Source organism: Streptomyces sp. NPDC056479, assembly GCF_042795335.1.
Classification (GTDB): domain Bacteria; phylum Actinomycetota; class Actinomycetes; order Streptomycetales; family Streptomycetaceae; genus Streptomyces.
In genome coordinates this window covers 151,111-263,052 of record NZ_JBHTRZ010000001.1, presented here as the reverse complement: position 1 = coordinate 263,052, position 111,942 = coordinate 151,111, and the positions used below count along the sequence as shown (strand labels likewise).

The following is a 111,942-nucleotide window of genomic DNA, read 5'->3' as shown; positions in this document are numbered from 1 at the left end:
TGGGGATCTGTGCGTCGGTGTTCTGCTCAGCCACGGCCGTACCTCTCCTCCGCCTTCCAGAAGTACACGAAGCCGCCGACCGCGAACAGCACGGCCCAGCCGGCCGCGGCCGCCCAGACGTGGTCGGGCAGGTTCGAGGAGCCGTAGCCGTCGATCAGGGCGAAGCGCATCAGGTCCATGTAGACCGCGGCCGGGTTCCACTGCAGGACGGTGGCGATCCACTGCGGCTTGTTGGCCAGCATGACCGGGATGGAGAACATCACACCGGACGCGTACATCCACGTACGCATCACGAACGGCATGAGCTGCGCCAGGTCCGGGGTCTTGGAGCCGGCGCGGGCCATGATCAGGGCGAGGCCGGTGTTGAACAGGAACTGCAGGGCGAGCACCGGGAGGATCAGCAGCCAGCTCGGCTTCGGATAGCTGCCGAAGCCGACCGCCACGACGAACAGCACGATCATCGAGTACAGCAGTTGCTGGAGCTGCTGCAGCGCGAAGGAGATGGGCAGCGAGGCGCGCGGGAAGTGCAGGGCGCGCACCAGGCCCAGGTTGCCGGAGATCGCGCGTACGCCCGCCATCACCGAGCTCTGGGTGAAGGTGAACACGAAGACGCCCGTGACCAGGAACGGGATGTACACCTCGCGCGGCATGCCCCGGTCGGCCTCAAGGATCACGCCGAAGATGAAGAAGTACACGGCCGCGTTCAGCAGCGGGGTGGCCACCTGCCAGATCTGGCCGAGCTTCGCCTGGCTGTACTGGGCGGTCAGCTTCGCCCGCGAGAACGCGAGGATGAAGTGCCGCCGGTCCCAGAGCTGGCGGACGTACTCGAACAGCGAGGGCCGGGCGCCGCTCACGGACAGCCCGTACTTGGCGGCCAGCTGGGCCGCCGTGAGTCCCTCGTCGGGCGACGGCGGCGCGCTCACCGCGACGGAGCCGTCGTGCGTTGTCTCACTCACCGGTTGAAACTTTCGTCTTCGAGATGCGCAGCCTGTGCGGGCATGGCATGAGCCTGAGGCCGGGTACGGCCTGGTCGCTCGCAGGGTCGAGCCTGTCAGATGACAGGAGGTCGGCCCAGTCGAGTCAGCCGCCACACCGTACGCCACTTCATGGGCCTGCGGGGACCGCACGGAGTGGTCCAGCCTTCCCTGAATCCGCCGAACCATGCCCTCAGGGCGGGGCGGGAGGGGCGCCGGGCGAGGGTGAGCAGCATCCACACGCCCAGATAGACCGGGACGAGGGGGGCGGGAAGGTTGCGGCGGGCGAGCCAGACACGGTTGCGGGCGACCATGCGGTGGTAGACCGCGTGCCGCGAGGGCGCGGTCGTCGGGTGGAACAGCACCATGTCGGACCGGTAGTCGATCATCCAGCCCGCGTCGAGGGCCCGCCATGCCAGATCGGTTTCCTCATGTGCGTAGAAGAATTCGTCCGGCAGCCCGCCGACTTCGGCGAAGACCTTGGTGCGTACGGCGTTGGCGCCGCCGAGGAAGGTGGTGACCCGGGACGAGCGCATCGGGTCGGAGGCCCGCAGCCGGGGCACATGGCGGCGCTGGGTGACGCCGGTGTCCGGGTCGGCGATACGGAAGCTGACGATGCCGAGCCTGGGGTCGGTCGCGAAGGCGCTGCGGCACAGTTCGGCGGTGTCGTGGAGGGCGAGAAGGCCGTCGTCGTCGAGGAAGAGCAGTATGTCGACGTCCCGGCCGCTGGGGCCGAAGGCCTCGATGCCGACGTTGCGGCCGCCGGGGATGCCGAGGTTCTCGGGCAGCTCGACGGTGCGCACGCCTTCGGGGACCTCGGGGACCGGGGAGCCGTTGCCGACGACGACGACCTGGACCGCGTCGCCGTTCTGCTTGGCGACCGAGTCGAGGAGGGAGCGGAGCTCGTCGGGGCGGTTGCCCATGGTGATGACGACCGCGCCGACCTTCATGCCGTTCACTTCAGCCTGCTCGAGGCGAGGATGGACACGAGGTGCAGCAGGGTCTGCAGCAGCGCGATGCCGGCGAGCACCGCGACCCCGAGCCGGGTGAAGAACAGGTCGCCGCGGGCCTGGTCGGCGATCGCCAGGACCAGGATCAGCAGGGACGCCTCGATGCCGAGGACGAGCCGGTGGAACTTCAGGGCGGCGGCGGCCTTGCGGGCCAGCTTCATGCCGGAGGAGCGCATCTCGGCGGCGGCCTCCTGGACCGGCGGCTTGCCGGCCTGGTGACGGGCGACGCCGACGAGGTCGGTCTCGGCCTTGATCAGGATCGCGCCGAGCGCGGCCAGGGTGCCGAGGAAGGCCCACAGCCAGTCGATACGGCCGCTGCCCCACAGGTCCGCGGCGCGCAGGCCGAAGCCGACGAGCACGGCGGCGTCGGTGAGGTAGGCGCCGACGCGGTCGAGGTAGACGCCGTTCAGCGAGTACTGCTTCTTCCAGCGCGCGATCTCGCCGTCGACGCAGTCCAGCAGCAGATACAGCTGGACCATGACCACGCCGAGCACCGCCCCCCAGATCCCCGGCACCAGAAGTGCCGGGGCCGCGAGGACACCACAGACGGTCATCAGGTACGTGAGCTGGTTGGGCGTGACCCTGGTGTTCACCAGGTAGCGGTCGACCCGCAGGGACACCTCTCGCATGTAGAGGCGTCCCATCCAGTGCTCACCGCTGCGCCGGTCCTTCACCCCCGCAGGGTGAACGACGGGGCGGAGTTCAGCTACCGATGGCCTTGACATAGTCGGCGTAGATGTCCTTGATCTGGTCGGTTGTCAGGTCGAGGTGTTCGAGGATCGTGTAGCGGCCGGGCCTGGTCTGCGGAGCGAACTCGACGGCACGGACGAACTCGTCGTCCGAGAAGCCGATCTCCTCCGGCAGTACCGGCAGCCCGTGCCGACGCAGCACCTCGGCCATGTAGGCCGACTCCTCGTGGGCTCCGCGCAGGTACATCGCGAATGCCGCACCCAGTCCGCACTGCTCGCCATGGGCGGCGGCACGCCTCGGGTACAGCAGGTCGAAAGCGTGGTTGATCTCGTGGCACGCGCCGGAGCAGGGGCGGGAGTCGCCCGACACCGACATGGCGATACCGCTGAGCACCAGCGCCTCGGCCAGCACCTGCAGGAAGCCGGTGTCCCCTATACCGCCCGGGTGCCGCAGGACCGCCTCGCCCGCCTGCCGGGCGATCGCGGCGGCGAGGCCGTCGATCTTCTCGCCCTTGACGCGGTTCGCCAGCTCCCAGTCCGCGATCGCGGAGATGTTGGAGATGGCGTCGCCGATGCCGGCACGGACGAAACGGGCCGGGGCCTGGTGGATGACGTCGAGGTCGATGACGACCGCGATCGGGTTCGGCACACCGTAGGAGCCGCGCCCCGCGTCGTTGTCGAGGGTGGCGACCGGCGAGCACAGGCCGTCGTGCGCGAGGTTCGTCGGTACGGCGACCAGGGGCAGGCCGACGCGGGCCGCGGCGAACTTGGCACAGTCGATGATCTTGCCGCCGCCGAGCCCGACGACGGCGTCGTAGTGGCCGGCCCTTATGTCACCGGCCAGCCGGACCGCGTCGTCGAGGGTGCCGCCGCCGACCTCGTACCAGGTGGCGCCGGGCAACGCGGGAGCGAGCCGCTCCTTGAGCTTGGCGCCGGAACCGTTGCTGACGGCGACGGCGAGCTTGCCGGAGTGCGAGATGCGTTCGTCGGCGAGGACACCGGCCAGGTCGTCGAGGGCACCGGGGCGGATGTCGACGACGACCGGCGAGGGAATCAGCCGGGTCAGTACTGGCATGCGATCTCCCGTCCTCGGGCGAGATCGTCGTGGTTGTCGATCTCCACCCACTTGACGTCGCCGATCGGCGCCACGTCGATACGGAAGCCGCGGTTCACGAGCTCCTGGTAGCCGTGCTCGTAGAACTGCTGCGGGTCGGTCTCCCACACCGTCTTGAGGGCGTCGGCCAGCTCGGGCGCCGCGTCGCCCTCGATGAGGGTGACGCCGATGTACTCGCCGGTGGCCTCGGCGGGGTCCATCAGCTTGGTGATCTTCGTCATGCCCTTCGCGGGGTCGACGACGACCTTCATCTCCTCGTCGGCCAGGTCCTTGACCGTGTCCAGGGCGAGGATGATGCGACGGCCCTCACCGCGGGCGGCGAGCAGCGTCTTCTCGACGGAGACCGGGTGCACGGTGTCGCCGTTGGCGAGGATCACACCGTCCTTGAGGGCGTCACGGCCGCACCACAGGGAGTAGGCGTTGTTCCACTCCTCGGCCTTGTCGTTGTCGATGAGCGTGAGCTTGAGGCCGTACTTCCGCTCAAGGGCCTCCTTGCGCGCGTACACGGCCTCCTTGCGGTAGCCGACGATGATCGCGACCTCGGTCAGACCGATCTCGGCGAAGTTGCCGAGGGTCAGGTCCAGAACCGTGGGCTCGCCCTCTATACCCGCGGGCCCCACCGGCACCAGAGCCTTGGGAAGGCTGTCGGTGTAGGGGCGCAGACGGCGTCCGGCGCCGGCCGCCAGCACGAGGCCGATCATGCGGGTTCTCCTTCATCGTGTACGGCGGGCGCCCCGGAGGACACCCAGAAGCGGATGCTCTCGACGAGCACCACGAGGGCGACGGCCACGGCGAGGACCGTGAGCGCGACCGTGAACTGCGAGACGGCGACCGCGGCGGCCAGGACGGTGACGAGCAGCGTCCGCCCCTCATGCCCCCCGATGACACGCACCAGCCAGGCCGGCGGCGCCCCGGCGTTGCCGCGGATGCGGTACACCGTGTCGTAGTGATGGTAGGCGACAGCCGCCACCAGGCCGAAAGCCGCAGGAAGGGCTCCGTTTACCTCGGCTTTAACTGCGAGCGCGAGGACGGTGCCGTATTCGGCCGCCCGGAAGAGCGGCGGGATCAGCCAGTCGAGGGCGCCCTTGAGGGGCCGGGCGACGGCGAGAGACGAGGTCACGGCGTATCCGAGCGCGGCGACGGCCGGCCACGGTCCGCCGAAGTCGGTGAGCGCGGCCGTGGCGACGACCGCGACGCCGCCGAGCAGGGCCACGGCGGGGACGGCGAAGCCGGGCAGCCGCCGGGCGACGTTCTTGAACGCCTCCGCGAAGCCCTGCGCGAGCGGCCCGGAGTCCGCCAGGTCGGCCAGCGCCTCGGCGGCGCGGTCGGTGCGGCGGGCCTTGCGGGTCAGCGAGCGCAGCACACGGCCGGCGGTGGTGTAGGTGGCGGCGAAGGCGCAGCCGATGAGCAGCGCGTAGAAGGTGATGCGAGGAGTGGTGGCCGCCGTCAGGATCGCGATCATCGCCCAGCGTTCGCCGATCGGCAGGACGATCATCCGGCGCACCCACACCGTCCAGCCGACGCTGTCGAGCTTGTCGGAGAGGGCGGCCGTGGGGCTGGTGTTGGCGGTGGCGTCGTGGTTCGCCTCGTTGAAGGAGAAGTCGACCACATGCCGGCAGGTCTGCAGGACCATCGCGCCGAGGGCGAGGGCCCACACGTCGTCGCCGCCGCGGGCCGCGCCGAGGGCGAGGCCGGCGTAGTAGGCGTACTCCTTGGCCCGGTCGAAGGTGGCGTCGAGCCAGGCGCCGAGCGTGGAGTACTGGAGCGAGTAGCGGGCGAGCTGACCGTCGGTGCAGTCCAGGACGAACGAGAAGATCAGCAGCAGGCCGGCCGCGATGAACCCGGGCCGGGTGCCGGTGGCCGCGCAGCCCGCCGCGATGAGCGCGGTGATCAGGGAGGCGGTGGTGACCTGGTTGGGGGTCAGGCCCCGGCGGGCGCACCAGCGGGCGATGTAGCGGGAGTACGGGCTGATGAAGAAGGTCGTGAAGAAGCCGTCGCGGGACTTCACGGCCGACTTCAGGCGTATCGCCTCGTCGTCGACGGCCGCGACCGCCTGCCGCGCCTCGTTGCGCGCCTGCGGGTCGGCCGGTACGGCGGCGACCAGGCTGCCGAGCTCGGGGCGCTGGACGTCGGTGCCGTCGTCGTCGAGGGCGGTGACGATGCGGTCGGCGAGGCTGTCCACGGCCACCGCGGAACCGCCGCCGGCGGAGGTCTCGCGGGCCATCGCGCGGGTCAGGGCCTGGCGGCCGGCCGGCTGGGCGGTCACGGCGCCCGGGATCGCGGCGATTGGGAAGCGGGGGTCGGTCAGGCCGAGGCGCAGCGCGTGCGGGTGGCCGACGAAGCGGGCGTCGACCACGGCGACCCGCTGATCACCGGGCACCTGGGCGAGGAGGGTCTCGGCGTCGGCCGGGTCGGCGGCGACCCGCACGTCGTAGCCGAGGGACCGCAGATCGCCCTCGATCGACGATCCGGGGACCGGCTGACCGGTGAGGATGGCGGTCGACAACCGAAGTCACTCCCTGGGTGCCGGCGTTCCGTGCCGGTCGTGTACGTGGTGGCAGCGCCCGTTGGCGGTGGTGGCCGGGCGGCGTGTCGGCAGAGGCTATCCGATGATTGGAAGCCAACGTTCACCGGCCGTTTGGCGAAGCGATCAACGTGGTTTGCCCGGAGCCTCACTGCGATCATCATCGGGGATTCCGGGGTCCGCCCACAAACTCGGCCCCCCAGACCGGGGCATCGGCGACATTGCGTACCGGGTCGAAGGCGGGACATAGGGTGGGCGACCATGACATGGCTGATCACAGGCGGAGCCGGCTACATCGGGGCACATGTGGCGCGGGCGATGGCCGACGCCGGGGAGCGGGTCCTCGTCCTGGACGACCTCTCGGCAGGCTTTCCCACCAGGCTGCCTTCGGACGTCACCCTGGTCGAGGGCTCTTCGCTGGACGGCGACCTGCTGAAGCGGGTGTTCGCCGAGCACGCGGTGAAAGGTGTGGTGCATCTCGCCGCGCGCAAGCAGGTCGGCGAGTCCATGGCGCAGCCCACCCGCTACTACCGGGAGAACGTGGGCGGTCTCGCCACGCTCCTGGAGGCGGTCGCGGAGGCGGGCATCGAGCGGCTGGTGTTCTCGTCGTCCGCCGCCGTCTACGGCAATCCCGATGTGGATCTCATCACGGAGGACACTCCGTGCGCTCCGGTGAACCCGTACGGCGAGACCAAGCTCGCCGGCGAGTGGCTGGTGCGGGCGGCGGGCCGTGCACACGGGATCTCCACCGTTTGTCTGCGCTACTTCAACGTCGCGGGCGCCGCCTCGCCCGAGCTGGCCGACACGGGCGTCTTCAACATCGTCCCCATGGTCTTCGACCGGCTCACCCGCGGTGAGGCCCCGCGCATCTTCGGCGACGACCATCCGACGCCGGACGGCACCTGTGTCCGTGACTACATCCATGTCGCCGATCTCGCCGAGGCGCATGTGGCGGCGGCCCGGCGGCTCACCGACCCGGACATGAGCGGCGATCTGACCGTCAACATAGGCAGCGGCGAGGGCGTCTCCGTCCGCGAGCTGATCACCGTCATAGCGGAGGTGACCGGCGACCGCCGCCCCGCCCTCGTCGAGCCCGGGCGTCCCGGGGACGCGCCGCGCGCGGTCGCCTCGGCCGCGCTGGCCGCCGAGGAACTCGGCTGGACGGCTCGGCGCGGGGTACGCGAGATGGTCGAGTCGGCGTGGCGGGGCTGGCAGCTGCACCACAGCCGCTGATCATGCGCAGCATCCTGACCTGCGGATCGTTTCCGCAGGTCAGGGCACATGACAACGGTGTTCAGTGCCGCGTTGCCCGATACCCCCCACCCGTAGTTCACTGTGATCCCGGGACGGGAATTCCGATCGTCCGACGGACTCAGAAGGGCGGCTTTTCATGGGGGCTGGGCACGATCACGGGCATGCGCACGCGCCCACGACCGGTACGGCGGCCGCCGCGTATCGCGGGAGGCTGCGCGTCGCTCTGGCGATCACGCTCGGCGTCATGGTGGTCGAGATCATCGGCGGCGTGGCGGCGGACTCGCTCGCACTGATCGCGGACGCGGCGCACATGGCGACGGACGCGGTGGGCCTGTGCATGGCCCTGCTCGCGATCCACTTCGCGAATCGGCCGCCGAGCACGACGCGCACCTTCGGCTACGCCCGCGCGGAGATCCTCGCCGCCCTCGCCAACTGTCTGCTTCTGCTGGGCGTCGGCGGCTACGTCCTGTACGAGGCGATCGAACGGTTCTTCACGCCCGCGGAGACCGAGGGCGGCCTGATGATCGTGTTCGGCGCGATCGGCCTGGTCGCGAACATGATCTCGCTCACGCTGCTGATGCGGGGCCAGAAGGAGAGCCTGAACGTACGCGGCGCGTTCCTGGAGGTGGCCGCGGACGCGCTGGGTTCGCTCGCGGTGCTGATCTCGGCGGCGGTGATCCTGGCCACCGGATGGCAGGCCGCCGACCCGATCGCCTCGCTGCTCATCGGCCTGATGATCGTGCCGCGCACCCTCAAGCTGCTGCGGGAGACCCTCGACGTCCTGCTGGAGTCGGCCCCCAAGGACGTCGACATGCATCAGGTGCGGGCCCACATACTCGCCCTGGACGGCGTCGAGGACGTCCACGATCTGCACGCCTGGACGATCACGTCCGGCATGCCGGTGCTGTCCGCCCATGTGGTGGTGCGCTCGGACGTCCTGAACGCGATCGGCCACGAGAAGATGCTGCACGAGCTCCAGGGCTGCCTCGGCGACCACTTCGACGTGGAGCACTGCACCTTCCAGCTGGAGCCGGTCGGGCACGCCGAGCACGAGGCACGGCTCTGCCACTGAAACGCGGTCCGCACCGGCGGCAATGAAACAACCGTACGGTCCGATAAGACGTCAGTACGGGCGGAATGCAGCGATCCGGTGGTCCGTGGCGTCCTCATGCTCACAGCCCTCCCGCCGACGGTTCCGTACCCGCCGCGCCGGGGATCAACTGCCGGGAGTGCCGGATTCGTACGGCACACTTGGGGCGCAAGACCGATGTGAAGGATGGGTATGCCGATCACACCTGCCACCACGACGCACAGTCCGTCGAACGGCGCCGCTGACGCGATTTTGCTGGAACTCGTCGACGAGAACGGTGTGACGATCGGCACCGCGGAGAAGCTCGCCGCCCATCAGCCACCGGGACAGCTGCACCGCGCCTTCTCGGTGTTCCTCTTCGACGAGCAGGGCCGGCTGCTGCTCCAGCAGCGCGCGCTCGGCAAGTACCACTCCCCCGGCGTCTGGTCCAACACCTGCTGCGGCCACCCCTATCCCGGTGAGGCGCCCTTCGCGGCCGCGGCCCGGCGGACGTTCGAGGAGCTCGGCGTCTCCCCGTCGCTGCTCGCCGAGGCGGGCACGGTCCGCTACAACCACCCGGACCCGGCCTCGGGCCTGGTGGAACAGGAGTACAACCACCTCTTCGTCGGCATGGTGCAGTCCCCGCTGCGCCCGGACCCGGAAGAGGTCGGTGAGACGGCCTTCGTGACGCCGGCCGAGCTGGCCGAGCGCCATGCGAAGGACACCTTCTCGGCCTGGTTCATGACCGTGCTGGACACGGCCCGCCCCGCGATGCGCGAGCTGACGGGCCCGTCGGCCGGCTGGTGACGGGCCGGGGCCCGCTCCGCCGGCCGGGCCCTAAGAGCCTGTTTCTGAACCCCCGTCGTCCGCGCGGAGCGCGGGCGCAGCGCCGAGGGTGCGTGCCGGGCGTCGGAGCGCAGGCGGGGGTTCAGAAACAGGCTCTAAGGCACGTGCACGGGTTTGAGCGGCACGGCGGCCCAGATCACCTTGCCGCCGCTCGCCGTGTGCTCGACGTCGCACACACCGCCCGCCTCCCTGGCGACCTCGCGCACCAGGAGCAGCCCCCGGCCGCCGGTCTGGCCGTGGTCGGCCTCCAGGGCGGTGGGGCGGTAGGGATGGTTGTCCTCCACGGACACCCGCAGCCACTCGGCGCCGACGGCGACCTCCACGGCGAGCATCGGCGACAGCAGCGCCGCGTGCCGTACGGCGTTCGTCACCAGCTCCGACACGATCAGCAGGACGCCCTGCACCAGGTCGTCCGAGACCGGCACGCCCTGGCGGTACAGCAGGTCCCGGACGGCGTGCCGGGCCTGCGGGACCGACGCGTCGACGGCAGGGGCGGTGAACCGCCAGACGCCCTCGTAAGGCAGTGGATTCGGCGGCCGTAGATCGACGGGCTCGTCCGCGCCGCCTGCTGGGCGTGGGCCGGACCCGCGCCCGTGGTTCTCCATCGTCCGGTCGCCACCCTCGCGCTCGATTGTCACCACATCTCGAGTGTTGGTAACGCGCAGGTCCGCGCCGTGGAACTGAACAGAAGTCAGCAGGTATCGAGCGATTCTGACCGTTGGCGTATGACACGGTCAGTTGTGGGACCGGTCCTGTGCCCGCTCGTGCCGACTTGGCGAACTATTCGGGTTGTACGGGTTTGGCGGAACCCTTGCCCGATCCGTGCCCTGTGCCCCCTTCGCCGGCGACGCGCTCGGAGACCATGCCGACGATCCGCCTGCCGCCGAAGCCGGTGGCGATCAGGCCGAGCCCGTCGAAGAGCAGGGCCAGTGAGAAGAGTGTGCCCATGACGTAACGGCTGCTGGGCCAGGAGCTCAGCACCAGGATGCCGAGAAACAGGTCGAAGGCGCCCTGCAGCAGGGTCCAGCCCATCTGCGGGCCCCGCACCACCAGACTGCCGACCAGCCGGAACAGCCCGCCCGTGAGGAACAGCAGGGCACCGAACATCGCCAGCGCCTCGGCCGTCGCCTCCGGCCTGCGGATCACCACCACACCGGCCGCGATGTTCAGTGCCGCCACCACCACGCCGAGCCAGAAGAAGTTGGTGCCGCGCGCCTGGACCGCATGCCCGAGGCCGATGACGCCGCCGATCAGCAGAAGCCAGCCGAACAGCAGCATCGTGGTCAGCGTGGCGAACGCGGTGTAGAGCAGCCCGATCACTCCGCCGATGACCAGCAGCACACCGAGGGCGCCGAGCCAGCTGAAGCCACGCTGGAGTCTGGCCGCCTCGCCCGTGGGTTTGCCGGACCTCGCCATCAGCGCCTCCTCGATCGATCTCAGGGCTCCCCCTCGTACCCTCTGCCGTGATCGCCCGTGGGACCCTTCCTGATCGGCCGTTCGGCGCAAGCGGATAGCATCCGCCGCATGGAGCCCCAGCTGCTGCACGGTGTCACCGACTCGGTCGCCACCGTCGTCATCCACCATCCGGCCAAGCGCAACGCCATGACGGCCGCGATGTGGCGCGCGCTGCCGCCGCTGCTCCAGACGCTGGCCGCCGATCCGGCCGTACGGGTGCTGGTGCTGACCGGCGAGGGCGGGACGTTCTGCGCGGGTGCCGACATCTCCACGCTCCAGGGGTCGCCTCAGGAGGCGCAGGAGCTGGCCGTGGCCGCCGAGGAGGCGCTGGCCGCCTTCCCGAAGCCGACGCTGGCGGCGATCCGGGGGCACTGTGTGGGGGGCGGTTCGCAGCTGGCGGCGGCCTGCGATCTGCGGTTCGCCGAGGAGGGGTCGCTCTTCGGGGTGACGCCGGCGAAGCTGGGGATCGTGTATCCGGCCTCCTCCACCCGGCGGCTGGTGTCGCTGGTGGGGCCCGCCGCCGCCAAGTACCTGCTGTTCTCGGGCGAGTTGATCGACGCGGAGCGCGCGCTGCGTACGGGCCTGGTGGACGAGGTGCTGCCGGAGGGCGAACTCACCAAGCGGGTCATGGAGTTCACCCGGATCCTGGCGTCGCGCTCGCAGCTGACGCAGGCCGCGGCGAAGGAGTTCGCGAACGGGCACACCGACCGCGACGCCCACTGGGCGGAGCAGGCGCGCGGAAGCGGCGACACCGCGGAGGGCGTCGCCGCGTTCCTGGAGCGCAGGCAGCCGCGCTTCACCTGGAACGTGCCTACGCCAGACTGAAGCGGCTGTTCGTGCGGAACTCCTCGACCAGGTGCGCGGGCGCCTTCTGCGGGGATCCGGCGTCGTAGGGCGGCTGCGGGTCGTACTCGGTCAGCAGCTGCACGGCCTGTGCGTGTTCGTCGCCGGCGATCTTCCCGACCAGGGTCAGGCCCATGTCGATGCCGGAGGAGACACCGGCGGCGGTGATGTACTTGCCGTCCTGCACGACCCGCTCGCCCGTGGGCTCGGCGCCGTACTGCGGCAGGAAGTCGAGGGTGAGCCAGTGGGTCGTGGCGCGGCGGCCGTCCAGGAGGCCCGCGGCGGCCAGAAGCAGCGAGCCGCTGCAGACGGAGGTCGTCCAGGTGCTCGTGATGTCGGCGGTCCTGAGCCAGTCCAGGAGGACCTCGTTCTCGGTCTGGGCGAAGGTTCCGGGCCCGCCGGGCACCACGACGATGTCGGGATGCGGTACGTCGGCCAGGGCCTTGTCGGCCATGAGGGTCAGGAATCCCGTGTCGGCGCGCACGGGCCCCGCGGTCTCGGCGACGAAGTCGACCCGCGCGTCCGGGATGCGGCTCAGTGATTCGTAGGGCCCGACGATGTCGAGGGCGGTGAAGCGGTCGTAGAGGACCATCGCGATCTGCATGGGCTTCCTTTCAGGTCGGTCGTCCGTGTCTCGGTCGTCCGTGTCTCGGTCGGTCGTGCGGTCAGCGGACCGGTGCGGGGTGGAAGCGGCGGCGGTACTCGGCCGGGGCCGCCCCGAGTGCCTTGACGAAGGCGCGCCGCATGGCCTCCGGGGTGCCGTAGCCACTGGCCCGGGAGACCTCCTCGACGCCGTCGGTGGTGTCCTCCAGGAGGCGCCGGGCGTGTTCGAGGCGGGTCCGGTCGACGTAACGGCCGGGGGTCATGCCGGTCTCGGTCTGGAAGGCGCGGGCGAAGTGGCGCGGGGAGAGGCTCGCGCGAGTGGCGAGCGCCTCGACGGTCAGATCGGCGTCCGGGTGCTCGGTGATCCAGCGCTGGACTTCCCGCAAGGGTTCGCGCTGGGCGGTCTGGGCGGCGAGCTGGGCGCTGAACTGGGCCTGGTTCCCGGGTCGGCGCAGGAAGACGACCAGGTGGCGGGCGATACCGAGGGCCACCTCCCGGCCCAGGTCCTCCTCGACCAGGGCGAGGGCGAGGTCGATGCCCGAGGTCACGCCGGCGGAGGTGGCGACATGTTCGTCGCGCACATAGATCGGGTCCGGGTCGACCTCGACGGCCGGGTGGTCGCGCGCGAGTTTGTCGCAGTACGCCCAGTGGGTCGTGGCGCGACGGCCGTCCAGCAGACCGGCCGCGGCGAGCAGGATCGCGCCGGTGCAGACGGAGACCAGTCGCTCGGCACGGGGGCCGTGCTCGCGCAGCCACTCGACCAGGTCGGGGTCAGGGGTGCGGGTGCCCTGGCCGCCCGGGACGACGAGGGTGTGCGCGGCGAGCCGGTCGTCCAGCGTCTGGTCCGGTACGAGGGTCAGCCCGCTGGAGGTGCGCACTGGAGCGCCGTCCAGGGAGGCCGTGCGGAGGCGATACGTGCCCGGAGAGTGTGTCTCCGCCCCCGCGAAGACCTCCAGCGGCCCGGTGACGTCGAGGCTCTGCACTGCGTCGAAGAGTACGAAGAGGACGGTTCGCTGCGGCATGCTCCGATTCTTCGGGGCCGCCGGCATGACCGCAATGACGAGCTCCCCACCTTTCCTGCCATGGGCTGTGCAGACCCTGGTGGCATACCAAGCGGTTGGTAACCTGCCGGACATGACTACCGCCGCCCTTGAGCCCCACGCCGGCCGCCGCTGCCACAACATGCTCAACTCCCTGCACTCGACGTCCTACTTCGCTCCGGAGCTGGGCAGGGAACTGTCCACTCTGGGCATCACGCACCCCAGGGCGGTCAACTTCGCGGTACGGGCCGCCGCGCTGGGGCCGGTGGGCGCGGGCGCGGTGACGGCGACTTTCTACAACTACAAGCACGAGCTGGTCGCCCGGCACGTCCCCGCGGTCTGGGCGATCGCCTCGCCCGAGGACGTGCTGGCGGCACGCGCGCGTGCGGTCGACGCGGCGCTGCGGCGGCTGCTCGGCGAGGAGGCGGTGACGTCCGCGGAGATGGCGGAGGCCGCACGGTTCGCGCTCCGGGCGACCGAGGCCTGTTCGCGCAGCGCCCGGCCGCTGTACTCGGCGCACGCGGACCTGCCGGTCCCCGCGGAGCCGCACCTGGCGTACTTCCACGCCACGACGCTGCTGCGCGAGCACCGCGGAGACGGGCATCTCGCCGTGCTGATGGCCGCCGGGCTCGACGGTCTCGAGGCGGTGGTGACCCACACCGCGACCGGCAAGGGCATGACCCCGAAGTGGGTGTTCTCCACCCGCGGCTGGGCCCAGGAGGACTGGGACGCTGCCTGCGAACGGCTGCGGGGGCGCGGTCTCCTGGACGCATCGGGCGATCTCACGGCGGAGGGTGTCGCCCTGCGCGACGAGATCGAGGCGGGGACGGACCGCCTGGACCGGGCGCCGTACGAGCACCTCGGGGCGGAGGGAGTCGCCCGGCTGACGGAGCTCGGGAAGGGTTTCGCGCAGGCGGCGGTCGCGGCCGGCGCGTTTCCGGCGGACCTGCTCGGCAACGCCTGAGATCACTGGAGGGGCCCGCGATGAATGGCCGGCCCCAGCTGCGGTACCCGGACCCCAGCAGGCCGTCGTGGCCTGGAGAGGAAAGGGTGAAACACGTGTTCCGTGCAATCGCAGATGTCCTGCGACAGATAGGTGGCGCGATCGCCACTGTGGTGACGTTGCCTTTCCGGGCGCTCGCCCGGCTCTTCGGCGGCGCGTCGAGCAGCACACGCAGTCGCCGGGTCTGATTCCGTCCCGCCGCGACGGGCCGGGTTGCCGCCCTGATCCCCGGTTGTCGGTGTCACCTGCCACAATTGCCGCGCAACCTCAGTGAGAAGGCGGGACGGGATCGTGACGACACCCCTCGTAGGGTCCATCGAAGACAGGATCGCCGCGGAGCTCGGCGTACGGGAGCGGCAGGTGAAGGCTGCCGTGGAGCTGCTCGACGGCGGTTCGACGGTGCCCTTCATCGCCCGGTACCGCAAGGAAGCGACCGAGATGCTCGACGACGCGCAGCTGCGCACGCTCGAGGAGCGGCTGCGGTATCTGCGCGAGCTGGAGGAGCGGCGGACGGCGATCCTCGACTCGGTGCGCGAGCAGGGCAAGCTGACCGAGGAGCTGGAGGCCCAGATCCGCGGCGCCGAGACCAAGGCGCGGCTCGAGGACATCTATCTGCCGTACAAGCCCAAGCGCCGGACCAAGGCGCAGATCGCCCGCGAGGCGGGTCTCGAGCCGCTCGCCGAGGGGCTGCTCGGTGACCCCGGCGTCGATCCGGTCGCCGCTGCCGCCGCGTTCGTGGACGCCGACAAGGGCGTCGCCGATCCGCAGGCCGCCCTGGAGGGCGCCCGCGCGATCCTCACGGAGCGGTTCTCGGAGGACGCCGACCTGATCGGCGAGCTGCGTGAGCGCATGTGGGTGCGCGGTCGGCTGGCCGCCAAGGTGCGCGACGGCAAGGAGGAGGCGGGCGCCAAGTTCGCCGACTACTTCGACTTCGCCGAGCCGTTCACCGAGCTCCCCTCGCACCGGATCCTGGCGATGCTGCGCGGTGAGAAGGAGGAGGTCCTCGACCTCGTCCTGGAGCCGGAGGAACAGACGGACGGCCCGTCCTCGTACGAGGGGATCGTCGCCCACAAGTTTGAGATCGCCGACCGCGGCCGCCCCGGCGACAAGTGGCTGACGGACACGGTCCGCTGGGCCTGGCGCACGCGCATCCTCGTCCACCTCGGCATCGACCTGCGGCTGCGCCTGCGCACGGCGGCCGAGGACGAGGCCGTGGGCGTCTTCGCCGCCAACCTCCGTGACCTGCTGCTCGCCGCGCCGGCCGGCACGCGCGCGACGCTCGGCCTGGACCCCGGCTTCCGTACGGGTGTCAAGGTCGCCGTGGTCGACGCCACCGGCAAGGTCGTCGCCACCGACGTCATCTACCCGCACGTCCCGGCGAACAAGTGGGACGAGGCGATCGCCAAGCTGGCACGCCTGGCGAAGGAGCACTCGGTCGACCTGGTCGCGATCGGCAACGGCACCGCGTCCCGCGAGACCGACAAGCTCGCCGGTGAACTCATCACCAAGCACCCGGAGTTGAAGCTCACCAAGGTGATGGTGTCCGAGGCCGGCGCCTCCGTGTACTCGGCCTCCGCCTTCGCCTCGCAGGAACTGCCCGACATGGACGTGTCGCTGCGCGGCGCGGTGTCGATCGCCCGCCGCCTGCAGGACCCGCTGGCCGAGCTGGTGAAGATCGACCCGAAGTCGATCGGTGTCGGCCAGTACCAGCACGACCTGTCCGAGGTGAAGCTGTCGCGCTCGCTTGACGCGGTGGTCGAGGACTGTGTGAACGGCGTCGGCGTGGACGTCAACACCGCCTCCGCGCCGCTGCTCTCGCGCGTCTCCGGCATCACCTCCGGCCTCGCCGAGAACATCGTGTCCCACCGGGACGCCAACGGCCCGTTCACGTCCCGCTCACAGCTGAAGAACGTCGCGCGGCTCGGCCCGAAGGCCTACGAGCAGTGCGCGGGCTTCCTGCGCATCCGCGGCGGCGAGGACCCGCTGGACGCGTCCAGCGTGCACCCGGAGGCCTATCCGGTCGTCCGGCGGATGGTGAAGACGTCGGGCCAGGAGGTGGCCGCGCTCGTCGGCAACACAGGCGTGCTGCGCTCGCTGAAGCCGGGCGACTTCGTGGACGAGACGTTCGGTCTGCCGACCGTCTCGGACATCCTGAAGGAGCTGGAGAAGCCGGGCCGCGACCCTCGTCCCGCCTTCAAGACGGCCACCTTCATGGAGGGCGTCGAGAAGATCGCCGACCTGGCGTCGGGCATGGTCCTGGAGGGCGTCGTGACGAACGTGGCGGCGTTCGGCGCGTTCGTGGACGTGGGCGTCCACCAGGATGGCCTGGTGCATGTCTCCGCGATGTCGAAGACCTTCGTCAAGGACCCGCGCGACGTGGTGAAGCCCGGTGACATCGTCAAGGTGAAGGTCCTCGACGTGGACATCCCGCGCAAGCGGATCTCCCTGACGCTCCGGCTCGACGACGAGGCCGCCGCGCAGGGCCAGCAGGGCGGGGGCGGCGGTGAACGCCGTCAGCGCGGCGGGCGCCCGCCGCAGCAGCGACAGGGCCGCGGCGGCGGCGGTGGTGGTAACGGCGGTGGCGGCGGTTCGCGCCAGGCATCGCCGCCGGCCAACAGCGCGATGGCCGACGCGCTGCGTCGCGCGGGCCTGCTGAACCCCAAGCAGGGCAAGCGCTGACCCGACCCCGACGGGGCCGTCGCCGACGCGACACGCGGGCCCGGATCCTCCGGTACGACTCGGAGGGTCCGGGCCGGCCTCGCCCCTAGGGTGGCGGCATGCCGACGTCGCGTGTCATCACCTGGGAAGTGCCGGGAAGCAAGGGCATCGAGACCGCCTGGACCGAGCTCGGCGGTGACGCCCTGCGAGGGCGCGGCCGAGCGGTCGGTACGGATCCTGAGCCGTACTGGATCTCGTACGAACTCGACACGGTGGACGGCTTCGTGACGCGTCGGCTGCATGTCACCGCGGAGTGCGCGGACGGTGTGCGCACCCTGGATCTGCGGCACGACGGGGCGGGGCGGTGGACGGTGAACGGTGAGCACCTGCCCGAGGCCGACGGCGCCCTCGACTGCGACCTCGGCCTGTGCCCGCTCACCAACACGATGCCGGTGCTGCGGCACGGGCTCCATCGGGCGCCCGGGGAACGGGAGTTCCTGATGGCGTGGGTGTCGGTGCCGGAGCTGACCGTTGTCGCCTCCCGGCAGACGTACACGCATCTCGGTGCGGGCCGGGTTCGCTTTGTCTCCGGCGACTTCCGCAGCGACATCGAGTTCGACGACGACGGCTTCGTAGTCGACTACCCGGGGCTGGCCGGCCGGATCGCCTCAGCCTGAGGGCTGACGGGGACGCCCTAGCGTTCGGTCACCTTGCCGTCCGCGACATCCAGACGGCGGGTGACGTGGACCGCGTCGAGCATGCGCCGGTCGTGGGTGACGAGGAGCAGCGTGCCCTCGTAGGCGTCCAGGGCCGACTCCAGTTGCTCGATGGCCGGCAGGTCGAGGTGGTTGGTGGGCTCGTCCAGGACCAGGAGGTTGACGCCCCTGCCCTGGAGGAGGGCGAGGGCGGCGCGGGTGCGTTCGCCCGGAGAGAGGGTGGCGGCGGAGCGCAGGACGTGGTCCCTCTTCAGGCCGAACTTGGCCAGCAGGGTGCGGACCTCGACCGGTTCGGTGTCCGGGACGGCCGCGCAGAAGGCGTCCAGCAGGGACTCCTCGCCGTGGAACAGCTTGCGGGCCTGGTCCACCTCGCCGATCAGGACGCCGGAGCCCAGCGCGGCCTGGCCCGCGGTCAGCGGGACGCGGCCCAGCAGGGCGCCCAGCAGCGTGGACTTGCCCGCGCCGTTGGCGCCGGTGACGGCCACGCGGTCGGCCCAGTCGATCTGGAGGGAGACCGGGCCGAGGGTGAAGTCGCCGCGCCGTACCTCCGCGTCCCGCAGGGTCGACACCACCGCGCCCGAGCGGGGCGCCGAGGCGATCTCCATGCGCAGGTCCCACTCCTTGCGCGGCTCCTCGACGACGTCCAGGCGCTCGATCATGCGCTGGGTCTGACGGGCCTTCGCGGCCTGCTTCTCGCTGGCCTCGCTGCGGAACTTGCGGCCGATCTTGTCGTTGTCGTTGTTCGCCTTGCGCCGGGCGTTCTTGACGCCTTTGTCCATCCAGGAGCGCTGCATCTGGGCGCGGTCCTGGAGGGCGGACTTCTTGTCGGCGTACTCCTCGTAGTCGTCGCGGGCGTGCCGGCGGGCCACCTCGCGCTCCTCCAGATAGGCCTCGTAGCCGCCGCCGTAGAGGTTGATCTGCCGCTGGGCGAGGTCGAGTTCGAGGACCTTGGTGACCGTGCGGGTGAGGAACTCGCGGTCGTGGCTGACGACGACCGTGCCGGCGCGCAGGCCGCCGACGAAGCGTTCCAGGCGCTCCAGGCCGTCGAGGTCGAGGTCGTTCGTCGGCTCGTCCAGCAGGAACACGTCATAGCGCGACAGGAGCAGCGAGGCCAGTCCGGCGCGGGCCGCCTGGCCGCCGGACAGGGAGGTCATCGGCTGGTCCAGGTCCACGGCCAGGCCGAGCGAGTCGGCGATCTCCTCCGCCCGCTCGTCGAGATCGGCGCCGCCCAGGTCCAGCCAGCGCTCCAGGCTTGTCGCGTAGGCGTCGTCCGCACCCGGTGCCCCGTCGACGAGGGCCTGCGTCGCGTCGTCCATCACCTGCTGGGCCTCGGCGACTCCGGTGCGGCGGGCCAGGAACTGCCGTACGGTCTCGCCGGGGCGCCGCTCCGGCTCCTGCGGGAGATGACCGACGGTCGCCGTCGGCGGGGACAGCCGCAGCTCGCCCTCCTCCGGCGCGGTCAGCCCGGCGAGCAGGCGCAGCAGTGTGGACTTGCCCGCGCCGTTGGCCCCGACCAGGCCGATCACGTCTCCGGGGGCCACGACGAGGTCGAGGCCGCTGAAGAGGGAACGGTCACCGTGGCCGGCGGCGAGGTTCTTGACGACGAGGGTGGCAGTCACAGAGGGCGATCCTAGTGGCCGTGCCGGGTCGCGAGCACCTCCGTTCCGCCCGCCGTCGCCGCCACGGGCACGGGCGTCTGCGTCATCACCGGGCCATCGCCTCCACCAGCACGCTCCCCGAGGTCCGCGCCACCACGAACGACTCCCCCTTCACCGCCTTCGCGTCCAGCGCGATGCGATGGCGGCCCGCCTCCAGGATGCCGTCGAAGACCTCGTGGGTGTGGGTGCGGTACAGGCGGTCGAGGCGGTACGCGGTCAGGCGCACCCGGCAGGGCGAGGTGACCTCGATGCCGGCCTCGCCGTCGGCGGCGACCAGCCGCGTCAGCCGGCGCTGTTCGGCCGGGCTGCGGTCCAGGGCGTGCTCGATCTGCGCCACCAGCAGCGGCACGATCGGCGCGAGGCCGTCGACGTACGTCACCTCGACTCCGGCTTCGTCGAAGGCGCCGCGTACGGCGGCGCGCTGGTCCTTGCCGACCGCGCGGCCGAAGGCGACGGCGCCGTAGGTGCGCAGTTCGTCGGCGAGGACGCCGCCCACGCCATCGGTGATCTCGGCGCCGATGCCGATGGTGCGCAGTGCGGCGGCGAGTTTGGCCAGGAGGGCGACGCGGGCACCGATGAGGAGCACGCGGCGGCGCGGCGGATCGGCGGCGTGGTCGAGCAGGGAGCCCAGCGCCGCGCGGTACCCGGTGCCCTGGAAGCGGAAGGGCCCGATGCCGTGGTACCCGTTGAGCTCCAGGTCGGCGTGTTCGTCGGTCTGCCAGGCGAAGTCCCGCCAGATGTAGTCGTCACCCTCCTTGTCGATGACCGCGGTGACGGCACCGCAGGCGAGGTCCGCGCACTCGGGGCAGCCGTAGATGACATACCTGCCTCCTGGAAGCGGGGCTTCCGCCTCCAGGAGCAGGCTGCGGACGTGTGCGGTGAAGATGGCGGGCGGGACGTCGGAGGCGAGCGGGGAGACGGCGTCGAGGTCGGACAGCTGGAACAGCAGCGGGCGTCCGTCGACGATGAAGTCCACGAAGTCCCGGTGCACCTGGAAGTCACCGTTGGCGAGGACGCCACCGGCACGCATCGCCGGTGCCAGGCCGAAGGTCGCGTACTCGGCAGACATGCTGTGAGTATCCCCAGAGCGGGACCGATATGAGCGCGGCATGACATATTCCGCTACGTCCCGCCCTGGCAGGCGAACAGGTGGCCGAAACGCGGCCGTCCGTACGCCGCTCAGCCGTGGTCGTGGCCGAGCGGGTCGCCCTCCGCCTCCGTGCCGGCGCCCGGTCCGACCCTGATCTCGAACTCACCGTCGTATTTCTTGTGGCCCGCGATCACGGCGAGTCCGACGGCCTCGGAGCCCATCTCGCCGCGCACGATGACCGGGTCCCGGCGCAGATCGCGCATGAGGGCGACGCACGCCCCGATCATCACCAGGACGAAGGGCGCGGCGGCCAGGATCGTGAGGTTCTGCAGGCCGGTGAGCGCGTCGCCCTGACCGCTGCCGATCAGCAGCATGATGGCCGCGACTCCTCCGGTCACCACACCCCAGAACACGACGACGAAGCGGCCGGGTTCCAGAGAGCCCTTCTGGGAGAGCGTGCCCATCACGATGGAGGCGGCGTCGGCTCCCGAGACGAAGAAGATGCCGACCAGGATCATCACGAGCAGGCTGGTGGCGGTGGCGATGGGGAACTCCTGGAGAAGGCCGAAGAGTTGGCCCTCGGGGGTTTCCTCGCCGCTGAGCCCGCCGCCTTCCTTCACCTTCATCGCGGTACCGCCGAAGATCGCGAACCAGACGAGGCTGACGGTGCTGGGCACGAGGATCACGCCGCCGACGAACTGCCGGATGGTGCGGCCCCGGCTGATGCGGGCGATGAACATGCCGACGAAGGGCGTCCAGGAGATCCACCAGGCCCAGTAGAAGACGGTCCAGCTGCCGAGCCAGTCCGCGACGCCCTCGCCGCCGCTGGCCTCGGTGCGGCCGGCGAGCTGGGGCAGATCGCCGAGGTAGGCGAAGATCGAGGTGGGCAGCAGGTCGAGGACGATGATCGTGGGGCCCGCGATGAACACGAAGACCGCGAGGATCAGCGCCAGCACCATGTTGATGTTGGACAGCCACTGGATGCCCCGCTCGATGCCGGAGATGGCCGAGGCGACGAAGGCCAGGGTCAGTACGGCGATGATCGCGACGAGCAGACCGGTGCTCACGTCGTCCATCCAGTCCAGTTCCTGGAAGCCGGAGCCGATCTGGAGCGCGCCGAGGCCCAGGGAGGCCGCGGAGCCGAAGACGGTGGCGATGATCGCCAGGATGTCGATGACCCGGCCCGCGGTGCCGTTAGCGTGCTTCTCTCCGATCAGCGGGGTGAAGACGGCGCTGATGGTCTGGCGGCGGCGTTTGCGGAAGGTGCTGTAGGCGATGCCGAGTCCGACCACCGCGTAGATCGCCCAGGGGTGCAGCGTCCAGTGGAAGAGGGTGGTGGCCATCGCCGTCTCCATGCGTTCGCCGGAGTTGGCGGGGTCCGTGCCCGGTGGCGGGGTCGTGTAGTGCGCGAGCGGCTCGCTCACGCCGTAGAACATCAGTCCGATGCCCATGCCGGCGCTGAACATCATCGCGACCCAGGACACCGTCTTGAACTCGGGCTCCTCGCCCTCGGCGCCGAGGTGGATACGGCCGTAGCGGCTGATAGCGAGCCACAGTGCGAAGACCACGAAGCCCGAGGCGGCCAGCATGAACGCCCAGCCGCCGTTGTGGATCAGCCCGTTGAGCATCTTCGTGGAGACGCTCTCCAGCGAGTCCGTGGCCGCCCAGCCCCAGATCACGAAGGCCACCGTGATGGCCGCGGTGACCCCGAACACGACTCGGTCGGTTTGGCGGCCGGAAGCGTCCGCTGGACCCTCCGGGCCGCCACCCCTGTTCTTCAGATCGTCAGTCATCTGCGGCACCTTCCCCTGGAAACGGTGGGTACGCCGGTTTCCACGTCGTTTCCCAGGACCTACCACAGATCCCGCCGATCGCAGCCGCTTCAGCAGTCGGTGTCGGGCTCACCGGCCGTGAGGTGGTAAGGAGCGCGCTCGTCGAGCAGCAGCGGGACGAGGGCGCGCAAGGACTGGCGGAGCGGGACGTAGGTGCCGTGTGTCCGCACCCCGTGCAGGGCGAGTTCATCCTTCACCTGCGCGTACTGCTCCGCGGTGAGCCGGTAGCCGCAGGGCGGGTCCTGGATCACCTCGGCCGGTTCGGGCGGGTCGTTGTCGGCGCCGCCGAGATAGACCGGGCCGGCGTCGGCGTAGCCCGTGAGACGGGCCAGGCCGGTCGCCGCCTCGACCTGACCGCGCCGGGCGTCGGTGAAGTCGAACAGGCCGCCCAGCGCGGAGAGTTGGGAGTGCACCCGGCGCCGGTTGTTGAGGGCCTGGTCCGCCTTCTCCGCTTCAGTGAGCGGGTCGACGCGGCTCTCGATGAGCAGGCCCACCGAGTGCTTGACGCCGGACATGTTCCGCAGGATGCGCTCCTGGCCGTCACCGGCGACCTGCCGGATCGGATCGCCCGTCTCGGGGTCGGTCCAGATGCCGTACGTGCCGGTCGAGTAGCCGGCGTCGGTCGCGGCGGGGCGCACATACGACTCGGACAGGGACTGTGCGGCGTCGTGGACGTGCGTGTCGGTGTTGAGGTTGCGCGGCCACAGGTCGAACAGGTCCTTGTCGTAGTACGGCGGTGTGGCGCCGTACTCGTGCAGGTCGTAGATGACGTCGGGCCGCTGGTCGCGGATGACCGCGGCCATGGCACGCCCCTCCGCGGTCGCCAGCGTGATGTGGTCGCGGTTGATGTCCACCCCGTCGCTGTTGCCGCGGGTGTCGGCGGCCCGGCCGTCGGGGTTGGCGGTGGGCACGAGAAGCAGGGTGGTGCGCTCCAGGAAGCGCAGGGTCTGCCGGTCCTTGGCGTAGGCCAGGTCGCGGACGGTGGTCAGACAGGCCTCGCGGCCCGAGGGTTCGTCGCCGTGCTGGCTGCACACCAGCAGCACCTTGTTCGGGGTGGGCCGGGTGCCGATGCGGACGAGCTGGAGCGGGCGGCCCTGTTTCGTCGTCCCGATACCGGCGACGGACACCCGGTCGCTGGCCTTGTCGACCGCGGCGAGGAACTGCTGCTCCTCGGCCTGACCGGTCCAGCGGGCGCCGTTCGACTCCTCGAAGCCGGTGCGGGGCGGGGCGTCGGCGGCATGGGCCGGTATGGCCACGAGGGACGCGGCGAGGGCCGCCGCGGTCACGGTGAGGGTACGGATGCGGGTCACCGGCCTCCCTCCGGGATGCGGTGAGCGGGGCGCGGTGCGGGCTTCACGCCGTCGAGGAGCTTGGCCGCGGGGGCGGCTGACGGCGCGTCGGCCATGGCGCGTGCGAAGGCCTGGGCGCCGCCGACCAGCGGGACGCGTGCCTTCGTACGGGAGAGGTCGAGGGTGAGCGTCGGCTTGGTCGAGGGCGGATCGATCAGGTCCTTGTCCGTGCCCGCGACGATCAGGGCGAGGCGGTGGCCGGCCGGGACCACGTGGTCGGTGGCCGCCAGGTCGAGGGTGATCGTGTACGGCTTGCCCGGGGTGAGCGGTTTGCCGGTCAGATCCGAGGCATGGTTGCCGAGGTCCGCCCAGCCGCGGCTGACGACGGTGTAGTCGACGTCGGCGGTCTTGGCCTTGGTCTCCTTGAAGCAGGCGCTGTCACCCGTGGTGCCGACGCCCCAGCAGGTGCGGTCGGTGAGCGTGCTGATGCCCTCGCCGCTCGCCGCGTAGTCGCGGATGGTGTCGGGGCCGAGGTCGACCAGGACGGCGGAGAGATGGGCCGTCGAAGTGGTCGGGGTGGCGGTGACGGTGACCTCGGAGGAGCCGGACAGGCGCAGGTCGCGGCCGAGCGGCTTGGTCGCGAAGCCCGCCTTGTCGGGGGTGGACCGGTCGATGTGCGCGGCCCAGTCGGTCTCGCTGTGCCCCGGGTCGTCGGTGAAGGTCTCGGTGCCCTTGCCCTTGCTCAGGCCGAGGGTGCCGACGCCCGCCTGGGAGCCCTTGGCGGGGCGCAGGGTGGTGGTGTCGGTGCCGCGCGGCGGCCAGACCTTCGAGGTCGCCCACTGGTCGGGGTGGCGTTCGATGTCGGCCATCGGCTCATGGTCGATGCCGTTGTCGTAGCCGAGGAGTTCGTGGTCGAACCAGCGGTGCAGGGTCTCGACCCACTGGGCGCGCCGGAAGTCGAAGGGGTCGACGTGCCCGGTCTGGGAGAGCCAGATCTTGCGCTCGACGCCGCTCTTCGCGAGGGCGTCCCACCACTGTCCGAGGTGCTTCATCCGGACGTTGAGGTCCTGCATGCCGTGGATGGCGAAGACGCTGGCGCGCACCTTGCGCGCGTCCTTCACGTAGTCCCGCTCGGTCCACAGCGGCGTCCAGTCGCCGGTGCGCGGTGCCCCGTCGACGAGCATCTGCTGGACCGAGCCGCACTTGGCGCGGGCGTCGGGGCTGTCGACGTATTCGGAGAGCCCGTCGGGGCCGGAGTCGTACAGCGGGGCGCCCTGCTGGAAGTAGTAGTCGTACCAGGAGGAGATGGCGCTGATCGGCACGATGGTCTTCAGGCCCTCGACCCCGGTGGCGGCGACGCCGTTGGCGATGGTGCCGTCCCAGCTCTTGCCGATCATGCCGGTGCGGCCGTTGGTCCACTTGGCCGTGGCCCTGGCGCTGCCGGTGCGTGTCGTATACGCCTTGGCGCGGCCGTTCAGCCAGTCGACGACGGCCTTCGCGGATTGGATGTCGGAGCGGCCGCCGACGTCCACGCAGCCGTCGGAGCGGTTGGTGCCGGCGAGGTCGACGCCGACGAAGGCGTAGCCGCGGGGCACGAAGTAGTTGTCGTAGAACAGCGGCATCTGGACGACGTGACCGTCGGCGTCGTAGGTCTTCTTCTGGCTCTCGTTGCCGCGCCCGCAGCAGGAGTAGTACGGGCTGGCGTCCATGATGACGGGCACCTTGCGGCCCTGCGCGGCCGCTTCGCGCGGCCGGACGATGTCGACGGCGACGCGGTCGCGCTTGCCGTCGCGGTCGAGGTCGAGTCCGGTGTCCACCCAGACGACCTCGCGGACGGCGTTCTCGTAGGAGTGGACGGGCTTGCTCTCCCGTGGGCCGGCGTGGGCCGTCGCGGGAGCGAGGAACGTGGCCACCAGGGCGGCCACGGCCGCTGTCGCGAGCGGTCTCCAGATCATGAAGCGCGTGCGTTTCGGCATGCGCGGACGGTACATCGGTCAACTCCCGTGCAGAAGAGGGCAGCTGACGGCACATGAAGTGTCGTGTGGCCGATAAACACTCTTGTGGCGGATCCACTCATGTCGGCCGAATGGCGATCGTGTGACGGCGGTGGTCATGGACACGCAGGGGGCACAGGTACTCAATAGGCTCCGGACAGACTTCGGCCCCTACGACTTGGAGCTTTCGTGCACCGCAGATTGATGGCGCCGGGCGCACTCGCAGCCGCCTCCTTGATGCTGGCGATCCCGGCTTCGGCCGCGAGTCACTCCCCCGGCGCTCCGGGCATCGGTGACCCCTACTACCCGGCCTACGGCAACGGCGGCTACGACGTCTCCCACTACGACCTCCGGCTGAAGTACCAGCCGGCCACGGACCAGCTGGAGGGTACGGCGACCCTGCTGGCGAAGACCACACAGGACCTGTCCCGCTTCAATCTGGACTTCCTGCTGGATGTCAGCGAGGTCCGGATCAACGGCGCGAAGGCGTCGTTCGCGACCTCCGGCGAGCACGAGCTGGAGATCACGCCGCAGAAGCCGCTGGCCAAGGGCACGTCCGTCACCGTCGTCGTGCGCTACCGGGGCGTGCCGTCGACGAAGGAGGCGTACGGCTTCAACGCGTGGCTGCGCACCTCGGACGGCGGGATCGTCGCGGGTGAGCCGGAGGGGTCCTGGTGGTGGTACCCGAGCAACGACCACCCGCGCGACAAGGCGACCTACGACGTGTCGGTGCAGGTGCCGGACGGCACGCAGTTCATCTCCAACGGAACGCTCCAGTCGACGAGTTCACGGGCGGGCTGGACGCGCTACAACTGGCGGTCCAACAAGCCGCAGGCCACCTATCTGGCCACGTTCGCGGCGGGACGCTTCGACGTCACCACGGGGACGTCCGAGAGTGGAATTCCGGTCATCAACGCCTACAGCAAGAATCTCGGTGACCGCGCGGGGGCGGCGCGGGCGAGCATCGAGCGGACCGGGGAGATCGCCGACTGGCTGAGCGAGTACTTCGGGCCGTATCCGTACAACGCGCTCGGCGGGTTCGTGCCGAACACGAACACCGGGTACGCGCTGGAGACGCAGACCCGGCCGTACTACAGCCCCGCCAACTTCGCGAACGGGTCCAACACCTCCGTCGTCGTGCATGAACTTGCCCATCAGTGGTGGGGCGACCTGGTGTCCGTGGATCAGTGGAAGGACATCTGGATCAACGAGGGCTTCGCGCGGTACGCGCAGTGGCTGTGGTCCGAGCACGAGGGCGAGGGGACGACACAGGAGATCGCCGACTACGTGTACGCCTCGCGGTCGGCCGACGACCCGTTCTGGACGGTCGAGCCGGGTGACCCCGGTCCGGACAACCAGTTCCACATCGCCGTCTACGACCGGGGTGCGCTGGCCCTTCAGGCGCTGCGCAACAAGATCGGGGACGACGCGTTCTTCGCCATTCTGCAGGGGTGGCCGCAGAAGTACGCCTACGGCAACGCGTCGGTGGCCGACTTCGAGCGGTACGCGGAGGAGGTGTCCGGCAAGCCGCTGGCGGCGCTGTTCGACACGTGGCTGTTCCAGCCGTCGAAGCCGGCCACGTCTGCGGCGCGCGGTGCGTCCATCGCCAAGTCTGCGGTGGCGCCCGCGCAGCCGAAGTCGTGGAAGAAGATCGCCGCGACCAATGAGGTGCACGGGCACCAGGTGCGCCGCTGAAGGTGCCACGTCACGTCATCGGGCGGCTGCGGGCGCGTTGTGGCTGATCGCGCAGTTCCCCGCACCCCTCAGGGGGTTGCAGTGCGCGTGAGTAGGTCGTCCAGGCCTATCGCATCCGTCTCCGTCGACGGCACCGTGCACGCGTGGGCGCCGGCGATCGTGCCGAACAGGGCGCTGCGCCGGGGTGTCTCGCGGTTCAGCCAGGCGTAGAGGAACGCGGCGGCGAAGGCGTCGCCCGCGCCGTTGGAGTCCACCACCGGCGCGGGCGGCGGCACGGCGGGTACGTGGGTGAGCTCGTCGTCGGCCAGTACGTACGCGCCCTTCGCGCCCGCCGTGGCCACGACCACCTCGGCCCGGCCCCGATCGGCGATGCGGCGCATCGTGCGCTCGGGGTCGGCGAGGGCGGCGGCGGACACGAAGACGACGTCCGCCGCGTGCGCGAACGGCTCGTGGTACGGGTTCTCGCCGTCCCAGTCGTGCAGGTCGGTGGAGAGCGTCGCGCCCGACTCGCGCAGGAGCGGCAGGGAATGGGCGCAGGGCTGGGTGATGGTGACGTGGACGTGGCGGCTCGCACCGGCCAGGGCACGCACCGTGGCCTCCGGGAAGCGGTCGTGGGCGTGGGCGCGGCTGGTGTCGTACAGCGACAGTCGTCTGCCGTCGGGACCGACCAGGTTGACGGCGCGCTTCGTCCCCGCGGGCTGCGGGATCGCGGTGAGCGCGATGCCCTTCTCGCGGTGCAGCGCGCGGACGAGGTCGCCCTCGGGGTCGTCGCCGAGCATGTCGAGGTGGTGGGTGCGCAGGCCCAGGGCGCTCAGACCGACGGCCACGAAGTCGCCGGTCTGGCCCGCGCGGGTGCGGATCCCCGAGTCGATCATGTAGCTGTCGGCGTACGGCAGCGGTAGCTCCGGCACGTACACGATGGTGTCCACGCCCGCGCCGCCCAGCACGAGCACGTCGATGTCGCGGCTCAACTCCCGCCCTCCCCATGGTCGTAGACCGTGACGGCGATCCCACGTCGCACCAGCCGCTCGATGATCAGCGGCTCGACCCGGGACCACCTGCCACCGGCCAAGCCGCAGCCTATCCGGGGCATGTGGACCGACGCGCCGAGGTCGGCGGCCTTCTCGGCCAGCCTCTCCAGCGCGGCGTCGATCGCCTCGTAGCGCACGGGGACGCCCTTGCTGCCCGTGCGGATGCCGCGCTGGCCGACCATGTTGGCCACCCAGACGCAGGGCTCGACCTGGACTAGCCGGACCGCGCCCAGCCCGAAGTCGTTCGAGGCGCGGTCGCGGTGCCATGACCGGTAGGACTTCTCCGGCTCCGGCCAGCGGCGCGACAGGGCCAGGACGAAGCCCTTGCCCCATCCCCCGATGTCGTTGCAGACATGGGCGATCACCTTGACGCCCTTCACCGACGGAACGGTGGCGTCACCCCGGACGTAAGTGATCTCCGACATGACGCCACCGTAGAGGCCGCCACTGACAACGGCCCCGGAATTACTTCGTGAGCTCGGCCAGCTCCTGATCCTCCGTCTTCGCGACCCGGCGTCGGACCGCGTACCAGCCGGCGACCAGCATCACGGCGATGGCCGGGATGAGCAGCAGCGTCTTGCGGCCGACCTCGGGGTCGTTCCACATCATGCCGAGGCAGGCCAGCAGGAAGACGACCGTGGCGATCTCCGTGACCGGGCTGCCGGGCAGGCGGAAGGAGGGACGGTCCACCAGACCCGCCTTGGCGCGGCGGACGAAGATCAGGTGACAGACCATGATGATCACCCAGGTCGAGATGATGCCGAGGGAGGCCACGTTCAGCACGATCTCGAAGGCCTGGCTGGGCATCAGGTAGTTCAGGCCGACACCGAGCACGCACACCGCGCAGGTGAGCAGGATGCCGCCGTAGGGGACCTGGCTGCGGTTCATGCGGGCCGTGAACTTCGGGGCCGAGCCCGCCATCGCCATCGAGCGCAGGATGCGGCCCGTGGAGTACAGGCCGGAGTTGAGGGACGACATCGCCGCCGTGAGGACCACCAGGTTCATCACGTCACCCGCCGCCGGGACGCCGATCTTCGACAGGACCGTGACGAAGGGGCTCTGGTCGGCCGAGTACACCGAACCGGGCAGGAGGAGGGCCAGCAGGACGACGGAGCCCACGTAGAAGACGCCCACGCGCCACATGATCGAGTTCACCGCGCGCGGGACGACCTTCTCCGGCTCCGCGGTCTCGCCCGCGGCGACACCGACCAGCTCCAGCGCGGCGTACGCGAAGATCACGCCCTGCATCACCAGGACCACCGGCATCATGCCGTGCGGGAAGACACCGCCGTTGTCGGTGATGACGCTCGGGCCGGGGGTCTGGCCGCCGACCTCGTGCTGGGTGGCGAGCAGGAAGATGCCGACGAACATGAAGGCGACGAGGGTGGCGACCTTGATGATCGCGAACCAGAACTCCATCTCGCCGAAGATCTTCACCGAGATCAGGTTCACCGCCAGCACCACGGCCAGCGCGATCAGGGCGAGCGTCCACTGGGGGATGCTCGTGAACATGCTCCAGTAGTGCGTGTAGAGCGCGATCGCGGTGATGTCGGCGATACCGGTCGTCGACCAGTTCAGGAAGTACATCCAGCCCGCGACGTACGCGCCCTTCTCACCGAGGAACTCGCGCGCGTACGACACGAAGGAGCCCGACGAGGGGCGGTAGAGGACCAGTTCGCCGAGGGCTCTCACCACGAAGAAGGCGAAGATGCCGCAGACCAGATAGGCGATCGCCAGCGCGGGGCCCGCGCTGTGGAGGCGACCGCCGGCGCCGAGGAAGAGGCCGGTGCCGATGGCACCGCCGATGGCGATCATGTTGACGTGGCGGGCCTTGAGGTCCTTGCTGTAACCGGCGTCGCCCGCGTCCGCGGGCACCTGGGCCGCGTCGGTACGGGATGCGGCCACTGCCGTGTTCACGGCGTCCTTGCTCACGGGTGGTACCACTCTCTGGTGCGCCCGAGCGGGTCGCGCTCGGGTGTCCGGACGAACGTATGGCCTGCGCCCTTCGTAAAAGGCACAGACCAAGGGGCCACCTTCCCCCACGGAACGCGGCTCACGCGGTGGCGTACGTCACACAGCGTTACTTCTCACACGGCTGTCACATCGGTCGCGGGAGGTGTCACAGCAGTGGTGAGACAGCGATACTGCTGCACATGACGACCGGCATCGAGGAACCCACCCTCACGATCGACGAGCTGGCCGCGCGGGCGGGGATGACGGTCCGCACGGTGCGGTTCTACGGCACCAAGGGGCTGCTCCCGCCTCCGGTGATCGGTCCGCGCCGGGTGGGGCACTACGGGCGGGAGCACCTGGCCCGGCTCGCGCTGATCGAGGAGCTTCAGCAGCAGGGCATGACGCTGGCCGCCATCGAGCGGTATCTGCAGCAGCTGCCGCCCGAGCTGGACGCCCATGACCTCGCCGTTCACCGGGCCGTCGTGGCCTCCTGGGCGCCGTACGCCGTCGAGACGGTGACGCGCGGGGAACTGGAGCGGCGGGCGAGGCGGGCGCTCGGCGACGACGACGTGGAGCGGCTGGTCGCCATGGGTGTCGTGGAGGCCTGTGAAGGGGGGTACCGCGTCGACCTCGGGCTGCTGCGGCTCGGCGTCGGACTGCTGGACGTACCGCTGTCGCACGAGGCGATCCTCGCGGCGCGCAGCGTCCTCATCGACCACTCGCGCGCCGCCGCGCACGAACTGTCGCGGCTTTTCCGCGGCGAGGTGTCCGAGCGGGCGGCGCAGGATGTGAAATCACTCTCCGCGTACATGCAACCCCTGGTGGTGCAGGCTCTGCTGACGACCTTTCAGCGCTCCCTGCGCGAGGACCTGCGGGAGTGGCTGGGCGGCATGCCGGAGTCAGCGGCGTCAGATGAAGGCGGATCCGCCTGACACGTTCAGGGTCTGCCCGGTCAGGAAGCCGCTGCCCTCGTCGACGACGTACAGCAGGGTCGACACCAGGTCGCACGGCACCTGTGTTCGACCTACGGCCGGCTGCGCGCGGACGTCCTCGAAGAGCCGCCGTCGGCGCCGACCGTGCGCTGAGCGGTGGCGGTGCGGACCATGCTGGGCGCGATCGCGTTGACCGTGATGCCGTACGGCGCGAGCGTGACGGCGAACTCCTGTCCGAGGCCCAGTGCCGCTGCGGTCACCAGGGCGGTACGCGTCTCCATGGGGAGTGTGATGACGCGTCAGTCGCTCGGCAAGGGCGCATTCCACATGCCTGAACGGCGCTGCAGGGACGGGTGGCCATGGGGGCTCCTCGTGGGGCGGGACCGCGCTGCCGGCTGCCCGGTCAGCATCGGCTGCCCCGCCTCACGAGGGCAAGAGCCGCCTGTCGCTCAGCGATTCGTCAGCGGCCGTCCGTGAAGGTCTCCCCCTTCTCGGCCTTCTCGACCAGCAGCGCGGGCGGCGCGAACCGCTCCCCGTACGTCTCCGCCAGCTCACGGGCGCGTGCCACGAAGCCGGCGACACCGCCCTCATAGCCGTTGATGTACTGCAGGACGCCGCCCGTCCAGCCGGGGAAGCCGATGCCGAAGACAGAGCCGATGTTGGCGTCGGCGACCGACGTCAGGACGCCCTCCTCCACCAGCCGGACCGTGTCCAGGGCCTCGGAGAACAGCATGCGTTCCTGCATGTCACGGAAGGGGATCTCCGCGCCCTCACGCGTGAAGTGCTCGCGCAGCCCCGGCCACAGAGCCGTCCGCCTGCCGCCCTCGTCGTAGTCGTAGAAGCCCGCGCCGCCACTGCGTCCGGGGCGGTCGAACTCGTCGACCATGCGGTCGATGACGGCCTCGGCGGGGTGCCCGGCCCAGGTGCCGCCCGCCTCCTCCACGGCCCGCTTGGACTCGTTGCGGATCTTGCGGGGCAGCGTGAGCGTCAGCTCGTCCATCAGGGACAGGACCTTCGCCGGGTAGCCCGCCTGCGCCGCCGCCTGCTCCACCGACGCGGGCTCGATGCCCTCGCCGACCATCGCGACGCCCTCGTTGATGAAGTGGCCGATGACCCGGGAGGTGAAGAAGCCGCGCGAGTCGTTCACGACGATCGGCGTCTTGTTGATCTGCCGGACCAGGTCGAAAGCGCGGGCCAGCGCCTCCTCCCCCGTCCGTCCGCCCTTGATGATCTCCACGAGCGGCATCTTGTCGACCGGCGAGAAGAAGTGCAGTCCGATGAAGTCGGCCTGGCGCTCCACGCCTTCGGCGAGGACGGTGATCGGCAGCGTCGAGGTGTTGGAGCACAGCAGCGCGTCCGGCTCGACGATGGACTCGATCTCCTGGAAGACCTTGTGCTTGAGCTCCGGGTTCTCGAAGACGGCCTCGATGACCGCGTCGCAGCCGGCCACGTCCTGCGGGTCCGCCGCCGGCGTGATGCGGGCGAGCAGCGCGTCGGCCTTCTCCTGCGTCGTACGGCCCCGGGAGACCGCCTTCGCGCACAGCTTCTCCGAGTAGGCCTTGCCCTTGGCGGCGGCTTCGAGCGACACGTCCTTCAGAACGACGTCGATACCGGCGCGGGCGCATGAGTAGGCGATGCCCGCGCCCATCATCCCGGCGCCCAGCACGGCGACCTTGCGGACCTTGCGCGGCTCGATGCCCTTGGGGCGGTTCGCGCCGGAGTTGACGGCCTGGAGGTCGAAGAAGAACGCCTGGATCATGTTCTTGGACGTCTGGCCCGCCGCCAGCTCCACGAAGTAGCGCGCCTCGATGACCTGCGCGGTCTCGAAGTCGACCTGGGAGCCCTCGACGGCGGCCGCGAGGATGTTGCGCGGGGCCGGGTAGGGCGCGCCGCCTGTCTGCTTGCGCAGGTTGGCCGGGAAGGCGGGCAGGTTCGCCGCGAACTTGGGGTTGGCGGGCGTGCCGCCGGGGATGCGGTAGCCCGGCCTGTCCCAGGGCTGCTGCGACTCCGGGTGGGCCTCGATGAACGCGCGCGCCTTGGCGAGCAGTTCGTCCTGGGTGGTGGCCACGTCGTCGATCAGGCCGTTCTGGAGGGCGCGCTGCGGGTTGTACTGGGTGCCCTGGAGCAGCACCTTCAGCAGGGCGTCGGCGATCCCGAGCAGACGTACGGTGCGGACGACACCGCCGCCGCCCGGCAGCAGGCCGAGGGTGACCTCGGGGCAGCCGATCTTGGAGCCGGGCGCGTCGAGGGCGATGCGGTGGTGGCAGGCGAGCGCGATCTCGTAACCGCCGCCCAGGGCCGCGCCGTTCAGCGCGGCGACGACCGGCTTGCCCAGGGTCTCGATGCGGCGCAGCTGACGCTTGATCGCCATGCCGCCCTCGAAGAGGTCCTGCGCGGTCTCCGGGGTGACGCGGATGAGGTCGCGCAGGTCGCCGCCCGCGAAGAAGGTCTTCTTGGCGGAGGTGATGATGACACCGCGGATGGTGTCCTTCTCGGCCTCCAGGCGGTCGGTGATCACGGCGAGGGAGTCGCGGAACGCCTGGTTCATGGTGTTCGCGGACTGGTCGGGGTCGTCCAGGACGAGGGTGACGACGCCTTCGCGGTCCTGTTCCCAGCGGATGGTGGTGGACTCAGTGCTCATGTGGAGGTGCTCCGTGTGATCCGTCGGGAGGGGGGTCAGATGCGCTCGACGATGGTGGCGATGCCCATGCCGCCGCCCACGCAGAGCGTGGCGAGGCCGTACCGCTTGTCCTGGCGCTCCAGTTCGTCGACGAGCGAGCCGAGGATCATGGCGCCGGTCGCGCCGAGGGGGTGGCCCAGGGCGATGGCGCCGCCGTTGACGTTGACCTTGTCCAGGGACAGGCCCATGTCCCGCACGAAGCGCAGCACGACCGCCGCGAACGCCTCGTTGATCTCGACGAGGTCGATGTCGTCGATGGTCAGGCCGGCCTTGGCGAGCGCCTTGCGGGTGGCGGGCGCGGGGCCGGTGAGCATGATGGTGGGCTCGGAGCCGGAGACGGCGGCCGAGATGATGCGGGCGCGCGGGGTGAGTCCGTAGCGCTCGCCGATCTCCTTGTTGCCGATGGCGACCAGGGAGGCGCCGTCGACGATGCCGGAGGAGTTGCCCGCGTGGTGCACGTGGTCGATCTTCTCGACCCAGTGGTACTTCTGCAGCGCCACGGCGTCGAAGCCGCCCAGGTCGCCGATGTCCGCGAAGGACGCCTTCAGCTTGGCGAGGGAGTCGGCGGTGGTGCCGGGGCGCATGTGCTCGTCGTGGTCGAGGACGACGAGGCCGCTGCGGTCCTTGACCGGGACGACGGAGCGGTCGAAGCGCCCCTCCTTCCAGGCCGTCGCCGCCCGCTCCTGGGACAGCGCCGCGTACTCGTCGACGTCGCGGCGGGAGAAGCCCTCGATGGTGGCGATCAGGTCGGCGCCGATGCCCTGCGGCACGAAGTTGACGGAGAGGTTGGTCATCGGGTCGTTGAACCAGGCGCCGCCGTCGGAGGCCATCGGCACCCGGGACATGGACTCCACGCCGCCCGCGAGGACGAGGTCCTCGAACCCGGAGCGGACCTTGGCGGCGGCCATGTTGACGGCCTCCAGGCCGGACGCACAGAAGCGGTTCTCCTGGACGCCCGCCACGGTGTCCGGCAGCCCGGCTGCGATCGCCGCGATCCGCGCGATGTCGGAGCCCTGGTCGCCGACCGGGCCGACGACGCCGAGCACGATGTCGTCGATGGCGGCCGGGTCGAGGCCGGGGAAGCGGTCGCGGATCTCGTGGATGAGGCCGACGACCAGATCGATGGGCTTGGTGCCGTGCAGGGCGCCGTTCGCCTTGCCGCGGCCGCGCGGGGTGCGGATCGCGTCGTACACGTACGCTTCGGTGCTCACAGGGAGGCCTTTCGGGGGTGAGGGTCGGCCGGGCGAGGGATTCCCGGCCGGGCGGGAGGGCGTTAGCCGAGCAGGGAACGGCCGATGATCTCCTTCATGATCTCGGTGGTCCCGCCGTAGATGGTCTGGATACGGCCGTCGGTGAAGGCACGGGCGACCGGGTATTCGCTCATGTAGCCGTACCCGCCGTGCAGTTGCAGACAGCGGTCCGCCACCCGCTTCTGCAGCTCGGTCGCCCACCACTTGGCCATCGACGCGTGGACGGCGTCGAGCTCTCCGTTCGAGTGATCCTCGATGCAGCGGTCCAGGAACGTGCGGGTGACGGCGCACTCGGTGGCCATCTCGGCCACCTCGAAGCGGACGTGCTGCTTGGTCGCCAGCGGCCGGCCGAAGGCCTCGCGGTCCTTGACGTACTCGGTGGTGATCTCCAGCAGGTGCTCGGCCGCCGCGATGGCGGAGACCGCGATGCTCAGGCGCTCCTGCGCGAGGTTCGTCATCAGGTGCAGGAAGGCGCCGTTGAGGTCGCCGAGGAGGTTCTCCCTGGGCACCCGGACGTCGTGGAAGAACAGCTCGGCCGTGTCCTGCGCCTTCTGGCCGATCTTGTCGAGGTTTCGACCGCGTTCGAAACCGTCCATGCCGCGCTCGACCACGAGCAGCGACAGCCCGTGCGCACCGCCCTCGGGGGTCGTCTTCGCCACCACGATCACCAGGTCGGCGAGGATGCCGTTGGAGATGAACGTCTTGGAGCCGTTAAGCACCCAGTGGTCGCCGCGGTCCTCGGCGTGCGTGCGGATGCCCTGAAGGTCGGAGCCGGCGCCGGGCTCGGTCATCGCGATGGCGGTGATCAGCGAGCCGTCGCAGAAGCCGGGCAGCCAGCGGCGCTTCTGCTCGTCGGTGGCGAGGCCGGTCAGATACGGGCCGATGATGTCGTTGTGCAGGCCGAGCGCGAGGCCCGGGGCACCCGCGCGCGTGAACTCCTCGGCGAGTACGGCGCTGTAGCGGAAGTCGGGGGTGCCACCGCCGCCGTACTCCTCGGACACCGCCATGCCGAGCAGGCCCTGCTTGCCCGCGGCGCGCCAGGCGTCGCGGGAGACGATGCCGTCCTTCTCCCACTGCTCGTAGTGCGGCAGTACCTCCCGGTCCAGGAAGCTGCGCACGGTCGCGCGGAACGCGTCGTGCTCGGGGGCGAAGATCTGCCTCTTCATGCCAGGCCCTTCGTCGCGGGGCCGTCCGTGCCGGCGCCCTTCAGCAGGTCGGGTACGTCCCAGTCGCGGGCCACGGCCGCGATGTCGGCGCCGGGCCGCGCCGGGCCGCTGCCCACGGTCGTCGGGGTCGCCGAGAAGCGCGGCGCCGGGGCGGGCTGGGTGATGCCGCCGTGGTCGGTGAAGGTGCCGCGGGCGGCGAGGTGCGGGTGGTGCGGGGCCTCGCGCAGGGACAGCACGGGAGCGACGCAGGCGTCGGAGCCCTCGAAGACGGACGTCCACTCGTCCCTGGTGCGGGACTTGAAGCGGGCCGCGACCACCTCGCGCAGCTCGCCCCAGCGCGAGACGTCCTTACGGGCGGACGCGAAGTCGTCGATGCCGAGGAGCGCCAGGAACTCGTCGTAGAACTGCGGTTCCAGAGCACCGACCGCCATGTACCGGCCGTCGGCCGTCTCATAGGTGCCGTAGTAGGGGCAGCCGCCGTCCAGGAGGTTGACGCCGCGCCGGTCCTGCCAGCCGCCGGCGGCGAGCATGCCGTGGATCATCGCGGAGAGATGGGCGGTGCCGTCGACGATGGCGGCGTCGACGACCTGGCCGGTGCCGGTGGCCCGGGCGTGGTGGAGGGCGGCGAGGGCGCCGACGACGAGGTAGAGGGAGCCGCCCGCGTAGTCGCCGACCAGGTTGGCGGGGACGGCGGGCGGTTCATCGGGGTTGCCGATCATGCCGAGGGTGCCGGTGAGCGCGATGTACGCGATGTCGTGGCCGGCACGGTGGGCGAGCGGTCCGTCCTGGCCCCAGCCGGTCATGCGGCCGTAGACGAGCCGGGGGTTGCGGGCGTGGCAGGCCTCGGGGCCGACGCCGAGGCGCTCGGCGACCCCGGGGCGGTAGCCCTCGATGAGGATGTCGGCGCGGGCGGCGAGGTCCAGCACGCGCGCGGGACCGTCGGGGGACTTCAGGTCGACGATCACCGAGCGCTTGTTGCGGTTGGTGATGTCGTACGCGGTGTCGATGGCGAGTCCCGTGCCGCCGGGCCGGTCCACGCGGACTACGTCGGCGCCGAGGTCGGCGAGGAGCATGGCGGCGAACGGGCCCGGCCCGATTCCGGCCAGCTCGACCACACGCACGCCCGTGAGCGGGCCGTGCCCGGGCGTCGTTGCCGTTGTCATCCAGCCCCCATTGGCGTGACACAACTGATGTAACACCAGCGATGCTAAGAATGTGTTCCAGCGGAAACAAGAGCAAGCGCTTAGAAAGTTACCGGTCGGAAGGTCGGCTGCGAACCGGCGCGGAGGGAATCAGCGCGCGTCCAGCTCCGCTATCAGCCGCTTCGGCGCGATCGTGCGATAGCTCTCCTCCACCCAGTCGCACAGCAGCTCCGCCGCCGGGGCACCCTGCTGCTCCAGCGGGATGGAGACCCAGCCCGACTTGCCCAGGCCGTATCCGGCGGGCTCGGCGCCCGGACAGGTCAGGGCGTGCGCGTGGGCCGACTCGTCCTTGAGCTTCACCGTGATGCCCATCGGGTAGCTGCCGTCGTCGACGCCGAGGAAGACGAACACCTTCTTGTTGACCTTCGCGACCGTCTCGCCCCAAGGGAACTCCTCGACGGCATCGGGCATCCCGAGGGCGAACTCGCGTACTTTTTCCCACTTCTTCAGGGCAGTCCTGGGTACGGCCACCGCATACCTCCGGGCTCGTCGTCGGGCTCCGCACACCTCACGCTAGCCTCGGCCACCGACAACGGCGCGTGGTGCGGGACCAAGGGGTGTCATGAGCAGGCTGAGCAGGACGGACCGTCCGTACGACATCGTGCTCTTCGGAGCGACGGGCTTCGTGGGAGTACTCACCGCGGAGTATCTCGCCGAGCACGCGCCCGAGGGGCTGCGCTGGGCGATCGCCGGCCGCAGCAAGCGCAAGCTGGAGCGCCTGCGCGAGTCGCTGCCCGGTGGTGAGGGGATCGGGGTGCTGGAGGCGGACGTCGCCGACCCGGCGTCGATGCGCCGGCTCGCGGAGCACGCGCGCGTGGTGGCCACGACGGTGGGCCCCTACGTGATGTACGGCGAGGATCTCGTCGCGGCCTGCGCGGACACCGGCGCCGACTATCTGGACCTCTCCGGCGAGCCGGAGTTCGTGGACCTGACGTACGTCCGGCACGACGCACGCGCGCGTGAGACGGGCGCACGGCTGGTGCACGCGTGCGGCTTCGACTCGGTCCCGCACGACCTGGGCGCGTACTTCACCGTCCAGCAGCTGCCGGAGGGCGTGCCGCTGACGGTCGACGGATTCGTGACGGCCGACGCCACCTTCTCGGGCGGTACCTTCGCATCGGCGCTCAACCAGTTCGCGCGCGGGCGCCAGATGCTGGCCGCCGGGCGGGATCGCGCGCGCCACGAGCCGCGGCTGATGGGACGCCGGGCGGCGGCGCCGACGAGCGTGCCCCGGTTCGCCAAGGAGGTCGGCGCCTGGGCACTGCCGCTGCCGACGATCGACCCGCAGATCGTCAAGCGCTCCGCGCGTGCCCTCGAGCGCTACGGCCCGGACTTCCGCTACCGCCACTACGCCGCCGTACGGCACCTTCCCGTCGCGGTCGGCGGGGTCGCGGCGATGGGCGCGCTCTTCTCGGCAGCCCAACTGCCGCCGGCCCGCCGCTGGTTGTCCGACCGGCTCAAGCCCGGCGAGGGTCCTGGCCCCGAGAAGCGCGCGCGGAGCTGGTTCTCCGTCCGTTTCGTCGGCGAGGGCGGCGGCCGGCGGGTGTTCACCGAGGTGGCCGGGGGCGACCCCGGGTACGGCGAGACGGCGAAGATGTTCGCCGAGTCGGCCCTCTCCCTGGCCTTCGACGACCTGCCGGACACGGCAGGCCAGGTCACCACGGCGGTCGCGATGGGCGACGCCCTGATCGACCGTCTGCAAGCGGCGGGCATCACCTTCCGGGTGGCCGCCACCCGCTGAACCGGCCGCGACGCCTTAGAGCGGCCACCCCGCGATGGTGTAGATCATCCCGACGATCCATCCGAGCCCGGCGAGCGTGGCCACGATCAGCGCGGCCGTCACGGCACGCTCGACGGGGCGGTCGGGGTCGGCCAGGGGCTTGGGGGAGCGGTGCGTCGTCATGCGGCCCAGCCTGCCGATCACGGGCAGGCGGCCGCATCCGTACGGGTACTCAGTCGACGTACTCAGTCCACCCGTTCAGCGCGCAGCGTCGGATCCGGCGGGCGGCCACTCCCCCAGCGCGTCCGCGATCCGGTGCCGTGCGGCGGGATCGTGCGCGACGGAGGCGAGGCGGACGGCAAGCGGCCCGATCTGCCAGCCCGTGTGGTGGTCGAAGAACGGCGCCGGACCGGCCTCGTTGTGGGCCAGCTTGGCGACGAGTTCGGCGAGCCGGAGCAGCGCGGTTCGCTCCTCGGTGATGTCGTCCCCGTCCGCGGAACCGCCCCCGCGGACCAGGCCGAACACCTCGCGCCCCCGGCACCACCGGTCGCGGTCGGCGGCCAGTTCCAGGGCGGCGTCGATCTCCGGCGTGCGCTCCATGCCCTCCGCTGCCGCCGCGAGCACCCGGCCGGCCCAGGTCACCGGGTCGCGCTGACGCTCGAACAGGGACCGCCCCCAGCTACGCGTGGGGTCCGCAGCCGCTCGGGCGGCGAGCTCCGGCCGCGGACCGGTCGCGTCCCTCAGCGCCTGCCGGCACAGGGAATCCGCCCGCCGTGTGGTCTCCGGGAGCCGGTATTCAGGGGTCAACGCCAGCGTCTGCGCGCAGGCGTTGTCCAGGCTCACCCGGTGGCCGACCGAGACGAACACCGGCTTCACCGCGTCCCGTGTGCGCAGGGCCCGGCCGACCTCCTCGTCCAACGCCATGAGCGGGGCGGACGAGCCGCGGGTCGGGGCGGGGGCGTCGTAGGTGAAGGTGAACGGGTTCTTGGCGACGCCGATCGTGGGCAGGCCGGTGAGGACGCCGAGGTGGCTGGCGAGGCCGAAACGGCGGGGATGGGCGCGGCCGTAGCCGTCGCAGACGACCAGGCCGGGTGGACAGGGCAGGGCGTCGAGGGCGGCCAGGACGGTGGGGATCTCGCGGAAGGCGAGCAGGCCCGGGACGTACGGGAAGGAGATCCGGCCGAGCGCGGTGGCCTCGGCGACGACCGCGAGCGTCGCCGCGTCCAGCACGACCGCCGCGGCCGCGACCACGTCCCGCTCGTCGTCGTAGGCCACGTCCACGCCGGTCACGTGCCCCAAGCCGGGCGGGGGCCCGGGTTCGTCCAGCACCACGCGCTGGCGCAGTTCGTCCTGGACGGCGCGGGCCTCTTGCTCGGTCGCGGGCCAGCCCGCGGGGATGCGTACGGTCGTCATGGTGGGGACGAGCGTAGGGGGATACGGCCGGTCGTCGTCTGCCCAGGGGTAGGCTCGCGATCATGTTCGTGCTGGAGCTGACCTACACCGCACCGATCGAGGACGTCGACGCCGTGCTGGAGGCGCATGTGGCCTGGCTCGACGAGCAGTACGCGAAGGGGATCTTTCTCGCGTCCGGACGTAAGAACCCCCGCGACGGCGGGGTGATCCTCGCCGTCGCGGGGGACCGGAGGCACATCGAGGAGACTGCCGCGGGGGATCCGTTCGTGCGGGCCGGGGTCTGCGCGTACCGCATCACCGAGTTCGTCGCGACGAAGACGGCACCGGGGCTGGAGCGGTACCGCGAGACCCTCGGCTGAGCAGAGCGTCGGTCACTTGCCCAGCGCCTGCTTGAGCTGGCTCTTGTTCATGTCCGAACGCCCCTGGATGTTGCGCTTCTTGGCCTCCTCGTACAACTGATCCCTGGTGGGGCCCTGGGAGCCCTGGCCCGACCGCTGCCCGCCCCGCCTGCCCGAGGAGATGTCCTGGGTGGACGTACGGCTGGCGGACTTCGACTCGCCGGACCGCGCGCGTTCCTTGTTCACCGTCCGCGACGCGATCTCCTTGGCGCGCGAGGCGCTCTCGCCCCGGTCCTGGGCGCTCTGCTTGATGTGCTCGTACTGGCGTTCCCGCTTCGGGCTGGAACCGGCCGGCATGTGGGTCACTCCTCTCGCCGTCGGCTTCCGAGTACCCACATTCCGGATCACCTCTCCAACCGCGCGACCCTGCCCTTCTCCCCCGCCGCCCAGCAACCCAGATCGCCCGCGCAGTCGACCGTGTCGTACGAACCGCTGTCGACCGTCCGCCAGGTACGCCCGCCGTCGGTCGTCAGGTCGGTACCGGTGGGGCCGACCGCCAGGGCCGCCGTGCGGCTGTGCGGGAGCCAGGCCGCGCCGGAGCGGTAGGCGGGCGGCGGCGTGGTGGCCGGTGTCCAGCCGCGCCCGGCATCGGCCGTGCGTGCCGCGGCCCGCGGGGAGGCCTGGTCGGGGCGGTAGTCGCCGCCGACCGCGAGACCGTGCGTACGGTCGCGGAAGGCGAGCGCGAAGACACCGCGGGCCGGGTCGCCCGCCGGGATCGGCGCCTCGGTGGCCGTCCAGGTCAGCCCCCGGTCGGCGGAGTGCAGGACACGCGCGCGTGCGGCCCCGCCGGTGGCCAGCCAGACGTCCTTCGGCCCGGAGGCGACCAGGCACTGCCCGCTCGCCGCGAAACCGGCCTCGCCCTCCTGCGCGGCGGGCATCCCGTCGTTCGGCAGCACCTTCCAGGAACGCCCGCCGTCGCTGGTCGACAGGATGCGGAACCTGCCGTCGACCGGGTCGCTCATCGCCAGGCCGTGGCGGCGGTCGAAGAAGGTGAGGCAGTCGTAGAAGGCACGGGCGTCGGTGTTGCGGAAGGACTCGGTCCAGGTCACGCCGCCGTCCTCCGTGCGGTACACGCGCGACGCCTCGCCCTCACCGATGGCCAGCACCACGGCCCGCCGCGCGTCGAAGGCCTCGACGTCCCGGAACTCCAGCCCGGCGGCACCGGGCGGCGAGACGTTCCGCCAGCTCGCGCCGCCGTCGGTGGTGCGCAGCACGGTGCCCTTGCTTCCGGCCAGCCACGCCGTGTGCCGACTGACCGCCGCCAGTCCCCGGAACCGCACGTCGGGCGTGCCGCTGTCCTTCGCCTCCCAGTGCGGCACCCGCCGCTCCCGCCCGTCCGCCTGCGCGGGTACGGCCGGCAGCGCGGCCAGCGCCGCACCGCACGCCACCCCCGCGGCCACCGTCCGAAACGTACGCCCCGCCCGTCGCATGCTCCCCGAACGCCTCATGGCGGGCGAAGCTAGTCCACCGCCACCGTGCCGTCCAGATGCCCTCCGACCACGAGTGACCATCCGGTCAAGGGAGGACGAACGCCCCCACTCCGGTGCATGAAGGCGGTGACAGAGGTCACTCGCCCTTGGTGTGCACGGATTGGCCGATTCCATCGTCTCTACCAGTGCCCCGTCTCGTCCACCCGGATGTTCGTCCAGCCGTCACAAGGGAGCAAGGCGTTGTCCACCGTCATCGAGCAGCCCGTTGAGGCCCGTCTCGTCGCCGCCGCACCGCGGATGCCGAGCATTCCCGCGACCCTCCACTACGACCGGAGCGACCCGTTCGCCGTCCGGATGACCTTCCCGGCCCCCGCCACACTGGAGGGCGTCGAGGTCTGCTGGACCTTCAGCCGCGAGCTGCTCCTCGCCGGCCTGGAGGGCCCCGAGGGCCACGGCGACGTCCGGGTGCGGCCGTACGGCTTCGACCGTACGGTCCTCGAGTTCCACGCCCCCGAGGGCACCGCCGTCGTGCACATCCGCTCGGGCGAGATCCGCCGCTTCCTGCAGTCCACGAGCGAGCTGGTGCCCCTCGGCCTGGAGCACCTCCAGCTCGACCTGGACCGCGACCTCGTCGAGCTGATGCGGGACGCCTGCTGAGCCGTCCCACCGGGCAGGCGCCGGCCGGCGCGCCCGCCCGTGCGGGCTCTCCGTAAATGGCGTTGACACTCCCTCCGGCCGCTCGTACGGTGTTCAAGTCCTGTTGCCGCCGATTGGAGAAGGACGTTGCTCGTCTGAGGTCCTGAGACACCGCGTCACACCTGAAGTGTGTGTGCGCTGCGTGCGACCTCGGCGTTCGAGCCGTCCTCCGGTGCAGGGCTTTTCTCATGCCCCCGCGCCCCTCGATGCCTCTCCGTCGGTCGCCGGTGTCTCGATACGCGTTTGCCCCTGATCGTTTCGAGCAACCGCGGAGGCGCCCTGATGCCTACTTCCCTCACCTGTACCTCCCTTTCCTTCACCTGGCCCGACGGCAGCGCCGTCTTCGAGGGCCTGGACGTCGCGTTCGGCCCCGGCAGGACCGGACTCGTCGGCGTCAACGGGTCGGGAAAATCAACCCTGTTGAAGCTCATCGCCGGTGAGCTCGCCCCGACCGACGGCGACGTGCGCGTCACGGGCGAGGTCGGCTATCTCCCGCAGAACGTCACTCTCGACACCGCCCTGAAGGTCGACGAGGCCCTGGGCATCGCCGCCCGGCGCGCGGCGCTGCACGCCATCGAGGCGGGCGACGTCGCCGAGGAGCACTTCGAGACCTTGGGCGACGACTGGGACGTGGAGGAGCGAGCCCTCGCCACCCTCGGCGAACTCGGGCTCGGCCACATCGAGTTGGACCGCACGATCGGCGAGGTGTCGGGCGGCGAGTCCGTGCTGCTGCGGCTCGCCGCGCTGCTGCTGCGCCGACCGGACGTCCTGCTGCTGGACGAGCCCACCAACAACCTCGACCTGTACGCACGCAGGCGGCTGTACACGGCCGTGGAGTCCTGGCCGGGAGTGATGGTCGTGGTCAGCCACGACCGCGAACTCCTCGACCTCGTCGACCAGATCGCCGATCTGCGCTCCGGGGAGATCACCTGGTACGGCGGAAACTACTCGGCGTACGAAGAGGTGCTCGCCGCCGAACAGGAGGCGGCCGAGCGCATGGTGCGGGTCGCCGAGGCCGACCTGAAGAAGCAGAAGCGCGACCTCGTCGACGCCCAGGCCAAGTTGGCCCGCCGCAAGCGGTACGGGCAGAAGATGTGGGACCAGAAGCGTGAGCCGAAGATCGTCATGGGTGCGCGCAAGCGGGCGGCGCAGGAGTCCGCGGGCAAGCACCGGATCATGCACGAGGAGAAGCTCGCCGAGGCCAAGGACCGCCTCGACGAGGCGGCGGAGGCCGTACGGGACGACGACGAGATCCGCGTCGAACTGCCGTACACGGCCGTACCGCCGGGCCGCGGTGTGCTCACGCTGCGTGAGCTGGAGCTGGCCTACGGCGCACGCTCGACCGGTGGCTTCGATCTCCACGGTCCGGAGCGGATCGCGCTGATCGGGCGCAACGGCGCGGGCAAGACGACGCTGCTGCGGACGCTCGCCGGGGAACTGGAGCCGGTGGCGGGCGAGGCGACGGTGCATGTCCCGCTGCGCTTCCTGCCGCAACGGCTGGACGTGCTCGACGGCGAGCTGTCGGTCGCCGAGAACGTGGCCCGGTTCGCGCCGGGTGCCACCAACAACCGGATCCGGGCGCGGCTGGCCCGCTTCCTGTTCCGGGGCGCCCGCGCCGACCAGAAGGCGGCGACGCTCTCGGGCGGCGAACGCTTCCGGGCGGCGCTGGCCGCGCTGATGCTGGCGGAGCCCGCGCCGCAGCTGCTGATGCTGGACGAGCCGACGAACAACCTGGACATGGCGAGCGTGCGGCAGCTCACCACGGCCCTGGAGTCGTACGAGGGGGCGCTGATCGTGGCCAGCCACGACCTGCCGTTCCTGGAGTCGATCGGCATCACGCGCTGGCTGATGGTGGAGGAGGGAGAACTGAAGGAAATCACGCCAGAAGCTGTCGGGTATCCCGCCTAGCTTCGGCTCCATGCCCGATTTAACACCGCAGTTCATCACCATCACCGGAGCCAGGGAGAACAACCTCAAGGACGTCACCCTCCGCATCCCGAAAGGCCGGCTGACCGTGTTCACCGGCGTTTCGGGATCGGGGAAGTCGTCGATCGTCTTCGACACGATCGCGGTGGAGTCGCAGCGCCGGCTGAACGAGACCTTCACCTGGTTCGTGCGCAACCGGCTGCCCAAGTACGAGCGCCCGCACGCGGAGGAGCTGCTGGATCTCTCCCCCGCGATCGTCGTCGACCAGCGGCCGATCGGGGGCCACTCGCGGTCCACGGTCGGCACGATGACCGACGTCTACTCCGTGATGCGGGTGCTGTTCTCCCGGCACGGCACGCCGAGCGCCGGCCCGGCGACCGCGTACTCGTTCAACGACCCCTCCGGCATGTGCCCGGAGTGCGACGGCCTGGGCCGGACGGTACGGCCGGACTGGGGCCGCATCCTCGACCCCGACCGCTCCCTGGCCGACGGGGCGGTCCGCTTCCCTCCGTTCGCCGCGGGCACCTGGCAGGGCCAGGCGTACACCAACAGCGCCGACCTCGACCCGCACAGGCCCGTCGGGTGATCTTCGAGGGAACCCCACGAGAGCTCCTCGAAGTCCGCGAATCCTTCACCGCGGCGCATCTCAGGAGGGCCACAGCCTGACCGCGAGGGTTTTCTACGGGCGGGTAGGCCCTGCATCATGGCGGGTCGGTGGCCCATGCATCAGGGGCGCCGAACCAGCCACCGATCCGGAGATCCCGTCGTGCCCAGCAAGAAGGCCCTCATCCGCCGTCCGAGCCCGCGCCTGGCCGAAGGGCTTCTCACGCACATCGAGCGGGAGAAGGTCGACGTCGATCTCGCGGTCGAGCAGTGGGAGGCGTACGCGGAGGCCCTGCGCACGCACGGCTGGGAGACGATCGAGGTGGACCCGGCCGACGACTGCCCGGACTCGGTGTTCGTCGAGGACACGGTCGTCATGTACCGCAACGTCGCGCTGATCGCCCGGCCCGGCGCCGAGTCGCGGCGCGACGAGACCGAGGGCGTCGAGGAGGCCGTGGCCTCGCTCGGCTGCTCGGTGAACTGGATCTGGGAGCCGGGAACGCTCGACGGCGGCGACGTCCTCAAGGCCGGCGACACGATCTACGTCGGCCGGGGCGGCCGTACCAACGGGGCCGGCGTCCAGCAGCTGCGGGCCGTCTTCGAGCCGCTGGGGGCGCGGGTCGTCGCCGTACCGGTGAGCAAGGTGCTGCACCTGAAGTCGGCGATCACGGCACTGCCCGACGGAACGATTCTGGGCCGTATCCCGCAGCTGGACGCCCCGTCGCTGTTCCCGCGCTTCCTGCCGGTGCCGGAGGAGTCGGGAGCGCATGTGGTGCTGCTGGGCGGCGACAAGCTGCTCATGGCCGCCAGCGCGCCGAAGACCGCGGAGATGCTCGCCGACCTCGGTCATGAGCCCGTGCTGGTCGACATCAGTGAGTTCGAGAAGCTGGAAGGATGTGTGACATGTCTCTCGGTCCGCATGCGGGAGCTGTACGCCTGACGGCTGAACGGATCGCGCGTTCGGCCCTGGGACCTGCGTCTCCTGGAGCTTTCCGCTTGCCCGTGAACTCCCGGCGGAACAGCTGCTGATCAGCAGTCTTTACAACGTCCTTAACCTACGGCTTCGTAACCTACGGATTCGTAGCCTACGATCCCGTAGGTTCCGGCACCCGCTCGCCGGTTATGTTTCCTGTGTTGCGCGTCCCCCTGGAGTTCCCGTGACGATCACTTCCCCTCACCTCGGCAGCCCCGCCGTCTGGACCGACGCCCGGTTGTTGTACGCGCTGGAGGAAGTGGTCGAGAAGGAACTCAACCGGCATCTGCAGGTCGCGAAGGACTGGATGCCGCACGAGTACGTCCCGTGGACGGACGGCCGCAACTTCCCCGGCCTCTTCGAGGACGGCGAGGCCTGGGACAAGGAGCAGTCCAAGGTCACCGAGATCGGCCGGATCGCGCTGATCGTGAACCTCCTCACCGAGGACAACCTGCCCAGCTACCACCACGAGATCGCCTCGCTCTTCGGCCGTGACGGCGCCTGGGGCACCTGGGTGCACCGCTGGACCGCCGAGGAGGGCCGGCACGGCATCGTGATGCGCGACTATCTGCTCACCTCGCGCGCGGTGGACCCGGACAAGCTGGAGCAGTTCCGCATGTCCCACATGAGTGAGGGCTTCGAGTCGGACAACCGCCACTCGATGCTGCACTCGGTCGCCTACGTCGCCTTCCAGGAGCTCGCGACCCGCATCTCGCACCGCAACACCGGCCACCAGTCCGGTGACCCGGTCTGCGACCGCATGCTGTCGCGCATCGCGACCGACGAGAACCTCCACATGGTCTTCTACCGGAACCTGCTGAAGGCCGCTTTCGAGCTCGCCCCCGACCTGACCATGCAGGCCGTGCGGGACGTGGTGGTCAACTTCCGCATGCCCGGTCACGGCATCCCCGGCTTCGAGCGCGCCGCCGCGCAGATGGCCATCGGCGAGGTCTACAACATGCGCATCCACCACGACGACGTCCTGCAGCCGGTCCTGCGCTTCCTGAAGATCATGGAGATCGACGGTCTCGGCCCGGAGGGGCAGAAGGCTCAGGAGGAACTGGGTCTGTTCATGGGCGGCCTCGACGCGGAAGCCCTGAAGTTCGACGAGAAGCTGGCGGCCCGCAAGGCCCGGATGGCGGCTCGCGCCGGGGGCTGACCGGGACCCGGCGGTTCAGTGTGACGTGCGCCTGAGTTCCAGGCGTTCCTTCTCCGACAGGCCGCCCCAGACACCGAAGCGTTCGTCGTTGTCGAGTGCGTACTCCAGGCAGACGGAGCGGATCGGGCACATGCCGCAGATCCGCTTCGCCTCCCGGACGGAGCTTCCTGGTTCGGGGAAGAAGAAGTCCGCCCCCGTCTGTGCGCACAACGCCTCCTCCTGCCAGGCCAGGTCGGACGAGGTGATCGTTGTGATCGTGTCGATGTGCATGCCCAGGATGGTGCCGGTCGGCGAAAAACGTTCGATCAACGCGGGATCAACGCCGCGCCGCAGGGCCCCCCGGCCGACTCGATCGTCTCCCTCGGGGTGCCGCGGCGCACGGCGGCGCGCGGAACCGGAGGAAAACAAGGAGACGCTCCTCGGTCACCGAGGGTAAGCAGAGTGTTCGCCCGGCGGACGGCGGTGTTCCGGCAGCGATTGTCAGTGGGCGGTGCAAGACTCGGCAGTGCAGACAGCGGGACCCTTCCGAGGAGGGCGATGATGCTCACCACCCGTTTCGTCACCGGCGCGCCGAACTGGATCGACGTCGGCACACCCGACATCGAGGGCGCCGCTTCCTTCTACGGCGGTCTGTTCGGCTGGCGGTTCCAGCCGGGCGGGCCCGAGACCGGCGGCTACGGCCTCTTCCAGCTCGACGGGAAGACGGTGGCCGGCGGTATGCAGACCACCGAGGCGCAGGGCCCGCCCTCCTGGACGGTGTACTTCCAGACGCCGGACGCGGAAGCCACCGCGAAGGCGGCCGAGCAGGCGCACGGCTCGGTGACGATGCAGCCCATGGATGTGATGGACCTGGGCCGCATGGCGATCCTCGCCGACAAGGCGGGCGTGCCCTTCGGCCTCTGGCAGCCCGGCACCAACAAGGGGCTCGACGTGGTCCAGGAACCCGGCTCGCTGTGCTGGCTCGAGCTGTACACCACGGACGTACCGGCCGCGGCGGGCTTCTACAACGCCGCGCTCGGCATGGAGACCTTCGCCCTCGACTACTACGGCGGCACCTACACGACGTTCAGCCCCGCCGCGCAGGGGGAGGACGCCACGTTCGGCGGGGTGGTCGACAAGGCCGACGACCCGGCGGAGGCGGAGGGCCCGGCGTACTGGCTGCCGTATTTCGAGGTGACCGACACGGACGCGACGGCCGCCAGGGCGCAGGAGCTGGGCGGCGCGGTCCGGATGCCCCCCACGGATCTGCCGGACGTCGGCCGCATCGCCAAGCTCACCGACCCGTACGGCGCCCGCTTCGCGGTGATCAAGAGCGCGCCGGCGCAGAGCTGAGGGACGGCGCCGGGCGTTCGGCCTACGCGGACGCGCGCCGCACCAGTGTGGTCGGCAGCACCACGCTGGACGGCGCGCCGCCGATTCCCTGCTCGGCGGCGTCGCGCTCCAGGGCCCGCAGCAGCAGCCGGGCCATCAACCGGCCCATCTCCTCGATGTCCTGACGGATCGTCGTGAGCGACGGTTCGGTCTGTTCCGCCACCGGCAGCATGTCGTCGAACCCGACCACCGCGACATCGTCCGGCACCCGCCGCCCGGTCTCCCGCAGCACTCGCAGCGCACCTGCGGCGGTGAGATCGTTGGCGGCGAACACGGCGTCCAGGTCCGGGCAGCGTTCGAGCAGCTGACGCATCGCCCGCTCCCCTCCCGCCGGGGTGAAGTCGCCCTCGACGATCAGCCGTGGATCGGCGTCGACCATGACGTCCCGGTATCCGTCGAGCCGGTCCACGGCGGACGTCTGGTCGAGTGCGCCGGCGATGTGCGCGATGCGGGTGCGGCCGAGGCCGGCGAGATGCCGTACGGCGTCCCGGGCGCCGCCGCGGTTGTCGACGTCGACGTACACGACGCCCCGCTGGTCGCCGCTCCAGCCGGGCCGTCCGCCGAACACCGTGGGCACCCCGGCACGGTGGATCAGTCCGGGCAGCGGGTCCTCGAGGTGCAGCGAGAAGACGAGCGCCCCGTCGACATGCCCGCCGGCGAGGTAGCGGCCGACGCGGGCATGGTCGTCCCGGCCCTCGGTGAGCAGCAGCACCAGCTGGTTGTCGTGAGCCGTCAACTCCTTGCTGATGCCGCGGAGTTGCAGGGCGAAGAACGGGTCGGCGAAGACACGGGTCTCCGGCTCGGCGACGACGACGGCGATGGCGTCGTGGCGCCGGGTCACCAGACTGCGGGCGGCCTGGTTGGGCACGTACCCGAGCTCCTCCACCGCCTTGCGCACCCGCTCGACGAGCGGCTCCCGCACCCCGTCCCCGCCGTTGACCACCCGCGACACGGTGGCCCGCGAGACCCCGGCCCGTGCGGCCACGGCTTCCAGGGTGGGACGCGGGGCGGTATCAGTCACTGCGCGGCTCCTCGTCGACGGTTGCGGATCAGGATAGCCCTCGGAGGAACCGGAGGTGAGAGCGCTCTCGCAACCGTGCGCCACCGGCGCGCAGGGAACGGCACAACGTGTCTCGGCGCTGCTCCGCCCGGCCGGCCGTCGTACGACGGCCGTGTCACGCGAGCAGATCCACCCGCCGCCCCACGCCTGCCCGCTCCGCCGCCCGATACGCCGCCCAGCTCAGCGCCAGGTCCTGCCAGGGCAGTCCGACCGGCGCGTACACGGTGCGGCCCTCGGCGCTCGCACGTCCCGGCCCCTCGCCCCGCAGCACATCCCCCAGCGTCGCGTCGGCGGCGGTCGCCGGGAGACCGGCCGCCGCCAAGGCACCCATGCCGGCGGCGAGTTCACGGTCGTCCACGACCAGCAGCGCGGCTCCCAGCAGATCGGCGGACAGCTCCTGCTTGCCGGGTTCGTCCGCCCCCAGGCTCGTGAAGTGCTGGCCCGCCCGGGTGTCCGACAGTCTCAGCAGCGGCTCACGGGCCCAGGTGGCCAGCAGTACGGTGTCGGCGGTCGCCGCGACCTCCGTCGCCGAGGCCGCCGGACGTCCGTCGTGCCGGTCGGCGAACGCGGCGGCCCGCTCGGCGTCGGTGTCATGGACGACGAGCTCGCGATACGTCCGCAGTTCCGTCAACCCCCGCACCATCAGCTCGGCCTGGGCCCCCGCGCCGATCACCCCGAGGACGTCCCCCGGGCCGGCCAGCACATGCGTGCCCAACGCCGCCGCCAGCCCCGTACGCCACGCCGTCACCGTGGCCGAGTCCAGCAGAGCCAGCAGTTCCCCGTCCCGCCCGCTGTGCAGACAGATCACCCCGCGCAACGCGGGCCGCGCGCCCGGGAACTTGGCGTTGACCTTCACCGTGTACGCCTCGACGCCCGGCAGCACGCCGGGGATCAGCGCGGTGGCCGTTCCCGGGAAGGGCAGGTCGGTCCGCACCCGTTGTCCCGTCACCGCGGCATCCCGTGCGCGCACGAAGCCGTCCCGCAGCAGCTCCAGGCAGGCCTTCGGTGTCAGTACCGCTTCCAGATCACTTCGCGTCAGTACAAGGGTCACGCGTCCATGATCCGTCAGTGTTCGTGCGCAGTGCCCGAGGACGGCTCATGACCGTGTTCGTGCGGGTCGTACCCGGGAATCGTGCCGTCCGCCTTCTTCACCAGGAACAGGCCCACCATGCCCATGTCGGAGTGGCTCTGCACATGGCAGTGGTACATCCACGCGCCCGCCCCGACCCCCTCCCCCGCGATCACCTGGAAGCCGAAGGAGTCCGCCGGGCCCACGATCTTGTTGTCGATGACCTGGCTCGGGTCGTCGGGGCCGGTCAGCATGCCCGTGCGGTTGTCCGCCCAGCGATGACCGTGCATATGGAAGGTGTGGTAGTACTCGCCGTGCGTGATCATCACGATCTCGACGCGATCGCCCACCGTGGCCTCGAAGTTGGGGCCGCTGTGCGCGGACTTGTTGTTGATCAGCATGTCGTTGAAGACGATCGTGTGGGTCGCGTCCGGCAGGATGTCGCCCTTGCGCCGCACGATCACCGGTCCGTACAGGCCCTTGCGGATGCCGCCCGTGCCGTGCTCGGTGCCGACGACGTGGTCGTGGTAGTGCCAGTAGCCGGCGCTGCCCGCCCGCCAGGTGCCGTCCTTGCGGCGGCCGGGGGCGTGGGTGCGCCAGGTGTAGGTGCGGGTACCGCCGGGCTCGACGTCGCTCTTGTTCAGCTTGGTGCCGTCGCTGGTGATCTCGTAGTCGAGGCCGTGGACGTGCAGGCTGACCGCCACGTCCATGGTGTTCTCGAACTCGACGTGCAGGGTGTCGCCCTCGTTGAGCTCGATCAGCGGGCCGGGGACCGACGCCTTGCCCTTCTCCAGGCCGTAGCCCATCTGCCCGTCGGCGAGCTTCTCGGCGTACAGCTTGATGCGTCTGACCTCGCCGCCGGCCGGAGCCGTCCCCGGTGGTGTGTCGGCACCCACGGCCTCGGGTACCGATCCCAGCGACAACGATGTCGCGACGGTCGCGCCACCCAGCAGCACGCGCCTGTTGAAGCCACGTCTGTCGAAGCTGCGTCTCTCCATGCCGAACTCCCCACGGCGGTACGGACATTACGGGGATGAACCGGTGAGACGGTACCGGCCGCTCTCTCGTTTATCCACACTCAGGACAAAGTTCGTCTCGGTCCGGTCATAGGTATTGGCGAGTCGTTCAAAGGGGTCTAACTTCCTTTTCGCTGTTGCTGTGACCGTGGAGGTGCCCATGCGCTTACGAGGGTTGAGCACGAGAAGACAGACCTGGGTGGCCACTGTGACCGCCGGGATCGTCGCCGCCGGACTGATGTCGGCTCCGGCGGCGGACGCACGCCCGGCCCCGGAACCACCCCTGACAACGATGTCCATCAAGTCGCCACCAGGCGGCGCCAATGTGCGGGTGCTCATCTTCTACGGGTCCGCGGCCGCCGGCGACGAGTCGCCCGTGGTGAACGCCGGCATCGAGGCCATCGAGAAGATCGGCCTGTCGGGCCCGGCTGACCAGCGCTTCAAGACCGAGGCCACGAACGACGCCTCGGTGTTCACCGATGAGACCAGGCTGGGCCGTTACAACTCCGTCGTGTTCCTGACCGGCGGCGGGGACATCCTGGACCCCGAGCAGGAGGCGGGCCTGGAGGCCTACATGGAGGCGGGCGGCGGTTTCGTCGGCGTCCATGACGCGGCCCGCGCCGAGCCGTACTCGGACTGGTTCACCGGCCTGGTCGGCGCCCGCCCCGCGGCCGGCGGACCGACGACCGCGCAACGAGCCGTGGTGGAGGCCGGCGACCGGCGGCACCCGGCCACCAAGGAGCTGCCGCTTCAGTGGAAGCGGCCGGACAAGTGGCTGAACTGGACGAAGAACCCCTCGGGTTCCGTGCACACCGTCGCCCGGGTGCGGGAGTCCAGCTACCAGCCGGGCACCGGCGCCAACGGCTGGGACCATCCGGTGAGTTGGTGCCGTGACTACGACGGTGGCCGCTCCTTCTACACCGGCATGGGCGGCACGGTGTCGTCGTACGACGAGACCGACTTCCGTGCGCATCTGCGCGGCGCCCTCATGTGGACCACCCGGCTGGTGCAGGCCGACTGCAAGGCCACCATCACCGGCAACTACAAGGCCGAGCGCCTCACCCAGCCCAACCAGCCGGGCCAGAACGACCAGATCGGCGAACCGCACGGCCTGGTCACCGCTCCGGACGGGCGGGTGCTCTACATCGGCCGGGGCGGTGCCGACTCCTCCCAGCCGGTGATCACCGACTGGAACAACCCGGAGATCGGCAAGGGCAAGGGCGAGATCCATGTCTACGACCCGAAGACCAAGAAGGTCACCCTGGCCGGGGCGTTGACGGTGTTCGGCAACAAGGGCGGCGGGGACGAGCTGATCAAGGTCGAGGAGGGCCTGCTCGGCATCGAGCTCGATCCGCGCTTCGAGGAGAACGGCTGGGTGTATCTGCACTACACCCCGCACTCCCAGCTCAACCGCGAAACGAGGATGGCCGAGCGGCGCGTCTCCCGCTTCACGCTCGACCTCGCCACCGACAAGCTGGACCTGGGCAGCGAGAAGGTGCTGCTCAAGTGGCCGGTGCAGGTACACAGTTGCTGCCACTCGGGCGGCGGCATGTCCTGGGACTCCAAGGGCAACCTGTACATCGCGACCGGCGACAACAACTCCAGCCGCTTCAGCGACGGTTACTCGGGCAACAACCCCGAGCCCAACTACAAGGGCGTGTCCTTCGCGGACGCGCGCCGCACCGCCGGCAACACCAACAACCTCAACGGCAAGATCCTGCGCATCCACCCGGAGCCGGACGGCACGTACACCCTTCCGGACGGGAACCTCTTCACCGGCAGGGAGACCGACGAGGGCGGCGGCAAGACGCGCGGCGAGATCTATGTGATGGGCGTCCGGAACCCGGCGCGCATCTTCGTCGACAAGCAGACGGACATCCTGTACGCGGGCTGGGTCGGCCCGGACGCGGGCGCTCCTTCGACGACCTGGGGTCCGGCCAAGTACGACACCTTCGCCGTCATCACCAAGGCGAGCAACCGGGGCTGGCCGTACTGCATGGGCAACAAGCAGCCCTACCGGGACCGCAATCTGCCCGACCCGACCAAGCCGCTGGGCTGGTACGACTGCGACCACCCGAAGAACGAGTCGCCGAACAACGACGGTCTGGTCAACCTCCCGCCGGTCACCGGGAACAACATCTGGTACTCGCCCCAGGGCGGCGCGCCGGACTTCCCGCGCGACGCGAACGGCGTGCCGTCGTACAAGCAGGAGGAGTCCACCTACTCGCTGCCGTGGCTCAAGGGCGGCGGGCAGGCGGCGATGAACGGGCCGGTCTACCGATTCGACACGGCGAGCACCAGCGGGACCAAGTGGCCGGCCTACTGGGACGGCAAGTGGTTCGTCGGTGACTTCTACGACGCCGACCAGCCGCGCAACGCGGTGCTCACCGACCCGAAGACGCACGGGGAGGGCGGTCTGCCGGTCCACTCGGAGTCGCTGAAGAAGATCGTGCCGATCGGCAACGACGGCATCAAGAACCTCATGGACTGGAAGTTCGGTCCGGACGGCGCGCTGTATGTGCTCGACTACGGCCGGGGCTTCTTCACCTCGGACGCCAGGTCGGCATTGTGGCGGGTCACTTACACGGGCGGCGGACCCACTCCGGCCGCCGATCAGCTGGCGAGGGGGGCGCAGTGACACGGCAACGAAGAATGTGGGCGGCCCTGTTGGCCGCACTACTGGTGGTGCTCGGGCTGCAGGCGTTGCCCGCGACCGGACAGCCACAGCCACAGCCAGAGGCAGCCGCCGCACAGGTCCTCACCTGGACGGCCGGCGACGACATCACGAAGTACGCCTCGGTCCCCTCGACGGCCGTGGCGGGCGCGACGACGATCGTCTTCGAGAACAGCAAGGCGACCGGCAACACCACCGGAATGCCGCACACGCTGACGTTCGACACGTCCGATCCCGAGTTCAACAACGACGTCCAGCTGAACATCCTCGCCAACCCGAACGACGACCAGGGCGGCAAGCACACCGCCGAGGTCACGCTCACCCCCGGCCGCTACCGCTACTACTGCACGATCCCCGGTCACGGGCAGATGCAGGGCATCCTGGTGGTGACCGAGGGCAGCGGCGAGGACACCACGGCACCCGAGGCGTCGGCGCACCTCAGCGGGACGCAGAACGGGCAGGGGCAGTACGTCGGTTCGGCGAGCGTGGCGCTCCACGCCACCGACAACGAGGGCGGCTCCGGGGTCGACCGCGTCGAGTACGCGGTCGGTGACGCGGGCGCCTGGACGCCGTACACCACCCCGGTCGTCGTCGACCAGGTCGGCGATCACAAGATCCGCTACCGGGCCTTCGACAAGGCGGGGAACGTCTCGGCGGAGAAGAACGTCACCTTCACGGTCGTCGCGCCGCCAACCGATGACACGACGGCGCCGGAGACCTCGGCGACCGTCAGTGGCGAGCGGAATCCCGACGGCACGTACATCGACATGGCGACCGTAACCGTGTCCGCTTCCGACACCGGTTCCGGCGTCAACACCATCGAGTACGCGATCGGTTCCGGCGCCTGGCAGGCGTACACCGGTCCGGTGATGGTGCACGAGGTCGGGGCCCATACCGTGCGCTTCCGGGCCACCGACAAGGCGGGGAACGTCGCGGCCGAGAAGAACGTGCAGTTCACGGTCGTGGCGGCGCCCCAGCCGGACACGACCGCGCCGGTGACCGGTGTGACCGTCGAGGGCACGAAGAACTCGTCCGGGGCGTACATAGGAAATGCCAGGGTGACCGTCACCGCGACCGACGAGCATCATGGCTCGGGCGTCGACCGGATCGAGTACTCGATCGACGGCGGGCCGTACCTGGCGTACGGCGCCCCGGTGGTCGTCGACCGCGCGGGCACGCACACGCTCGCCTACCGGGCGACGGACAAGGCGGGCAACACCTCCGGCGCCCGCACGGTGACCTTCACTGTGGTCTCCAGCCAGGTGCCCGCCCCCAACTGCCCCGAGTTCGACGAGCGGTTGACGGTGATCGTCGGCACGATCGACTCGGGGGTTCCGAACCGGCTCACCAACAGCCGGTGCCGGATCAACGAGTTGATCGAGGACGAGAAGGAGTGGACGTCCCACGCGCTGTTCCTCAAGCATGTGACGACGGTCCTGGACAAGCTGCTGAAGGAAGGGGTCGTCGACCAGCGCGAGTACAACGCCGTCCGCAAGGCCGCCCGCCAGTCCGGGATCGGCAAGCCCGGCCAGACCGAGGGCTATCGCACGATCCTCGACGGCAGCGCCGAGTCCTTCGCCAAGTGGCAGCAGGTGGGCGGTGGTTCGTTCGCGCCGAACGGCGACGGTTCGATCACGTCCGGGACGACGAAGGCCGGCCTGGGCATGCTGTGGTTCCCCGAGCGGAAGTACGGCGACTTCTCGCTCAAGCTCCAGTGGCGTGACGACGCTCCGGGCACCGGCAACGCCAACTCCGGTGTGTTCGTGCGCTTCCCGTGGGTCCACGATCACCCCGAGGAGTCACGGCCGGAGTGGGTCGCCATCAAGTACGGGCACGAGGTGCAGGTGCTCGACCGGCCCGACGGCGACATGTACAAGACGGGCTCGGTCTACGGCTTCGACCGGGTGGGGCTCGCCGGTGCCGGCGTCACCCAGAAGGGCACGTGGAACGACTACGAGATCCGGGTGGTCGACCAGCACTACTCGGTCTACCGCAATGGTGTGCTGATCAACGAGTTCGACAACACCGGTGGCCAGGACTTCGTCCCGCCCCGCTCGGACGACCCGGGCACGGACGGGCGCAGGTTCGCCTCCGGTTACATCGGGCTCCAGGTGCACGGCACGACGGATGTGGTCTCGTACCGGGACATCCGGATCAAGGAGCTGTAGGTTCCGAGGGAGGCGTCTCCGACGGGGGCGCCTCCTTCTTCGGCGTCGCCTTCTTCGACGTCGCCTTCTTCGCCCGGCTCGGCTGCACCCGCTTCGGCTCGCCCGGCATCTTCGGGTACTCGGGCGGGTACGGCAGATCGCCGAGCCCGTGATCGCGCTCGTCCTTGTTGGCGAGCTCCAGGAGCGCTTCGAGCGAGAAGCGGTGGTCGTCCATGTCCGCGTGCACATCGCCGAGTTCGGCGAAGCGCGCGGGCATGGTCGCGATGTCGAAGTCCTGGGGATGGGCCACGCCGACCTCGTCCCAGCGCAGGGGCGCGGAGACCGGGGCGTGCGGGCGGGGCCGTACGGAATAGGCCGAGGCGATGGTCCGGTCCCGGGCGGTCTGGTTGTAGTCGACGAAGATGCGCTCGCCCCGCTCCTCCTTCCACCACTTGATCGTCACGTGGTCCGGCATCCGCCGCTCAAGCTCCCGTCCGACCGCGATGGCGGCGCGCCGGACCTGGGTGAAGGTCCAGCGCGGCTCGATCGGCACGAAGACGTGCAGGCCCCGGCCGCCGGAGGTCTTCGGCCAGCCGCGCAGGCCGCCGAACTCCTCGAGGACGGCCCGCAGTTCGTGCGCGGCGCGCGCGGCGTCGTCGAAGTCGGTGCCGGGCTGCGGGTCCAGGTCGATGCGCAGTTCGTCGGGCCGGTCGACGTCGTCGCGGCGGACCGGCCAGGGGTGGAAGGTGAGCGTGCCGTACTGGGCGGCCCACACCACGGCGGCCTCCTCGGTGGGGCACATCTCGTCGGCGCTGCGGCCGCTGGGGAAGGTGATGTGGGCGGTCGGGATCCAGTCGGGCATGCTCTTGGGCGCCCGCTTCTGGTAGAACCACTCACCGGTCACGCCGTCCGGATAGCGCTCCAGGGTGGTGGGCCGATCGCGCAGGGCACGCAGGATGCCGGGCCCGACGGCGACGTAGTACCGGGCGAGGTCCAGCTTGGTGAACCCGCGCTCCGGAAAGAAGATCTTCCCCGGATTGGACAGCCGCACGGTCCGCCCGCCCGCCTCCAACTCCACCGCTTCACCCATGCGAGCCACGGTAAGTGCACGATGCCTGACGCGCATACCGGGCGACGGCAGCCTTGTGCGAGCAGAATCGGGGCATGGACCTTCCGGTGATGCCGCCCGTCAAGCCGATGCTCGCCAAGTCGGTGGCGAAGATTCCGCCGGGCATGCAGTACGAGGCGAAGTGGGACGGGTTTCGGGCGATCGTGTTCCGTGACGGGGACGAGATCGAGTTGGGGAGTCGTACCGGTAAGCCGTTGACCAGGTATTTTCCCGAGCTGGTGGCGGGGCTCAAGGAGCGGTTGCCCGAGCGGTGTGTGCTGGACGGAGAGATCGTCATCGCGCGGGAGGGGCGGCTGGACTTCGACGCGCTGACCGAGCGCATCCACCCGGCGGACTCGCGGGTGCGGATGCTGGCCGAGAAGACCCCGGCGTCGCTCGTGGCCTTCGATCTGCTGGCGCTGGCCGACGAGTCGCTGCTGCAGACCCCGCTGGCGGACCGGCGGGCGATGCTCACCATGGCGTTGTCCGGGGTGAGCGCTCCGGTGCATGTGGCGCCGGCGACGACCGACATCGAGACGGCGCAGGAGTGGTTCGAGCAGTACGAGGGGGCCGGGCTGGACGGCGTGATCGCCAAGCCGCTGACCCTGCGCTACCTCCAGAACGAGCGCGCCATGTTCAAGATCAAGCACGAGCGGACGGCGGACGTCGTCGTCGCCGGCTACCGGCTCCACAAGAGCGGACCGGTCGTGGGGTCCTTGCTGCTCGGCCTGTACAACGAGCAGGGCGCCCTCCAGCACGTGGGCGTGTCGGCCGCGTTCCCGATGAAGCGGCGCGCCGAGCTGATCGAGGAGCTGGAGCCGCTGCGGATGGCGGATGCCGAGGGACATCCCTGGGCGGCCTGGGCCGACGAGGCGGCGCACGAGTCGGCCCGGCTGCCGGGGGCGCCGAGCCGCTGGTCGGGCAAGAAGGATCTGTCCTGGGTGCCGCTCAGGCCAAAGTGGGTGGCCGAGGTGGCGTACGACCACATGGAGAACGGCGCGCGCTTCCGGCACACGGCCCGCTTCCGCCGCTGGCGCCCGGACCGCACACCTGAGAGCTGTACCTACGCTCAGCTGGAGGAGCCGGTGCGCTACGACCTCGCGGAGATCTTCGCGCCGCAGGCCTGACGAGCGATCAGGCGGGGGTCAGGGCCTCATCAGCACCTTCACCGTGCCGTCCTGCTTGCGCTGGAACATCTCGTACGCGTGCGGGGCGTCGCTCAGCGGCACCCGGTGCGTGGCGAAGTCGTCGACGCCGAGCGGATCGTCGTCCGTCAGGTACGGGAGGATGTCGTCGACCCAGCGGCGCACATTGGCCTGGCCCATCCGCATCTGGATCTGCTTGTCGAACAGCGTGAGCAGCGGGATCGGGTCCGCCATGCCGCCGTACACACCGGACAGCGAGATCGTGCCGCCGCGCCGCACCAGGTCGATCGCGGTGTACAGGGCGGCCAGCCGGTCCACGCTGAAGCGCTCGGCGAGCGGGGCGCCGAGCTTGCGGGGCAGCAGCGCCGAGGCCTGCTGGGCCAGCCGCGCCGCGGCACTGCCGTGGGCCTCGGTGCCGACGGCGTCGATGACGGCGTCGGGGCCGCGGCCGTCGGTCCGGTCGCGGATGGCGGCGACGAGTTCCTTCTCGTCGTCGAAGCTTCTGAGGTCGAACGTCTCGACGCCCCGCTCCCGCGCCCGCCGCAGCCGCTCGGGCACCAGGTCCACGCCGAACACCCGCCCCGCGCCGGTCACCTGGGCGACGCGGCAAGCCATGTCGCCGATGGGACCGAGCCCGAGCACCGCGACGCTGCCGCCCTCGGGGACCTCGGCGTAGCGGACCGCCTGCCAGGCGGTGGGCAGCACGTCGGACAGGTAGACGAACCGGTCGTCGGACGGCCCTTCCGGGACCTTGATCGGGCCGTACTGCGCCTGCGGTACGCGCAGATACTCGGCCTGGGCGCCCGGCACCGCGCCGTACAGGCGGGTGTAGCCGAACAGGGCGGCGCCCATGCCCTCACCCGTGACCTGCGTGGTCTCGCACTGGGTCGGCAGACCGGTCAGGCACATCCAGCAGTTGCCGCAGGCGATCTGGAACGGCACCACGACCCGGTCCCCCGCCTGCAGGTCCGGCACCGCGGCGCCGACCTCCTCGACGATGCCCATCGGCTCATGGCCGAGGATGTCCCCCGGCGTCATGAACGGGGTGAGCACCTCGTAAAGGTGCAGGTCGGAGCCGCACAGTCCGGAGGACGTGATACGGATGACCGCGTCCGTCGGCTCCTGGATCTGCGGATCGGGCACGTTCTCCACCCGCACGTCCCGCCTGCCCTGCCAGGTCACTGCCCTCATCGTCCGCGCTCCCTCCGCTCGCATGCGCATGCGCTCGTACGTGGGCCGCCCGGGTACCCCGGGGTCCCTCCGGCGAACCGCGGGCCGGGCAGCCCCGGGGCCGGCGGTCGGCGGATGGGCCGACCGGCTGTGCGCGCCAGGGCCGATCGGCGGATTCACGAGGGCCGCCGCGACCTTTCGGGTAATCCATCAAAGAACGGATAAGCGCACAATTGATGGCATGAACCGGACGGGTGGCTACGCGTGAAGACGGTGGGCAGACAACGAGCGGCGCGCTCAAGACGCGCCACGACCACGACGGGCCTGCTGGCCGCCGCACTGGCGGCCTCCCTGGCCGCCGGCTGCACGACCTCCGACAGCCCGCGCGACGACGGCCGGGGCAAAGGGCACACGTCGGCGCCGAGTGACAGCGACAGCCGGGCGAAAGACCTCGCGGCGCTCGCCGTGAAGATCGACAACGCCCATTCCGCCCGGCCCCACACGGGCCTGAACGAGGCGGACGTCGTGTACGTCGAGCAGGTCGAGGGCGGCCTGAGCCGTCTGATGGCGGTGTACGCGCAGAAGCTGCCGAAGGTCATCGGGCCGGTGCGCAGCGCCCGCGAGACCGACCTGGAGCTGCTGGGCCAGTTCGACCGGCCGGTGCTCGCCTTCTCCGGGGCGCAGGGCAGGCTGCTGCCGCGGATCGACACGGCCCCGTTGCAGGCGAAGCCGCCCGGCAAGGCGACCGAGGCGTACTTCCGCGGGCCGGGCCGGACCTCCCCGCACAACCTCTATCTGCGGCCCCACCGGCTGATGGCCAAGGCACCGGGCACGTCCGTCCTGACGACCGGCTTCCGCTTCGGCGCCGCCCCTGAGGGCGGCAAGGCCACGGCCAGGCAGACGGTGCGCTACTCGGCGGCCCGGTACTCCTTCACCTGGTCCAAGAGCCAGCACCGCTGGCTGGTCGCCATGGACGGAACGGCCTCCAGGACGACGGACGGCAAGCGGGTCATGGCCGGCACGGTCGTCGTGCAGTACGTGAAGGTGCGCAAGTCCGCCTACCACGACTCCCTCGGCCACCACACGCCGTACACCGAGACGGTGGGCTCGGGGAAGGCGCGGGTGCTGCGCGACGGGCGCGCCTACGACGTCGACTGGAAGCGTCCGAAGGCCAAGGACGGCACGACCTTCACGACGAAGGACGGCAAGCGGATGAACTTCCAGCACGGCCAGGTGTGGGTGGTGTTCGCAGGCGCCTCCTGAGTGAGGGATCAGGGCTGCGCGACGAGGGGCTCCGCAGGGTTGCGCAGCCCCTCGGCCGCGTCAGCGACCCGCCGGATCAGATCGAAGAAGAGCGTCTGCTCCTCGGCGGAGAGCGGGGCCAGGAAGACCTGGTTCATCCGGGCCGTGCGCACCGTCAGCTTCTTGTGGGTGCGCAGCCCCTCGTCCGTGAGGCGCAGCAGGAAGCGGCGGCCGTCCTGAGGGTCGCGGACCTTGTCGAGCAGCCCCCGACGGCCGAGCCGGCTGATCACCTCGGCGATGGTGGACCGGTCGAGCCCCACCCGCTCCCCCACCGTCCGCTGGTCCAGGCCCGGCTCGGCGACGAGTGTGTTGAGGACGGCGAACTGGGGTGAGGTGATCTCCTCGGAGACCATCGTGTTCCACAGCAGGTAGTGCGCCTGCTGGAGCCGCCGGGCCAGATGCCCGGGGTGGGTGGTGAGGTCCACGGCGGCCATCCGCACTCCCCTGGTCGTTTTCGTCGGTGCACTGAACAATACCCGGCCTCGACGCGACTGTCTGCGGTGCGTAAACCCCGCTGAAGCGCACATTTATCAAGGCCTTGACGACTTCCCGGTCCGGTGACAGCGTGAGGGAGTACCTCGCGGAAATAATCAGTGCCCTGACTAATTCGGGTACTGGGAGCTCGGAAGAGATGGGGCTTCTCGGATGGACAAAGTGGTCGCCACGGCCCTGGAGGCGGTGGCCGATGTGGGCGAGGGCGCGTCGCTCGCGGTCGGTGGCTTCGGGCTGAGCGGTGTGCCGAACGTGCTGATCCAGGCGCTGTACGAGCGTGGGGTGTCCGGGCTGTCGGTCGTCTCCAACAACTGCGGTGCCATGGAGTCCGGTCTCGCGGTCCTGCTGTCGGCGGGACGGATCGCCCGGGTGACCGGCTCCTACATCGGCGCGAACAAGGAGTTCGCCCGCCAGTACCTGGCCGGGGAGCTGGAGGTGGAGATGATCCCGCAGGGCACGCTGGCCGAGCGCCTGCGGGCCGGCGGCGCCGGGATCCCGGCGTTCTACACACCGGCCGGAGTGGGCACACAGGTCGCCGACGGCGGGCTGCCCTGGCGTTACGACGGCTCCGGCGGGGTCACGCTGGCCTCGCCGCCGAAGGAGGTGCGGGAGTTCGATGGCACCGAGTATGTGCTGGAGCGCGGGATCCGTACCGACTTCGCGCTGGTGCGGGCCGCGAAGGGCGACCGGCACGGGAACCTGGTGTTCAACAAGTCCACCCGGAACTTCAACCCCCTTGCCGCGATGGCCGGGCGGGTGACGATCGCCGAGGTGGAGGAACTCGCCGAGCCCGGCGAGATCGATCCCGACGCGGTGCACCTGCCGGGCATCTTCGTCCAGCGGGTCGTGGCGCTGACCCCGGAGCAGGCCGCCGACAAGGGCATCGAACAGCGCACGGTCTCCGTGCCTCCGGCACGAGGAACGGTGGGCTAGTCATGGCGTGGACGCGGGAAGAGATGGCGGCGCGGTCCGCACGCGAGCTGCGGGACGGGCAGTACGTCAATCTCGGCATCGGTCTGCCGACCCTGATCCCGAACTATCTGCCCGAGGGCGTCGAGGTGATCCTGGAGTCCGAGAACGGCATCCTGGGCACCGGCCCCTACCCCACCGAGGACCAGGTCGACCCGGATCTGATCAACGCGGGCAAGGAGACGGTCACGGTTCTGCCGGGCGCGTCCTTCTTCGACTCGGCGCTGTCGTTCTCGATGATCCGGGGCGGCCACATCGATGTCGCCGTGCTGGGCGCGATGCAGGTGTCCGAGACCGGTGACCTGGCGAACTGGGCGATCCCCGGCAAGATGATCACCGGGATAGGCGGGGCGATGGACCTGGTGCACGGCGCCCGCACCGTCATCGTCGTGATGACCCACACCGCCAAGGACGGCTCGGCGAAGATCCTCACCGAGTGCGCGCTCCCGCTCACGGGCAAGGCGTGTGTCAACCGGATCATCACCGACCTCGGCGTCCTGGACGTCACCGAGGACGGGCTGCTGCTCGTCGAGACGGCACCCGGCGTGAGCACCGAGGAGATCATCGCCAAGACCGACGCCGAACTCACCGTCGCGGAGGGCCTGCTGTGAAGACCGTCTACCTCGTCGACGCGGTCCGCACCCCGATCGGCCGCTACAGCGGGGGCCTCGCGAGCGTGCGCCCGGACGACCTGGCCGCCCACGCGATCCGTGAACTGATCGGCCGTACGCCCGACTTGGACCCGTCCCGGATCGAGGACGTCTACTTCGGCAACGCCAACGGCGCCGGCGAGGAGAACCGCAACGTCGGCCGTATGGCCGCCCTGCTCGCCGGTCTGCCCACGTCCGTGCCCGGCGTCACGGTCAACCGGCTGTGCGCCTCCGGCCTCGAAGCGGTGATCCAGGCGGCCCGTGCCATCGCCGTCGGGGACGCCTCCGTCGCCGTGGCCGGTGGAGTGGAGTCGATGACTCGGGCGCCGTATGTGCTGCCCAAGTCCGACAAGCCGTTCCCGGCCGCCCACACGGAGCTCTTCTCCACCACCCTGGGGTGGCGCATGGTCAACCCGAGGATGGAACCGCAGTGGACCGTCCCGCTGGGTGAGTCCGCGGAGCTGATCGCCGAGAAGCACAAGATCAGCCGGGAGCAGCAGGACGAATACGCGCTGGCCTCCCACGAGAAGGCCGCCGGGGCCCAGCAGGCCGGTCTGTTCGACGCCGAGCTCGCGCCCGTGTCGATTCCGCGGCGCAAGGGCGACCCGGTCGACTTCGCCGCCGACGAGTGCGTACGGCCGGACGCCTCCCTCGCCGCCATGGCCAGGCTCAAGCCGTCGTTCCGCAAGGAGAACGGCACCGTCACCGCGGGCAACGCCTCCCCGCTCAACGACGGCGCCGCCGCCCTGCTGCTGACCGACGAGGAGGGCCTGAAGGCCACCGGCCGCGAGCCTCTCGCCCGGATCTCCGCGACCGGCGTCTCCGCCCTGGACCCGCACTACTTCGGGCTCGCCCCGGTCGCGGCCGTCAACCGGGCCCTGGCCAAGGCGGGCAAGGGTTTCGCCGACCTGGACGTGCTCGAACTCAACGAGGCCTTCGCCGCCCAGGTGCTGGGCTGTGTGGCCGAGTGGCCCGAGTTCGACCCGGCGATCCTCAACCCGCAGGGCGGCGCCATCGCCCTCGGCCACCCGCTGGGCGCCTCCGGTGCCCGCCTCGCCGGCACCGTCGCCCACCAACTCGCCCGCAAGGGCGGCGGAATCGGCGTCGCCACCCTCTGCATCGGCGTCGGCCAGGGCCTCGCCCTCGTCCTGGAACGCTGACGAACCCCGAGGAACCCCATGACTCTCACCCAGCACGACATCGACCAGGAGATCGCGGCCGAGCACGCCGCGTACGAGAAGCGGATCGCCGACGGAGCGCCCGTCGAGCACCACCCGCGGCGCGACTACGCCCCGTACCGTTCCTCGGTGCTGCGTCACCCCAAGCAGCCGCCCGTCTCCATCGACATCAGCAAGGACCCGGAGCTGGTGGAGCTGCACTCCCCCGCCTTCGGCGAGCGCGACATCACCGAGATCGACAACGACCTCACCCGGCAGCACACCGGAGAGCCGATCGGTGAGCGCATCACCGTCGAGGGCCGGCTCCTCGACCGCGACGGCCGCCCGATCCGCGGTCAGCTGATCGAGATCTGGCAGGCGAACTCGGCCGGCCGCTACGCGCATCAGCGCGAGCAGCACGACGCCCCGCTGGACCCGAACTTCACCGGCGTCGGCCGCACACTGACGGACGACAGCGGCTTCTACCGCTTCACCACCGTCCAGCCCGGCCCGTACCCGTGGCGCCAGCACGTCAACGCCTGGCGGCCGGCCCACATCCACTTCTCGCTGTTCGGTTCGGCGTTCACCCAGCGGCTCGTGACGCAGATGTACTTCCCGAGCGACCCGCTGTTCCCGTACGACCCGATCATCCAGTCGGTGACGGACGACACGGCCCGGCAGCGGCTGGTCGCGACGTACGACCACGGCCTGTCGGTGCCGGAGTTCTCGATGGGCTACCGGTGGGACATCGTGCTGGACGGGCCGCACGCCACCTGGATCGAAGAAGGGCGCTGACCTGCCATGACGAAGATCGACCCAAGCCGCCCGGAGACCGTGCTGCCCACGCCGTCGCACACGGTGGGCCCCTTCTACGGGCACGCGCTGCCCTTCACCGGCGGCGGCGACATCGCGCCCCACCGCCACCCCGACACGATCGCGTTGCAGGGGTACGTCCTCGACGGCGAGGGCTATCCGCTCCCGGACGCCTTCGTGGAACTGTGGGGCGCCGACCCGGACGGCCGGGTCTCCCAGGTCGACGGCTCGATGCGGCGGGACCCGGCAAGCGGCGGCTTCCTGGGCCGCAACGGCGTGGAGTTCACCGGCTGGGGGCGGGTCCAGACGGACACGGGCGGCCACTGGACCGCGCGGACGCTGCGGCCGGGGGCGCGCGGGCAGAGCGCGCCGTACATCAGTGTGTGCGTGTTCGCGCGCGGGCTGCTGGTGCATCTGTTCACCCGGATCTATCTGCCGGGTGACGACGCGGCGCTGGCCGCCGATCCGCTGCTCGCCCGGCTGGACGGGGCGCGCCGGGACACGCTGATCGCCGAGGAGCAGGGCCGGGGCACCTACCGTTTCGACATCCGCCTTCAGGGCGAAGGCGAGACGGTCTTCCTGGAGTTCCAGTGACTTCTGCCGGTTCCGACGACACCGGCCTGCTCGCCCCCGGGTGGGCAGGCTCCCCGGCCGCCTCGGCGACCGGCGACACGGCCTATCTGCAGGCCCTGCTCGACGCCGAGGCCGCCCTCACCCGGGCCCAGGCCGCCCTCGGCCTCGCCCCGGCCGAGGCCGCGTCGGCGGTGACGCGGGCGGCGGACGCCGGCCGCTTCGACGTCCGCTCCCTCGCCGAGCGGGCCCGGGCCGGCGGCAACCCGGTCATCCCCCTGGTCGCGGATCTGACGAAGGCGGTCGGCGACGACTATGGCCCCTACGTCCACCGGGGCGCGACCAGCCAGGACATCATGGACACGGCGACGATGCTGGTCGCGGTGCGCACGCTGACGACGATCCTCGACGACCTCGACCGCACGCAGCGGGCGCTGGCCCGGCTGGCCGCCGAGCACCGGGACACCGCGATGCCGGGGCGGACGCTGACCCAGCACGCCGTGCCGACGACGTTCGGACTGAAGGCGGCCGGGTGGCGGGCGCTGGTGCTCGACGCACGGGACCGGGCGACGGCCGTACGGGATGAGCTGCCCGCCCAACTCGGGGGCGCGGCCGGAACGTTGGCGGCCTTCGGGGCGTACAGCGCGGGCGATCCGACCGAGCTGCCGTCGGCGTACGCCCGGGAACTCGGCCTCCGGGCACCCGACCTGCCCTGGCACACGCTGCGCACGCCCGTCGCCGATCTCGCCGGGTGCCTGGCCTTCACGGCCGGCGCGCTCGGCAAGGTCGCCGTGGACGTCCTCACCCTCTCCCGCACCGAGATCGCCGAGGTCGCGGAGGGCAGCGGCGGCGGCTCCTCCGCCATGCCGCACAAGTCGAATCCCGTACGGTCCACGCTCATCGCCTCCGCCGCGCGGCGGGCGCCTCAGCTCGCGGCCACCCTGTACGGGTCGCTGGCGGCGGAGGACGAGCGGCCGGCCGGGGCCTGGCACGCCGAGTGGGAACCGCTGCGGGAGCTGCTGCGGCTGGTCGGCGGGGCCGCACGGGACTCCGTGGAGCTGGCCGAAGGACTGCGGATCCGGGCCGATATCATGCGTGCACACCTCGATCTCACCCACGGGTTGATCGTCTCCGAGCGGCTGTCCGCCGAGCTGGCCCCGGCGCTGGGCCGTGCCCGGGCCAAGGAACTGCTCAGCCGCCTGGCCTCCGAGGGGCGCCCGCTCGCCGAGGCACCGGAGCTGGCGGACGTCGACCTCGATCCCGCCCACTACACCGGCTCCGCCGGAGCCCTCACCGACCGTGCCCTGGAGCGACGTTGAAACTCCTCGACCACCGTGCCGAAGGGCCCGCTTCGGCACCGCCGCTGCTGCTCGGACCCTCGCTCGGCACCTCGTCCGCCCTGTGGGACAAGGTCGCGCCCGAGCTGTCGATCACCCATCGGGTGGTCCGCTGGGAACTGCCGGGGCACGGCGGTTCCGCGGCCGATCTGATCGGGGCGGGCGCCACCGTCGGTGACCTGGCCGGCCTGGTGCTCGCGCTCGCCGACTCGCTCGGCATCGAGCGGTTCGCCTACGCGGGTGTCTCGCTCGGGGGTGCGGTGGGGCTGCATCTCGCCGTGCACCACCCGGAACGGGTCGGCTCACTGGCCGTGATCTGTTCGTCGGCGCACTTCAACGGGTCGAAGCCGTGGGAGGCGCGGGCCGCTCTGGTGCGGCGCGAAGGGCTGGCAGGGCTGGCCGAGAGCGCGGACGCCCGCTGGTTCACGCCCGGGTTCACCGTGCCGGAGCTGGTCCAGGACCACCGCGACGCCGATCCGGGTGCCTATGCCGCCTGCTGTGACGCGCTCGCCGCCTTCGACCTGCGTGACCGGCTGCCCGAGATCACTTCGCCGACCCTGCTGATCGCCGGGCGCCAGGACCCCGCGACCCCGCCGGCCCATCTGCGGGAGATCGCGGACGCCGTTCCCGGTGCCGCGCTCGTCGAGATCCCGGGGGCCTCGCACCTGGCGCCGGCGCAGTGTCCGGAAGCCGTGCTCACGGCTCTGCGGGCGCACCTCGGCGGGGGCGCCCGGCGGGGCATGGAGGTGCGGCGTGAGGTGCTCGGCGACGCGCACGTGGACCGGGCGCAGTCCCGGCAGACGGCGTTCACCGCGCGTTTCCAGGACTTCATCTCGCGCTACGCCTGGGGCGAGATCTGGACCGACCCCACGCTCAGCCGCCGCGAGCGCAGCATGATCACCCTGACGGCGCTGGCCGCGCACGGCCACTACGACGAGCTGGCCATGCACGTCCGGGCGGCCCGGCGCAACGGGCTGACGCCGGAGGAGATCGGCGCCGTACTGCTCCAGACGGCCGTGTACTGCGGGGTTCCGGCGGCGAACTCGGCGTTCGCGACGGCCCAGCGGGTGCTCGCGGAAGAGGAAGGGTGACCTTGCCGGTCGTAGCTCCAGCAGGACCTCGCACATGCCTCCGCCTCGTGCCTACGGTGGGGGCATGTCCACCATTCTCATCACCGGCGCCACCTCGGGTCTCGGCCGGTACGTCGCCTTCGAGCTGGTCCGCTCCGGGCACGTCGTCCTCGCCCACGGGCGCGACCCGGGCCGTACGGAGCGGCTGGTCGACGAGTTGCGCGGCGAGGGTGACGCGGAGGGCTTCGTCGCCGATCTGGCCTCGCTGACGCAGGTGCGCGGGCTGGGCGCACATGTCGCCGACGCTCATCCCGACCTGGACGTACTGATCAACAACGCGGGTGTGGGCGCGGGAGCCCCCGGCGCGGGCCGCGAACTGAGTGCCGACGGACACGAACTCCGCCTCGCCGTGAACTACTTGGCCCCGGTCGTGCTGACCCGCGCCGTGCTGCCGGTCCTGCGTGCGAACACGCCCGCCCGGATCGTCAACGTCGGCTCGGCAGGCCAGGACCCGGTCGACTTCGACGACATCGAGTTCCGCCGCGGCTATGACGGCTTCGCGGCCTACCGCCGGGCCAAGTTCGCCCTGGCGGCCCACACCTTCACCCTCGCCGAGGAACTGGCGGACACCGCGGTCCGCGTGAACGTCCTGCACCCGGCGACCTTCATGGACACCGCGATGGTCCACGAGGGCGGAGTCACCCCCTGGAACACCGTCGCCGACGGCGCGCCGGGCGTACTGGCGCTCGCGACCCAGGACCTGGGAAGCGGCGGCTACTTCGACGGGACGACCCGGGCGCGAGCGCACGAGGGGACGTACGACCCCGAGGTCCGCAAGCGGCTCGCTGCCGTCACCGATCAGCTGCTGAGCCTCTGACCCGGCTCACACCACTCCGGAGGCGAGCGCCGCCTCCGCCTGGCGCACCAGCCCGTCCGCGCCGCACGACCGCGCCAGTGTGAGCCCTCGCCGCAGCTCCACGGAGGAGCGGGCGGCGATGCCGTACTCGACACGGGCGGCCGCGTGTTCGTACTGGCTGGGCGAGGCCTCCAGATAGGTGACGGCCTGTTCGGCGAGGCCCACCGCCCGCCGGCCGGTCTCCAGGGCGGCGGCGCAGCGCAGGGCCTCACCGATGGCGGTGTCGGTGCCCAGGCGCTCGGCGTGCCGGCGGACCTCGGTGGCCAGCCGCGCGGCGCGTTCCGGGTCCTCTCCGGCGAGCACCCGGGCCAGGTCGACGGCCCAGGGGGCGAGCACCGGGTTGTGGTGGCCGCGTACGGCCGCCGCCTTCCCCGCCGCCTCCAGTTCGTTGATGCCGTCCTTGGTGCGGCCGACGGCGAGGAGCAGCCGGCCTCGGACCGAGCGCGGGTCCGGCAGGAGGATGGTGGACGGGTAGGGCGGGGCGAAGCCGTACTGTTCGGCGATCTCCCAGGCCTGATCGACATGGCCGCGGGCGAGCAGTGTGTCGACGAGGTTGCAGGTCGTGGACCAGTACAGGGGCAGCCCGCGGCCGACGCGCTCGGCGAGCGCCAGCGATCTGCGCAGGGACGCCTCGGCCTCGCGGAGCCGGCCGCGCCTGCGGTGGCCGAGGCCGACGTAGGCGTGGGCCAGCGCGAGATGACCGCCGCTCCAGCCGGCGGACTCGTAGGCGCGCAGGGCGTCGTTGTAGAGGGCCTCGGCCCGGTCGAGACGGTCGGTGTAGGCGTAGGCGCTCGCCAGCATCATCAGCAGCTCGATGCCCCACTCCGGGTCGGTCCAGCCGAGTCCGGGCGCGAGGCGGCCGTTGACGAGGGCACGGTCGCACAGTTCGGCGACCTCCTCGGCACTCTCGCCGCGGGCCATGGCGTCGAAGCCGCGCAGGATGAGCAGGGCGCGCTCGGAGTTGTCGCGGCCGGTGCAGGTCCCGGCGAGGTCGGCGAGGCGTGCGGAGCGTCCCGGGGAGGTGGCCTGGCCCGCGTGGAGGCCCTCCCACATGAACTGCACCGCCTGGAGCCGCAGCTTGGCCGGTCCGTCCCGGTGCCGGGCGGCCTCCGCCTCGACGGTGCGGACGGCCTCCTCCATCTGGTCGTTGTGGAGCAGGGCCTGGGAGAGGCGGAAGACGGCGTCGACCCTTTCGTCGCGGTCGAGGCCGGGCATGGCGAGGGCGGTCTGGAGGTGGTCGACGGTGGTGGCGGGCGCGGTGAGGAGGGTGGCGCAGCCGAGTTCGTGGAGCACGCGCGCGTGGACCGCGGGCAGGGGCGGCTCCAGCAGGGCTCGCTCCAGACAGCGGCGGGCCGCGTCGGGGGCACCGACGGCGAGGTGCTCGCGGGCGGCCTCGCGCAGTTGCTCGACGAGTTCCTTGTCGTTGTCCGGGTGGACCTCGAGAAGGTGGCGGGCGGCGACCGCGGCGCCGTGGCCGTTGTCGGTGACGACGCGGGCGGCGATGCCGTGCATCGCGGTGCGCAGGGCGTCCGGGATGGAGTCGTAGACGGCGGTGGCGATCAGCGGGTGGACGAACTGCAGCTCGCCGTCGTCGGGTTGGGCGCCCGCCGGGTCGGGTTCGGTGAGGATGCGTGCGCTGCGCAGAAGCGCGGCGCAGCGCACGGCCTCGTCGAGGCGCATGGTGGCGAGCTCGGCCACCAGGTCGACGGAGATGCCGGTGCCGAGGATCGCGGCCGCCCAGGCGAACCGGGTGGCCTCGACGCCGAGCGTCTCCAGGCGGGCGACGAGTCCGCCGCCGCGCGCCGCGCGGTTCAGGGCCCGTAACTCGCCGGCCGACGACTCGGTCGGCTCGAACTCGCGGTCGCGCACCTTGGCGAGGAGTTCGACGGTCTCGTACGGGTTGCCGCCGGTGACGGCCCAGACCTCGCGGCAGAACGGGGCGTCGGCGTGCCCGCCGAGGGTGGCACGGGTGAGGCCCGCGGCGGCGTCCGGGGTGAGGGCGCTGAGGGTGGCGACGGAGGAACCCGCCGCGGCGATCGCGTCGAGGTGGCGGGCGCCGTCGCCGCCGGCCTCGCCGGGGCGGCGGGCCACCACGAGCAGGACGCTCTGCTCGTCGAGGCGTTCGGCGAAGGCGGCGAGCCAGCGCAGGGTCTCCTGGTCGGCCCAGTGCGCGTCGTCGACGAGCAGCACCAGCGGCCACTCGCGCCGGGCCAGCCTGCGCACGGCCGCGACCAGACCGTCGCACACGCCCTGCGGGTCGGCCTGGCGCTCGCCGGGGTCCGTGATGCCGAGGGCGGGGCCGGCTATGTCGTACCAGTCGCCGAGGTACTCCCGTGCCTCCTGGGGCATCAGCGAGAGCAGCGCGGGCTGGAGCAGTTGCCGTACGACGTTGAAGGGGACGGAGCTCAGGGTCTCGCTGCCGCGGGCGGACCACACCGTGCAGCCGCGGGCTTCGGCGATGCGGCGGATTTCGGCGAGCAGCGCGGTCTTGCCGAGTCCCGCCTCGCCCCGGACCACCAGGAGGCCGCCCGATGAGGACGTGGCGGCGCACAGGGTGTCGAGGGCCCCCTCGACCGCGGCGAGTTCGTCGTCGCGTTCCCACAGGGGTACCGAGGCGGCCGGCGTGGGCCGCGCCTCCGTCATCCCGCACCCTCCCCAAGTCACCCGAACGACGTACGAATCCCGAGCGTAGCCGTCCGGCCGACTGAGTGGAGGCCGGTCCGGGCACCTGTTGCCGTGACGGGTGACAGGGAATGCGGCGGGGCGACGCGCAGGTGCCGCGACCTGGCAGGGCGAACCTGACTGACAGTCAAAAAAAGCCGTGGAAAACGGTGTTCAGCCGATTTCGAAACGACAACCGAAGGTGCGGGGATTGACCTTGACGTTCCAAGACCGAGGCGCGGCCCGGTCCCGCAAGGCCCTCGTGGCGGGGTCGGTGGGCAACCTCATCGAGTGGTACGAGTTCGGTGTCTACGGCTACTTCGCGACGATCATCGCGGCGCGCTTCTTCACCCCGGAGGGCGGCACCGAGGTCGAGGCGCTGGTGAAGACGTACGCCTCGTTCGCGCTGGCGTTCTTCTTCCGGCCCGTCGGAGCGGCCCTGTTCGGCAGGCTCGGCGACCGGATCGGCCGGCGTCCGGTGCTGATCCTGGTGATCACGCTGATGACCGGGGCGACGACACTGATCGGCGCGCTGCCGACGTACGACTCGGTCGGCGCCCTCGCGCCGTGGCTGCTGACGCTTCTGCGGGTGCTTCAAGGGCTGTCCGCGGGCGGGGAGTTCGGGGGCGCGGTGTCGGTGATGACCGAGTTCGCGCCCCCGGGGCGGCGGGGGCTGTACGGGTCGTGGCAGTCGTTCACGGTGGCGCTGGGACTGCTGGGCGGTGCGGGTGTGGCGGCGCTGCTCGCCACCATGCTGAGCGAGGAGCAACTGGGCGACTGGGGCTGGCGGTTGCCGTTCCTGCTGACGCTGCCGCTCGGGCTGGGCGCCCTGTGGCTGCGGCTGCGGCTGGAGGAGACACCTGCGTTCCGGGAGGAGCGGCAGGCCGGGCGGCCGCCCGTGCGGGAGGTCGCGGGGGCGATCGCGCTGGGCGCCGGGCGGATCATGGGGTGGGCGGCGGCCGGCTACACCTTCCTGGTCGTGCTGCCCTCGTATCTGCAGTCCACGCTGGACGCCACCTTCCAGCAGGCGCTGATCGCGACGGTGCTGGCCAACTTCGGGTTCGCGGTGACGATCGTGCCGGCGGGATGGCTGAGCGACCGGTTCGGGCGGCGGGCGGTGATGCTGACGGGGGCGGTGCTCGTGGTGGTGCTCGCGGTGCCGCTGCTCAACCTTCTTCAGGACCCGGGCGTTTCCCTCACCGTGAAGGGTGCGGCAGTGTGGGGCGCGGGTGCCGTCGTGGGGCTGATGGCGGGGCCGGGTCCGGCGATGCTCGCGGAGCTGTTCCCGACGCAGGTGCGCTACACCGGGCTGGGACTCGCCTACGCCCTGTCCAATGCGGTGTTCTCGGGCTGTGCCGGGCTCATCATCACGGAGACGATCGAACGGACCGGGAGCGTGGACATCCCCGCGTACTACGCGGGGGCGACGTGCGCGGTGAGCGTCCTCGCGCTGGCCTGGGCACCGAAGAAGGTGCCGGGCGACCGGCCGGGGGCCGCGACCGGGGCTTCGGCCGCGGCCCACGATTCCGAGGGAAGGGCGAGTTGAGCGTATGCGGGTGATCGGCCTGATGTCGGGCACGTCCTACGACGCCATCGACGCCGGCGCCGCCGACCTGGGCCTCGTCGGCGACAGCCTCGTCCTCAAGCCGCTGGGGCTGGTGAGCGAGGCGTACGACGAGGAGCTGCGCGAGGCCCTCACGGACGCGCTGGCGCCCGGAACGACCTCGTTGGCCGAGGTGTGCCGGCTCGACACACGCATCGGACAGGCCTTCGCGGCCGCGGCCGTCCGCGCGGATCGCGAACTGTGCGGCGGCCGGGCGGAGTTGGTCGCCTCGCACGGGCAGACTGTGTACCACTGGGCCGAGGAGGGGCAGGTGCACGGCACGCTCCAGCTCGGGCAGCCCGGGTGGATCGCCGAGGCCACCGGACTGCCGGTGGTGGCCGACTTCCGGCCCCGTGACATCGCCGCCGGGGGCCAGGGCGCGCCGCTGGTCAGCCTGGTCGACCTGCTGTGGCTGCGCGGCCGGCCGGGCGCTCCGGTCGCCCTCAATCTCGGCGGTATCGCCAACCTGACCTCGCCCGACGGCACCGCCTTCGACACCGGGCCGGGCTGTGCGCTGATCGACGCGGCGGCGCGGGGGTTCAGCGGCGGGCGGCTGGCCTACGACGTTGACGGCGCGCTGGCCGGTCGCGGCACCGTCCATGAGCCGCTGCTGCACAGGCTGCTGGAGGAGCCGTACTACGCGCTGCCCGCGCCGAAGACGACCGGGAAGGAGCTGTTCCATCTGGGCCATCTGATGGACGCGCTGTCCGGTTTCGTCACCCTGCCCGCCGAGGACGTCGTCGCCACGCTGACCATGCTCACGGCCCATACGGTCGCGGACGCCGTGCGTGCGGTGGGTGCGACCGAGGTGATCGCGTCGGGCGGCGGGACGCTCAACCCGGTGCTGATGACGATGCTCGGGCAGCGGCTGCCGGGGGTGGCGCTGCGCACCTCCGACGAGTTGGGGCTTGCGTCGGCCGCGAAGGAGGCGTACGCCTTCGCGGTGCTGGGGTTCCTGACCGCGCACGGGCTGCCCGGCACCGAGCCGTCGGCCACCGGGGCCCGGCACGCGCGTGTGCTCGGCTCGATCACCCCGGGACGGGAGGGGCTGCGGCTTCCGCCGCCCGTCGGGGAGCGGCCGGTACGGCTCGTCCTGGAGTGACGGTCACCGGGGCGGCCGGGCGCCGGAGCCGGATCCTCTCATCCCGCTTTCACCGACGCCTCATACGGTGGACCCATGACGCAGGTGACTCCTCCCGGCTGGTACCCCGACCCGGGACAGAAGAACGACGGGCCGCCCACCGAGCGCTGGTGGGACGGCAAGGCGTGGACGGACCAGGTCCGGCCCGTGGGGTCGGCCGAGGTGTCGGGCCCGCCACAACAGCCGCCGGCCGACGGGGGCCCCTCGGCGTTTCCGGCCTATCCGGTGCACCCGGGCTATCCCGGCCAGTTGCAGTCGGGCAAGCGGCGCGGCCTGCGCACGGGCATAGCCGTGGGCGTGGCCGCGGTCGTCCTCGCGAGCATAGGCGTCGGCGTGTACGCGCTGACCGCCGGCGACGGCTCGGGCGGCGGCAGCGCCGACTCCCAGCAGCGGGGCCCGGGCGGCCAGGGCGGACAGGGCGGGCCCGGTGGCGGTCAGGGCGGTCCCTTCGGGGACTCCGGCGGCGGGAACGGGGGCTCCGGCGGCTCGGGCGGCCAGTCGCCCGCACCCGAGGGGTCCGAGGCGCCGAAGGTGGACAGTGGCTCGGTGACCGACCCGGTGAACGGGATCAGCATCCCCGTGCCGGACGGCTGGTACGGCCAGCAGCTCGGCGTGGGCGCGCAGGTGTCCTCGGACGAGTCGTACAAGTGCCCCTCCGACACCTCCGAGACCTGCATGAAGGGCGGCGCCTACTCGGCCCCCGCGCTCGCGCACGGCACGAAGGGCGAAACGGCCGAGGAGGTCGCCAAGGCGGACATCGCGGCAAACGCCGAGGAGTCGTACGGCAAGGGGTACGGCGAGATCAGCTCGCACGAGGTGCTGGCCTCGAAGGCGGTGACCGTGGCCGGGCAGAAGGGCTACCTGGTCCGCTGGAAGGCGGTGACGAGCAAGGGCTCCGACGGCTACGTCGAGTCGCTCGCCTTCCCCTCGCCCGTCAGCGGACAGCAGATGGTCGTGGTCCGTTTCGGCGTCGACGTCGAGGAGGGGCAGGGAGTTCTGGACGAGATCGCCAAGGGCATCAAGGTGTACACCGGCGGCGGCAGCGGCCAGGACGTCTGATCCTCCGCCCTGATCCACCCCGGACGTGATGCGGCCGGGCGGGGCTCCCCTCCGCTCAAGAGGAGCCCCACCCGGCCGGGGGGTGCGCGCCGCCCCCGTCCCCACGGTGCGGCGCGTAACAGGTCACCGTCCAGTCATCCCATGGACGGCGGCCTGAGTCTCAGGTGAGGCCGAGGGTCGGCAGCACGGCGGCCTCCACGAATCGGACGATGTACTCGGGATCGGCGTCCTCGCCCTCGAGCACGGGACGGGCCCGCAGCACGCCGAAGATCTGGGCGGGGATGTACTCCAGCGCCGGATGGTCGGCGGCGACCTCCCCGCGCTCCACCCCGCGCCGGAGGATCTCCCGCAGCGCGTCGAGCTCGGGCTCGATGAGCGCCTCACGCAGTGCCTGCTTCAGCTCCGGGTCCTGCAGGACGGCATGGCCGAGGGCCTGCAGCAGCCGGGTGTCCTTGGCCGACCACGCCCCCGCGGCCCGGGCGGCCTCCTTGAGGTCCCCCGCGAGCGTGCCGGTGTCGATGCCGTCGAAGCGGGTCTGCCGACTGCCGCGCAGGGCGGCCGCCACGAACTGGGGCTTCGTCCTCCACTGCCGGTACAGCGTGGCCTTGCTGCACCGCGTGGTCGCCGCGACGCCCTCCATGGTGACGGAGTCGTAGCCGCAGGCGCGGATCTGTTCGAGCACGGCGTCGAAGAACTCCTGCTCACGCTCGGGCGTGATCTTGGAGCGGCGCGAGGCGGCGACCGTCTCCGGTCCGTCCGCGGCCTGCGACGTCATCTGCTCTTCTCCTCGCTCGGGTGTGACGCCCCGCCCTGTGCGTGGGGCTCGGTCTCCAGTGTGTCGTACGTCTATCGAAACGTCACTGTACCGGAACGCCGACGTATCGGTACAGTGGCGTATCGGTACAGGGGCGTTTCGGTACGTCGACGTATCGATGAGTTCGCCGAGCCCGAGGAGTCACCAGCTCGACAGCTCCACCAGCACCACCCACGTCGGCGAAAGGGCCGGGGGATGAATGGCCGCACCGAGCCTGCTCGAGCGGAGACCGACGCGATAGCGCGGCCTCCGCTCGTCCGGGAGCTCCTGCTCGTCGCAGGGCTCTTCCTCGTCTACAAGTTCGGCCGACAGCTGGCCACGGGCCACACCGGCGAGGCCTTCGGCAACGCGGACCACGTGTGGAACCTGGAACGGGCGGTCCATCTGCCCGACGAGGCCACGGTGCAGGACCTGCTGCTGCACGGCGAGACGCTCATACACCTCGCGAACACCTACTACGCGACCGTCCACTTCCCGGCCACCGCGGCCTTCCTGGTCTGGCTGTATCTGCGCCGGCCCACGCACTACGTCTGGGCCCGCCGCGTGCTCGCCGCCGTCACCGCCGCCGCCCTGGTGGTGCATCTGACGTTCCCGCTCGCGCCGCCGCGCATGGCGGCCGCGACCGGACTGATCGACACCGGCCAGATGTACGGCCCCACCGTCTACGGCTCGCCCCAGACCGACCACCTCTCGAACCAGTTCGCGGCGATGCCGTCACTGCACTTCGGCTGGGCCCTGATGGTGGCGATCGGCCTGATCGTCGCGACCCGCTCGCGGTGGCGATGGCTATGGCTGCTGCACCCGCTGCTGACCCTGCTGGTCATCGTGGGCACCGCCAACCACTACTGGCTCGACGCCCTCGTGGCGGGAGCCATGCTCGGCCTCGCGCTCGCGGTGATCCCCCTGCCGTGGCGCACGGTCACGACAGCCGGCCGCGGTGCCGGTGATCTCGTCCCGGGTCCCCGGAGCGAGGAAGCCACGGACGAGGAGTCCGTACTCGTGGGAGCGGCCCGATGAACGCCACCCTCCTCGCCGTCGTCCTGTCCCTGTTCTCCGCCGTCGCCTACGCCGCCGCGGCCGTCGCCCAGGAGCGGCTGGCCTCCCGCACCCCGGGCTCCGGCCTGGTGCGACTGCTCGGCTCAGGCGCCTGGTGGGGCGCGGTCCTGCTCAACGGCTCCGGCGCGCTGCTGCACGTGGTGGCCCTGAAGTACGGTCCGCTGACCGTGGTCCAGCCGCTCGGCGCGCTCACCCTCGTGGCCGCGGTGCCGCTGGGCGCGCGCATCGCCGGGCGGCGGGTCAGCCCGGTGGAGTGGCGCGGTACGGCGCTGACACTGGTCGGCCTGGCGGCGATCCTGGTCACGGCCTCCGGACCGGCACCCGAAGACGTGATGAGCACGTCCGAGGCGATGGCGGTCGCGGCCGTGACGGTGGCCCTGATCGGCATGCTGTCGAGGCCGGGCGCCCGGCCGGGACTGCGGCACGCGACCGCGTCCGGCTTCGCCTCCGGGGTCGCCTCGGCCCTCACCCAGACGGTGACCGTGGCCGCGACGGACCACTCCGCCCCGCTGCTGAGCCTTCAGGTGGTGGGCGTGGCGCTGCTGGTCGCGACCTTCGCGGTGAGCGGGCTGCTGCTGTCGCAGACCGCCTACCGGGGCGGTCTCGGCGCCCCGCTCGCGGTGGTGACGCTGGCCAACCCGATGGCGGCCGCGGTGATCGGGCTCGTGCTGCTCGGCGAGCGGTTGCAGGGCGGACCGGTGGGCGTCCTCCTCGCGCTGGCCGGGGCGGGCCTGGCGTCCTGGGGCGTGGTGCTGCTCAGCCGGGCGACACCGGCTCCCGCCGGGAACGACGAGTACGCCGGCCCCGTCGCGGACGCCGACGAGCACCTCCTGGCCGCCGGGGACCCCGACCCGCACCCGGTCGCGGCCGTGCTGGCCCTGGAACCGGACTCGGCAGCCCCGGAGCCGGCGTTGGTGCCCCGGCAGCCTGGGCCGGGGCACCTCACCGCGCTGTGAACAGTGCCCTGATCGGCACTGCGATCCGGACTAGTCCGTGATGATCGCCGGGTCGCTCACACCCGGACGCCCGGTCTCCACGCGCCCGGCGAACCGCCGCAGGAACGCCGGGTCGGTCTCGGAGGTGACGGTCAGGTCGTACCAGTGACGGCTCGCCGTCAGGTCGACCGTGCGGCAGACGGTGGCGCCGGGGCGCACCGTCACCGTCGTGGGACGGCCGCCGTACCCGTTGACGATCTTCAGGCGTGCGCTCGCCGTTCCCTTGTTGGTGAAGATCAGCTCGATGTCGTCGCCCTTGTGGCGGGCGGTGACCTCGGGACCGGCCGCCTTGTTCGAGCCCTTGAAGTAGCGCACGAAGCCGGCCGGGCCGTGCACGGTCAGGTTGTACGAGCCGCCCGAGTACACCGAGTTCCAGGTGTCCGCGAGGGACTTGCCGGCCTCGGTGGTGTACATCCACGGGCCGTCGGTGCGGTTGCCGGACGTGACGTGGAAGGCGGCACCGGCCTTGGCGCCGGAGGCGAAGGACAGCGTGAACTTGCCGGCCGCCGCGTCCACCGAACCGTCCACGTGCGGGGCGTACTTCAGCGGGCGCGAGGGACGCAGACCGCGCTCCTGCTTCGGCATGTCGGGGTCGGCGGGCGGCGCCGGCTTGTAGTCGGGGTGACGCTCGCGGTCCTGCGGCTCGTACTCGTCCGTCTCCGGCAGCGCGGCCGGGCGGCTGTCCTTGCGGGAGAAGTCGAAGGCCGAGGTCAGGTCGCCGCAGATGGTCCGGCGCCAGGGCGAGATGTTGGTCTCCTTGACGCCGAAACGGCGCTCCATGAACCGCAGGATCGAGGTGTGGTCCAGGGTCTCGGAGTTGACGTAACCGCCCTTGCTCCACGGCGAGACGACCAGCATCGGCACCCGCGGGCCGAGCCCGTAGGGGCCGGCCGGGCGCTTGCTGTCGCCCTTGTAGAGGTCGAGCGAGACATCGACGGTGGACTTGCCCTTGGAGGCGTCCTTCGGCGGCAGCGGCGGCACCACGTGGTCGAAGAAGCCGTCGTTCTCGTCGAAGGTGATGAACAGGGCCGTCTTCGACCAGACCTCCGGGTTGGAGGTGAGCGCGTCCAGGACCTGCGCGATGTACCAGGCACCGTAGTTCGAGGGCCAGTTGGAGTGCTCGGTGAAGGCCTCGGGAGCGGCGATCCAGGAGATCTGCGGCAGCCTGTCGGCCTTGACGTCGGCCTTGAGCTGGTCGAAGTAGCCGTCGCCGCTCTTGACGTCGGTGCCGGTGCGGGCCTTGTCGTACCAGGGGTCACCGGGCTGGGCGTTGCGGTACTTGTTGAAGTACAGCAGCGAGTTGTCGCCGTAGTTGCCGCGGTAGGCGTCCTCGATCCAGCCCCACGAGCCGGCCGCGTCCAGACCGTCGCCGATGTCCTGGTAGAGCTTCCAGGAGATGCCGGCCTGCTCCAGGCGCTCGGGGTAGGTCGTCCAGCCGTAGCCGAGCTCGTCGTTGCCGAGGACCGGGCCGCCGCCCTGTCCGTCGTTGCCCGTGTAACCCGTCCACATGTAGTAGCGGTTCGGGTCGGTCGAGCCGATGAACGAGCAGTGGTAGGCGTCGCAGACGGTGAAGGCGTCGGCGAGGGCGTAGTGGAAGGGGATGTCCTCACGGGTCAGGTACGCCATCGTCGTGGTGCCCTTGGCGGGGATCCACTTGTCATACTTGCCACCGTTGTAGGCCTGCTGACCGTCGTTCCAGCCGTGCGGGAGGCCCTCCAGGAACTGCATGCCGAGGTCGTCCGCGTCCGGGTTGAACGGCAGGATGTCCTTGGTGCCGTTCGACTGGTGCCAGATCGACTTGCCGCTGTCGTGCGCCACCGGGCGCGGGTCGCCGAAGCCGCGGACGCCGCGCAGCTTGCCGAAGTAGTGATCGAAGGAACGGTTCTCCTGCATCAGTACGACGATGTGCTCGACGTCCTCGATCGACCCCGTGCGGTGGTTCGCCGGGATGGCCGCAGCCCGCTGGATGCTGCTCGAGAGAGCCGTGAACGCCGTGGTCGCGCCCGCGACTTGAAGGAATCTGCGGCGATTGACTTCGGGCATGAGAGAGGCACCTCTTCCCATAGAGGGTGATTTGACCGGCCGGCTGGTGACGGAAGCCGCGCGGAAGGAGTGTTCCAGGAGCACCAAACGTCAGGGAAGGGTCCGATGGCGCTCGTGTGAAAGTCATGGGTACGTGAGGTGTGCCGGGCGCGGGTCTGGGGATGGTCGCGATCATGACAGAGACGACGCGCACGGTTTCCCCGCCGACGAAACGGCCCGTACGCCAACTCCTCGCCGCCTCGGTCGGCAATGCCGTGGAGTGGTACGACTGGTACGCCTACACGTTCCTCGCCACCTACATCGCGGCCGAGGTCTTCCCGAAGGGCGCGGACAACTCCCTGGTACCGCTGCTCTCGACATTCGCGGTCTTCGCGGTGGGCTTCTTCATGCGACCGGTGGGCGGACTGCTGATGGGCGCCATCGCCGACCGGCGCGGCCGGCGCGCCGCGCTGACGGTCACCATCCTGCTGATGGGCGGCAGCAGTCTGCTGGTCGGTCTGACCCCGACGTACGAGTCGGTCGGCGTCCTCGCTCCGGTGATCCTGGTCCTGGCACGGCTGCTCCAAGGCCTGTCGGTGGGCGGCGAGTTCGCGGCATCGACGACGTTCCTGGTGGAGTCGGCGGGGCCCGGGCGACGCGGGCTGTTCTCCAGCTTCCAGTACGTGTCGACGACGGCCGGGCAACTCGTCGCCTCCGGCATCGCGACGCTGCTGGTGGACACGCTGACCGACGGGCAGATGAACGGCTGGGGCTGGCGGGTGCCGTTCGTGCTCGGCGCCGTGCTCAGCCTGGTCGGCTTCTGGATCCGGCAGGGCGCGCAGGAGACGCGGAGCGCCGAGCAGCAAAAGGCCGCCCGCCCCGGCCTGTTGGAGGCACTGCGACGTCATCCCCGCCAGTCCCTGCTGATCTGCGGCATCACCGCCGGCGGCACCATCGCCTACTACACCTGGACGTCGTATCTGCCGACCTACGCCGAACTCAACGCGGGCATCGAGAAGTCGGACGCCCTGCTCGCGGGCACGATCTCGCTGGCCTTCTTCGCCCTGCTCCAGCCGATCGGCGGTCTCCTCTCCGACCGCTTCGGCCGCCGCCCTCTCCTGCTCTTCTTCGGCCTGGGCTTCGCCCTGCTCACCGTCCCGCTGCTGCACGCCCTGCGCGACTCGTTCGCGGTGCTGCTGCTCGTGCAGTGCGCCGGCATGGTGCTGCTGACCGGGTTCACGTCGATCAGCGCGGCGGTGAACGCCGAGGTGTTTCCGCCCCGGGTGCGTGCGGCGGGCATCGGGTTCCCGTACTCGCTGACGGTCGCGCTGTTCGGCGGTACGGCGCCGTACGTGGGAACGCTGTTCAAGGAGCTGGGGCACGCGGACCTCTTCCCCTGGTACGTCGCCGTACTCTGCCTCGGTTCGTCGCTGGTGTATCTGCGCCTGCCCGAGACGGCGCACAAAGCGCTCGAACGATGACCGCACGGCTGCGGGTCAGCGCGGCTCGGCGATGCTGCCGCGCACGACGAGCTGCGGGGTGAGGACCACCTCCCGGGGTTCGGCGCGGTCCTGGTCCAGGCGTTCCACGGCCACGGCGACCGCGTACCGGGCCTGTTCCCGGGCGCCCTGGCTCGAGGGGCTCGCCCTGGCGGCGAAGAACCTGCACAGTGCGGCCGGGGCGCTCTGAGCGAGGAGCGCAACCCGTCGGCATGATCTCGGTCCCTGGGTGTGGTGAGGTGGGGATCATGACGACGAACGACGCGATCGTGGTGCCGGAGCTGTACATCGGCTACCCAGGAGTGGCCTTCGGCGGCTACGTCGCCGGAGTACTCGCGGCGAGGTCCGGAGCGCCGACGGTACGAGTGGACTTCCGGGGGCCGGTGCCGGTCGAGGCGCCCGTACGGATCGCCGAAACGGCGGACGGGGGCGTGGAGTTGGGCGGGTCCGAGCGGCCCCTTGCCGTGGCGCGTCCGGGCGAGTTGCCGCTCGCCGCGCCGGCCGCGCCCTCCTGGGACGAGGCGGCCGCCGCGGCGGAGAGGTTCCGGGCGGCGCCGCCGTCGGGTGTGGTCGACTGCTTCGGCTGCGGCCTGCGTTCCGCCGACCGCGGTCTGCGTGTGTACTGCGCGCCGGTGCCGGAGGCCGATCTGGTGGCCTCCGCCTGGACCCCGTCCCACGCGTTCGCCGACCCGGACGGCCTGCTCACGGCCGAACTGGTCTGGGGCGCTCTGGACTGCCCGGGCCACTGGGCGGGCCGCTTCCTGGGCACCCTGAGCCCCGGCGCGGTCACGGCGGCCCTCACGGGCACGATTCTGCGGCCCGTCGCCGCGGGTGAGCCGTACATCTCGTACGCGTGGCTACTGTCGGAGTCCGGCCGCAAGCACACGATGGGCGTGGCGCTCGCCACGGCCGAGGGCGAACTGTGCGCCGTCTCCGAGGCGTTGTGGATCGATCCGAAGCCCGCCCCCTGAAGCCGTCGCCGAGGCTCCCGCGCGCGGTGGCCTCGGGCGGACACGCATGGCGGGGACGGCGGAGGTGCCGCATTCTGAGGGGGAAGGGAGCGGGATTGCCATGGTGCGTGTCACGGGCCCACTGCTCTACGGGTCCGCCGCCGGGGCCGCGGGTACGACGGCGCTCGACGTGGTCTCCTACGGCGACATGGTGCTGCGGGGCCGGCCGACCAGTTCCACACCCGAGACGACCGTGCAGAAGCTGGCGCAAAGGCTTCACCTGCGCATCCCCGGCGAGGGTCAGGCTCAGGAGAACCGCACCGAGGCCCTTGGTGCGCTGACGGGCCTGGCGGCCGGGATCGGTATGGGCGCCATGCTGGGGTTGGGGCATGCGGCCGGTTGGCGCCCGGCTCGAAGCACCCAGTACGCCGTCGCCGTGGTGGGGGCACTCGTGGCCACCAACGGCCCCATGACCGTACTGGGGGTTACCGATCCCCGGACCTGGGCCACGTCCGACTGGATCGCTGACATCGTTCCCCACCTCGCCTACGCGGTGGTGACGGTGAGCGTGTTCAACCGGCTGCTCGGCGGTGTCCGCGCGCCCTCCTGAGCCGCGGACAGCGGGTGCGGCCTACCCCGAGCCGGGCCATGCTGAGGACAGGACCTGCGGCGATCATCGCGCCGCCCACCGCAGCCCGGGTCGGGAGGACGTCACATCATGGCCGACACGGTCGCTGACCTCATCGTTTCCATGCTCAAGGCGTCCGGAGTGCGACGGGTGTACGGCCTGCCCGGCGACTCCCTCAACGGCTTCACCGACGCTCTGCGCCGTGACGGCACCATCGCGTGGGGACATGTCCGCCACGAGGAGGCCGCGGCCTTCGCCGCCGCCGCCGAGGCAGGCGTGACGGGGCGCCTGGCGGTCGCGGCCGGCAGTTGCGGGCCGGGCAACCTGCATCTGATCAACGGACTCTTCGACGCGCAGCGCAGCCGGGTGCCGGTGCTCGCGGTGGCCGCGCAGATTCCCCAGGAACAGATCGGCAGCGAGTACTTCCAGGAGACCCATCCGCAGCTGCTGTTCCGCGAGTGCAGCGTGTACTGCGAACTGGCGAGCATGCCGGAACAGGTGCCCTGGCTCCTGGCGACGGCTGTCCGCACCGCCCTCGAGCGCAGCGGAGTGGCGGTGCTGGTCGTCCCCGGCGAACTGTTCCTGGCGCCGGCGCCCGACAGGCCCGCTCAGCACCCGGTGCTCAAGACGTCGTCCCACGTACGACCGGACGACGCCGCGCTGGCCCGCGCGGCGCGGATCCTCAACGCGTCCGATCGGGTGACGATCCTGGCCGGGGCCGGCTGCGAAGGGGCGCACGACGAGGCCGTGGCGCTGGCCGAGGCGCTGAAGGCGCCCATGGTGCACTCGCTGCGGGGCAAGGAGTTCCTGGAGTACGACAACCCCTACGACGTGGGGCTGACCGGGCTGATCGGCTACAGCTCCGGCTACCGGGCGATGGAGCACTGCGACGCGCTGCTGATGCTGGGCACCGACTTCCCCTACCGCTCGTTCTATCCGCGGAAGGCGTCCGTCGTGCAGGTCGACGTGCGCGGTGAGCACATCGGCCGCCGTACGCCCGTGGAGGTCCCCCTGGTCGGGACCGTCAAGGACACCGCCCAGGCGCTGCTCCCCCTCCTCGAACGCCGAGGCGACGACGGCTTCCTGAAGACGATGACCGGCCACTACCAGCGGGTGCGCTCCCGCTTGGACCGGCTGGCCGAGGCCAAGCCCACCGACTCCCCGCTGCACCCGCAGTACGTCGCCGCCACCGTCGACCGGCTGGCGGCCCAGGACGCGGCCTTCACCGCCGACGTCGGCACGCCCACCGTATGGGCGGCGCGCTATCTGCGCATGAACGGGGCGCGGCGGCTCATCGGCTCCTTCAACCACGGCTCGATGGCCAACGCTCTGCCGCACGCCATCGGGATCCAGGCCAGCCATCCCGGCCGGCAGGTGATCGCACTCTCGGGCGACGGCGGCCTGGCGATGCTGCTCGGCGAGCTGAGCACACTGCGGCAGCTGGACCTCCCGGTGAAGGTGGTCGTCTTCAACAACTCGGCTCTGGGTTTCGTCGAGTTGGAGATGAAGGCCGCAGGCGTCGTCACCTACGGCACCGGTCTGGAGAATCCTGACTTCAGCGCCCTGGCCCGCGCAGCCGGCCTGCATGCGTCCCTCGTCCGGCGCGCGGACGAGTTGGAGGACGCGTTGCGAGAGGCCTTCGCACACGAGGGTCCCGCTCTGGTCGACGTCCACACCGAGCGCCAGGAGCTCTCGCTCCCACCCAAACTCACGCTTGAGCAGATCAAGGGCTTCACGCTGTTCGCCACCCGAACCGTCCTGTCCGGACGCGGTGACGAGATCCTTGAGCTCACCAGGACCAATCTGCGTCAGCTCAGCCTTGAGTAGGGCCTCCCCTTCCGTCTGGCAGAAGTCGCCTTGCGCGGCGGTCGCAGCCGTCACGACCCTGATGCCAACCACGGCACGCGGGGCGACGAAGCCCCGCCGACAGGGACGGGAACCCCATGCCTCACACCACCGCCTTCGCCAGGAACCAGTGGTACGTCGCCGCCTACAGCCACGAGGTCGGGCGCGAGTTGCTCGGACGGACGATTCTCGGGGAGACGCTCGTCCTCTACCGCACCGAGGAGGAGGGGACGCCGGTCGTCCTGCACGACCGGTGTGTGCACCGCCGCTACCCGCTGTCCGAGGCGCCGACCCGGCTCGACGGTGACCGGATCGTGTGCGGGTACCACGGGTTCACGTACGACACGACCGGTACGTGCGTGTATGTGCCGGGACAGAAACGCGTCCCGCGTACCGCGCGAGTCGCCTCGTACCCGGTGGTCGAGCAGGATTCGCTGATCTGGGTGTGGATCGGCGACCCGGCGCTCGCCGACCCGCAGGGCATCCCCCGGGCCAGGCACCTCGACTCCCCCGGCTGGGTCACCGTGCGCGGCATGGAGCCGATCGACTGCGACTACGGCCTGCTCGTCGACAACCTTCTCGACCTCTCCCACGAGACCTATCTCCACGGCGGCTACATCGGCACCCCCGAGGTCGCCGAGACGCCGATCACCACGGAGGTCGACGAGGGCGCCGGCATCGTCCGGGTGAGCCGGCACATGGACGACGCCGAGTGCCCGCCGTTCTACGCCAGGTCGACCGGCATCGAGGGCCGGATCACCCGCTGGCAGGACATCGAGTACCACGCCCCGTGTCTGTACCTGCTGCACAGCCGGGTCGCTCCGGTCGGTGTGGCGCCCGAGCCCGACGGCAGCGACCCGGGCGGCTTCCACACCGAGGTCACCTACGCCATCACGCCCTCCGGCGACGGCAAGGTGTACGACTTCTGGGCGGTCTCGCGGGACTGGGCTACGGACGACGACGAGGTCACCGAGTTCCTGCGCGGCAACAACCACACCGTCGTCATGCAGGACGTCACCGCCCTCAACCTGCTCCAGAAGACCCTCGGCACCGAACGCCACGGCTACCAGGAGCTGAGCATCAACATCGACACCGGCGGCCTGGCCGCTCGCCGTATCCTCGCCCGGCTGGTCGAGGAGGGCGCCAAGCCGATGGAGTCGGAGAAGGTCCAGTGAGCGGTCCCACCGGTGAGATCTACCGCATCGACTGGCTGCCGGGCACCGACGTCCTGCACGGCACCTGTCACTGCGGCCGCGAGCACACCGCGCAGGACCCGGTGGAGATGTGGGAGTGGATGCTCGCCCACCCACAAGGACACCGGCTCCAGGGACACCGGCCGCAGGGACACGAGCCGCGGGGGACCAGTTCATGAGTGACGTGTACGAAGCCGAACTCGTCGTCGACCGCCGGGAGTTCGCGGCCGACGGCGTCCTCGCCCTCACCCTGCGCCACCCGCTCGGCGAGCGGCTCCCCGCCTGGGAACCCGGCGCCCACATCGACGTCGTGCTCGGGCCGGAGCTGGAGCGGCAGTACTCGCTGTGCGGCGATCCGGCGGACCGCGCCACCTGGCGGATCGCGGTGCTGCGGGAGCCGGACGGGCGAGGCGGATCCGCCCATGTGCACGAGCAGTTGGGACACGGCGACAAGGTCCGGGTGCGCGGGCCCCGCAATCACTTCCGGCTGGAGCCCGCTCCCCGCTACCGCTTCATCGCGGGCGGCATCGGCATCACACCGATCCTGCCGATGCTGGCCGCGGCCGAAGCGGCGGGCGCCGACTGGACGCTGCTCTACGGCGGGCGTACGCGTCGATCCATGGCGTTCACGCAGGAGTTGGGGCGTTACGGCCGGCGGGTCGGCGTCGCCCCGCAGGATGAGTCCGGGCTGCTGGACCTCGGCCCGGTGCTCGACGACGTTCCCGACGGCACGCTCGTCTACTGCTGCGGCCCCGGTCCGCTGCTCGACGTCGTCGAGGCGCGGTGTCCGTCCGGGATGCTGCACGTCGAGCGGTTCCAGGCGAAGGCGCAACCGGCCGGCGAGGAGCGGGAGTTCGAGGTCGCGCTGGCGCAGAGCGGGCGGACGCTCACCGTCGCGCCCGGTGTCTCCGTGCTGGACACGGTGCGGGCGGCCGGCATCGAGGTGCTGTACTCCTGCACCGAGGGCACCTGCGGGACCTGTGAGACCGACGTCCTCGACGGCACCCCGGACCACCGGGACTCCGTCCTCACACAGGAGGAGCGGGAGGGCGGCGAGACGATGATGATCTGTGTGTCACGGTGCCGGGGGCGCCGGCTGGTCCTGGATTTGTGATCCGCAGGTCGGCCTCGATCCGGGCGACCGTCGCCCGCAGCGGCGGCAACAGGTCCCGGCGCACGGAGTCGACCGTGTTGCGGCCCGCGTGCACGGCGATGTTGACGGCCGCGACCACCTCGCCGTCCCGGTCCCGCACCGGGGCGGCGACCGACCTGAGCCCCACCTCCAGCTCCTGGTCGACGACGGCGTAGCCCTGTCGGCGGACGCGGCGCAGCTCCGCCCGCAGAGCGTCCGGCGAGGTGCGGGTGCGCGGGGTGAAGGACTTCAACTCGGTGCCGGTCAGACGGAGTTCGATCTCCTCCTCGGGCAGGTGGGCGAGGATGACCCGGCCCACCGAGGTCACATACGCCGGAAAGCGCGTCCCGACGGTGATGGACGCGGTCATGATGCGGCTGGTCGGGACCCGGGCGACGTAGACGATGTCGTCGCCGTCGAGGACGCACAGCGACGACGACTCCCGTACCTGTGCGACGAGTTGCTCCAGATGCGGTTCGGCGATCTGGGGCAGGGTGTAGCTGGAAAGGTAGGAGTAGCCGAGTTCCAGCACGCGCGGGGTGAGGCTGAAGAGGCGGCCGTCCTGGTGGACGTAGCCGAGGTCGGCGAGGGTCAGCAGCAGGCGGCGGGCAGCGGCGCGGGTCAGGTCGCAGGTGTGGGCGACCTCGCTGAGTGTGCGGGCGGGATGGCCGGCGCCGAAGCAGCGGATGACGGCGAGGCCACGCTCGAAGGACCTCACGAAGTGCGGTGCGCGGTCTTCGGCGGACATCGCCACCTCCAGAAGTGTCAACAATGTTGTCGGCGAACCCATTGACCGGATGCGTTTGAGGCTTCTACCTTCCCGCTGAGCGAACTCGCGCACTACTGTGCGCCTTGCGCACAACCTGTCGGAACACCGTTGCACGTTGTCTGTACAGGAGGAGCCATGCGTCGTCTGTCCGCCGGTCTCAGCGCCGGCGCCCTGCTGCTCGTCGCGACGGCCTGTGGCTCGTCCGACGACGGATCGCCGGATGCGGGCGCGTCGTCCGGCGGTGTCACCACCGTCAAACTCGGACTCATCCCGATCGTCGATGTCGCGCCGCTGTATCTCGGCCAGAAGAAGGGGTTATTCGAAAAGCAGGGCCTGAAGCTGGAGTTCACCACCGCCCAGGGCGGTGCGGCGATCGTGCCGGGTGTGGCGAGCGGTCAGTTCCAGTTCGGATTCAGCAATGTGACGTCCCTGATGGTGGCTCAGTCCAACGGTGTGCCCGTGAAGGCCGTCGCCAACGGCATCGCGTCGACCGGCGTGCGGGGCAAGGACTTCAACGGCCTGATGGTCAAGAAGGACAGCCCCGTCAAGTCGGCGAAGGAGCTGGAGGGCAAGAAGGTCGCCATCAACACCCTGAAGAACATCAACGAGACAGCCGTCCGCCAGGCGGTGCGTGAGGACGGCGGCGACCCGGACAAGGTGAAGCTCGTCGAGATGGCCTTCGACCAGATGCCCGCCGCCCTCGATCAGGGCCAGATCGACGCCGCGTGCGTCGTCGAGCCGGCCACGGCCACCATCCGCAGCCAGGGCGGCCGGGAGATCGCCTCGCCGCTGATCGACATCGCGCCGGAGCTCACCGTCGCCATGTACTTCACCTCGACGCAGTACGCGCAGCAACACCCGGACGTGGTGAAGAAGTTCCAGGACGCCACCGCCGAGTCCCTCGCCTACGCCGAGGCCCACCCGGACGAGGCCCGGCAGATCGTCACGACGTACACGAAGATCCCGGCGTCGGTGCTGGAGCAGGTCATCCTCCCGAAGTGGCCCGCCGCGCCGAACCGCCCCTCCATCGAGGCCCTCATGAAGCTCGGCGAGGAGGACGGCCTCTTCAAGAAGACGCCCGACCTGGACGCCCTCCTGCCGTGAGGGGTGTGAACGTCGCACTCGGTGCGGCCGGACTCGCGGCCTTCCTCGCCCTGGGCGAGGCGGTGCCGCGGCTCGGCCTGGTCAAGGAGGCCTACTTCCCGCCGACCAGCCGGATCGCCTCGGCCCTGGGGGACGAACTCTCCGACGACGCCTTCTGGCAAGCGCTGGGCGACACCCTCACCGGCTGGGCACTGGGTCTGGCCATCGCGGTCTGCGCCGGCATCGTCGTGGGCGTGGTCATCTCGGTCGTGCCGTATCTGCGCGAGGCGACGGCCTCGACGATCGAGTTCCTGCGCCCGATCCCGTCGGTGGCGCTGATCCCGCTGGCGGTCCTGCTGTACGGCACCGAACTGCGGTCGGTGCTCCTCCTCGTCGTGTACGCCTCCTTCTGGCAGGTGCTGATCCAGACCCTGTACGGCGTCCAGGACGTCGACCCGGTAGCCGAGGAGACGGCACGGTCGTACGGCCTCGGCACCTGGGCGCGCGTGCGCCATGTGCTGTGGCCGACGGCGCTGCCGTACGTCATGACCGGTGTGCGGCTCGCCGCCGCGGTGGCGCTGATCCTGGCGATCACCACCGAACTCGTCATCGGGGCACCGGGGTTGGGCCGGCAGATCGCGGTGGCGCAGACGTCGCAGGCGGTGCCGGAGATGTACGCGCTCATCGTGGTCGCCGGCCTGCTCGGGCTGATCATCAACGTCGGCGCGCGGACGGTGGAGCGGTGGGCGCTGGCCTGGCACCAGTCGGTGCGCGGGGAGGTGGCGGTGTGATCGGGCGCCTGCTCCTCAAAGGGCTGTTCGTCGTCGCGTTGCCCATCGTCCTGGTCGTCGTGTGGTGGGCGGCGTCGGCCGGCAGCACCGACCCGTTCTGGCCGCCGCTGCGAACGATCGTGGACACCTTTCCGGACGTCTGGACCGCCGACCGGCTGCGCACCGATGTCGTACCGAGCCTGCTGCGGCTCCTCGCCGGCTTTACGCTCGCCGCCCTGGCCGGCGTCGCGCTCGGCACGGTCATCGGCTCCTACCGGGCGGTGCGCGCGGTGTGCGAGCCGGTGCTGGAGTTCCTGCGGGCCGTGCCGCCGCCCGTACTGGTCCCGGTCATCATGCTGTTCGCGGGCATCGGCGACGGCATGAAGATCGTCGTGATCGCGAGCGGCTGCGTCTGGCCGATCCTGCTCAACACCGTGGAGGGCGTGCGCGCGGTCGACTCGGTGATGCTGGAGACGGCGCGCTCGTACGGCGTCACGGGCGTCGCCCGGCTGCGCCATCTGGTGCTGCGCTCCGCGAGCCCGCAGATCTTCGCCGGGCTGCGCCAGGCACTGTCCATCGGCATCATCCTGATGGTCATCAGCGAGATGTTCGCGGCCAACAACGGCATCGGCTTCACCGTGGTCCAGTTCCAGCGCAGCTTCGCGGTCCCCGACATGTGGACCGGGATCCTCGTCCTCGGTCTGCTCGGCTTCCTGCTCTCCGTCGTCTTCCAGCTGGTCGAGCGCCGGGTGCTCGGCTGGTACCACGGTCTGCGCGCGACCACCCGGCGGTCCTGAGTGAGCATCGTGAAGGGGCGGTCCATGCTCGACGTACGCGGCCTGAAGAAGGTCTACGAGGGGTCCGGCCGCCGGGTGGAGGCGGTGCGCGACCTCACCTTCACCGTCGAGCCGGGCGAGCTCGTCTGTCTCGTCGGCCCGTCGGGCTGCGGCAAGACGACGCTGCTGAAGTGCATGGGCGGACTGCTCGCCCCGACCGGCGGCGAGGTACTGCTGGAGGGGCGGAGGGTGACCGGCCCGCCGCGCGGGATGGCCTTCGTGTTCCAGGAGTACGGCCGCAGCCTCTTCCCCTGGATGCGGGTCGGCGAGAATGTCGAACTGCCCTTGAAACAAAAGGACTTGAGCAAGGCGAGGCGTCGGGAGCTGGTGCGGGACGCGCTGGAGTCGGTGGGCCTCGCGGATGCTGTGGGGGCGTATCCGTGGCAGCTGTCCGGCGGTATGCAGCAGCGGGTCGCGATCGCCCGCGCGCTGGCGTACGAGCCACGGGTGCTTCTTATGGACGAGCCGTTCGCGGCGGTGGACGCGCAGACGCGGGCCGATCTGGAGGACCTGGTCCGGGGGCTGTGGCGGGAGCGCGGCATCACGATCCTGTTCGTCACCCACGACATCGACGAGGCCGTCTATCTGGGCGAGCGGGTGATCGTGCTGTCCGCCTCCCCCACCGTGGTCCAGGAGCAGCTGAAGGTCGAACTGCCCGCCGAGCGCGACCAGTTGCACACCCGCGTGGACCCGCGCTTCGCCGAGCTGCGCACCCATGTGTACGAGCAGATCCAGGCGGCGAAGCGCGGGGTCGTGCGGGACGCGGTCACGAAGTCGGATACGCCTCCACCTCACTGAACTGCCCCGCCGGCCAGCCGGTGTTGGCGCTGACGGACAGCCGCAGATGGCGCAGGCTGGTGCCGCCTGGCAGGGAGACGGTGGCCGTGTTGCCGGTGGCCGGGTCGAAGCGGTAGCCGGTGGCTCCGACGACCGTCGCATAGCTGGAGCCGTCGGTGCTGCCCAGCACCGTGACGGTCTGGGTGCGCGCGCCCCACGCCGAGGACGGGGGAAGCTTCAGCACCAGCCGCCGGACGGCCTCGGTGGAGCCGAGATCGATCGTCAGGGACTGCGGGAAGGCGTTGTTGGTGGACTCCCAGTACGTGCCCGCGTCGCCGTCGACCGCCTTGCCCGGCGTGTAGACGTCCTGCGAACCGGTGGCGGTGGCCGGGCGTCCCTTGGCGAGGTTGCGCACCGGGTCGGGGTCGGGGTTGCCCTGACCGGGCTGCGGCCAGGTCGAGCAGTCCGGCCAGGTACTGGACCAGCCGGAGTTGCCGCCGCCGTCGGTGAGGGCGAAGGTGCCGGACGGGTAGGGGCAGTTGTAGATGCCCGCCGCGCCCACGCCGGTCGCCGTGACGTTGCGGAAGGTCGCGGCGCCCTGGGTCTCGGCCTGGACGACGACCGTACCGGTGTTCCGTACGGTGGCGCCGTCGACGGTGATGTTCTTCGCCGCGAGACCGCGTCCGCCGCCCGACACGATTTCGAAGGCGCTGTACGGGCTGTCGGCGATCGTGGTGTTGGTGATGCGGACGTTCGCCTCGATGGCGCTGTCGTAGGAGTCGACGCGCAGGGCGCCCATCGGGTGGTTCCAGTTGGGGTTCATCGCGCCCGTGCGGACCAGGGTGTTGCCGTCCACCGTGATCGTGCCGGACAGCGGGTGGAAGGGGTCGAGGAACTTCTGGTTGGAGATCGCGATGCCGCTGCCGAGGGCGTTGGTGTCGGAGATGAGATTGTCCTTGACGGTGATGTCCGTGCCGCCGTAGATCGCGATGCCGTTGGCCAGGTTCGGCTGGGTGATCGTGTTGTTCTCGAAGCTGCTGTTCGCGTCCGGCGCGTACAGCGACCACATGGCGAGCGCGTCGTCGCCCTGGTTGCGCAGGAAGTTGTGGCGGACGCGGACGCCGCGAGCGCTGCCGTTGAGGTTGAGGCCGTCGGCGGTCATGTCGAGGAAGCGGTTGTTCTCGACGACGAGGCTGTCGTTGTCGCCCGTCAGCCAGAGGCCGACCTTGAGATGCTGGAGCCACATTCCGGAGACGGAACTGTTCGGTCCCAGCGACCCGTTGACGAAGTTGTCCGGGTTGGAGTCGACCCGCTCGGTGACCTCCCCGATGACCGCGAAATCCTTGATGTGGACGTTGCCGGAGGAGCTGGACTGGTCGATGAAGCGGGAGGTGTGCACGACGGAGTGCCAGTGGCCGGCGCCCTGGAGGGTGACGTTCTGGACACCGCTCAGCGAGGAGGTCAGCCGGTAGTCGCCCGGCGGGATCCAGACCACTCCCCCTTGGGCGGAGGCGATGGCGTCCCGGAAGGCCTGGGTGGAGTCGCCGTTGCCGGTGGGGTCGGCACCCTTGGACACGACGGACACCGATCCGGCGGGCTGCCCGGCGGGCCCGGCCGCCTGCTCGAAGTCGGCGACGTCCACGGTGACCTGGACACCCGTCGCCTGGAATGCCACCTTGTCCCCCGCCTGCACGTTCTGGCCGAGCAACAGCCGGGCGTTGTCGTAGAAGTGGTGCGTCCTGGCGCCCGGGATCCAGGCGGTGTCGACGTAGGAGTACTTCGAGGTGACCGCGAGGGGCTTCGCGATCTTCTGCCCGTTGACGTACACGTCGAGGGTGCCGGACTGGCCGTCGGGGACGCTGTGGGCGAGGTTCACCGCGTTGGCCGCCCGCGGGACCGTGAACTCGACACGCTGGCCGGCGGTGAGGCGCACGGCCCGGCGTCCCGACGCCTCCGAGGCGAGGGTGCCCTGTGTGTGGTCGGGGCCGATCTTCGCGCCGGTCGTGGTGGCGGACTCGGCCTCGACCGAGGTGAAGGGGACGGTGGCGCCGGACGCCGCTTGGGCGGCGGGGGCCGTCGCGGTGACCAGGCCCGCGGCGAGGACGATCGTCACCGCGCTTGGCATGATCCTGACATATCTGCGCGTGTGGTGCATTGCTGATCCCTTCGTGGTGGGGGTAAGGGGATAGCGGGCCGCCGTCTCAGGCGCGCAGCCAGACCGCGGTGTCCTTCGGCAGTCGCCCGTCGGTGTCCAACCGGCCGCTGGCCAGGAGGAGTTCGGAGTGTGACGGCAGATCGGCGGGCTCGTCCGCCAGGTTGACCACACAGGTCGCCTCCGGCCCGCGGGTGAAGGCGAGCACGTCGGCGGGCGAGGGCAGCCAGGTGAGGGGGCCGTCGCCGAACACCGGGCGGAGCGCGATGGCCTCGCGATACAGACGGAGCATCGAATGCGGGTCCCCGGCCTGGCGGTCGACCGCGTACGACGTCCAGTCGACCGGTTGTGGCAGCCACGGCTCCTCACGTGAGCCGAAACCGGCGTACGGCGCGTCGGCCGCCCAGGGCAGCGGCACCCGGCAGCCGTCCCGGCCCGGGTCGGTGCCACCGGAGCGGGCATGCATCGGGTCCTCGATGCGGTCGAGGGGGATGTCGGCCTCGGGCAGGCCGAGCTCCTCGCCCTGGTAGACGTAGACCGCGCCCGGCAGGGCGAGCGACAGCAGAGCGGCCGCGCGGGCCCGGCGGGTGCCCAGGGCGAGGTCGGCCGCGGTGCCGAAGGCCTTGGCCGCGAAGTCGAAGCCGGTGTCCTCGCGACCGTAGCGGGTGACCGTGCGGGTGACGTCGTGGTTGCACAGCACCCAGGTCGCGGGAGCGCCCACCGGCGCGTGTTCGGCGAGTGTCGTGTCGATCGACGCCCGCAGCCGCTCGGCGTCCCAGGGGCAGGACAGGAACGCGAAGTTGAAGGCGGTGTGCAGCTCGTCGGGGCGAAGGTAGCGGGCGAAGCGCTCGGGGTCGGGCAGCCAGACCTCGCCGACGAAGACGCCGTCGTAGTCGTCGGCGACGGTCCGCCAGGAGCGGTAGATGTCATGGAGTTCGTCGCGGTCGACGAAGGGGTGCGGGTCGGGGGCGTCGGCGAGGTCGGTGAGCGCGGGGTCCTTGGCGAGCAGCGCGGCCGAGTCGATACGGACGCCGGCCACGCCCCGCTCGAACCAGAAGCGCAGGATGTCCTCGTGTTCCTGGCGGACCACGGGGTGGGCCCAGTTGAGGTCGGGCTGTTCGGGTGTGAACAGGTGGAGGTACCAGTCCCCGTCGGGCAGCCGGGTCCAGACCGGTTCGCTGGACCCGACGAACTGCGACGGCCAGTCGTTGGGCGGAAGGTCGCCGTCCGGGCCGCCTCCGGGCCGGAAGTGGAACAGCTCGCGCTCCGGGCTGCCGGGTCCGGCGGCGAGCGCGGCACGGAACCACGGGTGCTGGTCGGAGACATGGTTGGGCACGATGTCGACGATGGTGCGGATGCCCAGCTCGCGTGCCTCGGCGATGAGTTTCTCCGCCTCGGCGAGGGTGCCGAACGCGGGGTCGATCGCGCGGTAGTCGGCGACGTCGTAGCCGCCGTCCTTCATCGGTGAGACGTACCAGGGTGTGAACCACAGGGCGTCCACGCCGAGTTCGGCGAGATACGGCAGCCGGGCGCGGACGCCCGCGAGGTCGCCGGTGCCGTCGCCGTCGCCGTCCGCGAAGCTGCGGACGTAGACCTGGTAGATGACGGCGGAGTGCCACCACTGTGCCGGGGCATGACGGGACAGTGCCACGGTGCGGCCCTTTCTGTCGGAAGGAGGAGGGCGTCCGGAACAGGGGCGTCCGGCAAGGAGGGGGACGTCAGCCCTTGGTGCTGCCCGCGCCGATCCCGGCGATGATGTGCCGCTGGAAGACCAGGAACATCGCGACCATGGGGATGCTCGCGATCACCATGGCGGCGATGAGCACGGTCAGCGGGATGTTCTGCGACAGCTGGACGAGCGCGACACTGATCGGCTGTTTGTCGGTGTCGGAGAAGACCATCAGCGGCCAGAGGAAGTCCTGCCAGACGGCCACGAGGGCGAAGATCGAGACCACGCCGAGGACCGGCCGGGACATCGGCAGCACGATCGACCACAGGGTGCGCAGCCTCCCGGCGCCGTCGATCTCGGCGGCTTCCAGGACATCGCGCGGGAGCTGGTCGAAGAACCGCTTCAGCAGATAGAGGTTGAAGGCGTTGGCGACGGCCGGCAGCCAGATGGCGAGCGGGTCGTTGAGCAGTCCCAGGTCCGCCACGGTCAGGTACTTCGGTACGACCAGCGCCTGGGCCGGGACCATCAGGGTGGCGAGGATGCCGCCGAGGAGCACCTTGCCGAAGACGGGCCGCAGCCTGGACAGCGCGTAGGCGGCGGCCGTGCAGAACACGATCTGGAACAGCCAGGCGCCGGCGGCCTGGACGACCGTGTTCCACAGGTGGCCGGGCAGCGCCATCAGGTCCCAGGCGTCGGTGTAGCCGCTGAGGTGCCACCGCTCCGGGACGAGCGTCGGCGGGGTCCGTGTCACCTCGTCCGGTGACTTCATCGCGCCCGTCACCATCCAGTAGACGGGGAAGAGGAAGGCGAGCGTGAACAGCAGGACGGTTCCGGTGAACACGGACCAGTAGGCGGCCTTTCCGCGCGGGCGGGCCAGGGCAGCCGGGGAGAGAAGGGTCCGGGTGGTCATGCGTCCTCCCCTTCGGTGCGCGTCAGACGCAGGTATACGGCGGAGAAGGCGCCGAGGAGCACGAGGAGCATGACGCTGAGGGCGCAGGCGCCGCCGAAGTCGTTGTAGAGGAAGGCGTACTTGTAGATCAGGTAGAGGACGGTCACCGTGGCGTTCTCCGGGCCGCCGCCCGTGATGACGAACGGTTCCGTGAAGACCTGCATCGTGGCGATGATCTGAAGGAGCATCAGCATCAGGATCACGAAGCGGGTCTGCGGCACGGTGACGTGCCGGATGCGCTGGAGCAGGTTCGCACCGTCGAGTTCGGCGGCCTCGTACAGCTCGCCCGGGATGGACTGGAGTGCCGCCAGGTAGATCAGTACGGTGCCGCCCATGTTGGCCCAAGTGGCCACGATCACCAGGGAGATGAGCGCTGTGTCGGCGCCGTTGGACCAGTTCGAGGTGGGCAGGTGCAGGAACCGCAGGGCTTCGTTGGCGAGCCCGGTGCCGGGGTCGTAGAACCACTTCCAGAGCAGGGCGCTGACCACCGGCGGGATCATCACCGGCAGATAGACCACGACACGGAAGAACGCTTTGGCGTGCCGCAACTCGTTGAGGACCAGGGCGAGTACGAAGGGGATCGCGAAGCCGATCAGCAGGGCGAGCAGGGTGAAGGTGAGGGTGTTGCGCCAGGCGGCGGCGAACTCCGGGTCGGCGAAGACACGGGTGAAGTTGGCGGTGCCGACCCACTCGGGATCCGAGCCCGGTGTGTACTTCTGGAAGGCGATCACGACCGCCCGGATCGCCGGGTACCAGGAGAAGAGGGCGAAGCAGACGAGGCCGCCGACGAGGAAGCCGTACGCGCGCACCTGATCGGCGAGGCGGCGCCGCCTGCGGTCCCCTGCCGTGGGCGGCGCCTGCATCGGGCGGACCGCGACCATCGCGACGGTCCGGCGCTGAGCCGTCCTGGTCATGCCCCGTCAGCCCCGGGCCAGGATGCTGTCGATCTTCCCCGACGCGTCCTTCAGGAGCTGGTCGATGTCGGCGTCCTTCTTGGTGAGGACGGCGGAGACGACGCCGTCGAGGACGGAGTAGATCTGCTGGGCGCTGGGCGGCTCGATCTTCATGTCGAGGCTCTGGTTGCCGTCGAGGAAGGGCTGGTAGTTCTCCACCGGGACGTTCGCGTTGGCCTCCTTGACCTGCTGGTCCTTCGCGTCGGCGGCGCCGGAGAACAGGCGGGGTTCGGGCAGTCCGACGGGGGCGTCGTTCTTCTTGGCGCGGGCGTAGTCGCCGAGGAAGCCGTCGCCGGGCGTGAGGAACATGTGGTCGAGCCACTTCAGGCCGGCGCGGATCTGCTCGGGGCTCGCCTTCTTGTTGAACATGTAGCCGTCGCCGCCGATGAGCGTGCCCTCACCGCCGGGCATGGGGGCGAGCGCGAGGTCCTTGTAGTTGCCGCCCTTCTCCTTGACCAGGATCGGGATGTTGTCGGGGGCGGAGAGATACATGCCGAGCTTGCCCGAACCCATCATCTGCTGGACGTCGTTGATGACCAGGAGCTGCTTGCTGCCCATCGAGTTGTCGCTCCAGCGCATGTCGTGCAGGTTCTGCAGCACGGCACGGCCCTCGGGGGTGTCGACGGTGGCCTTCTTGCCGTCGGCACCCACGACGTCGCCGCCCTGCGAGTACAGCTCGGCGGTGAAGTGCCAACCGCCCTGGTTCTGGGCGCTGTAGTCGGCGTAGCCGACGGTGCCGTCGCCCAGTGCGGCGATCTTCTTGGCGGCGGCGCGGACCTCGTCCCAGGTGGCCGGGGGCCGGTCGGGGTCGAGGCCGGCCTTCTCGAAGAGCGCCTTGTTGTAGATCAGGCCCATCGAGTAGCCGGTGCGCGGGATGCCGTAGATCTTGCCGTCGACGGTGTAGATGTCGCGCAGCTGCTGCTGGATGGTCCCGTAGCTCTTCAACTCCTTGACGTACGAGGTGAGATCGGCCGCCTGGTTGATGTCGACGACGTGCCCGGCGTCGGTGAAGTACGTGTAGAAGACGTCCTCCATCTGGCCGCCGGCGAGCTTGGCGTCGAAGGTCTTCGGGTCCTGGCAGGGGAACGCGTCGTGGGCCACGACGTCGATGTCCGGGTTGGCCTTCTCGAAGGACGCGATGTCCTGCTCGAAGAACTGGCGGTCGACCTTGGCGCTCTTGGGCGGCATGCAGTTGACCGTGATGCGGGTCTTGCCGCTCGCCGAGTCGTCGTCGCCCGACCCGCAGGCGGACACGGCGAGGGCGAGGGAGCAGACACTCAGCGCGGCGAAGGTACGGCGGAACCCGGTGCTTCTCATCGGTGGACCCCTCTGGGCAGGAGCGGTGGGCGTCGCACACTCAAGCACCGCCGACATCGCTTCGCAAGATGTCGCGCGAACTTTGAAATTTTTGAACAGGAGAGTGGATCTCGCCGATGCGAGAGGGGTGTTCAGGTGCGCGGCGCCTGCGCCGTCGACCCGCGCACCACCAGCTCCGGCTCGAAGAGCAGCTCCTCCGCCGGGACGACGGTGCCCCCGATCTGCGAGTTCAGCAGCTCCACGGCCGCCCGCCCCATGGCCTCGATGGGCTGGCGGACGGTGGTGAGCGGTGGCTCGGTGCAGTTCATGAACGCAGAGTCGTCGTAGCCGACCACCGAGATCTCCGACGGGACGTCGAGCCCCTTGCGGCGGGCGGCCCTGATCGCACCGAGCGCCAGCGGGTCGCTCGCGCAGATGATGCCGGTGACGCCCCGGTCGATCAGCCGGGAGGCGGCGGCGTGACCGCCCTCGATCGAGAAGATGGCCCGCGCCACGCGCTCCTCGGGCAGCTCGCCGGCGACACCCAGCGCGGCGGCCAGCTTGCGCGCCGACGGCACGTGGTCGCCCGGCCCGAGCAGCAGCCCGATGCGCTCATGGCCCAGCGAGGCCAGATGCCGCCAGGCCTGCTCCACGGCCACGGCGTCGTCGCAGGACACCCCGGGGAAGCCCAGGCGCTCGATGGCCGCGTTGACCAGGACGACCGGGATGTTGCGGTCGGCGAGCTCCTTGTAGTGGTCGTGCGGCGCGTCGGCCTGCGCGTACAGCCCGCCCGCGAACACGACGCCGGAGACCTGCTGTTGCAGCAGCAGCGAGACGTAGTCGGCCTCGGAGACCCCGCCTTTGGTCTGCGTGCACAGTACGGGCGTCAGCCCCAGCTGGGCGAGCGCTCCGCCGATCACCTCGGCGAACGCCGGGAAGATCGGGTTCTGCAGCTCGGGCAGGACGAGGCCGACGAGCCGGGCGCGCTCGCCGCGCAGCTGTGTGGGCCGTTCGTAGCCGAGGACGTCCAGGGCGGAGAGCACCGCCTGCCGGGTGGCCTCGGAGACGCCGGGCTTGTCGTTGAGCACCCGGCTGACCGTGGCCTCGCTGACCCCGACCTTCTTCGCCACTTCAGCAAGTCGTCGCGTCATGCGCGCAAGAATAGCGCAAGAAACGCAAGCTGCTTGCGTCAGGTTGCCGTCTTCGGCTTCTCGGATTGCCGTCTACTGCTTCTTCGCCGCCCAGAGGCCACGGACATGTCCCAGATGGCGGGTCATGACCTCCCGTACGGCCGCCTCGTCGCGGGCGATCAGCGCGTCGAGCAGTTCGAGGTGCTCCTCGGCGGAGGCCAGCAGCCGGCCGGCCTCGACCAGTGCGGTGAGCCCGTAGAGGCGGGAGCGCTTGCGGAGGTCGCCGACGACCTCGACGAGGTGGGCGTTGCCGGCGAGGGCGAGCAGGCCGAGATGGAAGCGGGTGTCGGCCTCGACGTACGCGATGAGGTCGCCGGAGACGGCGGCCCGGACGATCTCCCGGGCGGCCGGGCGCAGCGCCTCCAGGGAGACCTTGTCGGCGGTCGCGGCCAGCTCGACCACCGTGGGGATCTCGATGAGCGCCCGGATGTGCTTGTACTCGTCGAGCTGCTGCTCGGAGACCGCGGTGACCCGGAAGCCCTTGTTCGGGACCGTGTCCATCAGGCCTTCCTTGACCAGGTCCAGCATGGCCTCGCGCACCGGCGTCGCCGAGACGCCGAAGCGGACGGCGAGCGTCGGGGCCGAGTACACCTCCCCCGGGCGCAGTTCCCCGGCGATCAGCGCGGCCCGCAGGGCATCGGCGACCCGCTCCCGGTAGCTGCTCTTCTTGCCGCCCAGGGTGGGCAGCGCGGGAGCGGCTGCGGTGGACGGGGCGCCGTTGCGCGGGGCGGCCATGGGTCTCCTAGCTGTGCAATGTCACGTGTTACGGGCTGTCACGTGTGACGGACTCGCGTGTGACGGACTGATACGCGCCTCATTATCGTCGACGGTCAGAGCACGAACCCGGCCGGGAACGGGTCCGACGGATCGAGCAGATACTGCGCGGTGCCCGTGATCCACGCGCGCCCGGTGAAACTGGGCAGGACGGCGGGGCGGCCCGCGACCTCGGTGGTGCCGAGGAGCCGTCCGGTGAACCGTGTCCCGATGAAGGACTCGTTGACGAACTCGGTGTGCAGGGGCAGTTCGCCCCGGGCGTGCAGCTGCGCCATCCGCGCGCTCGTGCCCGTACCGCAGGGCGAGCGGTCGAACCAGCCGGGGTGGATGGCCATCGCGTGCCGGGAGTTGCGGGAGGTGGCGCCGGGGGCGATCAGATGGACGTGGTGGCAGCCGTGGATGGACGGGTCCTCGGGGTGGACGGGCTCCTCCTCGGCGTTGATCGCCGCCATGAGGGACAGTCCCGCCGCGAGGATGTCGGCCTTGCGGGAGCGGTCGAAGGGCAGCCCGAACTGCTCCAGCGGCAGGATGGCGTAGAAGTTGCCGCCGTATGCCATGTCGTAGGTCACCGTGCGCCCGTCGGCCAGGGTGATCTTGCGGTCGAGGGCGACGGAGAAGGACGGCACGTTCTGGAGGGTGACCGCCTTCGCGGCGCCGTCCTCCACGGCCACCTCGGCGACGACCAGGCCGGCCGGGGTGTCGAGGCGGATCGTGGTGACCGGCTCGACGACCTCGACCATGCCGGTCTCGACGAGCACGGTCGCCACGCCGATCGTGCCGTGTCCGCACATCGGCAGATAGCCGGAGACCTCGATGTAGAGCACGCCCCAGTCGCAGTCGGGGCGGGTCGGCGGCTGGAGGATGGCGCCGCTCATCGCGGAGTGGCCGCGCGGCTCGTTCATCAGGAGCTGCTTGATGTCGTCGCGGTGCTCACGGAAGTACAGGCGCCGCTCGTTCATGGTCGCGCCGGGGATGGTCCCGATCCCGCCGGTGATCACGCGGGTGGGCATGCCCTCGGTGTGCGAGTCGACGGCGTGCAGGACGAGTTTGCTGCGCATGGTCCAGCCTCCCTTGTGACTACGCGAGCCCGGCGGCGACGGCCTTCTCGGTGGCGGCGCGGATCACGGCCTCCTGCTCCGGCAGCAGGGGCACCCGCGGTGGACGGCAGCGTCCCCCGGGCCGGCCGACGATGTCCATGGAGAGCTTGATCGCCTGTACGAACTCGACCTTGGAGTCCCAGCGCAGCAGTGGATGCAGTTGCTCGTAGAGCTTCTTGGCGGTGCCCAGGTCACCGCTCACGGCAGCCCGGTACAGCTCCACGGTCGACCTCGGCAGCGCGTTCGGGTAACCGGCCACCCAGCCCTTGGCGCCGGCGAGCGCGAGCTCCAGCAGGACGTCGTCGGCGCCGATCAACAGGTCGAGTTCCGGGGCGAGTTCGGCGAGCTGGTAGGCGCGGCGGACGTCGCCGGAGAACTCCTTGACCGCGTGGATGTACCCCTCGACGTGCAGCTTCGCGAGCAGTTCGGGGACCAGGTCCACCTTGGTGTCGATGGGGTTGTTGTACGCCACCACCGGGACGCCCGCCTTCGCGACCTCCTCGTAGTGGGCGAGGACGGAGCGCTCGTCGGCGCGGTACGCGTTCGGGGGCAGCAGCATCACGGAGGCACAGCCCGCGTCCCGGGCCTGCTCGGCCCAGCGCCGGGACTCGGCCGAGCCGTAGGCGGCGACGCCGGGCATCACCCGCGAGCCGCCGATCGCGGCGACGGCCGTCTCCACGACCTTCGCCCGCTCCTCGGGGGTGAGCACCTGGTACTCCCCGAGGCTGCCGTTCGGTACGACGCCGTCACAGCCGTTCTCGACGAGCCAGGCGCAGTGTTCGGCGTACTGGGCGTGGTCGACGCGGAGGTCGTCGTCGAGCGGGAGGGCGGTGGCGACGAGGACGCCGCGCCAGGGGCGGTGGTCGGTCATGGGGTTCCTCTCCGAGTGGCGGTGTCGTGTTGCCCGGCGAGTACGCCGAGCGGTACGGGCCTCGCGAACGGCCCTCGGGACGGCGCCGGTTCGCATCCGGCGAGCCCGGCGACCGCGGGCCCGCACACGCGTCCCTGGCACCAGCCCATCCCGGCCCGGGTCAGCAGCTTCACGGTGCGGACGTCACCCGCGCCGAGCTCGTCCACGGCCTCGCGGACGGCACCGGCGGTGACCTCCTCGCAGCGGCAGACGAGGGTGTCGTCGGTGACCTGGTCGCTCCAGCGCGCGGGCGGCGGGTACGCGGCGTCGAGAGCGGCGGCCGCCCGGCGGAGCTTCGTACGGGACCTGGCGGCCGCGGCCCACCGCGCCGGGTCGGGGGCGCTGCCCTTGAGGCGTGCGGCGGCGGAGAGTGCGGCGATGTGCCCCTCGGCCAGGGCGAGGGCCGCGCCGCCGATGCCGGTGGACTCCCCGGCGGCCCATACGCCGGGCACATCGGTGCGCTGCTCGTCGTCGACCGCCACGGTCTGACCGTCCAGGCGGCAGCCGAGGGTCTCGGCGAGATCGGTGTGCGCGAGCATGCCGTGTCCGACGGCGAGGGTGTCGCACGGCAGGTGGCGTTCGGTGCCCGGCCGGACGCGTCCGTCGGTGTCGAGGGCGGCGACGGTGACACCGGTGAGCCGGTCCTCGCCGTGGGCGCGGACGACCGTGTGGCGGCCGAGCAGAGGGACCCGGTGGCGCAGCAGGCGGGCCGCGTATCCGGCACCCTCGGGGAGCTTGGCGGCCAGGGCCCGGGCCCGCCGTACGACGTCGCCGGGGCCGGCGGCTTCCACGAGCGCCGCGATCTCGACGCCCGCCGCCGCGAGTCCGGTGGCCACGGGCAGCAGCAGCGGCCCGGTCCCGGCGACGACCGCCGTGCGTCCCGGCACCACGAGCCCGCCCTTCAGCATGGCCTGTGCGCCGCCGGCGGTGACGACGCCGGGAAGGGTCCAGCCGGGGAAGGGGAACACCCGCTCGTAGCCGCCGGTGGCGAGGAGCACGCCGGCACTTCGCACCACGGCCGGCTCCCGCTGCTCGGGGCCGACCAGGGCGTGCACCGCGAAGCCGTCGGAGTCCCGTTCCACGGCCCAGACATGATGCCCCGCCAGGAACCGGACGTCACTGCCGGCCAGAGCGTCGCCGAGCCGCTCCCAGGTCCGCCACTGATGGTGCAGTGCCCGCGGCCGGCGAGCGCGCAACCCGGACGCGGGCTGACGGTAGAACTGCCCGCCCGCTTGCGCCGCCGAGTCGGCGATCGCCACCTCCAGCCCCTGACCGGCGGCCGCCACCGCCGCGGCAAGTCCCGCCGGCCCCGCACCGATCACCACGAGGTCAGTCATCGTGGCCCGTCCCCTCCTGCGTCCGGATCACGTCACCGGGGTGCAGGGGCACCACACAGGCCCGCCGGTTCGGGCGGTCGTTGACGGTGACCAGGCAGTCGAAGCAGACGCCGATCCCGCAGAACACACCGCGCGGGCGGCCCCCGCTCCGGGTGGTCCGCCAGGAGGTGATCCCGGCCGCCCAGAGCGCGGCGGCGACCGTCTGGCCGGGCAGCGCCCGGATCTCACGGCCGTCCAGGGTGACGGTGAAGGCCGGTCCCGGGTGGGCGTCGGCGAGCTCCAGAGGGGTTCTCATTCGGCATCCTCGGCGAAGCGTTCGGGGCGGAACGGTGTCAGGTCCAGGTCGGGGGTCTTCGCGGTCAGGGCCTGTGCGATCAAGTGGCCGGTGCCGGTGGCGAGTCCGATGCCGGCGCCCTCGTGGCCGCAGGCGTGGTGCAGGCCGGGCACCCGGGGGTCGGGGCCGACGGCGGGCAGGTGGTCGGGGAGGTACGGGCGAAAGCCCAGGTAGGCGCGCATCGCGTGAACGTCCGCGAGGAACGGGAACAGTCGCGTGGCGCCCGCCGCCAGCGCCCGTACGACCGGCAGGGAGAACGTCCGGTCGAAGCCGACGCGTTCCCGGCTCGCGCCGATCAGGATCGGGCCCGCCGCGGTGCCTTCGACGACCGGGGAGGTCTGGAGCGCGGCCGAGTCGCTGGCGACGTCGGCCACGTAGTCGGCGGCGTACACCTTGTGCCGGACCTTGCGCGGGAGGGGCTCGGTGACCAGGACGAAGCCTCGCCGAGGCAGGACGGGGAGCGGGGCGCCGGCGAGTGCGGCGAGTTCACCGCCCCAGGTGCCGGCCGCGTTGACGACCGCCGGGGCGTGGAGGTCGCCCCGGTCCGTGCGCACTCCGCGCACCGCGCCCTCGGGTGTGCGCAGGACGCCGGTCACCGTGCGGCCGGTGAACAGGCGGGCACCGGAGGAACGGAGCAGGCGGGCGGCGGCCAGGGCCGGCATCACCTGGGAGTCCTGTGGGTAGTGGACGCCGCCCGGCAGGCCGGGTGCCAGGTGGGGTTCGAGGTCGTACAGGGCGTCGCCCGCAACCGGTTCGGCCACGACTCCGGCGGCGCGCTGCCCGTCGGCGAACCGCTCCAGGGCCGCGAGCCCGGCCGGGGACGAGGCCACGACGACGCCGCCCTTCGCCTCGTACTCCACGGCCGCGCCGAACTCCCGCGCCAGCTCGCCCCACAGACGGCCGGACAGCAGCGCGAGGTCCAGCTCGGGGCCCGGTTCCTTGTCCGAGACGAGGACATTGCCCTCGCCGGCACCGGTCGTGCCGCCGGCCACCGGGCCACGGTCGACGACGATCACGTCGAGACCCGCCCGGGCCGCGTACAGCGCGCACGCGGCGCCCACCATCCCGGCGCCGACGACCACGACATCGCAGGTCAGTCCCTCGCTCACATCAGTACTATGTCACACACCACTCTGCGACGGAATGGTGCGACAGCGAGATGCCGTACGTGGGAACGAGCGCGCCGCACCGCGCTGACGGGGCGCCGCCGGCGACCTGAACGCCGACGGTGCCCCGTTCAGTCCTCGGTGGCGGGCACCACGCGCAGGTGGGCCGCGCCGCGGCGCACCGTGCGCACCCTGGGCCGGTCGCGGCGCACCTCGCGCAGCACCAGCGTCAGCCGGGTGTAGCCCATCTCCTGCAGGGTCCTGGGCGTCTCGTCGACGACCCGGCACTCGGTGGCGCCCCAGCGCGGGTCGGGGTGCAGCAGCGGGCGCACGGCACCGTCCTGGGCGACGGCCCGCTCGCCGACCGCGCGGATCCAGTGCGGAAGGCCCTGCCGGTAGGCGGCCTCCATGATCGGGTCCTGCGCGATCTCCCGGCGGATGGCCTGCAGACCGTGATCGTGGCCGTGCCGCTCCACGGCGGCCGCGAACTGGGCCAGCATCGGCAGACACCAGCTGGACTCGTGCTCGCCGAGGACGGTGCCCGCGTCCGGATGGAAGAGGACGAACCTGAGGAAGTTGTCGCCGGGCATGGCCGTCGGATGCGGGCCCACACCGCGGAAAAGTGACGCGAAAGCGGTGTTCGCCAGAACGACGTCCCAACGGTGGTCGAGGACGACGGAAGGGAAGGGCACGGCTTCCACGAGGCCGGCGAAGTCCCGCAGATACGCCTGGGCCTCCGGCCTCTCGGGGACGGGTCGCGGTACGGACCGCTGCCCACCTGCCTGATATGCCATCGGGAGGTCACCCCTCTTGCCTATGCGGCCTTCACGCGGCGCCCCGATCCTGCTGCCCCTGCCCGAGCCGTGTCAACTATCGTGGCATTTGCTGTCTGTTGACGGCTGAAATTGGCCACAGTTGTGGCGAGACCTGGATGTGAGTTCGAACTACCCGGTAATCTCCGTCGAGTTCACGGGAAGGGCTTGTGAGGAGCCTGTGAGAGACGTAGGAGATCTGTCGGTGACGGATGGCTTCGAGAGTCCGGGCGCCACGCCGACGGCAGCGCTGCCGGCCGTCGTCGCCCGCGTCACCGCGCTCGCCGACCGGCTCGGCGTGCCGCACACGGAGGTCTTCGACACCGGCCGCCTGTCCGTAGCGTGCGGCGTCCCCGAGTCCGTGGTCAAGGCGCTGCTGAGCGGCCGCCCCGCCGGCGAGCCCGACGTACAGGCCCGCTTCCTCCAGCGGCTCGACCTCCTGCGCCGCACCCGCCTCAAGCCCAACGGCCGCAAGTGCACCCAGCAGGAGATCGCCGACGGCGCGGGCATGTCACGCCAGCAGGCGGGCGCCCTCATCAACGGCGACCGGCGCCCCACCATGGAGCACTGCGACGCCCTCCAGCGCTTCTTCCGCGTGCACGCCGGATTCCTCACGGCCGAGGACCCCGAGGCGCTCGCGGGCGCCCTCCAGCGCACCGAGCAGGACCTGCTCCAGAAGCTCGCGGAGCGCGAGGCCGCCCAGGCCGCCGAGGACCCGCTGGAGAGACTGCTGCAGGACCACGGCGTGCGCGGCATAGCCTGGCGGGCCGCGCAACTGCCCACCGACCAGCACCGCGACAAGGTCGCGGAGTGGCTGGACATGCTCCTGGAGAGCGTCAAGCGACCCGAGTCGTGATCCGGGGAGAACGGAGATCTGTGGGCATCGGTAGGGAAATGCGCCGCCTGTGCGGCGAGTTGGTCGCGGAGCTGACACTCCCCGCGCCCGCGGCGCCCGAGAAGCTGTACGGCGCGCTGTGCGAAGCGATGGGCAGACGCCGCGGCCGTCCCGTCCACTTCCGTACGGCCGCCTTCCCGCCCGGCACCGCCAGCGGGCTGTGGCTCGACATGGCCGACCAGGACCTCGTGGTGATCGAGGAACGCACCGCGCCGGACCACCAGTTGGTGATCCTCGGCCACGAGCTGTGGCACATGAAGGCCGGTCACTGCACCCACAGCATCGAGGGCGCGAGCGTCGCGGCCCGGCTCCTGTGCGACGACGCCGATCTGCGCTCGACGGTGCTGAAGGTCGCCGCCCGCAGCCGCTTCGACGAGGCGGAGGAGAAGGAGGCCGAGAGCTTCGGTCTGCTGCTGGCCAGCAAGTGCCGTACGTGGCTGGCGGACCCGTCGGTGCGCGGACAGCGGGATCATCTGGCGGGGCGGATCGAGGCGTCCCTGGGCTACCTCGGGCCACAGGGCTGACGCACCGTCGCCGTGAGCGGGCGGACGCCACGTCCGGTACCCCCGCTCGGGCGACGCCGGGAGCGGCGGACGAACCCGATTGTCAGTGGTGGACGGCAAGCTGGTGGTGCGCCCTCATGTGCGGGGCGTGACGCGACGACGCCGACTTGGGGAGAGCCGACCGATGCCCACCGCCGTACTGACCGATCGCGAGCGCACCGCCGTCCAGGCCTATCTGCGGCTGTTGCACACCGTACGAGCCGCGTTCGACGGCCCCCCCGGAAAGGGCCGACCACCCGTGGTGCCGCCCGCCGTCCTCGCCGAGGCGGAACAGGCGCTGGCGGACGCGGGGCTGACGGGCAACGAGGAGGCGTTCTTCCGGCTGCTGACGAGCTGGTGCCCGGCGGAGCCGTAGCGGACCTCGGGGCCGGCCGCGGGTCGCTCAGGGGTGCGGCACGCTCACCGCTGTCGCCACCAGCCCCCGCTGGACCGTCCAGCGGCCCTCGAAGTGGTCGAGCCGGTGCTCGCCGACCCAGGGACCCGGCACCAGGAGCCGGGCGCGGAATCCGCCGCTGTGCAGCTCACCGGGGTCGGCGAAGACGTCGATGTCGGCCTCGGTGAAGTCCAGCCACTTGCCGGTGAGCGGGAACCACGCCTTGTAGACGGACTCCTTGGCGCTGAACAGCAGCCGGTCCCAGTGGATGTCCGGGTGATCGCCGGCCAGCCGGCGCAGCCGGTCCGCCTCCGCGGGCAGTGCGACGGCGGGCAGCACACCCTCCGGGAGCGTCTGGTGGGGTTCGGCGTCGATACCGAGGGAGGCCAGGTCGGCGGCGCGGACCAGCGCGGCGGCGCTGTAGCCGTCGCAGTGGGTCATGCTGCCGACGAGCCCGGCCGGCCAGCCGGGGGCGCCGCGCTCACCGGGCAGGATCGGCTGCGGTGGCACGCCGAGCTTCTCCATGGCACTGCGGGCGCAGGAGCGTACGACGGCGAACTCCCGGCGGCGCTTGCCGACCGCCCGGGCGACGACCGCCTCCTCCTCGGGGTACAGGGCCCCGGCCGGAGGCTCGTCGTCGCCGTACGCCTCGACGGTGACCACCGGGTCCGGCAGCAGTTCCTCGATCAACGCGCCCCGTCCTCCTCGGGCAGAATCCGGCGCAGCCGTCCCGGCGGGTCCGGTCGCTTGCGCCACTCGCGGGGGTATCCCACCGAGACCTCCTCGAAGCGGACGCCCTCGTGCCAGGTGGTCCGCGGGATGTGGAGGTGGCCGTAGACCATGGTCTCGACGCGGAATCTGCGGTGCCAGTCCGCGGTCAGCCGGGTGCCGCACCACATGGCGAACTCGGGATACCAGAGTACGTCCGTCGGGTGCCGGTCCAGGGGGTAGTGGTTGACCAGGACGGTGGGCAGGTCCTCGGGGAGTGCGGCGAGCCGGCGCTCGGTCTCGGCGACCCGGGCCTCGCACCAGGCCTCGCGGGACGGGTAGGGGTCGGGGTGCAGCAGGTACTCGTCGTTGCACACGATCCCGGTCCCGTGCGCGTACTTCAGACCCTCCTCCTTGGTGGTGCAGCCGGAAGGCAGGAAGGAGTAGTCGTACAGCAGGAACAGCGGCGCGACCGCCACCGGGCCGCCGGGGCCGTCCCAGACGGGGTAGGGGTCCTCGGGGGTCGTCACGCCGAGTTCCCGGCACATCTCGACCAGGTGCTCGTATCGGGCGACGCCGCGCAGGGTGACGGAGTCCTTCGGGTGGGTCCACAGCTCGTGGTTGCCGGGTGCCCAGACGACCTTGCGGAAGCGGCCGGCGAGTGTCTTCAGCGCCCAGCCGATGTCGGAGACGGTCTCCGCCACGTCACCGGCGACCAGCAGCCAGTCGTCGTCGGAGCCGGGCCGCATCTTCTCGACGAGGGCGCGGTTCTCCTCGTAGCCGATGTGCAGGTCACTGATGGCCAGCAGCTGTCCGGCACCGCCGGCCGTCGACGTCACCTTTCGCCCCTTCCGTCACACGGAATCTCACCCAGACGATCACACGAACAGGACCACGAGAACACACAGGGTTCCCCCGTTACAAGCCTGGATCGCGTCGTCGCCGGGCGGGGAGTGCCGAGGGGGTACGAGACGGTCAGGAAGGATCCGCAATTCCGTAACACGCACGTTGCACGCGGCACCCCTTGAGACCCGTATGATCGCCGCAACACCACCGCATTGAACGTCCCCTCGCAAGGGGCGATTTGGTGTCCCTCCATTCACCCTGCCCGGGCACGGGCCTGCTTCGCCCTGCCCGCGAACCCGAAAGGACGGCCCTGCATGGTCTCTCGCGTACGCGTCTGGCTCAACCGCACGTACGCGGAGAACGTGTTCTTCATGGATCAGCTGCGACGAAATCCCAGCGATCGGGCCGTGGAGATCCATGCGACGCACGGGGACGCCGACTCACCCGTGCTGGCCGCCGCCGACACCGCCGAGCTGGAGCCGGAGGGCCTGTCCCCGGCCGGGTACGTGGAGTACGCCCTCGCCCAGTGCCGGCGACGAGGCATCGACGTGTTCGTGCCCCGGCTGCACCAGTCGGCGATCGTGGCGCACCGCGCGGACTTCGAGGCGGTGGGTACGGCGCTGCTGGCGCCGCCGCCGGAGGCCGTGGCGGTCTTCCACGACAAGGTGATCGCCTACGAGGCCGTGCAGGCGGTCGGGGTGCCGGTGCCGCCGTGGTGGCGGGTGCGCAACGCCGACGAACTCCTCGCCGCCGTCGAGGAGTTGGAGGAGGCGGGGCACAAGGCCTGCTTCAAGCCGGCGTCCGGTGCGGGCGGGGTGGGCTTCCGGGTCATCACGCGCGCCCCCTTCTCGCTTCTCCACCTCAGCGGGTTCCCGACGCCGTATGTGCAGCTGGATCTGGTGCTGGACGCGTTGCGGCGGACCGACGAGCCGGTGGACTGGCTGGTCATGCCGCGGCTGGAGCAGCCGGAGGTGTCGGTGGACTGCCTCACGGGTCCGGACAACCGGGTGCGGCTGGCGATCGGCCGGATCAAGGACGGCCGGCGTCGCGGGTTCACTCTGCAGGAGCAGTGGCTGGAGCCGGCGCGGCTGATCGCGGAAGGGTTCGGGCTGCACTACCTGTCCAACATCCAGTTCCGGATGTTCGGGGACACGCCGGTGCTGATGGACGTCAACACACGGCCGGCCGGCGGGTTGCACCAGCTGTCGCTGTGCGGGGTCA

103 protein-coding genes and 2 pseudogenes (2 of these 105 cut by a window edge) are annotated in these 111,942 nt (G+C 70.9%); 50 read left to right on the top strand and 55 right to left on the bottom strand.

Annotated features, from left to right (window positions below):
• The 7 genes from ACFQ6S_RS01115 to ACFQ6S_RS01085 form a co-directional block, all read right to left on the bottom strand.
• Window positions 1–34, bottom strand: partial view of an ABC transporter ATP-binding protein gene (locus ACFQ6S_RS01115; RefSeq protein ID WP_383401584.1) — the 5' end (the start) only. It extends 755 nt beyond the left edge of the window; 34 of the gene's 789 nt are visible here — the first part of the coding sequence; the start codon lies at window positions 32–34; the stop codon falls past the left edge of the window.
• Window positions 27–956 (bottom strand): ABC transporter permease, encoded by a 930-nt coding sequence (locus ACFQ6S_RS01110; RefSeq protein ID WP_383401582.1) that lies wholly within the window; start codon window positions 954–956, stop codon window positions 27–29. The genes ACFQ6S_RS01115 and ACFQ6S_RS01110 overlap by 8 nt, the downstream gene beginning before the upstream one ends.
• Window positions 957–1,051: 95 nt before the next feature.
• Window positions 1,052–1,924, bottom strand: a complete 873-nt coding sequence (locus tag ACFQ6S_RS01105; protein ID WP_383404252.1) for a glycosyltransferase family 2 protein — start codon at window positions 1,922–1,924, stop codon at window positions 1,052–1,054.
• Window positions 1,925–1,929: 5 nt separating this feature from the next.
• On the bottom strand, window positions 1,930–2,709 hold the full coding sequence (locus tag ACFQ6S_RS01100; protein WP_383401579.1) for a CDP-alcohol phosphatidyltransferase family protein: 780 nt from the start codon (window positions 2,707–2,709) through the stop codon (window positions 1,930–1,932).
• Window positions 2,687–3,748 (bottom strand): iron-containing alcohol dehydrogenase family protein, encoded by a 1,062-nt coding sequence (locus tag ACFQ6S_RS01095; protein ID WP_383401576.1) that lies wholly within the window; start codon window positions 3,746–3,748, stop codon window positions 2,687–2,689. The genes ACFQ6S_RS01100 and ACFQ6S_RS01095 overlap by 23 nt, the downstream gene beginning before the upstream one ends.
• On the bottom strand, window positions 3,736–4,488 hold the full coding sequence (locus ACFQ6S_RS01090) for a sugar phosphate nucleotidyltransferase (protein WP_383401573.1): 753 nt from the start codon (window positions 4,486–4,488) through the stop codon (window positions 3,736–3,738). Before ACFQ6S_RS01090 ends, ACFQ6S_RS01095 begins: the two co-directional genes overlap by 13 nt.
• Window positions 4,485–6,293: a DUF5941 domain-containing protein gene (locus tag ACFQ6S_RS01085; RefSeq protein WP_383401570.1), complete on the bottom strand. Its 1,809-nt coding sequence runs from the start codon at window positions 6,291–6,293 to the stop codon at window positions 4,485–4,487. Before ACFQ6S_RS01085 ends, ACFQ6S_RS01090 begins: the two co-directional genes overlap by 4 nt.
• Before the next feature lie 279 nt (window positions 6,294–6,572).
• Here ACFQ6S_RS01085 and galE point away from each other — a divergent pair, with 279 nt between their 5' ends.
• The 3 genes from galE (at window position 6,573) to idi (ending at window position 9,441) form a co-directional block, all read left to right on the top strand.
• Entirely contained in the window at window positions 6,573–7,544 is a 972-nt protein-coding gene (gene galE, locus ACFQ6S_RS01080) for a UDP-glucose 4-epimerase GalE (RefSeq protein WP_383401567.1), read from the top strand.
• Between the two features lie 157 nt (window positions 7,545–7,701).
• Window positions 7,702–8,637 carry a cation diffusion facilitator family transporter gene (locus ACFQ6S_RS01075; RefSeq protein ID WP_383401564.1) on the top strand — a complete coding sequence of 312 codons (936 nt, stop codon included), beginning with the start codon at window positions 7,702–7,704 and terminating at the stop codon, window positions 8,635–8,637.
• A 210-nt stretch (window positions 8,638–8,847) separates the two neighbouring features.
• Window positions 8,848–9,441 carry an isopentenyl-diphosphate Delta-isomerase gene (gene idi, locus ACFQ6S_RS01070; protein WP_383401561.1) on the top strand — a complete coding sequence of 198 codons (594 nt, stop codon included), beginning with the start codon at window positions 8,848–8,850 and terminating at the stop codon, window positions 9,439–9,441.
• Between the two features lie 134 nt (window positions 9,442–9,575).
• Here the strand turns inward: idi and ACFQ6S_RS01065 are convergent, their stop codons facing one another.
• Complete coding sequence (locus ACFQ6S_RS01065) at window positions 9,576–10,085, bottom strand: ATP-binding protein (RefSeq protein WP_383404250.1); 510 nt, start codon at window positions 10,083–10,085, stop codon at window positions 9,576–9,578.
• A gap of 175 nt (window positions 10,086–10,260) precedes the next feature.
• Complete coding sequence (locus ACFQ6S_RS01060; RefSeq protein ID WP_383401558.1) at window positions 10,261–10,896, bottom strand: HdeD family acid-resistance protein; 636 nt, start codon at window positions 10,894–10,896, stop codon at window positions 10,261–10,263.
• A gap of 108 nt (window positions 10,897–11,004) precedes the next feature.
• Between ACFQ6S_RS01060 and ACFQ6S_RS01055 the strand changes: the two genes are divergently transcribed.
• On the top strand, window positions 11,005–11,760 hold the full coding sequence (locus ACFQ6S_RS01055; RefSeq protein ID WP_383401555.1) for an enoyl-CoA hydratase/isomerase family protein: 756 nt from the start codon (window positions 11,005–11,007) through the stop codon (window positions 11,758–11,760).
• Here ACFQ6S_RS01055 and ACFQ6S_RS01050 read toward each other — a convergent pair.
• Window positions 11,747–12,382 (bottom strand): DJ-1/PfpI family protein, encoded by a 636-nt coding sequence (locus tag ACFQ6S_RS01050; protein WP_383401552.1) that lies wholly within the window; start codon window positions 12,380–12,382, stop codon window positions 11,747–11,749. The two genes, ACFQ6S_RS01055 and ACFQ6S_RS01050, sit on opposite strands and share 14 nt — an antisense overlap.
• Before the next feature lie 61 nt (window positions 12,383–12,443).
• Window positions 12,444–13,403 (bottom strand): GlxA family transcriptional regulator, encoded by a 960-nt coding sequence (locus ACFQ6S_RS01045; protein ID WP_383401549.1) that lies wholly within the window; start codon window positions 13,401–13,403, stop codon window positions 12,444–12,446.
• Window positions 13,404–13,515: 112 nt separating this feature from the next.
• On the opposite strand from ACFQ6S_RS01045, the gene ACFQ6S_RS01040 reads away from it, so the two are divergent.
• The 4 genes from ACFQ6S_RS01040 to ACFQ6S_RS01025 all read left to right on the top strand — a co-directional run bounded on the left by ACFQ6S_RS01040 (window position 13,516) and on the right by ACFQ6S_RS01025 (window position 17,759).
• Window positions 13,516–14,385, top strand: coding sequence for a hypothetical protein (locus ACFQ6S_RS01040; RefSeq protein WP_383401546.1), 870 nt, complete (start codon window positions 13,516–13,518; stop codon window positions 14,383–14,385).
• Window positions 14,386–14,480: 95 nt separating this feature from the next.
• Entirely contained in the window at window positions 14,481–14,612 is a 132-nt protein-coding gene (locus ACFQ6S_RS01035) for an LPFR motif small protein (RefSeq protein WP_010042827.1), read from the top strand.
• Between the two features lie 103 nt (window positions 14,613–14,715).
• Window positions 14,716–17,103 (top strand): Tex family protein, encoded by a 2,388-nt coding sequence (locus ACFQ6S_RS01030; RefSeq protein WP_383401543.1) that lies wholly within the window; start codon window positions 14,716–14,718, stop codon window positions 17,101–17,103.
• Window positions 17,104–17,201: 98 nt separating this feature from the next.
• Entirely contained in the window at window positions 17,202–17,759 is a 558-nt protein-coding gene (locus tag ACFQ6S_RS01025; protein WP_383401540.1) for a putative glycolipid-binding domain-containing protein, read from the top strand.
• A gap of 17 nt (window positions 17,760–17,776) precedes the next feature.
• Here ACFQ6S_RS01025 and ACFQ6S_RS01020 read toward each other — a convergent pair whose 3' ends face one another.
• From ACFQ6S_RS01020 to ACFQ6S_RS01000, 5 genes are all read right to left on the bottom strand, one after another.
• The gene (locus tag ACFQ6S_RS01020; protein ID WP_383401537.1) at window positions 17,777–19,417 is read right to left on the bottom strand and encodes an ABC-F family ATP-binding cassette domain-containing protein; all 1,641 of its coding nucleotides are present in this window, start codon (window positions 19,415–19,417) and stop codon (window positions 17,777–17,779) included.
• An 85-nt stretch (window positions 19,418–19,502) separates the two neighbouring features.
• Window positions 19,503–20,525 (bottom strand): oxidoreductase, encoded by a 1,023-nt coding sequence (locus ACFQ6S_RS01015; RefSeq protein WP_383401534.1) that lies wholly within the window; start codon window positions 20,523–20,525, stop codon window positions 19,503–19,505.
• Window positions 20,526–20,635: 110 nt separating this feature from the next.
• Window positions 20,636–22,339 carry a BCCT family transporter gene (locus ACFQ6S_RS01010; protein ID WP_383401532.1) on the bottom strand — a complete coding sequence of 568 codons (1,704 nt, stop codon included), beginning with the start codon at window positions 22,337–22,339 and terminating at the stop codon, window positions 20,636–20,638.
• Between the two features lie 89 nt (window positions 22,340–22,428).
• Window positions 22,429–23,688, bottom strand: a complete 1,260-nt coding sequence (locus ACFQ6S_RS01005; protein ID WP_383401529.1) for a M14 family metallocarboxypeptidase — start codon at window positions 23,686–23,688, stop codon at window positions 22,429–22,431.
• A complete protein-coding gene (locus ACFQ6S_RS01000) occupies window positions 23,685–25,643 on the bottom strand; it encodes a Xaa-Pro dipeptidyl-peptidase (protein WP_383401527.1) in 1,959 nt (652 codons plus the stop codon). Before ACFQ6S_RS01000 ends, ACFQ6S_RS01005 begins: the two co-directional genes overlap by 4 nt.
• Window positions 25,644–25,850: 207 nt before the next feature.
• On the opposite strand from ACFQ6S_RS01000, the gene ACFQ6S_RS00995 reads away from it, so the two are divergent.
• On the top strand, window positions 25,851–27,356 hold the full coding sequence (locus tag ACFQ6S_RS00995) for a M1 family metallopeptidase (protein WP_383401524.1): 1,506 nt from the start codon (window positions 25,851–25,853) through the stop codon (window positions 27,354–27,356).
• Window positions 27,357–27,424: 68 nt separating this feature from the next.
• Here the strand turns inward: ACFQ6S_RS00995 and ACFQ6S_RS00990 are convergent, their stop codons facing one another.
• Genes ACFQ6S_RS00990 through ACFQ6S_RS00980 form a run of 3 tightly spaced genes read right to left on the bottom strand, consistent with a single transcriptional unit; the run spans window position 27,425 to window position 30,319 of the window.
• Window positions 27,425–28,327 (bottom strand): PfkB family carbohydrate kinase, encoded by a 903-nt coding sequence (locus ACFQ6S_RS00990; RefSeq protein ID WP_383401521.1) that lies wholly within the window; start codon window positions 28,325–28,327, stop codon window positions 27,425–27,427.
• Window positions 28,324–28,812, bottom strand: coding sequence for a macro domain-containing protein (locus ACFQ6S_RS00985; RefSeq protein WP_383401518.1), 489 nt, complete (start codon window positions 28,810–28,812; stop codon window positions 28,324–28,326). Before ACFQ6S_RS00985 ends, ACFQ6S_RS00990 begins: the two co-directional genes overlap by 4 nt.
• A 40-nt stretch (window positions 28,813–28,852) precedes the next feature.
• A complete protein-coding gene (locus ACFQ6S_RS00980) occupies window positions 28,853–30,319 on the bottom strand; it encodes an amino acid permease (RefSeq protein WP_383401515.1) in 1,467 nt (488 codons plus the stop codon).
• Between the two features lie 221 nt (window positions 30,320–30,540).
• Here ACFQ6S_RS00980 and ACFQ6S_RS00975 point away from each other — a divergent pair, with 221 nt between their 5' ends.
• On the top strand, window positions 30,541–31,272 hold the full coding sequence (locus tag ACFQ6S_RS00975; protein ID WP_383401512.1) for a MerR family transcriptional regulator: 732 nt from the start codon (window positions 30,541–30,543) through the stop codon (window positions 31,270–31,272).
• Between the two features lie 92 nt (window positions 31,273–31,364).
• On the opposite strand, the gene ACFQ6S_RS00970 is transcribed toward ACFQ6S_RS00975, so the two are convergent.
• From ACFQ6S_RS00970 to ACFQ6S_RS00945, 6 genes are all read right to left on the bottom strand, one after another.
• Window positions 31,365–31,553 (bottom strand): SDR family oxidoreductase, encoded by a 189-nt coding sequence (locus ACFQ6S_RS00970; RefSeq protein ID WP_383401509.1) that lies wholly within the window; start codon window positions 31,551–31,553, stop codon window positions 31,365–31,367.
• A gap of 179 nt (window positions 31,554–31,732) precedes the next feature.
• On the bottom strand, window positions 31,733–33,913 hold the full coding sequence (locus ACFQ6S_RS00965) for a 3-hydroxyacyl-CoA dehydrogenase NAD-binding domain-containing protein (RefSeq protein WP_383401507.1): 2,181 nt from the start codon (window positions 33,911–33,913) through the stop codon (window positions 31,733–31,735).
• 35 nt (window positions 33,914–33,948) lie between these two features.
• Entirely contained in the window at window positions 33,949–35,163 is a 1,215-nt protein-coding gene (locus ACFQ6S_RS00960; RefSeq protein WP_383401504.1) for an acetyl-CoA C-acetyltransferase, read from the bottom strand.
• Between the two features lie 62 nt (window positions 35,164–35,225).
• Window positions 35,226–36,368 (bottom strand): acyl-CoA dehydrogenase family protein, encoded by a 1,143-nt coding sequence (locus tag ACFQ6S_RS00955; RefSeq protein ID WP_383401500.1) that lies wholly within the window; start codon window positions 36,366–36,368, stop codon window positions 35,226–35,228.
• Window positions 36,365–37,531, bottom strand: a complete 1,167-nt coding sequence (locus tag ACFQ6S_RS00950; protein ID WP_383401497.1) for a CaiB/BaiF CoA transferase family protein — start codon at window positions 37,529–37,531, stop codon at window positions 36,365–36,367. Before ACFQ6S_RS00950 ends, ACFQ6S_RS00955 begins: the two co-directional genes overlap by 4 nt.
• 129 nt (window positions 37,532–37,660) lie before the next feature.
• Complete coding sequence (locus ACFQ6S_RS00945) at window positions 37,661–38,041, bottom strand: MmcQ/YjbR family DNA-binding protein (protein ID WP_383401494.1); 381 nt, start codon at window positions 38,039–38,041, stop codon at window positions 37,661–37,663.
• 91 nt (window positions 38,042–38,132) lie between these two features.
• Here ACFQ6S_RS00945 and ACFQ6S_RS00940 point away from each other — a divergent pair, with 91 nt between their 5' ends.
• Complete coding sequence (locus ACFQ6S_RS00940; RefSeq protein ID WP_383401491.1) at window positions 38,133–39,311, top strand: saccharopine dehydrogenase family protein; 1,179 nt, start codon at window positions 38,133–38,135, stop codon at window positions 39,309–39,311.
• 15 nt (window positions 39,312–39,326) lie between these two features.
• Here ACFQ6S_RS00940 and mmpA read toward each other — a convergent pair whose 3' ends face one another.
• Both mmpA and ACFQ6S_RS00930 read right to left on the bottom strand, forming a co-directional pair.
• Window positions 39,327–39,473, bottom strand: a complete 147-nt coding sequence (mmpA, locus tag ACFQ6S_RS00935) for a morphogenic membrane protein MmpA (RefSeq protein WP_383401488.1) — start codon at window positions 39,471–39,473, stop codon at window positions 39,327–39,329.
• 546 nt (window positions 39,474–40,019) lie between these two features.
• Window positions 40,020–40,703: pseudogene (locus ACFQ6S_RS00930) on the bottom strand (endonuclease V); the annotation flags it as partial.
• Between the two features lie 62 nt (window positions 40,704–40,765).
• Between ACFQ6S_RS00930 and ACFQ6S_RS00925 the strand changes: the two are divergent.
• Entirely contained in the window at window positions 40,766–41,062 is a 297-nt protein-coding gene (locus ACFQ6S_RS00925; RefSeq protein ID WP_383401485.1) for a YciI family protein, read from the top strand.
• Between the two features lie 12 nt (window positions 41,063–41,074).
• On the opposite strand, the gene ACFQ6S_RS00920 is transcribed toward ACFQ6S_RS00925, so the two are convergent.
• Both ACFQ6S_RS00920 and ACFQ6S_RS00915 read right to left on the bottom strand, forming a co-directional pair.
• Window positions 41,075–41,398, bottom strand: a complete 324-nt coding sequence (locus ACFQ6S_RS00920) for a plasmid stabilization protein (protein WP_383401482.1) — start codon at window positions 41,396–41,398, stop codon at window positions 41,075–41,077.
• Window positions 41,399–41,445: 47 nt separating this feature from the next.
• Window positions 41,446–42,531, bottom strand: a complete 1,086-nt coding sequence (locus ACFQ6S_RS00915; RefSeq protein WP_383404248.1) for a WD40/YVTN/BNR-like repeat-containing protein — start codon at window positions 42,529–42,531, stop codon at window positions 41,446–41,448.
• Window positions 42,532–42,771: 240 nt separating this feature from the next.
• Here ACFQ6S_RS00915 and ACFQ6S_RS00910 point away from each other — a divergent pair, with 240 nt between their 5' ends.
• The 5 genes and pseudogenes from ACFQ6S_RS00910 (at window position 42,772) to ACFQ6S_RS00890 (ending at window position 47,888) form a co-directional block, all read left to right on the top strand.
• Window positions 42,772–43,188 (top strand): SsgA family sporulation/cell division regulator, encoded by a 417-nt coding sequence (locus ACFQ6S_RS00910; protein ID WP_383401479.1) that lies wholly within the window; start codon window positions 42,772–42,774, stop codon window positions 43,186–43,188.
• A gap of 321 nt (window positions 43,189–43,509) precedes the next feature.
• Window positions 43,510–45,135, top strand: coding sequence for an ABC-F family ATP-binding cassette domain-containing protein (locus tag ACFQ6S_RS00905; RefSeq protein ID WP_383401477.1), 1,626 nt, complete (start codon window positions 43,510–43,512; stop codon window positions 45,133–45,135).
• 10 nt (window positions 45,136–45,145) lie between these two features.
• Window positions 45,146–45,736, top strand: a pseudogene (locus ACFQ6S_RS00900) (excinuclease ABC subunit UvrA); the annotation flags it as partial.
• 183 nt (window positions 45,737–45,919) lie between these two features.
• The gene (gene ddaH, locus ACFQ6S_RS00895; protein ID WP_383401474.1) at window positions 45,920–46,696 is read left to right on the top strand and encodes a dimethylargininase; all 777 of its coding nucleotides are present in this window, start codon (window positions 45,920–45,922) and stop codon (window positions 46,694–46,696) included.
• A 217-nt stretch (window positions 46,697–46,913) separates the two neighbouring features.
• A complete protein-coding gene (locus tag ACFQ6S_RS00890) occupies window positions 46,914–47,888 on the top strand; it encodes an acyl-ACP desaturase (RefSeq protein ID WP_383401471.1) in 975 nt (324 codons plus the stop codon).
• A gap of 15 nt (window positions 47,889–47,903) precedes the next feature.
• On the opposite strand, the gene ACFQ6S_RS00885 is transcribed toward ACFQ6S_RS00890, so the two are convergent.
• Complete coding sequence (locus tag ACFQ6S_RS00885) at window positions 47,904–48,158, bottom strand: WhiB family transcriptional regulator (RefSeq protein WP_383401468.1); 255 nt, start codon at window positions 48,156–48,158, stop codon at window positions 47,904–47,906.
• 270 nt (window positions 48,159–48,428) lie between these two features.
• Between ACFQ6S_RS00885 and ACFQ6S_RS00880 the strand changes: the two genes are divergently transcribed.
• Window positions 48,429–49,220 carry a VOC family protein gene (locus tag ACFQ6S_RS00880; RefSeq protein WP_383401465.1) on the top strand — a complete coding sequence of 264 codons (792 nt, stop codon included), beginning with the start codon at window positions 48,429–48,431 and terminating at the stop codon, window positions 49,218–49,220.
• 22 nt (window positions 49,221–49,242) lie between these two features.
• Here the strand turns inward: ACFQ6S_RS00880 and ACFQ6S_RS00875 are convergent, their stop codons facing one another.
• The 3 genes from ACFQ6S_RS00875 to ACFQ6S_RS00865 all read right to left on the bottom strand — a co-directional run bounded on the left by ACFQ6S_RS00875 (window position 49,243) and on the right by ACFQ6S_RS00865 (window position 52,386).
• The gene (locus tag ACFQ6S_RS00875; protein WP_383401462.1) at window positions 49,243–50,280 is read right to left on the bottom strand and encodes a LacI family DNA-binding transcriptional regulator; all 1,038 of its coding nucleotides are present in this window, start codon (window positions 50,278–50,280) and stop codon (window positions 49,243–49,245) included.
• A gap of 154 nt (window positions 50,281–50,434) precedes the next feature.
• Complete coding sequence (locus tag ACFQ6S_RS00870; RefSeq protein ID WP_383401459.1) at window positions 50,435–51,370, bottom strand: ornithine cyclodeaminase family protein; 936 nt, start codon at window positions 51,368–51,370, stop codon at window positions 50,435–50,437.
• 14 nt (window positions 51,371–51,384) lie between these two features.
• Entirely contained in the window at window positions 51,385–52,386 is a 1,002-nt protein-coding gene (locus tag ACFQ6S_RS00865; protein WP_383401457.1) for a multicopper oxidase domain-containing protein, read from the bottom strand.
• 178 nt (window positions 52,387–52,564) lie between these two features.
• Between ACFQ6S_RS00865 and ACFQ6S_RS00860 the strand changes: the two genes are divergently transcribed.
• Together ACFQ6S_RS00860 and ACFQ6S_RS00855 are read left to right on the top strand one after the other, a co-directional pair.
• Window positions 52,565–55,042, top strand: coding sequence for a ThuA domain-containing protein (locus ACFQ6S_RS00860; RefSeq protein ID WP_383401454.1), 2,478 nt, complete (start codon window positions 52,565–52,567; stop codon window positions 55,040–55,042).
• A 14-nt stretch (window positions 55,043–55,056) separates the two neighbouring features.
• Window positions 55,057–57,246: an OmpL47-type beta-barrel domain-containing protein gene (locus ACFQ6S_RS00855; RefSeq protein ID WP_383404246.1), complete on the top strand. Its 2,190-nt coding sequence runs from the start codon at window positions 55,057–55,059 to the stop codon at window positions 57,244–57,246.
• Here the strand turns inward: ACFQ6S_RS00855 and ligD are convergent.
• Window positions 57,233–58,315, bottom strand: coding sequence for a non-homologous end-joining DNA ligase (gene ligD, locus ACFQ6S_RS00850; protein ID WP_383401451.1), 1,083 nt, complete (start codon window positions 58,313–58,315; stop codon window positions 57,233–57,235). The two genes, ACFQ6S_RS00855 and ligD, sit on opposite strands and share 14 nt — an antisense overlap.
• Before the next feature lie 74 nt (window positions 58,316–58,389).
• Here ligD and ACFQ6S_RS00845 point away from each other — a divergent pair, with 74 nt between their 5' ends.
• Entirely contained in the window at window positions 58,390–59,460 is a 1,071-nt protein-coding gene (locus tag ACFQ6S_RS00845; RefSeq protein WP_383401448.1) for an ATP-dependent DNA ligase, read from the top strand.
• An 18-nt stretch (window positions 59,461–59,478) separates the two neighbouring features.
• Here ACFQ6S_RS00845 and ACFQ6S_RS00840 read toward each other — a convergent pair whose 3' ends face one another.
• Window positions 59,479–60,669, bottom strand: coding sequence for a zinc-dependent alcohol dehydrogenase (locus tag ACFQ6S_RS00840; RefSeq protein WP_383401445.1), 1,191 nt, complete (start codon window positions 60,667–60,669; stop codon window positions 59,479–59,481).
• A 252-nt stretch (window positions 60,670–60,921) separates the two neighbouring features.
• Between ACFQ6S_RS00840 and ACFQ6S_RS00835 the strand changes: the two genes are divergently transcribed.
• Window positions 60,922–61,911, top strand: coding sequence for a DUF3048 domain-containing protein (locus ACFQ6S_RS00835; RefSeq protein WP_383401442.1), 990 nt, complete (start codon window positions 60,922–60,924; stop codon window positions 61,909–61,911).
• An 8-nt stretch (window positions 61,912–61,919) separates the two neighbouring features.
• Here the strand turns inward: ACFQ6S_RS00835 and ACFQ6S_RS00830 are convergent, their stop codons facing one another.
• A complete protein-coding gene (locus ACFQ6S_RS00830; RefSeq protein WP_147993029.1) occupies window positions 61,920–62,384 on the bottom strand; it encodes a MarR family winged helix-turn-helix transcriptional regulator in 465 nt (154 codons plus the stop codon).
• A 211-nt stretch (window positions 62,385–62,595) separates the two neighbouring features.
• Between ACFQ6S_RS00830 and ACFQ6S_RS00825 the strand changes: the two genes are divergently transcribed.
• From ACFQ6S_RS00825 to ACFQ6S_RS00790, 8 genes are all read left to right on the top strand, one after another.
• Complete coding sequence (locus tag ACFQ6S_RS00825; protein ID WP_383401439.1) at window positions 62,596–63,375, top strand: CoA transferase subunit A; 780 nt, start codon at window positions 62,596–62,598, stop codon at window positions 63,373–63,375.
• A 2-nt stretch (window positions 63,376–63,377) separates the two neighbouring features.
• Window positions 63,378–64,022 (top strand): CoA transferase subunit B, encoded by a 645-nt coding sequence (locus ACFQ6S_RS00820; RefSeq protein WP_383401436.1) that lies wholly within the window; start codon window positions 63,378–63,380, stop codon window positions 64,020–64,022.
• Window positions 64,019–65,221 carry a thiolase family protein gene (locus ACFQ6S_RS00815; protein ID WP_383401432.1) on the top strand — a complete coding sequence of 401 codons (1,203 nt, stop codon included), beginning with the start codon at window positions 64,019–64,021 and terminating at the stop codon, window positions 65,219–65,221. The genes ACFQ6S_RS00820 and ACFQ6S_RS00815 overlap by 4 nt, the downstream gene beginning before the upstream one ends.
• An 18-nt stretch (window positions 65,222–65,239) precedes the next feature.
• Entirely contained in the window at window positions 65,240–66,013 is a 774-nt protein-coding gene (gene pcaH, locus ACFQ6S_RS00810) for a protocatechuate 3,4-dioxygenase subunit beta (protein WP_383401429.1), read from the top strand.
• Window positions 66,014–66,019: 6 nt separating this feature from the next.
• Window positions 66,020–66,625: a protocatechuate 3,4-dioxygenase subunit alpha gene (gene pcaG / locus ACFQ6S_RS00805; protein ID WP_383401426.1), complete on the top strand. Its 606-nt coding sequence runs from the start codon at window positions 66,020–66,022 to the stop codon at window positions 66,623–66,625.
• Window positions 66,622–67,920 (top strand): 3-carboxy-cis,cis-muconate cycloisomerase, encoded by a 1,299-nt coding sequence (pcaB, locus tag ACFQ6S_RS00800; protein ID WP_383401423.1) that lies wholly within the window; start codon window positions 66,622–66,624, stop codon window positions 67,918–67,920. The genes pcaG and pcaB overlap by 4 nt, the downstream gene beginning before the upstream one ends.
• A complete protein-coding gene (gene pcaD, locus ACFQ6S_RS00795) occupies window positions 67,917–69,029 on the top strand; it encodes a 3-oxoadipate enol-lactonase (protein ID WP_383401421.1) in 1,113 nt (370 codons plus the stop codon). The genes pcaB and pcaD overlap by 4 nt, the downstream gene beginning before the upstream one ends.
• 64 nt (window positions 69,030–69,093) lie before the next feature.
• Complete coding sequence (locus ACFQ6S_RS00790) at window positions 69,094–69,885, top strand: SDR family NAD(P)-dependent oxidoreductase (RefSeq protein ID WP_383401418.1); 792 nt, start codon at window positions 69,094–69,096, stop codon at window positions 69,883–69,885.
• Between the two features lie 6 nt (window positions 69,886–69,891).
• Here ACFQ6S_RS00790 and ACFQ6S_RS00785 read toward each other — a convergent pair whose 3' ends face one another.
• Window positions 69,892–72,567 (bottom strand): ATP-binding protein, encoded by a 2,676-nt coding sequence (locus tag ACFQ6S_RS00785; RefSeq protein ID WP_383401415.1) that lies wholly within the window; start codon window positions 72,565–72,567, stop codon window positions 69,892–69,894.
• 229 nt (window positions 72,568–72,796) lie between these two features.
• Between ACFQ6S_RS00785 and ACFQ6S_RS00780 the strand changes: the two genes are divergently transcribed.
• The 3 genes from ACFQ6S_RS00780 (at window position 72,797) to ACFQ6S_RS00770 (ending at window position 76,388) form a co-directional block, all read left to right on the top strand.
• Window positions 72,797–74,131: an MFS transporter gene (locus ACFQ6S_RS00780; RefSeq protein WP_383401412.1), complete on the top strand. Its 1,335-nt coding sequence runs from the start codon at window positions 72,797–72,799 to the stop codon at window positions 74,129–74,131.
• A gap of 4 nt (window positions 74,132–74,135) precedes the next feature.
• Window positions 74,136–75,290, top strand: a complete 1,155-nt coding sequence (locus ACFQ6S_RS00775) for an anhydro-N-acetylmuramic acid kinase (protein ID WP_383401408.1) — start codon at window positions 74,136–74,138, stop codon at window positions 75,288–75,290.
• A 75-nt stretch (window positions 75,291–75,365) separates the two neighbouring features.
• Window positions 75,366–76,388, top strand: a complete 1,023-nt coding sequence (locus ACFQ6S_RS00770; RefSeq protein ID WP_383401405.1) for a DUF2510 domain-containing protein — start codon at window positions 75,366–75,368, stop codon at window positions 76,386–76,388.
• A 160-nt stretch (window positions 76,389–76,548) separates the two neighbouring features.
• Here the strand turns inward: ACFQ6S_RS00770 and ACFQ6S_RS00765 are convergent, their stop codons facing one another.
• Window positions 76,549–77,163 carry a TetR/AcrR family transcriptional regulator C-terminal ligand-binding domain-containing protein gene (locus ACFQ6S_RS00765; RefSeq protein WP_383401402.1) on the bottom strand — a complete coding sequence of 205 codons (615 nt, stop codon included), beginning with the start codon at window positions 77,161–77,163 and terminating at the stop codon, window positions 76,549–76,551.
• A 234-nt stretch (window positions 77,164–77,397) separates the two neighbouring features.
• Between ACFQ6S_RS00765 and ACFQ6S_RS00760 the strand changes: the two genes are divergently transcribed.
• Window positions 77,398–78,219: a phosphatase PAP2 family protein gene (locus ACFQ6S_RS00760; RefSeq protein WP_383401399.1), complete on the top strand. Its 822-nt coding sequence runs from the start codon at window positions 77,398–77,400 to the stop codon at window positions 78,217–78,219.
• Entirely contained in the window at window positions 78,216–79,214 is a 999-nt protein-coding gene (locus ACFQ6S_RS00755) for a DMT family transporter (RefSeq protein WP_383401396.1), read from the top strand. The genes ACFQ6S_RS00760 and ACFQ6S_RS00755 overlap by 4 nt, the downstream gene beginning before the upstream one ends.
• A 30-nt stretch (window positions 79,215–79,244) precedes the next feature.
• Here the strand turns inward: ACFQ6S_RS00755 and ACFQ6S_RS00750 are convergent, their stop codons facing one another.
• Window positions 79,245–81,296: a phosphocholine-specific phospholipase C gene (locus tag ACFQ6S_RS00750; protein ID WP_383401393.1), complete on the bottom strand. Its 2,052-nt coding sequence runs from the start codon at window positions 81,294–81,296 to the stop codon at window positions 79,245–79,247.
• A 161-nt stretch (window positions 81,297–81,457) separates the two neighbouring features.
• Here ACFQ6S_RS00750 and ACFQ6S_RS00745 point away from each other — a divergent pair, with 161 nt between their 5' ends.
• The 7 genes from ACFQ6S_RS00745 to ACFQ6S_RS00715 all read left to right on the top strand — a co-directional run bounded on the left by ACFQ6S_RS00745 (window position 81,458) and on the right by ACFQ6S_RS00715 (window position 88,504).
• Window positions 81,458–82,756 carry an MFS transporter gene (locus ACFQ6S_RS00745; protein WP_383401390.1) on the top strand — a complete coding sequence of 433 codons (1,299 nt, stop codon included), beginning with the start codon at window positions 81,458–81,460 and terminating at the stop codon, window positions 82,754–82,756.
• Window positions 82,757–83,022: 266 nt separating this feature from the next.
• Window positions 83,023–83,745 carry a hypothetical protein gene (locus tag ACFQ6S_RS00740; protein WP_383401387.1) on the top strand — a complete coding sequence of 241 codons (723 nt, stop codon included), beginning with the start codon at window positions 83,023–83,025 and terminating at the stop codon, window positions 83,743–83,745.
• Window positions 83,746–83,845: 100 nt separating this feature from the next.
• Window positions 83,846–84,334, top strand: coding sequence for a hypothetical protein (locus ACFQ6S_RS00735; protein WP_383401384.1), 489 nt, complete (start codon window positions 83,846–83,848; stop codon window positions 84,332–84,334).
• A gap of 108 nt (window positions 84,335–84,442) precedes the next feature.
• Window positions 84,443–86,179: a ubiquinone-dependent pyruvate dehydrogenase gene (poxB, locus tag ACFQ6S_RS00730; protein WP_383401381.1), complete on the top strand. Its 1,737-nt coding sequence runs from the start codon at window positions 84,443–84,445 to the stop codon at window positions 86,177–86,179.
• A gap of 116 nt (window positions 86,180–86,295) precedes the next feature.
• Window positions 86,296–87,372, top strand: coding sequence for a Rieske 2Fe-2S domain-containing protein (locus ACFQ6S_RS00725; protein ID WP_383401378.1), 1,077 nt, complete (start codon window positions 86,296–86,298; stop codon window positions 87,370–87,372).
• Window positions 87,369–87,569 carry a hypothetical protein gene (locus ACFQ6S_RS00720; RefSeq protein WP_383401375.1) on the top strand — a complete coding sequence of 67 codons (201 nt, stop codon included), beginning with the start codon at window positions 87,369–87,371 and terminating at the stop codon, window positions 87,567–87,569. Before ACFQ6S_RS00725 ends, ACFQ6S_RS00720 begins: the two co-directional genes overlap by 4 nt.
• Complete coding sequence (locus ACFQ6S_RS00715; RefSeq protein ID WP_383401372.1) at window positions 87,566–88,504, top strand: PDR/VanB family oxidoreductase; 939 nt, start codon at window positions 87,566–87,568, stop codon at window positions 88,502–88,504. Before ACFQ6S_RS00720 ends, ACFQ6S_RS00715 begins: the two co-directional genes overlap by 4 nt.
• On the opposite strand, the gene ACFQ6S_RS00710 is transcribed toward ACFQ6S_RS00715, so the two are convergent.
• Window positions 88,419–89,270, bottom strand: a complete 852-nt coding sequence (locus ACFQ6S_RS00710) for an IclR family transcriptional regulator C-terminal domain-containing protein (RefSeq protein WP_383401369.1) — start codon at window positions 89,268–89,270, stop codon at window positions 88,419–88,421. The two genes, ACFQ6S_RS00715 and ACFQ6S_RS00710, sit on opposite strands and share 86 nt — an antisense overlap.
• 156 nt (window positions 89,271–89,426) lie before the next feature.
• On the opposite strand from ACFQ6S_RS00710, the gene ACFQ6S_RS00705 reads away from it, so the two are divergent.
• From ACFQ6S_RS00705 to ACFQ6S_RS00690, 4 genes are read left to right on the top strand one after another with little or no spacing between them, the layout of a single operon-like run.
• On the top strand, window positions 89,427–90,395 hold the full coding sequence (locus ACFQ6S_RS00705; RefSeq protein WP_383401366.1) for an ABC transporter substrate-binding protein: 969 nt from the start codon (window positions 89,427–89,429) through the stop codon (window positions 90,393–90,395).
• Window positions 90,392–91,165 (top strand): ABC transporter permease, encoded by a 774-nt coding sequence (locus ACFQ6S_RS00700; protein WP_383401363.1) that lies wholly within the window; start codon window positions 90,392–90,394, stop codon window positions 91,163–91,165. The genes ACFQ6S_RS00705 and ACFQ6S_RS00700 overlap by 4 nt, the downstream gene beginning before the upstream one ends.
• On the top strand, window positions 91,165–91,941 hold the full coding sequence (locus tag ACFQ6S_RS00695; protein ID WP_383404244.1) for an ABC transporter permease: 777 nt from the start codon (window positions 91,165–91,167) through the stop codon (window positions 91,939–91,941). The genes ACFQ6S_RS00700 and ACFQ6S_RS00695 overlap by 1 nt, the downstream gene beginning before the upstream one ends.
• A 24-nt stretch (window positions 91,942–91,965) precedes the next feature.
• Window positions 91,966–92,778, top strand: a complete 813-nt coding sequence (locus tag ACFQ6S_RS00690; RefSeq protein ID WP_383401359.1) for an ABC transporter ATP-binding protein — start codon at window positions 91,966–91,968, stop codon at window positions 92,776–92,778.
• On the opposite strand, the gene ACFQ6S_RS00685 is transcribed toward ACFQ6S_RS00690, so the two are convergent.
• The 13 genes from ACFQ6S_RS00685 to ACFQ6S_RS00625 all read right to left on the bottom strand — a co-directional run bounded on the left by ACFQ6S_RS00685 (window position 92,747) and on the right by ACFQ6S_RS00625 (window position 107,318).
• Window positions 92,747–94,912 (bottom strand): discoidin domain-containing protein, encoded by a 2,166-nt coding sequence (locus ACFQ6S_RS00685; protein WP_383401357.1) that lies wholly within the window; start codon window positions 94,910–94,912, stop codon window positions 92,747–92,749. The two genes, ACFQ6S_RS00690 and ACFQ6S_RS00685, sit on opposite strands and share 32 nt — an antisense overlap.
• 46 nt (window positions 94,913–94,958) lie before the next feature.
• Window positions 94,959–96,560, bottom strand: coding sequence for an alpha-amylase family glycosyl hydrolase (locus tag ACFQ6S_RS00680; protein WP_383401355.1), 1,602 nt, complete (start codon window positions 96,558–96,560; stop codon window positions 94,959–94,961).
• A gap of 67 nt (window positions 96,561–96,627) precedes the next feature.
• Window positions 96,628–97,488: a carbohydrate ABC transporter permease gene (locus tag ACFQ6S_RS00675; RefSeq protein ID WP_383401352.1), complete on the bottom strand. Its 861-nt coding sequence runs from the start codon at window positions 97,486–97,488 to the stop codon at window positions 96,628–96,630.
• Window positions 97,485–98,441, bottom strand: a complete 957-nt coding sequence (locus ACFQ6S_RS00670; RefSeq protein WP_383401349.1) for a carbohydrate ABC transporter permease — start codon at window positions 98,439–98,441, stop codon at window positions 97,485–97,487. The genes ACFQ6S_RS00675 and ACFQ6S_RS00670 overlap by 4 nt, the downstream gene beginning before the upstream one ends.
• 6 nt (window positions 98,442–98,447) lie before the next feature.
• A complete protein-coding gene (locus ACFQ6S_RS00665; protein WP_383401346.1) occupies window positions 98,448–99,797 on the bottom strand; it encodes an ABC transporter substrate-binding protein in 1,350 nt (449 codons plus the stop codon).
• Window positions 99,798–99,928: 131 nt separating this feature from the next.
• Window positions 99,929–100,927 (bottom strand): LacI family DNA-binding transcriptional regulator, encoded by a 999-nt coding sequence (locus ACFQ6S_RS00660; protein ID WP_383401343.1) that lies wholly within the window; start codon window positions 100,925–100,927, stop codon window positions 99,929–99,931.
• 72 nt (window positions 100,928–100,999) lie between these two features.
• The gene (locus tag ACFQ6S_RS00655) at window positions 101,000–101,701 is read right to left on the bottom strand and encodes a GntR family transcriptional regulator (protein ID WP_383401341.1); all 702 of its coding nucleotides are present in this window, start codon (window positions 101,699–101,701) and stop codon (window positions 101,000–101,002) included.
• Window positions 101,702–101,796: 95 nt separating this feature from the next.
• The gene (locus tag ACFQ6S_RS00650; RefSeq protein ID WP_383401338.1) at window positions 101,797–102,798 is read right to left on the bottom strand and encodes a proline racemase family protein; all 1,002 of its coding nucleotides are present in this window, start codon (window positions 102,796–102,798) and stop codon (window positions 101,797–101,799) included.
• A gap of 19 nt (window positions 102,799–102,817) precedes the next feature.
• Window positions 102,818–103,708, bottom strand: coding sequence for a dihydrodipicolinate synthase family protein (locus ACFQ6S_RS00645; RefSeq protein WP_383401335.1), 891 nt, complete (start codon window positions 103,706–103,708; stop codon window positions 102,818–102,820).
• Window positions 103,705–105,084 carry an FAD-dependent oxidoreductase gene (locus tag ACFQ6S_RS00640; RefSeq protein WP_383401333.1) on the bottom strand — a complete coding sequence of 460 codons (1,380 nt, stop codon included), beginning with the start codon at window positions 105,082–105,084 and terminating at the stop codon, window positions 103,705–103,707. Before ACFQ6S_RS00640 ends, ACFQ6S_RS00645 begins: the two co-directional genes overlap by 4 nt.
• Complete coding sequence (locus tag ACFQ6S_RS00635) at window positions 105,077–105,379, bottom strand: (2Fe-2S)-binding protein (RefSeq protein WP_383401330.1); 303 nt, start codon at window positions 105,377–105,379, stop codon at window positions 105,077–105,079. The genes ACFQ6S_RS00640 and ACFQ6S_RS00635 overlap by 8 nt, the downstream gene beginning before the upstream one ends.
• A complete protein-coding gene (locus ACFQ6S_RS00630; protein WP_383401327.1) occupies window positions 105,376–106,527 on the bottom strand; it encodes an NAD(P)/FAD-dependent oxidoreductase in 1,152 nt (383 codons plus the stop codon). The genes ACFQ6S_RS00635 and ACFQ6S_RS00630 overlap by 4 nt, the downstream gene beginning before the upstream one ends.
• Before the next feature lie 128 nt (window positions 106,528–106,655).
• Entirely contained in the window at window positions 106,656–107,318 is a 663-nt protein-coding gene (locus ACFQ6S_RS00625; RefSeq protein ID WP_383401324.1) for a hypothetical protein, read from the bottom strand.
• Window positions 107,319–107,541: 223 nt separating this feature from the next.
• On the opposite strand from ACFQ6S_RS00625, the gene ACFQ6S_RS00620 reads away from it, so the two are divergent.
• The 3 genes from ACFQ6S_RS00620 (at window position 107,542) to ACFQ6S_RS00610 (ending at window position 109,149) form a co-directional block, all read left to right on the top strand.
• Window positions 107,542–108,192 (top strand): helix-turn-helix domain-containing protein, encoded by a 651-nt coding sequence (locus tag ACFQ6S_RS00620; protein WP_383401321.1) that lies wholly within the window; start codon window positions 107,542–107,544, stop codon window positions 108,190–108,192.
• 38 nt (window positions 108,193–108,230) lie between these two features.
• Entirely contained in the window at window positions 108,231–108,755 is a 525-nt protein-coding gene (locus ACFQ6S_RS00615) for a toxin-antitoxin system, toxin component (protein ID WP_383404242.1), read from the top strand.
• A gap of 163 nt (window positions 108,756–108,918) precedes the next feature.
• On the top strand, window positions 108,919–109,149 hold the full coding sequence (locus ACFQ6S_RS00610) for a hypothetical protein (RefSeq protein WP_383401319.1): 231 nt from the start codon (window positions 108,919–108,921) through the stop codon (window positions 109,147–109,149).
• A gap of 27 nt (window positions 109,150–109,176) precedes the next feature.
• On the opposite strand, the gene ACFQ6S_RS00605 is transcribed toward ACFQ6S_RS00610, so the two are convergent.
• Both ACFQ6S_RS00605 and ACFQ6S_RS00600 read right to left on the bottom strand, forming a co-directional pair.
• The gene (locus ACFQ6S_RS00605) at window positions 109,177–109,857 is read right to left on the bottom strand and encodes a 4'-phosphopantetheinyl transferase (RefSeq protein WP_383401316.1); all 681 of its coding nucleotides are present in this window, start codon (window positions 109,855–109,857) and stop codon (window positions 109,177–109,179) included.
• The gene (locus ACFQ6S_RS00600; protein WP_383401313.1) at window positions 109,854–110,714 is read right to left on the bottom strand and encodes a metallophosphoesterase family protein; all 861 of its coding nucleotides are present in this window, start codon (window positions 110,712–110,714) and stop codon (window positions 109,854–109,856) included. The genes ACFQ6S_RS00605 and ACFQ6S_RS00600 overlap by 4 nt, the downstream gene beginning before the upstream one ends.
• Before the next feature lie 321 nt (window positions 110,715–111,035).
• On the opposite strand from ACFQ6S_RS00600, the gene ACFQ6S_RS00595 reads away from it, so the two are divergent.
• Window positions 111,036–111,942, top strand: partial view of an ATP-grasp domain-containing protein gene (locus tag ACFQ6S_RS00595; protein WP_383401311.1) — the 5' portion only. 227 nt of this gene lie beyond the right edge of the window; 907 of the gene's 1,134 nt are visible here — the first part of the coding sequence; its start codon is at window positions 111,036–111,038; the stop codon falls past the right edge of the window.

Excerpts from the sequence above, each read along its gene's own strand:
- ACFQ6S_RS01055 (WP_383401555.1), top strand. The coding sequence starts at position 11,005 with ATGGAGCCCCAGCTGCTGCACGGTGTCACCGACTCGGTCGCCACCGTC.
- ACFQ6S_RS00845 (WP_383401448.1), top strand. The coding sequence starts at position 58,390 with ATGGACCTTCCGGTGATGCCGCCCGTCAAGCCGATGCTCGCCAAGTCG.
- idi (WP_383401561.1), top strand. The coding sequence starts at position 8,848 with ATGCCGATCACACCTGCCACCACGACGCACAGTCCGTCGAACGGCGCC.
- ACFQ6S_RS00905 (WP_383401477.1), top strand. The coding sequence starts at position 43,510 with ATGCCTACTTCCCTCACCTGTACCTCCCTTTCCTTCACCTGGCCCGAC.
- ACFQ6S_RS00865 (WP_383401457.1), bottom strand. The coding sequence starts at position 52,386 with ATGGAGAGACGCAGCTTCGACAGACGTGGCTTCAACAGGCGCGTGCTG.
- ACFQ6S_RS00745 (WP_383401390.1), top strand. The coding sequence starts at position 81,458 with ATGGTCGCGATCATGACAGAGACGACGCGCACGGTTTCCCCGCCGACG.
- ACFQ6S_RS00925 (WP_383401485.1), top strand. The coding sequence starts at position 40,766 with ATGTTCGTGCTGGAGCTGACCTACACCGCACCGATCGAGGACGTCGAC.
- ACFQ6S_RS00715 (WP_383401372.1), top strand. The coding sequence starts at position 87,566 with ATGAGTGACGTGTACGAAGCCGAACTCGTCGTCGACCGCCGGGAGTTC.
- pcaG (WP_383401426.1), top strand. The coding sequence starts at position 66,020 with ATGACGAAGATCGACCCAAGCCGCCCGGAGACCGTGCTGCCCACGCCG.
- ACFQ6S_RS00775 (WP_383401408.1), top strand. The coding sequence starts at position 74,136 with ATGCGGGTGATCGGCCTGATGTCGGGCACGTCCTACGACGCCATCGAC.
- ACFQ6S_RS00915 (WP_383404248.1), bottom strand. The coding sequence starts at position 42,531 with ATGCGACGGGCGGGGCGTACGTTTCGGACGGTGGCCGCGGGGGTGGCG.
- ACFQ6S_RS00710 (WP_383401369.1), bottom strand. The coding sequence starts at position 89,270 with ATGTCCGCCGAAGACCGCGCACCGCACTTCGTGAGGTCCTTCGAGCGT.
- ACFQ6S_RS00750 (WP_383401393.1), bottom strand. The coding sequence starts at position 81,296 with ATGCCCGAAGTCAATCGCCGCAGATTCCTTCAAGTCGCGGGCGCGACC.
- ACFQ6S_RS00880 (WP_383401465.1), top strand. The coding sequence starts at position 48,429 with ATGCTCACCACCCGTTTCGTCACCGGCGCGCCGAACTGGATCGACGTC.
- ACFQ6S_RS00650 (WP_383401338.1), bottom strand. The coding sequence starts at position 102,798 with ATGCGCAGCAAACTCGTCCTGCACGCCGTCGACTCGCACACCGAGGGC.
- ACFQ6S_RS00955 (WP_383401500.1), bottom strand. The coding sequence starts at position 36,368 with ATGAAGAGGCAGATCTTCGCCCCCGAGCACGACGCGTTCCGCGCGACC.
- ACFQ6S_RS00685 (WP_383401357.1), bottom strand. The coding sequence starts at position 94,912 with ATGCACCACACGCGCAGATATGTCAGGATCATGCCAAGCGCGGTGACG.
- ACFQ6S_RS00985 (WP_383401518.1), bottom strand. The coding sequence starts at position 28,812 with ATGTCGGAGATCACTTACGTCCGGGGTGACGCCACCGTTCCGTCGGTG.
- ACFQ6S_RS00950 (WP_383401497.1), bottom strand. The coding sequence starts at position 37,531 with ATGACAACGGCAACGACGCCCGGGCACGGCCCGCTCACGGGCGTGCGT.
- ACFQ6S_RS00975 (WP_383401512.1), top strand. The coding sequence starts at position 30,541 with ATGACGACCGGCATCGAGGAACCCACCCTCACGATCGACGAGCTGGCC.
- ACFQ6S_RS00655 (WP_383401341.1), bottom strand. The coding sequence starts at position 101,701 with ATGGCCGCCCCGCGCAACGGCGCCCCGTCCACCGCAGCCGCTCCCGCG.
- ACFQ6S_RS00665 (WP_383401346.1), bottom strand. The coding sequence starts at position 99,797 with ATGAGAAGCACCGGGTTCCGCCGTACCTTCGCCGCGCTGAGTGTCTGC.
- ACFQ6S_RS00830 (WP_147993029.1), bottom strand. The coding sequence starts at position 62,384 with ATGGCCGCCGTGGACCTCACCACCCACCCCGGGCATCTGGCCCGGCGG.
- ACFQ6S_RS00645 (WP_383401335.1), bottom strand. The coding sequence starts at position 103,708 with ATGACCGACCACCGCCCCTGGCGCGGCGTCCTCGTCGCCACCGCCCTC.
- ACFQ6S_RS00625 (WP_383401324.1), bottom strand. The coding sequence starts at position 107,318 with ATGGCATATCAGGCAGGTGGGCAGCGGTCCGTACCGCGACCCGTCCCC.
- poxB (WP_383401381.1), top strand. The coding sequence starts at position 84,443 with ATGGCCGACACGGTCGCTGACCTCATCGTTTCCATGCTCAAGGCGTCC.
- ACFQ6S_RS00765 (WP_383401402.1), bottom strand. The coding sequence starts at position 77,163 with ATGACGTCGCAGGCCGCGGACGGACCGGAGACGGTCGCCGCCTCGCGC.
- ACFQ6S_RS00825 (WP_383401439.1), top strand. The coding sequence starts at position 62,596 with ATGGACAAAGTGGTCGCCACGGCCCTGGAGGCGGTGGCCGATGTGGGC.
- ACFQ6S_RS00760 (WP_383401399.1), top strand. The coding sequence starts at position 77,398 with ATGAATGGCCGCACCGAGCCTGCTCGAGCGGAGACCGACGCGATAGCG.
- mmpA (WP_383401488.1), bottom strand. The coding sequence starts at position 39,473 with ATGACGACGCACCGCTCCCCCAAGCCCCTGGCCGACCCCGACCGCCCC.
- ACFQ6S_RS01010 (WP_383401532.1), bottom strand. The coding sequence starts at position 22,339 with ATGACTGACGATCTGAAGAACAGGGGTGGCGGCCCGGAGGGTCCAGCG.
- ACFQ6S_RS01105 (WP_383404252.1), bottom strand. The coding sequence starts at position 1,924 with ATGAAGGTCGGCGCGGTCGTCATCACCATGGGCAACCGCCCCGACGAG.
- ligD (WP_383401451.1), bottom strand. The coding sequence starts at position 58,315 with ATGGGTGAAGCGGTGGAGTTGGAGGCGGGCGGGCGGACCGTGCGGCTG.
- ACFQ6S_RS00785 (WP_383401415.1), bottom strand. The coding sequence starts at position 72,567 with ATGACGGAGGCGCGGCCCACGCCGGCCGCCTCGGTACCCCTGTGGGAA.
- ACFQ6S_RS00690 (WP_383401359.1), top strand. The coding sequence starts at position 91,966 with ATGCTCGACGTACGCGGCCTGAAGAAGGTCTACGAGGGGTCCGGCCGC.
- ACFQ6S_RS01025 (WP_383401540.1), top strand. The coding sequence starts at position 17,202 with ATGCCGACGTCGCGTGTCATCACCTGGGAAGTGCCGGGAAGCAAGGGC.
- ACFQ6S_RS00675 (WP_383401352.1), bottom strand. The coding sequence starts at position 97,488 with ATGACCACCCGGACCCTTCTCTCCCCGGCTGCCCTGGCCCGCCCGCGC.
- ACFQ6S_RS00940 (WP_383401491.1), top strand. The coding sequence starts at position 38,133 with ATGAGCAGGCTGAGCAGGACGGACCGTCCGTACGACATCGTGCTCTTC.
- ACFQ6S_RS00640 (WP_383401333.1), bottom strand. The coding sequence starts at position 105,084 with ATGACTGACCTCGTGGTGATCGGTGCGGGGCCGGCGGGACTTGCCGCG.
- ACFQ6S_RS01090 (WP_383401573.1), bottom strand. The coding sequence starts at position 4,488 with ATGATCGGCCTCGTGCTGGCGGCCGGCGCCGGACGCCGTCTGCGCCCC.
- ACFQ6S_RS00660 (WP_383401343.1), bottom strand. The coding sequence starts at position 100,927 with ATGACGCGACGACTTGCTGAAGTGGCGAAGAAGGTCGGGGTCAGCGAG.
- ACFQ6S_RS00860 (WP_383401454.1), top strand. The coding sequence starts at position 52,565 with ATGCGCTTACGAGGGTTGAGCACGAGAAGACAGACCTGGGTGGCCACT.
- ACFQ6S_RS01045 (WP_383401549.1), bottom strand. The coding sequence starts at position 13,403 with ATGCCGCAGCGAACCGTCCTCTTCGTACTCTTCGACGCAGTGCAGAGC.
- ACFQ6S_RS00965 (WP_383401507.1), bottom strand. The coding sequence starts at position 33,913 with ATGAGCACTGAGTCCACCACCATCCGCTGGGAACAGGACCGCGAAGGC.
- pcaH (WP_383401429.1), top strand. The coding sequence starts at position 65,240 with ATGACTCTCACCCAGCACGACATCGACCAGGAGATCGCGGCCGAGCAC.
- ACFQ6S_RS00740 (WP_383401387.1), top strand. The coding sequence starts at position 83,023 with ATGACGACGAACGACGCGATCGTGGTGCCGGAGCTGTACATCGGCTAC.
- ACFQ6S_RS00790 (WP_383401418.1), top strand. The coding sequence starts at position 69,094 with ATGTCCACCATTCTCATCACCGGCGCCACCTCGGGTCTCGGCCGGTAC.
- ACFQ6S_RS00610 (WP_383401319.1), top strand. The coding sequence starts at position 108,919 with ATGCCCACCGCCGTACTGACCGATCGCGAGCGCACCGCCGTCCAGGCC.
- ACFQ6S_RS01050 (WP_383401552.1), bottom strand. The coding sequence starts at position 12,382 with ATGCAGATCGCGATGGTCCTCTACGACCGCTTCACCGCCCTCGACATC.
- ACFQ6S_RS00755 (WP_383401396.1), top strand. The coding sequence starts at position 78,216 with ATGAACGCCACCCTCCTCGCCGTCGTCCTGTCCCTGTTCTCCGCCGTC.
- ACFQ6S_RS00855 (WP_383404246.1), top strand. The coding sequence starts at position 55,057 with ATGTGGGCGGCCCTGTTGGCCGCACTACTGGTGGTGCTCGGGCTGCAG.
- ACFQ6S_RS01000 (WP_383401527.1), bottom strand. The coding sequence starts at position 25,643 with ATGCCGAAACGCACGCGCTTCATGATCTGGAGACCGCTCGCGACAGCG.
- ACFQ6S_RS00725 (WP_383401378.1), top strand. The coding sequence starts at position 86,296 with ATGCCTCACACCACCGCCTTCGCCAGGAACCAGTGGTACGTCGCCGCC.
- ACFQ6S_RS01040 (WP_383401546.1), top strand. The coding sequence starts at position 13,516 with ATGACTACCGCCGCCCTTGAGCCCCACGCCGGCCGCCGCTGCCACAAC.
- ACFQ6S_RS00635 (WP_383401330.1), bottom strand. The coding sequence starts at position 105,379 with ATGAGAACCCCTCTGGAGCTCGCCGACGCCCACCCGGGACCGGCCTTC.
- ACFQ6S_RS01075 (WP_383401564.1), top strand. The coding sequence starts at position 7,702 with ATGGGGGCTGGGCACGATCACGGGCATGCGCACGCGCCCACGACCGGT.
- ACFQ6S_RS01095 (WP_383401576.1), bottom strand. The coding sequence starts at position 3,748 with ATGCCAGTACTGACCCGGCTGATTCCCTCGCCGGTCGTCGTCGACATC.
- galE (WP_383401567.1), top strand. The coding sequence starts at position 6,573 with ATGACATGGCTGATCACAGGCGGAGCCGGCTACATCGGGGCACATGTG.
- ACFQ6S_RS00770 (WP_383401405.1), top strand. The coding sequence starts at position 75,366 with ATGACGCAGGTGACTCCTCCCGGCTGGTACCCCGACCCGGGACAGAAG.
- ACFQ6S_RS01015 (WP_383401534.1), bottom strand. The coding sequence starts at position 20,525 with ATGTCTGCCGAGTACGCGACCTTCGGCCTGGCACCGGCGATGCGTGCC.
- ACFQ6S_RS01100 (WP_383401579.1), bottom strand. The coding sequence starts at position 2,709 with ATGTCAAGGCCATCGGTAGCTGAACTCCGCCCCGTCGTTCACCCTGCG.
- ACFQ6S_RS00670 (WP_383401349.1), bottom strand. The coding sequence starts at position 98,441 with ATGACCAGGACGGCTCAGCGCCGGACCGTCGCGATGGTCGCGGTCCGC.
- ACFQ6S_RS00920 (WP_383401482.1), bottom strand. The coding sequence starts at position 41,398 with ATGCCGGCCGGTTCCAGCCCGAAGCGGGAACGCCAGTACGAGCACATC.
- ACFQ6S_RS01065 (WP_383404250.1), bottom strand. The coding sequence starts at position 10,085 with ATGGAGAACCACGGGCGCGGGTCCGGCCCACGCCCAGCAGGCGGCGCG.
- ACFQ6S_RS00705 (WP_383401366.1), top strand. The coding sequence starts at position 89,427 with ATGCGTCGTCTGTCCGCCGGTCTCAGCGCCGGCGCCCTGCTGCTCGTC.
- ACFQ6S_RS00735 (WP_383401384.1), top strand. The coding sequence starts at position 83,846 with ATGGTGCGTGTCACGGGCCCACTGCTCTACGGGTCCGCCGCCGGGGCC.
- ACFQ6S_RS00885 (WP_383401468.1), bottom strand. The coding sequence starts at position 48,158 with ATGCACATCGACACGATCACAACGATCACCTCGTCCGACCTGGCCTGG.
- ACFQ6S_RS01060 (WP_383401558.1), bottom strand. The coding sequence starts at position 10,896 with ATGGCGAGGTCCGGCAAACCCACGGGCGAGGCGGCCAGACTCCAGCGT.
- ACFQ6S_RS00970 (WP_383401509.1), bottom strand. The coding sequence starts at position 31,553 with ATGGAGACGCGTACCGCCCTGGTGACCGCAGCGGCACTGGGCCTCGGA.
- ACFQ6S_RS00840 (WP_383401445.1), bottom strand. The coding sequence starts at position 60,669 with ATGAGGGCAGTGACCTGGCAGGGCAGGCGGGACGTGCGGGTGGAGAAC.
- ACFQ6S_RS00820 (WP_383401436.1), top strand. The coding sequence starts at position 63,378 with ATGGCGTGGACGCGGGAAGAGATGGCGGCGCGGTCCGCACGCGAGCTG.
- ACFQ6S_RS00615 (WP_383404242.1), top strand. The coding sequence starts at position 108,231 with ATGCGCCGCCTGTGCGGCGAGTTGGTCGCGGAGCTGACACTCCCCGCG.